Consider the following 115,343-nt stretch of genomic DNA (forward strand, 5'->3'; position numbering starts at 1 on the left):
ACAATCCGAAGACGTGACGCGTACCGAACTAGAGTAGGGAAGTGTGTGAGCCATGCGTCAAGAAAAGCCGCTATTGTTTATATCATACCCGTACCGTAAACCGACACAGGTGGATGAGGAGAGAATCCTAAGGCCGACGGAAGAAGCATTGTTAAGGAACTCGGCAAAATGACCCCGTAACTTCGGGAGAAGGGGTGCCTCAGAAATGAGGCCGCAGAGAATTGGCCCAAGCAACTGTTTAGCAAAAACACAGGTCTATGCAAAACCGCAAGGTGAAGTATATGGGCTGACGCCTGCCCGGTGCTGGAAGGTTAAGGGGAGAGGTTAGCGCAAGCGAAGCTTTGAACTTAAGCCCCAGTAAACGGCGGCCGTAACTATAACGGTCCTAAGGTAGCGAAATTCCTTGTCGGGTAAGTTCCGACCCGCACGAAAGGCGTAATGATTTGGGCACTGTCTCAACAATGCATCCGGTGAAATTGAAATACCAGTGAAGATGCTGGTTACCTGCGCCAGGACGGAAAGACCCCATGGAGCTTTACTCCAGCTTGATACTGGGATTCGGTATTGCATGTACAGGATAGGTGGGAGGCAGAGAATTGGTGACGCCAGTTGCCAAGGAGCCGCTGTTGGGATACCACCCTTGCAGTATTGGGTTTCTAACTAGCCGCCGTAAACCGGCGGGAGGACAATGTCAGGCGGGGAGTTTGACTGGGGCGGTCGCCTCCGAAAGGGTATCGGAGGCGCTCAAAGGTTCCCTCAGAATGGTTGGAAACCATTCGAAGAGTGCAAAGGCAAAAGGGAGCTTGACTGCGACACCGACGGGTGGAGCAGGTACGAAAGTAGGACTTAGTGATCCGGTGGTAGAAAGTGGGATTGCCATCGCTCAACGGATAAAAGCTACCCTGGGGATAACAGGCTTATCACTCCCAAGAGTTCACATCGACGGAGTGGTTTGGCACCTCGATGTCGGCTCATCGCATCCTGGGGCTGTAGTAGGTCCCAAGGGTTGGGCTGTTCGCCCATTAAAGCGGTACGCGAGCTGGGTTCAGAACGTCGTGAGACAGTTCGGTCCCTATCCGGCGTGGGCGTAGGATATTTGAGAGGAGCTGACCTTAGTACGAGAGGACCGGGTTGGACTGACCACTGGTGTACCGGTTGTTTTGCCAAAAGCAGAGCCGGGTAGCCAAGTCGGGAAGGGATAAACGCTGAAGGCATCTAAGCGTGAAGCCCCCCTCAAGATGAGATATCCCCCGCAAAGCGGTAAGACCCCTTGAAGACGACGAGGTAGATAGGGCAGAGGTGGAAGTGCAGTAATGTATGGAGCTGACTGTTACTAATAGGTCGAAGGCTTAACCAAGAAGGTAAGGGTTAAAGAGAGTAAGAGATTACTGGAATACTAGAATACTGGTTAAGAGTAGGATAGGTAAATGGATGGTTGAATAGATCTGTGTGTGGTTTTGAAGGTATATGAATGAAAAGCAGATACCTTCACAAAAGAAGAAAGAAAAAATAGAATAGTCCTCGATAGCTCAATGGTAGAGCATTCGGCTGTTAACCGAAGGGTTGTTGGTTCGAGCCCAACTCGGGGAGCTGAAAGTAGATCCGTAAACATTAATGTTTACGGATCTTTTGCGGTTATGAAAAAAAACGTTATTTATTGAAGCGGCCAAAAACCTGATATATAATAAAAATGAAGGTTTGAATAAGCTATGAGGAGGTATATTATATGAACAATGTATTTGATTCGGAATTCTGTAATGTAAGGTATATTAGCAGGGACAATGTGGTTTTGCTGACATGGAAAAAATTTTGTTGTCTTGATGATTATCGCAAGCCGACAATGTTTGCATCACAATTACTAAAAGAAAATGAAGGCAGTAATTTTGTAATTGACGCAAGAAATGGATTTGAGGATGCAAAAGAGGACGTTGAGTGGGGGTTTGAAGTTTTACTGCCAGATATGGCAAAATCCAGCTGCCGAAAATGTATTTTTATATTAAATGAGATTCCAACTATAGAAGAGGAAATAGATTTGTGGACTGCCGAATTTGAAAAATACTTTCAGGTATTTAAAGTGCAGTCTTACAATAAAGCTATTGAAATAAAAGGTGACATTTTATGAGTGTAGAAAATTAAAAAACTTGTCTAAAAGGGGTTTCTGACACAAAAAAATACCTGTAAAATACAGGTGGAAAGTGAAAAGAAAAAAGAAAAAGAGGATGCTTACCACCCTCCAATTCTATTACTGCATTGGAATTTTTAAGACGGTTTTGAATCCATGGCCTGTCTGACTTTCAAGCATAATCGTTCCACTGTGGACTTCTGTGATCTGGCGTACCAGAACAAGCCCCAAACCGTGACGTAGATTCAATCTGTCATCGGTACTGTCCATATAATGTGTTTTTTCATTTAGATCTTTCAGCTTTTCGGAAGGCAGACCAATACCATTATCGGAGACGGTCAGGATAGCTGTTTTCACATCACATTCAAGAGTAAGCATGATATGACAGCCTTGTGGATTGTGATTGATACTGTTCTGTACCAGATTGTTGATTGCTCTGGAAAGCAATCCTGCATCACAATTCAGTATAACATTCTCGGCATTTGGGGCGATTTCAAAGTCAACGGTAAAGTTTTCTGGAAGCCCGCCATTTAATAATTCTGCCATATACGAGCGAAGCAGCTTGGAAAGTTTAGTTGCCTTTTTATTGAGAGGCTGCATTTCGTATTCCAGTTTGGAAACCAAATTCAAATCTTCCACCAGTGTTCTTATTTTTTTACTTTGCCGTTGTATGATCTGCGCCTGATCTTTGATGGCAGAACTGGTATCCCTGTCAGTTGTGATTCGTTCTGCATACCCCATAATCATAGAAAGCGGCGTGCGAATGTCGTGGGAAACGCCGCTAATCCAGTTTGCCCGTGCTTCATTCTGTCTGCTCAATATTTGGGATGCTCTGTTTACGCTCTCCGCAACCTCTGACAATTCGCCTGTTACAGAAAGTGAAGTTGATTTTCCGTCAGCCAATGCCTTGATAGAAGAAACAAGTGGTGCGGTTTCTTTCACAATCTTTATTTTGGACAGATAATAGGCTCCAAAAAGCAGGAGCAGGTCTAATACAAGAATGCCCGCAAAATAAAGCGGTATGGTCTGAAACATATCTGTAGAATAATAGTTGCTTGTGAGCTTGGCATAGCTTCCTTTTGGATAGCCCAACACCAACAAACCGTCTGTATCATCCCAAACAAAAACAGGATAATCTTGCAGATAGCCTTTTGAAAAAACAGCTACATCCTGCACGGTGTATTGGGTAGGTAATTCTGGCGGTAAATCCACTGTCCAAATACATTGTCCATCGGGAGATAAAAACATAGCCCATATATTATGTGATTGCAATTTATCTCTTGCGGTATCAAATATTCCTGACGCAGAACTCTTTGCTATGGTTTCTTCTAACATCCTGCGAGGGGAACTATCCCCGTAATCTTTTGTAATGCTGCCATAAAAGGTTCCTATAAATGCAATTACATTAAGAATCACCAGCAGGAAAATCAAGGCCAAAAAGGATATGAAATACCTTGAAAAATACTTGGTAAATGACTTCATATCATCACTTCCTTATGTTCAATTTATAACCCAGCCCTTTAATCGTAATGAGGGAAACGGGTTTTGATGGGTTAACTTCGATTTTTTCCCGTATGCGCCGTACATGAGCGTTCAGACTGTTTTCATATCCAAATGGGTTATCTCCCCATAATGCTTCGCAAAGCGCATCTATTGTAACAATTTTGCCCTCATTTCGGGCAAGGGTTTCTAGCAGGATATGTTCTTTTGCAGTCAGAGAAATCGCTGTTCCATTTTTATTTACCTCAGCCCGGCTGAAATCAATGGTACATCCATCCAGCTTAATGATATAACTTTCTTCTTTATAGCACCGGCGTAGAATAGCGTAAACACGCAGAAGCAATTCCTGTGGAAGAAAGGGCTTTACAATGTAGTCATCTGCTCCAAGTCCCAGTCCGGCTAATTTATCAGCAGCTTCATCTTTTGCAGTCAGAAAAATAATTGGGACATCAGTAAATAGACGTATCTGCCGCACCAATGAAAAACCGTCTCCGTCCGGAAGCATAACATCCAGAATTACTATATCAGGTTTTTCTTCTCTGCAGACATTGACAGCCGATTCCACAGTATCAGCAACAACAATATTTTCAAATCCGTCATCGGATAAAATGGCGGATACCAATTTTAACAAATCAGGCTCGTCATCAACGAGCATAACTTTTTTTGTGTGTAGAAAAGATTTTTCCATAGCGATACCTCCGTCGGAGACATTATAACACACCGTATCCATTTTGAGGACGGAGCAGCAAAAAAGTAAGGTAAAAGTAAGGACGCGAGAATGTAGATGTCAGGTTGGTAATGTAAGATAGGGATATCGAAAGGAGATGTTTCTATGGATTATATTATTACAACAGAACAGTTGACGAAAAAATATAAAAAGTTTTCGTCCGTCAACAGTGTTTCACTGCATATCAGAAAAGGCAGTATCTACGGATTTCTTGGCCCCAATGGAGCAGGAAAATCAACCACTATGAAAATGCTGTTGGGTCTGACTGCCCCCACAAAGGGCAGCTTTACCATTGACGGGATGCACTTTCCGGAGGACAGGATTTCAATTTTGAAAGAAGTTGGTTCCTTTATCGAATCGCCCTCGTTCTATGCGAACCTGACAGGGCGAGAAAACCTTGCTATTATCCGTAAGATTTTAGGATTGCCGAAAAGTGCTGTAGAAGATGCGTTGGAGTTGGTGGGATTGACAGAGTTTGGTGACCGCTTGGCAAAAAAGTATTCCCTCGGTATGAAGCAACGCCTTGGATTGGCTGGTGCGCTTATAGGCAGGCCGCCTATACTGATTCTGGATGAGCCTACAAACGGTCTTGACCCATCTGGCATCCATGAGATCAGAAAGCTGATAAAATCGTTGCCGGAGCTTTACGATTGTACCATACTCATTTCCTCTCATATGCTGTCTGAAATTGAATTGATAGCAGATGACATCGGTATTTTGAATCATGGCCGGTTGCTGTTCGAGGGGCGCATGGATGAACTGCGGCAAAATGCCTTACATTCCGGCTTCGCGGCGGATAATCTGGAGGATATGTTTTTGTCTATGATCGAGAAAGACAATGCCGCCAGAAAGCAGAGGGCGCAGCTATGAGGACATTGGCAGTCGAGTTAAAAAAAGAAAAACGAACCGGGAGTATCCCGGTACTGCTGATTGCAGGCATCTTAGGAGCAGGGTATGCCTTTTTGAATTTCCTTTTTCGGAGGGATACCTTGTTGAGTCTGCCATTAGCTCCAATGGATGTTTTACTGACCCAACTCTATGGTGTGATTATGATTTTGAATATGTTTAGCATTGTGGCGGCAGCCTGCATGATCTACAACATGGAGTTTAAGGGGCATGCAGTAAAAAAGATGTATATGCTTCCTGTCAGTGTTCCAGGAATGTATTTATGCAAGTTTATGATTTTGACAGTCATGCTTTTTCTTGCGATTGTTTTGCAAAATCTGGCTCTTATGAAAATCGGGATGACAGATTTGCCATCGGGGACGTTTGATTTGGGAACACTTGTTAAGTTTACGCTATATTCTTTCCTTACCTCCATGCCTGTATTAACTTTCGAGTTGTTGGTTTCATCGCGCTCCGAAAACATGTGGGTTCCCCTTGGTGTGGGAGTTGCCGGTTTTTTAAGCGGGATGGCTTTAGGAACATCTAAAATAGGGTTTTTCCTGATCGACCCCTTCGTTGTTATGCTGACACCAGCCGTTTCCATGAGCGCCCAGCCGGATATGACAGTAATCCTTATTGCACTGATTGAAACAATCCTGTTTCTTGGCGTGGGGCTTTGGATGGCAAAAAATTTGCGTTATGAGTAAGGAGGAACTGCCATGAATTTTTGGAAACTATTAAAGATTGAATTAACGAAAGTAAAGCGTTCCATGATTGTTCCGCTGATTTTCATAGCTCCGCTCTTAGTGACAGGTTCAGGTGTTGCTAGTTTGAGTATGTATTTCACACCGGAGTACACCAATGCGTGGCCTGCAATGTTCATTCAGAGTGCTTTGCTGTATGCCTATTATTTGCTGCCGTTTAGCATGATTGTTGTCTGTGTGATGATTGCAGGCAGAGAAACACAAAATAATGGGATTTTAAAGATGCTGGCTCTGCCAATCAATCGGCAGACATTGTCGATTGGGAAATTCTGTGTGTTGGTGTTCTATCTTTTTATGGAAATAGTGGTGTTCTTTGTTACCTTTATCGTTGCCGGATGGATAGCAACTGCTATAACCGGCATTACGGAAACAATGCCCCTGCTTTACCTGTTGAAATGGTGTTTTGGGCTGTTCCTGACTATGCTACCCTGTGCGGCAGTTATGTGGGCGCTTACGGTTCTGTTTGAAAAGCCGCTGATTTCAGTAGGTCTTAACCTTTTGCTTGTAATTCCCGGTCTGCTGGCCGGAGCAACGCCGGTATGGTTCCTCTATCCTTATTGTTATAGTGGGTATCTGGTGTCCTGTTCCCTGCATGAGTTTACAGCAGAAGGCACAAATACGGTGTTCCAGCTTTTTCCCTTTGTACCCTGTGCGATAATGATTTTTGTACTTGCTCTTGTATTGACCGCAAAACGATTTGGAAAGAAAGAAATGAGGTGACATGTTGAAACAAGAAACTTCACAAAAACGAAGTGTCGTTGCTTTGTTTTTAGTCTTTTCCCGGCAATTTCTTATGTATTGCCCATGTTCAAAGTTTCTAATATCCTTTGTACTTTGGTGGGATTTACTTTATCTATTCTCTGCATGAAGAATAATGAGGGGAAAAATCAATTGTTATCAATAATTATCCTAATTAGCACAACTGTGAATGCCCAAAAGAAAAATACATTATGGATTGTCATAAATAAACAATAAAATCTTAAAAATTTCTATGAAAAGAAAAAAATATTCTATGTTTTTTTTTAAGGATTTCATATATACTGTGAACATCAACGAAGAGTACATGTAAAATGTACTGAACAAAAGGAGGATTATTTTTTATGAAGAAGAAAGTAGTTTTAATGACACTGGCAGCAATGCTCGCTTTTTCAGCTACAGCATGCGGATCTAATGATTCTACGTCCAGCACAACAGAGCCGGCAAAACAGACAGAAAAGGCGGACGCAGAAACCACAGCTGCAGATACAACAGCAGAAGAAACCACAGCACCGGATGATTCCGCAGATACTACAGCTGCAGGCGACACTGCAGATGTGGCAAACAAGGACAAGCCTTTAGTATGGTTTAACCGCCAGCCCTCCAACAGCTCTACTGGAGAACTTGATATGGCAGCGCTTTCCTACAACGACAATACATACTATGTAGGATTTGATGCTAATCAGGGAGCTGAGCTTCAGGGAACCATGATTAAGGAATACATTGAGGCAAACATTGACAAGATCGACCGCAATGGCGATGGAGTGATCGGATATGTTCTGGCAATCGGCGATATCGGACACAATGACTCTATAGCACGTACAAGAGGCGTCCGCAAAGCTCTTGGTACAGGTGTTGAGAAAGAAGGAGATATCAACAGTGAGCCGGTTGGTACAAACGCGGATGGATCATCCTCGATCGTACAGGATGGAAGCATTGAAGTAAACGGAAAGACATATGTAGTTCGTGAGCTGGCTTCCCAGGAGATGAAAAACTCTGCAGGAGCTACATGGGATGCAGCTACAGCAGGTAACGCAATTGGCACATGGTCCTCATCTTTTGGTGATCAGATTGATGTTATTGCTTCCAACAATGATGGAATGGGTATGTCCATGTTTAACGCATGGTCAAAAGATAACGAGGTTCCGACCTTCGGTTATGATGCTAACAGTGATGCAGTGGCCGCTATTGCAGAAGGATACGGCGGAACGATCAGCCAGCATGCAGATGTGCAGGCATATTTGACCCTTCGTGTTCTTAGAAACGCACTTGACGGCGTAGACATTGATTCAGGAATCGGTACAGCGGATGAGGCAGGAAATGTTCTGAGCGAAGATGTATATGTATACAAAGCAGATGAGCGCTCTTACTACGCTTTGAACGTAGCAGTTACCGCAGACAATTATCAGGATTTCACAGACTCCACAAAGGTTTATGAGCCTGTATCTAATCAGCTGGATGAAGCTTCACATGCCACAAAGAAAGTATGGCTGGATATCTACAATGCTTCTGATAACTTCCTGAGCTCAACCTATCAGCCTCTGCTTCAGAACTATGATGATCTGCTGAATCTGGATGTTGACTACATCGGCGGAGACGGACAGACAGAGTCTAATATCACAAACCGTCTTGGAAATCCAAGCGAGTATGATGCATTTGCTATCAACATGGTGAAGACAGACAATGCAGCTTCTTACACAGCATTGCTTGATCAGTAATAACCTGTAAGTGTTCAGAAGGTCTGTGCATTTACTGCACAGACCGGAAGAAAACGATATAGAAATAAACTCAAAAAATTTAGGGAGAAGAAATTCTCCCTAATAATTTTAAGCGGTGAAATCGTATAGTCGAATAACAATAAAATACAGGAGTAAAAAGAATGGCAGATAAGAAAGAGGATGTCATCTTATCGATACGCGGCATGAGCAAGTCCTTCGGCCGAAACAGAGTGTTAGATCATATAAACCTGGATGTAAAGCCGGGGACTGTTATGGGGCTGATGGGAGAAAACGGCGCTGGCAAGTCAACGATGATGAAGTGTCTTTTCGGTACGTATCAAAAAGATGAAGGTAATATCTTCCTTGATGGCAAGGAAGTGAGTTTTTCCGGACCTAAAGATGCTCTTGAAAATGGGATCGCAATGGTTCATCAGGAGTTGAATCAGTGTCTGGAGAGAAATGTGATTGATAATTTGTTTCTTGGCCGCTATCCTGTGAATTCCATGGGGGTAGTGGACGAGGGCAGAATGAAAAAGGAAGCCTCAGAGCTTTTCAGAAAGCTGGGCATGACTGTGAATCTCACACAGCCCATGCGGCAGATGTCCGTATCTCAGAGGCAGATGTGCGAAATTGCCAAGGCGATTTCCTATAATTCAAGAGTTATTGTTCTCGATGAGCCCACCTCATCTCTGACGGTACAGGAGGTGGATAAGCTTTTCGAGATGATGAGAATGCTGAAAGAGCAGGGGATTGCCCTGATTTATATCTCTCATAAAATGGATGAGATTTTTGAGATCTGTGATGAGATCTCCGTACTTCGGGATGGAAATCTGGTTATGACGAAGAAGGCCGATGACACAGATATGAATGAACTGATTGCAGCTATGGTTGGCCGTTCTCTTGAAAATCGGTTCCCGCCTGTTGACAATAAGCCCAAGGACGTAATTTTGTCTGTACAGAATCTGTCTACAAAATTTGAGCCTCATCTGCAGGATATTTCCTTTGACGTAAGAGAGGGAGAGATCTTTGGTCTGTATGGTCTGGTTGGGGCCGGAAGGACAGAACTGCTGGAGACGATCTTTGGTGTCCGCACCAGAGCGGCGGGGCGTGTTTATCTTAACAACACTCTTATGAACTTCAGCAGCGCAAGAGAAGCCATGGATCATGGATTTGCCATGATTACTGAGGAACGAAAGGCAAACGGACTTTTCTTGAAGGGCGACCTGACCTTTAACACTACGATCGCCAATTTAGGCCAGTATATGTCCGGGATAGCTCTGTCTGATTCCAAGATGATCAAGGCTACCTCAAATGAAATTAAAATCATGCATACAAAGTGTATGGGACCAGAGGACATGATTACAAGCCTTTCCGGTGGAAACCAGCAGAAAGTCATTTTTGGAAAATGGCTGGAGCGCAGTCCTCAGATCTTTATGATGGATGAACCGACAAGGGGAATCGATGTTGGTGCAAAATACGAAATTTATGAGTTGATTATCAAGATGGCCAAAGAGGGAAAAACGATCATTGTTGTTTCTTCTGAGATGCCGGAAATCCTGGGAATTACGAACCGTATCGGTGTTATGTCCAATGGACACCTTTCCGGAATTGTCAATACAAAAGAGACAGACCAGGAAGAGCTTTTGAGACTCAGTGCAAAATACCTATAATGAGGGAGATTGAAAAATATGGCTAAAGGAAACAGTAAAATTCTTACGGCTGAACAGGAACAGATCCTTCGTCAGCCAATTGAGGATTATGTCGGTAAAATTCAGGCGAAGATCGACGCTCTTAGAGTAGACGGTACGGACAGGGTTATCGCTTTACAGAGTAAAATTGACGGAATAAAGAGAGACCGTACCATTACAAAAGATGAGAAGGAATCCCGGATTACAGCAATACGGGGTGATATGGACAAGGCGAAAGCCGTAGAAGCAAAGCACAAGGATGAGATTTCAAAATTAATCTCAGATGCGGAGGCTTATCTTAAAGAGCATTTTGAAAAGGATTATTATCTGTCCGTGAAAGAAAGCTGCGCACAGGAGAAGATTCTGGCTCAGGAAAAGTATAATAAAAAGATTGCGGAACTGAAAAGCGTGCACGAAAAGAACCTGGCAAAGCTTTCAGACCATCAGGAAATAAAGGACGAAAAGTATGTTCATAAAAACAGACTTTTTGACGCTAAAATGCAGCTGGAAAAGGATATGCAGGAGATAAAAGACAGAAGACATTTGGCGTACACCTATAAATATCACCTGATCGATATGCTTCGCATGTCCAAGTTCTCCTTTATGGAGACAAGAGCACAGAAGTGGGAAAATTATAAGTATACCTTCAACCGCCGTGCGTTTCTGCTCAGGAATGGACTGTACATTGCAATCATACTTGTTTTTATTGCTCTGTGTGTGATTACACCCATAATCAAACACTCCCCCCTGCTTACATATAACAATGTTTTAAATATCCTTCAGCAGGCTTCACCGCGTATGTTCCTTGCGCTTGGTGTGGCAGGGTTGATTCTGCTTACCGGAACTGACCTCTCCATCGGGCGTATGATCGGTATGGGTATGACCACAGCAACGATCATCATGCATCAGGGGATCAACACAGGTTCCGTATTCGGACACATATTCGACTTTACAGGTCTGCCCATTGTAGTGAGAGTAATTTTTGCGTTGTTTATGTGTGTACTTCTGTGTACCTTCTTTACAACGATCGCAGGTTTCTTTACCGCAAAGTTTAAGATGCATCCCTTTATCTCTACCATGGCAAACATGCTGGTAATTTTCGGTCTTGTAACCTACGCTACAAAAGGTGTATCATTTGGTGCTATTGAACCTGCAATTCCCGCAATGATCATTCCGAAAATCAATGGTTTCCCGACCATCATCATCTGGGCAGCAGTGGCCATTGCAATCGTATGGTTCATATGGAATAAGACCACATTTGGTAAGAATCTGTATGCAGTTGGAGGAAACCCGGATGCAGCGGCAGTTTCCGGTATTTCCGTATTTCTCGTGACCGTGGGCGCATTCATTTTAGCCGGTATTCTTTATGGATTTGGCTCATGGCTGGAGTGTGCCAGAATGGTGGGTTCCGGATCAGCAGCTTATGGACAGGGCTGGGAGATGGATGCCATTGCAGCTTGCGTTGTGGGTGGCGTATCCTTTACAGGTGGTATCGGTAAGATTTCAGGAGTCGTAGTTGGTGTATTTATCTTTACGGCCCTGACCTATTCGCTTACCATCCTTGGTATTGATACAAACCTTCAGTTCGTATTCTCAGGAATCATCATTCTTGTGGCAGTAACACTTGACTGTCTGAAGTATGTTCAGAAAAAATAATGAATGTGAAGTGAAAATAATGCAAAGAGCCAGATATTATTCTGGCTCTTTGCCTGTTCTGCGCAAGATAACGGCGTAGTTTACATTTTTTTGTGGGTTTGCTATAATGTAACTATTCAGCGCCATAAAATACGGGGTACCAGGATGGTAAACCCTACGAGGCGTATTTGCTGCACCATATACTACGGGATGCCGGAAAAGGGCATACATTATGGAGAAAAAGAAATGGACACCTATACAGTGCTTTTGGTAGATGATGAGGATGATGTAATACAGGTCATCATGAAGAAAATAAATTGGGAGAAGCTGGGCTTTTCTGTAATCGGCTATGCTAACAATGGGGTAAAGGCCTTGGAGCTTGTGGAGGAATTTCAGCCGGATGTTGTTATGACAGACATAAAGATGCCGTATATGGATGGCATGGAGCTGTCAAAACGCATTAAGACGGAATATCCTGCAACCAAGATACTTATTTTTACAGGTTTCGATGAGTTCGAATATGCCAAGGAGGCTATCCATCTGGAGGTGGAGGAATATGTTCTAAAGCCCATCAATTCCTCAGAGCTGACGAAAATATTCGAACAGATGAAGATAAAGCTGGATCAGGAAATAAACGGAAAGCGGAACGTGGAAATACTTCAGAAGTATTATATGGATTCGCTGCCGCTTTTGCAGGCCAACTTCTATTCTACTTTGATTGAAGGAAGAATCCGAAGGGAGGAGTTGGATAAATATCTCTCGGACTACCAGATTGCTTTTGAGGGGCCATTTTTCTGCTGCCTCGTTATTCATACATCCTCCAGAAAGATACCCAAGGATATGAATCCAATGCTTCTTACCACCTCTGTTCAGAGACAGGCAGAAGAACGTCTGGGAGAAAGGTGGAGGGCAAAAAGCTTTTCGTATATTGGAAATACTATCTTTATCGCACAGCTTGAAATGGAGAGCGAGATCTCTGAATTGACGGATGAATGTGACCGCTTCTGCAGATACGTGGGCCGCATGATCGGCGCGGTTGTCACAGTGGGAGTGGGCCATGTATGTAAAAATATACTGGAATTGCCGCAATCTTACAGCAGCGCAAAAGAGGCGGTCTCCTACAGGGCAATCTTTGGTGCATCCAGGGCGATCAATATTAAAGAGATTGCACCCCAGGAGATGAATCAGTCCGGTACCACAAACGACACGGAACTGACGAATCTGTTTAAAGTGATTCGCATGAGTTCTGCGGAAGACATCATCGATGCGGTCAATAAGTACCTGGACCATGTATCCTTTCGGACCAAGTCTCTGCAGCAGCACCATGTGGCCGTGATGGAACTGGTAAGCGCCTTATACAGATTTGCCGCAAATAATGACATTGCAATGGAAGAGTATTCAGGAGATATGAGGAATTTGTACAGTATTCTCCTGGAAATGGAACCGGATGCGCTCAGAAAGTGGCTTATTGATATTAGCCTGTCCTTCCGCGTGAAATTAATCAGTGCACGGAGCAGGTCCACGAAATCTCTGGTAGCCCGGGCAAAGGAATATGTTCAGAACAACTACTTTGATGAGGAACTCTCTTTGGATAGCATCTGCAAAGTGCTGAATGTATCCAATTCCTATTTTTCTACTATTTTTAAGAAGGAGACAGGTGATTCCTTTATCGGCTATCTGACAGTATATCGGATGGAACGCGCAGCGCAGCTGTTAGTGGAAACCAATGAAAAAAGTTATATCATAGCCAGGAATGTGGGCTATTCAGATCCCAATTACTTTAGCTATGTATTTAAAAGACAGTACGGTGTGTCACCCTCCAAATACAGAACGGAGCATGCAGAGAGTGAAAAATAAGTGTTTCAGGCGTTTGAAGAGACTCAAGCCCAGGGGGATGCAGTCCACGATTATGACTGCGTTTTCAGTAATATCAATTTCAATAATGCTGATTTTGGGCGTTGTGATGTACATAAGGTTTTCGGTTTTATCACGGGAGGAAATCATACAGAGTACACAGAAGCTGATTGAACAGGCTGGTGAAAATCTGGAGGATTACCTGGTTAGTATGCGTCAGATTTCAGATGCGGTTTATTACAATGTTATAAAGGAAAATGACTTTTCCAATCAGGACAAGGAAATCCAGAGAGGGATGAATCTTTTATATGAGGCAAACAGGGATAATCTGCGGAGTATTGCTGTTTACAACAATTATGGAAGCCTGATGGCGGCAGAGCCCGTCGCATCCCAGAAGGAGGACCCTGACATTACCAGACAGATCTGGTATGTGCAGGCCATGGCTGAGATGGAGAATATGTATTTCTCTACACCCCATATTCAAAATCTGTTTAATGATGCCACTTTTCGGTATTACTGGGTGATCTCACTGAGCCGGGTTGTGGAACTTACAAATAACGGAGATTCACAGCTGGGTGTGCTGCTTGTGGATATGGACTATTCCAGCATTTCACGGATGATGAAACAGATAAATGCGCTAAACAATGGACAGTATTATTATCTGTGTGACAGCAAAGGGGAAATTATTTACCATATGAAGCAGACGCAAATCAGCGATGGGATTTTCAGCGAAAACAGTGAAACAGCCGCTAAATACAAAGATGGAGTCTATGATGAGGTTTTTGAAGGGGAACGCCGGAAGGTCGTTGTCAGCACGATAAGCTACACAGGATGGAAGTTAGTGGGAGTGATTCCCTATTCCACATTTACCCATGGAATGATCAGCATGCGGTATTTTATCGTTATGCTCATGCTGTTGATGGCTATGATGCTGGTTATCATTAACCGTGTGGTTTCTGTCAGGATATCCAGTCCCATAATGAAGCTGAATAATTCTGTTATGGAATATGAGGCGGGGGAAAAGCCGGAGATCTATATCGACGGATCATTGGAGATCAGACATCTCGGATATTCTATACAGAAGTCCTATGAGCAGATTGACGAACTAATGAAGAAGATTGTTCTGGAACAGAATGAAAGAAGAAAAAGTGAGCTGGATGCACTGCAGAGCCAGATCAATCCCCACTTCTTATACAATGCCCTGGAATCTCTTACCTGGATGGTGGAAGGAGAACGGAACGACGATGCTGTTTTCATGATTTCACAGCTGGCGAAGCTCTTCCGAATCAGTCTCTCCAAGGGACGTACGATAATCAGTGTGAAAGACGAACTGCAGCATGCCCAGAGCTATATGAACATACAGAAGATCCGGTATAAGAATACATTTTCCGTAACCTTTGCTGTGGATCCGTCCCTATATTCATACTGCACTGTAAAATTGATCTTACAGCCAATACTGGAGAATGCCATTAACTATGGAGTCAGCAGCATGGATGATTGCGGAGAGATAAAAGTGAGCGGAAGACAGGAGGAAGGAACAATTATTCTTGCTGTGACGGATAATGGAATCGGAATATCGGAAGACGAGGTGGACTTCCTGCTGACGGACAGCAACCGTGTCCATAAGCACGGTTCCGGTGTTGGACTTGTGAATGTCAACAACCGCATTCAGCTTCTGTTTGGAAAAGAGTATGGACTTATAATTGAGAGTGAACCAGACGTGGGAACAACGGTTTCCATCCGTATTCCGGCTGTCTTATATACAGAAGAAAACAGAAAGATTCTCGAAAAGGGTTATATGTTCAGCAGGGAAGAAATAGTTGACAAGGAAATTCCGGGTAAACAGGTATGAAGAATAGCAAGAGAATATTTTTTTTGGTGGAAGCAGTTTTAGCTTTAATGGTTGTTGTATTGGCGTTTATTATGTTACAAGAAAAGAACAGATCTGATTTCAAAAAAATTTCTGTGATCATCCCGAATTCGGACGATAATCAGTGGTCCGCATTTAAATACGGACTCAAAATGGCTGCGGAAGATCAGGGAGTAGAGATGTTTGTGGTCAGTACTGGAAACAGGCTGACTGCGGATGAGGTAAACCGCACAATTGACAGCGAGATAGACAATGGAGCTGAGGGAATCATAGTACAGCCTGTTCCCGGGGTGGACACAGAGGAAATACTGAAAAGGATGGAAAAGAGGGTTCCGGTTATGTTCGTAGGGTGTACGGTCGCAGAAGAGAAGCATGCAGCCTTAATTCCAAGTACCCAGCCGGATAACTATGCTATGGGGGCGGCCCTGGCAGAGGAATTGATGAAGGACTATAACGGAGATATGAGCAAAAAGACATTAGGGATTCTCTCTGAGACACCTGGTTCGGAAGCTATGATCAACCGCAGGCGGGGATTTATAGACTGCTTGAAAAAGACAGGCGCAAAGATCAGATGGTCTGTGTCGGAAAACTCCGAGGAGGTGGAAGAAAACTTTTTGGAGACGCAGCCCAAGGTGAACTTTGTCATAGCACTTGATGACAGCAGTCTGACGAGAGCTGGAGCTTGTGCTGCAGCCAACAATCTGCATGGCGCGTTGGTATATGGGATCGGACATTCTACGGAGGCGGTCTATTATCTGGACACAGGGGCTGCCGAATGCCTTGTGATACCAGATGAATTTAACGTGGGATACCAGAGCCTGACAGAGGTTGCGCAAGGCATCAGGGATTATTTTTATAAAGCCCGGCACAGTATGGTATCCCACACTGTGGTGCGCAAGGAAACACTGTTTTCTAAAGAAAATCAGGATATTCTTTTTACAATGAGCCAGTAGAGGTATAATAGATGAATGTAAAAAAACTTGGGATAATAGGAATGATTATCTGCATGAGCGTACTGTTTTTGAGCGCCTGCGGCAGGCAGGAGCAGGACGGACCGGATCAGCTTCACGTGGGAGTGGCATGCTACAATCAGAGTGACACGTTTCTCAGTGAACTGCTTACCTGCTTTAAAGAGGATATTAATGCCCTTGAACGTGATGACCTTGAGGCAACCGTGACTATCCGGGATGCGGCTGCTTCGCAGCGGACTCAGAATGATCAGGTGAAAGAACTGATTAACGCAGGCTGTAATGTGCTGTGTGTGAATCTGGTAGACCGGGCAGACCCGTCAGAGATTATTGATTTGGCCAGAGATAATGATGTACCCATTGTCTTTTTTAACAGGGAGCCTGTTGCGGAAGACATGATGCAGTGGGATGGTCTTTACTATGTGGGAGCTGATGCGGAGCAATCCGGTGTGATGCAGGGGGAGCTGGCTGCTGAAGTCATAAAGGCAAATAGCCAAATCGACCGCAATAATGACGGAAAGATCCAATATGTGGTGCTTGAAGGGGAGACGGGACATCAGGATGCGATTATCCGTACGGAGAAAGCGGTGGAAACTTTGAAAATTAATGGGGTTGAGCTTGAAAAACTGAGCTATGGAATGGCAAACTGGAACCGTGCGCAGGCACAGAACAGGATGCAGCAGATGATCAGCCAGTACGGAAATAAAATTGAGCTGGTGCTGGCAAATAATGACGACATGGCTATTGGGGCACTGGAGGCGTATGAGAAGATAAACTTTACGGAATCTGCCCTGCCGGTATTTTTGGGGATTGACGGCACGGATGTGGGTTTGAAGGCAGTGAGAGACTTGAAGCTGGCCGGAACCGTGTATAATGACAAGGAGGGACAGGCGGCGGCAATGGCGCAGTTGGTTGTCGCTTTGGTTACCGGGGAGGGGATGGATAAGATAAAATTTATAGATGATAAATACATTTATCTGTCCTATTCTAAGATTACAAGTGAAAACGTCGGTGACTTTCTCAGCGAGGAGGAGACTGCATTACAGCAGTGAATGTTCACAGCACCGTTTGTACGCAGTCACTTGCATTTTTTTCTGCAGTGTGTTATACTGCAATACAACAACGAGAGAGGTGAAAAAATGAGTAAATAATCTACTTTTGAAAACATGAGTCTGAGAAGGAAAACGAAGCGGGCTTCGTTCTAATTTTCATGTTGCCAAAAGTTAGATTATGTTCTCATAACCTCTCTTTTTTGATGCACTAATTCGGTTTCAGAAGCCTCGCGCTCTGGTTGCTCGCAGGGAATATGCTGCGCGGTCTGAATTAAGAAGGAGAATATGGAAGCGAATCAAACCATTTGGCAGCAGATGGTTTTTTTGTTTTCCCAAATAGGGAAAACATTCTGCGAGGAGGAATTTTATATGGCACAAATCCGTGTATCAAATGTAACCTTTGGTTATGAGGGAAGTATTGACAATGTTTTTGAAGACGTATCGTTTGTGCTGGATACGGATTGGAAGCTGGGGTTTATTGGAAGAAACGGAAGAGGAAAGACGACATTTTTGAACCTGCTTTTGGGAAAATATGAGTACCGGGGGACGATCAAGAGTCCGGCCTGTTTTGACTATTTTCCGTATGTCCTGACACAGAGACAGAGAAAGCTGGATTCTGTACAGCTGATGGAGGAAATCCGTCCAGACAGGGAACTGTGGCGGGTGATCTGTGAACTGGAGCATCTTGCGCTTGAGGCGGATATTTTGTATCGCCCCTTTGATTCCCTTAGCTATGGGGAACAGACAAAAGTGATGCTGGCTATACTGTTTTCCGGGGAGAATTATTTTCTGCTGGTAGACGAGCCCACCAATCACCTGGACTATAAGGCAAGAGATCAGGTGAAGGAATACCTGAATACTAAGAAAGGGTTTATTCTGGTCTCTCATGACCGGGAACTGCTGGATGCCTGTGTGGACCATGTTCTGGTTTTAAACCGCAGCTCCATTACAGTGGAGAGAGGGAATTTTACTTCCTGGCTGGAGAATAAGGAGAAGAGGGATACCTTCGAGACAGCGGAAAATGAAAAGCATAGGCGTGAAATCAAAAAGCTGGAGGCGGCTGCCTGGCGTTCACGAACCTGGGCAGATAAAAATGAGAAGACTAAAATAGGCTTTGATCCTGTCAAGGAGACGGACCGGCCCACTAGGGCGTATATTGGCGCAAAAACAAAAAAAATGCAGAGCAGGGTAAAACAGATCGAAAAGCGGACGGAGCGGGCAATTCAGCAGAAAGAGGGACTTTTGAAGGATCAGGAAATAATAGGGGCATTAAAATTAATGCCTTTGGACCATCACAAGGAGGTCTATATTCAGGCAAAAAACTGTTCCATTTCCTATCAGATGCCTGGAACGCAGAGTGTCTTTTCCGTATTCCGGGATTTTAATTTTGCATTGAAACGAGGGGAGCGTATTCTGCTGCAGGGGGAAAATGGCTCTGGTAAATCCAGTTTTATCAAGGCGATTTTGGAGGCGGAGGAGATACTCTTGCTGAATGACGAAAAGTCACCTGTGCCGGAGCGCAGGCTTACCGGTGAGCTTCAGATTGCCAGGGGGCTTCGGGTATCCTACATTAATCAGGACACCTCCTTTCTTCGCGGAGGGCTGACGGAATATATCCGGAAGCTGCATATGGACGAGAGCCGGTTCAAGGCTATCTTACGGCAATTGGATTTTGACAGGTCCCAATTTGAGAAAAATATGGAAGCGTTTTCAGAGGGACAGAAAAAGAAGGTGTTGATAGCCTCCAGCTTATTGACCCAGGCGCATCTTTATATCTGGGATGAGCCTTTGAATTACATTGATGTCTTTTCCAGAATGCAGATTGAGAAAGTGATTCTTTACTATCAGCCCACCATGCTTCTGATTGAGCATGACCGTACCTTTGGGGAGAAGGTGGCGACCCGCAGGGTTACATTCGAAACCTTTCATTGAGTGTAAGTGTTTTCATGAGCAAAAGAGTGCTATGATATATCCAGAAACCAAAGGAGGGATATATATTGGAACCTGTTCTTAAAATCGAGTCTTTACGCAAATATTATGGGAAGTCCCCAAATCAGACAAAAGCACTGGACGGCATCACCTTCCAGGTGATGCCCGGGGAGTTTCTGGGGATCATGGGAAGCAGCGGTTCGGGAAAAACTACGCTACTCAACTGTATAGCCACGGTTATTCAGCCAAGCAGCGGGAAAATGATCATGGAGGGAATCCAGATACAGGAGCAAAAAGGGGCCAAGCTGGCCCAGTACCGGGGAAAGAAGATTGGGTATCTGTTCCAAAATTTTGAGCTTTTGGATAATCTCACTGGAAGGGAAAACATTTTACTGCCCCTTTCCATCCACAGTGTTCCCGAGACGGAGAGCAAAAGGCGGCTTACGCTGCTGGCAGGTTATCTGGAAATTGAGGAGGTGCTGGATAAGTTTCCGGCTCAGATGTCCGGAGGGCAGAAGCAGAGAGTGGCAGCGGCCAGGGCACTGATCCTGAATCCCGGGATAATCCTGGCCGACGAGCCCACCGGCGCATTAGACTCCAAGAATGCCAAGGCGCTGATGGAAAAACTGGCCGGACTCAATCAAGATGAAAAGGCCACAATTCTAATGGTGACACATGATACCAATGCGGCCAGTTACTGCAAACGGATTCTTTTTATCCAGGACGGCGTCATTTTTCATGAGCTGCGCAGGGACATTCCTGATGAATCGCGTCAAGCCTTTTATGAGAGGATTCTGAAGGTGATGGCCCAGTTGGGAGGAGGCAGTGCGAATGTTCTTTAAATTGGTTGCCCGCAACAGCAGGAGGAGCAGGAAGGAGAACGGTCTTTTCTTTGCGTCTCTGATCATCTCCACAGTGGCATTTTATATTATTCTGTCCTTATCTCATCAGGATGTCATGGTGTTTCTGGCAAAGATGGAGAGCGACGCGGTGAACAAGCTGCTGGCTATGATTCCGGTGTTCTATGGACTGACGCTGTTTATACTCTTTTTTCTGATCTACTATGCCAGCAAGTTTCAGGTAGAACGGCGCAGGCATGAGTTTGGGGTCTATCTGATGATGGGGATGCGCCGGTCTAAGCTGTTTGCCATGCTGTTGGCTGAGGATTTCCGCAGCAGTATCATAGCGCTTGTGATAGGCTTGCCGGTCGCAGTGCTGCTGTCTGAATTGATTAGTCTGGTCACGGCCAGATTTGTGGGGCTGGGAATCATTGGGCACCGGGTGACCTTCTCCCTTCAGGCCGTCTTGTACACTGCGGTGGGCTTTCTGCTGATTAAGCTGGCTGCCTTTCTCATACTCAGCGGCAGGATTGCCAGGCAGGAGATCGGCTCTCTGCTGGTGGAGACTCCGGAGGGAACAAAAAGGCAGTATCCCGCATGTATATATGTCCTGGCGCTTTTTTCCGGAACGGCAGGCCTGGCTGTGGCTTACAGCATGGCGATCAGCGGCCTCTCCTGGCACAGTATAGGACGGATGGGACTTACCGTAGTCCTGGGGCTTTTGGGGACCCTGCTCCTATTTTTCGGGCTGCGGTCCGTGGTTGGGTTTCTCGCGGAGCACGGAAAACAGAACAGACGGCTGCAGGTCTTCAATTTTCGCCAGCTTCAGGAGAATGTGATTCACCGCTCAGGCACTCTGGGGATTAGCTCCCTGCTGATTTTGGCGGCTCTGTGCTGTTTTGGCGCAGGGGTGGGCATCGCCCGTTTTTACAGTGGATCAGAACAGCATGTTTTGGACTACACCTTTACAGGTGAAGATCTGGATAAGGAGAAAGTGCAGGAAGCACTGGCTGCCTCTGAACTGGAATCCGGATTTTCGGAACTGTTTGAGATAAGGGTGGGGCATATCTCTACTACAGAGGATTATGAACATGCTTTTCAGATGGATTCTGTAATGTCAGCCATCTCTGAACTTCCCAAGACCCAGGACCGGGAGGTGCTTTTGAATAATTTAGGGTATGATACCTTTCCGTATCTCCTTTCGCTGAGCGACTATAACCAACTGCTTAAAAGTGCGGGTATGCCGGCGCTTACATTGGCGGAGGATGAAGCTTTGGTGTACATGGACAGTGAATTTACCACCCAAGCCAGGCTGGAGCTGCTCGACCGTGTCCTGGAGAAGAGGCCCAAAGTGCAGCTTGACGGAAAAACCTGTAAACTGGCCGGAAGCGTGCAGACTGTGGACATAGTCACAGACCGTTCAATTACGCTGTCCTTTGCATTGATTCTCCCGGATAAAGCATTTGCGTATTATACCCAGGGAAACAGTGATGTATATGTGAATGGGGTTCTGAGTGCAGAGGCAACAGGTGAGGCGGGACTTATGGCAGCTATCTCAGAGATGAATGAGAAGCTGAATGAAACCGGACTGGCCTATGAAAGCTACCTTCAGAATATGGGCCGCCAGCTTTTCTATGTGGTGGCTGCCAGCTATATCACCATATATCTGGCGCTGATCTTTTTGATCATAGCCAACACAGTCATCGGTGTGCAGTTCCTTATGGGACAGCAGAAGTCAGGAAGACGGTACAAGACGCTGATCCGCCTGGGCGCAACCTATGAGATGCTGTGTAAGTCAGCCAAAAAACAAATTAACTGGTACTTTGGAATTCCCACTGTGGTGGCAGGCATCAGCAGCCTGTTTGGAGCAAGGGCACTGTTTACGGGGCTGCTGCCCGGGCGGGTACAGAGCAATCTCACGGAAATGATGTGGGTATCTGCAGCTATGATTCTCATACTCTGTGTGATAGAATACATTTATATGGCTGCAGTGAAGCACTCCAGCAGCCGGTATCTGCTGACGCTTATGGTGCCGGAAAGAGAAGAATGATTTTTCCGGAGACAGAAAGGGGGAGATTTTTGTGAAACGGCTTGTCCTTGTGGAGGATGAGGCATTGATGCGGGAAGAGCTGGGAGAGATGCTGCGCAAAGCCGGTTACCAGGTGGACGAAGTCAGCGTATTTGAAAACGTGGAGGAACAAATATGGTCTCTGGCCCCTGATCTTCTCCTTTTGGATCTAAACCTTCCCGGCACAAGCGGGTTTCAGATCTGCCGGAATGTAAAACAAAAAAGCCCGATACCCGTTCTGGTGCTTACCTCCCGGGATCAGATGCGGGATGAACTCCACGCACTGAACCTGGGGGCGGATGAATATCTGACTAAGCCCTGCAGGAAGGAACGTCTGCTGGCCCGCATTCAGAATGTGCTGAAACGGTATGAGGGCCGGCGCAATCTGCTGGAGGGGCCGGATTTCCTGCTGGACCGCCAGACATATACATTGTACATTCACAATACTTCCGTTGTGCTTCCTAAAAATCAGGGGAAGATTTTAGAGGTATTTCTGACTGGCAGCGGTCAGGTGGTAACCAGGGAGGAGCTGTGTCTGGCTATATGGGGAACCAGTGAATTTATCGATGAAAATGCGCTTCAGGTCAATCTCACAAGATTAAAAAAGACCATGGCGGGGCTTAACATGTCCCAGAGGATTTCGCCGGTAAGGGGAGTGGGATATAGGCTGGAGGAGGGGAAGACGCATGAAACGTAACTGGAAAATAATCGGACAGTATATGCCATGGCTTCTGCTTCTTCTGTGCACAGACATGCTGGGGGCAGTCCTGCTCTGGCTTGCCGATGTGCAGGCCTTTCATGCGCTTACAGCAGTGATTTTTCTGGCATCCGTTCTACTGTTTGCAGCCGTCTGCGCAGGAGTCCGGTATCGGGAGTGCAAAAGAGAAAAAGCGTTTCTCTCTTTTTTAAACAGCCCGGATGAATACCAGGAGGAGGAACTGCTGAGGGCGGTCAGTGCTGCCCAGGCAGACCCTATACGACTGCTTGGGAGGACACTCCGTGAAAAACAGTATGAGTATAGCCAGGCCCAGATGGAATTGGAAAACTATCAGGAGTATGTGGAGGCGTGGGCCCATGAGGCAAAGATGCCCCTTTCTCTGCTGCTGATGCTTCTCGAAAACCGGAGGGAGGAGCTTCCAGGGAATGTGGGGTTTAAACTGGATTATATCCGCAATCGTATGCAGGAGTCCATAGAACAGATGCTGTTCTACGCACGGGTTAAGAGTACTGGGAAGGACTATCTGTTTGAACAGGCGGATGTGAGGGCTTGCATTGAAGAGGTGCTGGAGGATTACCGGCCCCTTCTGGAAGAAAAAGGGTTTCAGATTCTTGTTTTGGTTCAGGAATGCGATGTATATACAGACCGGAGAGGCCTTTGCTTCATCCTGAGCCAAGTCATAAGCAATGCCGTAAAGTACAGCGGCGAAAAGCCTGAAATCCAGATAGCACTTACCCGCAGGGAGGACGCTTTGGTGCTCACAGTCAGGGATAACGGAAGTGGGGTGAAGAGCTGTGACCTTCCCTACATTTTTGAGAAAGGATTCACGGGAGATTCCGGGGGAAGTAAGAGGAGAGCCACCGGAATGGGCTTGTATCTTGCAAAGGAGATTGCGGAAGACTTAAATGTTTCACTGAATGTGAAGTCAGAGTGGGGGAAGGGATTTGAAATGCAGATCGTTTTTCCTATCGTTCGATAAAACCTTTTACCAAAATTTATTGCTTTTCAAACGAAAAGTGGCTACAATGTAAGTGTGGGCACTGAACCGTTACGAATAGATTGTAAAAAAGGGAGAGATAGATGTCAACGATAAAAGAAGTAGCGAAGGAATGCGGTGTTTCGATTGCTACGGTTTCCAACATCTTAAATGGGAAAGGGCGGGTTGGAAATGAGACCAGAGAGAGAATCCTGAAAACAGCCAGGGAGATGGGGTATGTGCCCAATATGGTGGCGCGGAATCTGAGACAGAGAAATACAAGAACCATCGGGGTGATTACGGAGGATTTAACCGTATTTAACTGTGCGGAGATCGTAGATGGGATTAATGAATACCTGGAAGAGAGAAATTATACATTTTTGCTGGGAAATCTGCGTCTGTTCAAAAAATATGATAATGAGTTTTATCATCATGAGGAGTATCAGCAGCAGGTAAAAGAAGAATTTATGCTTATGCAGAGCAAGAAAGTGGATGGAATCATTTATGTGGGGGCGCATTGCCATGAAATACGCAGCATCCCGGGGGAGATCAGTGTGCCGCTGGTGGTAGCTTACGGGTTTGCGGGAGACAGGAATATTCCATCGGTGATTTTTGACGATGAGCGGGGAGCTTATGAGGCCACCTGTGAACTGATAAGAAACGGACATAGAAGGATAGGGGTCATATGCGGAGAGAAGGAAAGTCTTCATACGGCTGGACGCATTCTTGGATATCAGAAAGCGCTGTACGACAATGAGATTTTGTATAATCCCAATCTGAGCGTGGAAGGGAACTGGTCCAGAACCCAGGGATATGCAGGCTGCGGGAAGCTGCTCGGCCAGGATGTAACGGCAATCTTTGCAATGAGTGACGTGATGGCGGCAGGAGTCTATGATTACGCCCATGCCCATGAGCTGGAGATAGGAAAAGATTTAGCATTGATCGGATTTGATAACAGACAGATCAGCGAGGCCTTCCGCCCGGCGTTGACAACCATGGCGCTGCCTTTGCACGCTATAGGAAGTAAGGCAGCAGAGGTACTGATCCATATGATCGAAAAGGAGGAGAGCGGCTCAAACTCCTTAAAACAGGTTTGGGAGCAGGATAGCTGCGAGGGGGAACTGGAAAATAACACCTGGAAAATCAAATGCGCCATAAAAAAGCGGGGCTCCATAAATGAAACGATTAATCTATAGCCAAAACAGACAAAAAATGGAACAAAATTGATAAAAAACGAAATAAATTTTGTGAAATATGTAAAAATGCACTTTGTATTAGTATAAAGCGCATTTTTTTTGTCTAAAATTTTGAGAAATATATTGACGGCAATGGAAATATAGGTTATAGTATCATCATGAGATAAAACGTTTAATCATGAAAAGGAAGAGATGAACAAGCCTATGGAAAAATTATTATTGTTGGAATTAAAGGATACAAAAATTCAGGACTTGTTCTGGGACCGTTATATTGGACTTGTAAAAAAGGTGATTATACCTTATCAGTGGGATATTTTGAACGACAGAGTGAAGGATGCTCAGCCAAGCCACTGTCTTGAAAATTTCAGAATAGCTGCGAAAAAAAAGGACGGAGAATTTTACGGCGCCGTATTTCAGGATACGGATGTGGCGAAATGGCTGGAGGCGGTGGCGTTCACACTAATAACGAATCCGGATAAGGATTTGGAGGAGACTGCGGATCGGGTCATTGAGCTGATTGAAGAGGCTCAGCAGCCGGACGGGTATATCAATACCTATTTTACAATAAAGGAGCCAGATAAAAGATGGAAAAACCTGGAAGAAGGGCATGAGCTTTACACGGCGGGGCATCTGATGGAGGCTGCAACAGCCTATTACAGGGCGACCGGGAAACGGCGTTTTCTGGACTGTATATGCCGGTTTGCAGATTTGATCTGTCAGGTGTTTTCTGAGGAACAGAACAGAGATGGATATCCGGGACACCAGGAGGTGGAGATCGGGCTGGTCAAGCTGTATGAGGCGACAGGGGAAGAAAAGTACCTGAACCAGGCGGCTGAATTTTTGGAACGGAGAGGGCGGGAGCCGAATTATTTTCTGGAGGAAGAAAAGCAGCCGGACTTTAAGCGGATTTTCCCGGAATTTGAGAATTACCTTCCGCTCTACTCGCAGTCCCATAAACCTGTCAGAGAACAGGAGGCGGCGGAGGGACACGCGGTCAGGGCAGTTTATATGTACTGCGCCATGGCGGATGTGGCGGTCCAAAAAGGAGACCGGGAGCTGCTCCGGACCTGCGAGAGACTGTGGGATGATATTACACAGAGAAAGATGTATATTACAGGCAGTATCGGAAGCTCGGGAATGCTGGAACGATTTACCACAGCCTATGACCTGCCCAATGGCAGCAATTACTCAGAAACCTGCGCATCCATAGGGTTGGCGCTGTTTGGCAGACGGATGGCTCAGATTACCCGGGACGCTAAGTACATAGAGGTGATGGAAAGAGCGATGTATAATACGCTGCTCTCCGGGGTTGCCATGGATGGCAGAAGCTTTTTTTATGTGAATCCGCTGGAGGTGTGGCCGGATAATTGTCTTCCGCGAACCTCCATGGAGCATGTAAAGCCGGTGCGGCAGAAGTGGTTTGGCGTTGCGTGCTGCCCGCCCAATATTGCCAGGACTCTCGCATCACTTGGGGAATATCTTTACTTCAGGGATGAAGACACCCTCTGGGTGAATATGTTTGTTTCCAGCGAGACGAAAGCGCAATTGAATGATACAGAAATACAGCTGAAGGTGAGCACAGAGTTTCCGTATACAGGAAAAGCAGTGTTAAATGTCAGTTCAGAGGAAGGAAAGCCCTTCCGGCTGGCAGTCAGGATACCCTCCTATGGGGAAAGCCCACAGCTTACTCTGGACGGGAAACCGCTGCGGAATCTGCAGATGGAAAAGGGCTATGCCTTTATAGAGCTTACAGGAGGCCAGCACCGGATTTGCCTGACATTTGGGATTCCGGCCAGGCTGGTGAGAGCAAATCCCCTGGTGAGAGCAGATGTGGGAAGAGTGGCTGTGATGAAGGGGCCTCTGGTATTCTGCCTGGAAGAAATAGATAATGGACCAAATCTCTCAGCCCTGTATTTGGACGGAAAGGGAGAATTAAAAGAATCCTATCAGAAGGAACTGCTGAAGGGAGCCACGGTGATCCGGGCCTCCGGCAAGCGGCTTACCCAGAAGGGGTGGCAGGACAATGAGCTTTATGGAGAAATACCTGCCGATTACGAAGAAGTCACACTGACGTTTGTTCCATATGCTTACTGGGGAAACCGGAGGCCGGGAGAAATGTCAGTATGGGTTAAAGAAATCTAATATAAATTCAAGGAGGAAAAAAGAATGAAAAAACGCAGTAAAATTTTGGCAGCAATACTGGCAGCCGCTATGGCGGCGGGAAGCCTTACAGGATGCGGAGGCGGAAGCGCTGAGCAGACGCAGGCGCCGGAGACAACGGCACAGTCGGCTGCAGAGACAGAGGCGCCGGAGACAGCGGCCGCGGAGACAGATGCGGATACGCAGGCGGATGACAGCGCTTCAGGGGAAGCGCAGGAACTGGAAATGTGGACCTTTGTAGAGCTTCACGGAAATCACTTCCAGGATATGTGTGATAAATGGAACGCAGAGAATCCGGACAGACAGATTACACTGAATGTAAATGTGCTTCCCTATGAGGAGATGCACAATAATCTGCAGATCGCGCTCCAGTCAGGGGAAGGCGCGCCGGATATCGTAGACATCGAGCTGGGTAAATTCGCGAACTTCTTAAAAGGGGAGCCGCAGCTGGTAGATTTAAATGATGCAATCGATCCTTACAGAGAGGACATCGTAGCATCCAGAATCGAGCTTTACAGTAAGGACGGAAAAAATTATGGAATTCCCAGTCATGTGGGCGCTACCGTGGCTTTCTATAATACAGAAATTCTGGATGCGGCAGACGTAGATTATACCCAGATTGTAACCTGGGATGACTTGAAAGAGGCGGGTCTTAAGGTAAAAGAGGCCACCGGCAAGTACATGATTTCAGCAGACACCAGCGCGCTCTGGCAGCTAAATGACCTTCTGGCGCAGCAGGGCGTAGACTGGGTAGACGATGCGGGAACGGTAAACGTAAATATTCCGGAGGCGCAGAGAGGTCTTGAGATGCTGAAGGATCTCCAGGATGCAGGTGTGGCGACTACGATTCCAGGAGGAAATCCGGATACGGAAGAAGCCTATGCTTACTACAACCAGGGCGAAGTGGCAACCGCTATCATGCCTTTATGGCAGATGTCCCGTTACACCAGCTATATGACGGATCTGGCAGGAAAGATCGCTATCGCGCCTGTACCTGTATTGGAAGAGGGCATGGCTCCGTCCGTAGGCGGCGGCGGAACAGGAACATGTGTGACAAATCAGTGTGAAGATATTCAGCTGGCAAAGGATTTCCTGGCTTATGCAAAGCTGTCTGTTGACGGAAATATCGGTCTGTGGAACAACCTGGGATTTGACCCCTGCAACATGGAGGTATGGGAGATGGAGGATGTAACGCATAACCCGGAGAATGAATTTGTACAGTATTTCCAGAACAATCCATTTGATGTGTTGAACCAGATGAAAGACGGCATCGGTCTGATTAAGTCTACGGAGGCTTATCCGAATATCAACAGTACATTCTCATCCGTAACCTTAAATGCTATTTTTGAGAATGGCGATGATATTGCAGCAGCGCTGGAAGAAGCACAGGCTCAGATTGAGAACGAATTACAGTAAAAACTGAGGCGAAGACCCAGGCCGGCATGAAAACAGCTCCGGAATCTCTTTTCCGGGGCTGTTCTTGAAAAACCGGCTGTGTAAAGGAGTGCGGCTATATGAAAAAAAGAAAAGAGGGTATGGCGGCTGGAACGAGAGGGTGGAAACGGGTTCTGTATTCACAGAAGATAGCGCCCTTTGTGTTTATAATGCCATTTGTCTTAACCTTTCTGATTTTCTGGATGATTCCTCTGATCAAGGCGGGGATCATGAGCTTTCAGGAGGTGCTTCCGGGACAGACTACGTTTGTGGGACTGAAGAATTATACAAAGCTGATGGGTGATGCGAATTTCCGCATCGCCGTGATCAACAGCCTGAAGTATACGGTGGGAACGCTGCTGCTTTTGATACCGGTTCCCATGCTACTGGCTTATATGATCAACAGCAGGCTGATGCCGGGCAAGGAAGTTTTTAAATCGGTTTTCTTTGTGCCGATCCTGACCTCTATTGTGGTGGCAGGTACGATCTTCCGGCTGATGTTTGGGGAGATGGACAGCGCATTTATGAACTCTGTGATTCAGTTTTTTGGAATGGAACCGATCAAGTGGCTCAAAAATGGCGCTACGGCTTACATTGCGCTTTTGCTGCTGGCCAGCTGGAGATGGATGGGAGTAAACATGCTGTATTTCCTGTCTGGCTTAAACAGTATTCCCACAGAGCTGTATGAGTCGGCCTCCATCGACGGAGCCAGCGCCTGGAAAAAATTTATCTATGTAACTCTGCCGATGCTGAAGCCTACGATTACATATGTGCTGACCATCAGTATTTACGGCGGTCTGGCCATGTTTACGGAAAGCTATATGCTGTGGGCGGGGAAGGATTCGCCGCAGAATATCGGACTTACAATCGTGGGATATTTGTATAAGCGGGGAATCCGGCAGAATGAGATGGGATATGCGGCGGCTGTGGGAGTGATCCTGCTGGCGATTACCATGGTCATCAACCTGGTGCAGCTTACCATTTCCGGAATGTTCAAAAAGGAGGAGTAGAAAATGGCAGGAAAAAAGACCGGGCAGGAAGTGGGAAGCCAGGGAAAGCTGATTGCGATGAAAATCTTACTCTTCCTGTTTTTTACAACATTAGCAGTCATCATTTTGATTCCCTTTGCGGCTATGGTGATTGCCAGCTTTAAGGATGGCAAGGAGCTGATACAGTACGGCCTGAATCTGCGGATTGAGCCGGAAAAGATGAGCCTGAAAAACTACGTGTACCTCTTTACCGGGGAACATGCATACTTCAGATGGTTTTTTAACAGTGTATTTTTAACGGTTGTACAGGTGGTTTTGACGCTGTTTGTAAGCGCCTGCATCGGCTATGGCTTTGCAGCTTATGATTTTAAAGGGAAGAATTTCTGGTTCGTCTGTGTGCTGCTGATTTTGATGGTGCCTTTTGAAATTCTTATGCTTCCGCTTTATAACCAGATGATCGATATGAATCTGAGCAATACCTACACAGGAATTGTTCTGCCGTTTATGGCCCATGCCTCCACGATCTTCTTTTTCCGGCAGTATCTGCTGGGAATTCCCAAGGAACTGATTCAGGCGGGCCGTGTGGACGGAGCCACGGAATACGGGATTTTCATGAAACTGATCCTTCCGGTTATGAAACCGGCCATGGCTTCTATGGCAATTCTCAACGGCATGAACTACTGGAATAATTACCTGTGGCCATTGCTTTTGCTGCGTGATGAAAAGAAGTATACCCTGCCCATAGGATTGAATACGCTTTTGACACCCTATGGAAACAATTATGACCTGCTGATTGTAGGGGCCTGCTTTTCGGTAATTCCCATTTTGATTTTGTTCCTCTGTTTCCAGAGGTACTTTATTGAAGGTATGGTAGCGGGAGCCGTGAAAGGGTAAGGAAAGGATTTTAGGTGAATGTGATGAGCAAAAAGACAAAAATGATCGTGGACAAAAGCTTTTGCATTGGAAAGGTGGACGACCGGCTGTTTGGTTCTTTCATTGAGCATCTGGGACGGGCGGTTTACAACGGAATCTATCAGCCGGGACATGAGAGCGCCGATGAGGAGGGCTTTCGCCTGGACGTGATGGCCGCGGTAAAGGAGCTGCAGGTTCCCATCGTGCGCTGGCCGGGAGGAAACTTTGTGTCCAACTATTTCTGGGAGGATGGCGTAGGACCGAAGGAACAGAGAAAAAAACGTCTGGATCTGGCGTGGAGAAGCCTTGAGCTAAATGAGGTGGGAATCCATGAGTTTGTCAACTGGACACAGAAGGCCGGGGCAGAGGTAATGATGGCGGTGAATCTGGGAACCAGAGGAATAGACGCTGCCTGCAGTCTGCTGGAGTACTGCAATATTCCCGGGGGAACCTGGTACAGCGATATGCGCCGGAAAAACGGAGCGGAAAAGCCCTTTGGAATACATACCTGGTGCCTGGGAAATGAGATGGACGGGGAATGGCAGATCGGACATAAGACAGCCCGGGAGTATGGGCGGCTGGCTGCCGAGGCGGGAAAGGCCATGAAGCTGATAGACCCGTCCATTGAGCTGGTCAGCTGCGGCAGCTCCTATGTGACCATGCCCACCTTCCCGGAATGGGAGGCGGTTACCCTGGAGCATACCTATGATTATGCAGACTATGTGTCGCTCCACCAGTACTATGGCAACACAAAGAACGATACGGCGGATTATCTGGCCTCCACTCAGGATATGGAGCATTTCATCCACACCGTGGTGTCCGTGTGCGATTATATTAAGGCGAAGAAGAGAAGTAAGAAGACCATGAACTTAAGCTTTGATGAGTGGAACGTATGGTTCCATTCCTCGGAAGCAGACGATGATACGATGAAAAACAGGCCCTGGCAGACGGCTCCCGGACTTCTGGAGGATATCTATACCTTTGAGGATGCTTTGATGGTGGGACTGATGCTGATTACACTGCTGAAGCATGCGGACAGAATAAAAGTGGCCTGTCTTGCCCAGTTGGTAAATGTGATTGCACCGATTATGACGGAAAACCAAGGGGGGATCTGGAAACAGACCATTTACTGGCCCTTCCTGCATGCCTCTCTCTACGGACGGGGCGAAGCCCTTCAGGTGCTGATTGATACGCCAAAGCATGACACGCTGGAGCATGAGGATGTGACGGATGTGGAAGCGGTGGCAGTATATAAAGAGGAAACGGGAGAATTGACCGTTTTTGCAGTAAACAGAAATCTGGATGAGGATATGGAAGTGGTATGTGATCTGAGATCCTTTGAGGGCTTCCGGGTGAAGGAGCACCTGGTTTTGGAATCGCAGGATCTAAAGGCAGTGAATCAGTATCAAAAGGAAAGAGTTAAGCCGCAGCAGGTGAAGCGCTCCCATATGGATGGAGAAATACTTGGCGCCATGCTGAATAAGGCATCCTGGAATGTAATTCGTCTGGTGCGCAAGGAGTGACAGGAGTGACAGCAAGCTTAAAACGAATTTAAACTGTGACCGGTAAAACGGGAGCAGTCAGGAATTCAGTGAATAATGAAGGAGGACATTTATGAGGAAGATAATGAAAATGAGCAGACAGGCTGCAGCCGGTCTTTTGGCGGCGGCGCTGGTACTTTCCTCGGTGCAGTGGCCGGCAGGGAACGTTTGGGCATCAGAAGGCCAGGGCGAACTGCAGGTTACGGAAGAGGAGAATGCGCTTCTGATTCCACAGGGCGGCGTGCGTCCGGGGATCAATATTGCTTCGGCGGCGGAGCCGTCCACCAGCTTTGTATCCGGCTGGGAATCTCTGGCGGCGGTCAATGACGGCAAGGACGCCAGCAGATCCACGGGAAAAAGCGAGGCGGGTTCTGCTTACGGTACCTGGGGAAATGCTTCGGATTTTGAGACAGTGACCTATACCTGGGACTCGGCAGTGCAGATCACCGGCACCGGCTTATACCTTTGGACGGACGGCGGCGGAATCCAGTTCCCCTCGGATTATAAATATGAGTATTTAAACGACGATGGAGAATTTGCAGAATTTACAAATGTGACGGGCGCAGGCGTGGAAGCCAATGGCTACAATGTGACCACCTTTGATCCGGTATCCACTACGGCGATCAGAGTCACCCTGAATAAAGATCTGACGGACATAAGCGACAAATCACAGCTGGGAGTAGGAATCCTGGAATGGGAGGTTTACGGAGCGATGAATGTAGCCTCCAGAGCCTCCTCGTCAGCGAAATATACCAACGGCGACCTGGGAGGAATCGGCGCCTTAAACGATGGAGCTGATCCCACCACATCCACGAGAGTGGAAGGGGAAAAGGTATGGCACAACTGGGGTCAGGAAGGCCAGGATGCCTGGGTTGAGTATGAGTTTGCAGGAAATGCTACCCTTACCGGCTCATCTGTTTACTACTTTACAGACGGCGGCGGAATCCTGGCGCCGAGAGAGACCACAGTGCAGTACTGGGATGCGGAAGCACAGAGCTGGACAGATCTTCATACTGAGACAGATAACAAACTGGATCAGTATAATGAAGTGGTATTTGACGGGGCAGTGGAGACATCTAAGATCCGGCTCTACATGCTTCCCAACGATAACGGCACACATGGCGTGGCCATCAAGGAATGGAAAGTAATGGGAATGGCTCCGGACCCTTCCAATGTATCCTACGAGCTGAAAAATGAAAACCTGGAGGTGGTTATCGGAAAATACGGACATATCGATGAGTTGAAGATCACAGATGATCTCTACGACACGAACTATGTCATGAACCCGGAAAACGCGCCCAATCAGGAGGGAAGAGAGCATCAGTGGATGGGCGAGCTCATGTTCCAGACAAAGCTGGAGGGAGAGGAGAGCTGGACAAAGTCTATGACCAGCGCATCCCAGGGCGGAAGCGCAGCCCGCACCATAGAACAGGTGGATGCAAACACCATCCGGGTGACCTATGAAAATGCGGAAGAGGAAGAGGGAATCAAAAACTTTAAGCTGGTGGAAACCTATCAGTTGGCGGACAATAAGCTGCAGTGGTCCATCACGGTGGAAAATACCAACGACGCTGCGCTCACCTTTGGGGACTTCGGACTGCCGCTGCCCTTTAATGAATATTGGACAGGCCGCAGCCAGCCTTACGAGGAGAGTGTAGTAGACCATTCCTTTGTGGGACAGGATTCCTCCTATATTTATGCAAGCCGTCCCAGCGGACAGGGCAAGTTCCTGCTGATGACCCCGGACGTAAGCACCGGAGCGGGATTTGAGTATCAGGATCACTGGAGAATCAACAATGGTCATGCGGGTTCCGCCTGGGCACAGGATCAGGCCGGATGGGCCAATGGCCTGAATGTTTTCTACATTCATTCTGATGTGATCAAATCCACAGGAAGCAGTTATCTGGAGAACACCTCCCTGACTTTAGGAGCGGGGGAGAGTAAGACCTATACCTTTAATTTCAGCGCTGCCGAGAATGAGACCGATATGAAAACACAGCTCTATGAGGCGGGAATCATCGACGCAGTGGCAGTGCCCAGTATGGCATTTGCAGTAAATATGCCGGCGAAGTTCTACCTGCATACCTCCTATGGCATAGAGGATATCAAAAATATTGAGATCAAGTGTGCCCATGACACCGGACTGTATGAAGGACTTGAAAACAGTGTTTCCAATAAGCAGGAATGCACCAAGGCTCAGGGAACCTCCTATGAGTATGTGGAGACGGTGACAAAGGACGGAGAGCAGTATCATGTATACGATCTGAAGCTGTCCTGCCTTGGCGCCAACCATATGGAAATCACCTATGGGGACGACAAGAAGACCACACTGCAGTTTTATGCAATGGACAGCGCGGAGGATGCGCTGGAGCTTCACGCAGACTTTGTGGCGGAAAAGACTCAGGTGGACGCAGAGGGCGAGATCTGGGACAAGATTTTTGACGACTGGATGATGGACACAAAATCAGTCAGGGGCGTATACACAGGTTACTTTGGATGGGGCGATGACTGGGGCTTCACCCACGGCGAATATCTGGCGGAGAAGAATGTGTACCAGCCGGATGCAGAGCAGATTCAGGCGGTGGATGAATATCTGGATACCTTCATCTGGAACAGCTTGATGAAGGAGCATCAGGATGATTTCCTGGTCAACGACTGGCTGGATTATGAGCCGAACAATACGGGACAGGGAACCTCCAGAGGATATGCGTACCCCCATGTATACAATACCTATTTCTCCATGTATAAGATCGCAGAGAAATACCCGGATATGGTAAACTATATCGAAGATAAGGACACCTATCTGCTGAGAGCCTCCAAGATCCTACAGGCGCTGTACAGCAGCGGCGTATGGTACAACTGGGATACCGGACTGATGGGAGAATCCACCACACCGGATATCATTGACGCGCTGAATAAAGAAGGATATTATTCAGAGGCGCAAGCCATCGAACAAATCATGAGCAGAAAATACAATAACTTCAGGAATGCAAAATATCCCTACGGTTCAGAGTATGCTTATGATAATACAGGAGAAGAGGCGGTTTATACCCTGGCAAAGCTGAATGACAACCTGGATATGATGGGCAAGATTGACTTAAAGACAAGAGCCTGCCGGGGACTGCAGCCCATCTGGTATCATTACGGAAACCCCACAACCATCTGCGGTGAAAACTGGTGGAACTTCCAATATACAGCCTCCTTGGCAGGCTATTGTATGGATGATTGGCTGAGACTGCAGGACAATGGGATGACGGAAGAAGAATTGGCGGATGCCGCACGTGTGAATTATGCGGCCAAGCTTGCAAATTTAACCTGCATTAACTCCGGACAGATTGATGCAGATCCGGAGAACATCGGAACAGTGGCCTGGACCTATCAGTCAGAGCTGGGCAACAGCGGCGGACAGGGAACCGGCGGCGGAAATATTCACAATGGATGGCGCCAGATGTCAGGCGAGGCGGATACCGGCCTGTTTGGAGCTATGCAGATCTTATCCGCGGATGTGGCAACAGACAATATCTTTGGACTGTTTGGCTATGGATGCCAGGTGACAGAAGAAAATGGATATTATCAGGTAACGCCTCTGGATGGACTTTACACCAGACTGAACCTGATTAATGAAAGGTTATCCATTGAATTGGACCGCGATCAGTACAATTGTGCAGTAGTCAGCACAGCGGCAGATGAAATCCAGATGACCATGAAGAATCTGGAAGAATCCGCACACACCTCCGATCTGGAGCTGACCGGACTGGCAGCGGGCTCCTATCAGATTACAGTGGACGGACAGGTGACGGGAAGCTTCCAGTATACAGAGGGAACCATTACCGTTTCCGTACCTCTGCCCGCAGCAGCTACAGCAAATGTGGAGATTAAAAGAGGCGAGGCTCTGGAGAACACGGCGCCCCAGGTAGACGCAGGGGAAGATCTGGAAATAGCTTTTTCTGAGAGTTTCCGTCTGGAAGGCAAGGCAGAGGATGACGGATATCCGGATATGACTCTCACCAGCAGCTGGGAAGTAATCACAAAACCGGAAAATGCAGAGGTAACCATCGCAAACGCAGACAAACTGATTTCCGATATCTCTGTGGATCAACCGGGAACCTATGTATTGAGATTAACCGTAAACGACGGGGCTTTGAATAGCAGCGATGAGGTGACCATTACAGTAAGAGAAGACGCCCCCCTGCCGGAGACACTGGCTTACTATGATTTTGCAGGTACAGATAATGTAAAACGTTTGGTTCCGGATCTGTCGGGAGCGGGAAATGACAGCGAGGCTATGGCATATCCGACACTGGAGACCGAGGGGGAAGAGACCGTTATTGCAATGGACGGAGCTTACTGCGGCTATGTGAGGCTCAGCCAGTCCCTGACAAAGAGAGTGGAGAACCTGACGGTAAATATAGGCGTGCTCTTAGATGGAACACAGGTTCCGGGAACTGTTATCTGGCAGTTTGCGGATAATGCGGATCAGGCGCTGTATCTGGCGCTGGGAAGCAGCAACGAGCTGGTAGTCGGAGCTACGCGCACAGACGGCACAATAAAGGAGACGGCTTCCGGAATGCAGATCGGAAGCGGCTTCTGGAAGAATATCACTTTAACCTTAGAGGGTTCCAACATACTACTATATGTGGATGGAGAGCAGGCGGGCGAGGTAATCGACAGCGCCGTGTCTCTGGCGGGATTTTCTGAGACACAGTATAATTACATTGGCCGTACAAGAGACAAACAAAGCGCATTCCTGAACGGTAAGGTAAACAGCTTTACCATGAAATCCAAAGCGATGACAGCGGATGAAATCAAAGAGGAATATGGCTCAGATGAAGATGCACATCCGGTATCAGCGGAGACGGGAAGCGTAGTGACAACTGTTGGAGCAGCGCCGGTTCTTCCGGATACCCTCCGCGTACTGTACAGCAACGGAATCTACAGTACAGCGGCGGTAACCTGGGATGCGGTGCCGGAAGAGAAATATGCGGAAAAAGGTAACTTTACGGTAAGAGGAGCGGTAGAGGGCATGACCGGAGTCGTGCGGATTACGGTATATGTGGTAGACGGCGAAGCGGCAAACATGGCTGCAGAGGCTGTCCCCACAGCAATCATTGATACTCCTGAGGATTTAGGCGGAGTGACCACCATGAACGACGGCTATGAGCCTGCCGCTTCCAATGACACCTCTCACGGGGCATGGCATAACTGGCTGGGCAACCAGGGGGGCACTGCATGGGTAATGTACACCTGGGATGAGCTGAGAATTTTAACAGCCTCTGACGCTTACTATTTCCGGGACGGCGGAGGAAACTTCAACCCGGCCACAGTGAAATATGAGTACCTGGATGAAGATGAAAACTGGCAGTTATTTACCAGCGTAGAAGGACAGGGCGTAGCTCTGAACGCCTACAATACCACCACCTTTGATCCGGTAGTGGCAAGGGCCATCCGTATGACCATGACGCCTCAGAATCTGGGATGCGGCGTTATCGAGTGGAAGGTATACGGCTATCCTCTGGAAGGAAAGACCTGGACAGATCCGGAAGAAGAAAATCAGGAGGCAGCCGATGCAGCAGTGGAGAAGATCGATGCAATCGGAACAGTCACTCTGGACTCTGAGGCAGTGATTCAGGCGGCCAGAGAAGCCTATGACGCATTGACAGAAGAGCAGAAAGCGCTGGTAAGCACAGAGAAACTGAATATCCTGACAAACGCAGAAAAAGCGCTGGCAGATCTGAAAGAAGCGGATGAGCAGCAGAAGAAAGATCAGGAAGCGGCCGATGCAGTGAAGGCGCTGATCGCGGCGCTGGGAGAGGTAACATTGGCGGATAAGGACAAAGTAGAAGAGGCCAGAAAAGCCTACGACGCTTTGACTGATGCGCAGAAGATCCTGGCAGGAAGTATACAGGCTCTGGAAGATGCGGAAAAGAAGATCGCGGAGCTGGAAAATCCGGAACCGGGGGAAGATCCGGAGCCGGGTGAAGACCCGAAGCCGGGGGAAGATCCGAAACCGGGTGACGAACAGAAGCCGGTGCAGATTGCACAGCCGACAATCACTTCCGTTAAGAGCGCAATTTCTGCGAAGGTGCCGGGAAGAGTGAGGATTTCTTTCCGGAAACCGGCAGAGGGACAGGAAATTGCCGTTTACCGTAAAGTGGGCACAAAGGTGACGCTGATCGGAAGGACTACAGGGGCTTCTCTCTATGATGATAAACCGGTAAGTGGAAAGAAAGCCGGTTATTATATCAAGGCAATCGCAAAGGATAAAACAAAGTATCTGGACAGTGAAAACAGCAAGACAGTAAGCATTAAGCTTCCGGCAGCTCCGAAATCCGTAAAAGTAAAAGCAGCCGGCAGAAAGAGAGTACAAGTTACCTGGACAAAGGTCAAAGGAGCTAAGAGATATTACGTATATCGTTCTCTGAAAAAGAACAGCGGTTACACAAGGATCGCTTCGGTAAAAGCGTCAAAACGAAGCTTCATTGATAAAAAAGCGAAGGCCGGTAGGAAATATTACTATAAGGTAGTAGTGAAGAAAGCCTCCGGATACAGCACAGGTAAGACTTCAAAGGCAGTGAAGGTAAAGAAATAGCATAAAAAGGCAGCAGGCGGAGAGCAAAGGCTCTCTGCCTGCTGTTTATACGATAAAACAGCTACAGGGTATGCCGGAACGGCATTTAATACACAAACAGATAAATGCCCCCTCCCCCCAGTGAATCGCTGCCCTCAGCATTACAAAGAGATGCAAGATAGAGTGCGCGCCAATAGTCAGTACAGGAACCTGAGGCCCATGTGGAGGCGATCCAGGAAAAATATAAAACGCCCCAAAAGGATAATCCTGAACCAATCAAACAGGCTTTTACGGATGCGCAAATTATCCGAGATGCAGATATATACAGAGCAGTTGAGATCTGCTACTCGCTTGGAAATCCACACACTGGATTCACTGTCTCACACGAATAGATTCAGCGCCTTTTTGACGATTTTTTCACTGCGGGGAAGGAAAAATCCGGCTACCGGTCCCACGAGAACCGCACAGACAATAGTGCCCGCCCCGAAGGAGCCTCCCAAGAGAAAGCCTGCCAGCACAAAGGAAAAGTCCACGATGATCCGCACAATGCTGAATTTCTTTCCCAGCTTCTCGCTGGTGACCAGAGCCACCAGGTCATTTGGACCTGTCCCCGCATCGGACTGGATCACCAGAGTCATTCCAAAAGCCAGGATGACACAGGCGGCGCACAGGATCAGAATACTGACAGGCAGAGAAGGCCTGGGATCGAATAGCGGCGTAAAGATGCTGTTGAAAACATCGATAATCGGTCCGCCGCAGATCATGCAGAGCAGGGTGCCGATCTTGATGTAGCTTTTGTCCACAAAGAGCAGGACAACAATAATCAGAAAGTTGATCACAATATGTACCCGCCCGTGGGTGATGAAGGGCGACTGAATCAGCCTCTCTGAGGTGCGAAAGAGTCCCTGAATCAATACGTTGAAAGGATCACTTCCCATATCCGTAAGCAGAAAAAGTGAGACTCCCAGATGGGCGATAGTAAGCCCCACCAAAAGAATGACGATTCGGAGCAGCAGCTCCTTCCATGAACGTTTCATAATAAAATCCCCCGTAGAATAATCATAACGATTCATTTTAACATATTTAAAGGCAGAAGAAAATAGGTTCTGTGTTACTTTTGAGGTGCCATGTTTCCTGCTTTGCGGTAGTCACTTGGCGTAATCCCGTAGTATTTTTTGAAAGCATATGAAAAGTGCTGAACGGTTGAATAGTTCAGCCGGTCGGCAATTTCGGAAATATTCCACTTCCGGTCCCTCAGATAGATCTTGGCCATGGACATCTTGGCCTCAGACTGCATTTGAAGAAATGTCTTACCGTAATATTCTTTCAAAAACCGTTCCGTGTGGCGGATACTCAGCCCTAAGCGCCTTGCCAGCTTTTGCAGCGTAAGGGTTTCATATTCATAGAGAAAGCTCTCCTCTGTAATAATGTATTTGCTGTCTCCCAAGTTAGAAGGAGAAAAATGCTGATCTGAGCGCTGCTTCATCTCATAGTTACGGACTATTTTGACAACACATTGCTGCAGCAGTGTTTCCACCTGAATCATATAGCCAGTGTAGCGGTGATTCAACTCAAAGAAAATCTGCTGCATCAGAGGGTACAGCTCCTGCGTATCCGGTCCAAACCAGAAATGGGTCTTTTCAAACTTATGGGCAACTGACCGTGCGCTTTTTCGATCAGCGGCAGGATCTTTTTGCAGCCTGAAATAGAGGCAGTACTCTGCCATGGGATCACTTTCATCGGGAATCTGTTCGTGTTCTACATGGGGCCCGGTCACATACAGGGTGCCGGGGGTGACCTCATAGACCTGATCATTGATATTCACTCTGCCGCAGCCATAGGGAATATAGTGAATTTCATAGCTATTATTACCGTGACTGTGTCTGGGTATGGAGCGCAGGAAACGCTCAAACACAATATTCAGAACAAAAAATGCGGTGTCATTGATTTTCAGATTGATATTTAAATCAGTATATACTTCTCGCAACAGCATATCTCCTATCCTGTTTTTCTTAGTTTATCAGCATATAAAAAATAAGTCAACATGTGTTCGACAATGCGACATAAGTATGGCTGTGTTGTCTCTTAAACTACTAACTTTTTGGGCAGCATTCGGTATAATTTAAATATAAACTGATAAAGGAGGAAATGTGATGCCGTTTGTTACGTCAAAACAAATGTTACAAGATGCGCAGAAAGGCTGCTATGCAGTAGGAGCTTTCAATGTGGAAAACATGGAGATGGTGAAGGCGGTTACTGCCGCCGCAAAAGAACTTCGTGCTCCAGTCATCCTGCAGACCACGCCATCCACTGTTAAGTATGGTACGCTGTATACGTTCCGGGCGATGGTGAAAGCTGAGGCTGAAAAAACGGATATCCCCATCTGCCTGCATCTGGATCATGGCAGCAGCTTTGAGCTGGCAGCGCAGGCGGTCCATACAGGATATACGTCTGTCATGATTGACGGATCTCAGGAGACGTTTGAAGAGAATATCAGGCTTACGAAACAGGTGGTGGATTTTGCCGGGGCTTGTGAGATTCCGGTAGAGGGCGAGCTGGGAAAAGTCGGGGGAAAGGAAGATGATCTGGAGGCCGAGGCGGATACCAATACAGATCCTTCAGAAGCCAAGGAGTTTGTCGAACGCACCGGTGTGGACTCGCTTGCAGTGGCCATTGGAACTGCTCATGGATTGTATAAAAGTACCCCAAAGCTGGATATTGAAAGAATTTCCCTGATTAAGGAAAAAGTCTCTGTCCCGTTAGTACTTCACGGTGGAACCGGTCTCGGCGACGATGTGGTCAGGGAATGTGTGCAAAGGGGGATGTGCAAAGTAAACTTTGCAACAGAACTGAGGGTAGCTTATACAAACGCTGTGAAAGAATTACTTGCCTCCACTCCGGAACTCATTGATCCGAAGAAGCTGGGAGTAGCAGGAATGGAAGCGGTCAAAAATCTGGTGAAAAGCAAGATGCTGATCTGCGGATGCGATGGCAGGGCGTAAACAGGCTGGAGGTAGGAATGAATACATATTTACTGGGAATCGATATCGGCACAAGCGCCTGTAAAGTGGCTGTGTTTGATGAGAGCGGAAATGTAATGGCAAAAGACAGCGCTGGATATGACGTCTTTTATTCCCGGGAAGGGTGGGCGGAACAAAATCCAAACGATTGGTGGCATGGGGTGTGCAGAGCGACAAAGCGGATGCTGTCCGGATCAGGGATATTACCGGAGGAAATTGCCGGTGTTGGAATTGATGGGCAGAGCTGGGCGGCGGTTGCCATTGACAGCGCAGGGGAGGTCCTGACAAATACGCCAATATGGATGGATACAAGATCCGATGATATCTGCCGGGAGCTCGAAGCAAAAATCGGTGCGGATAAAATCTTTGAAGTTGCAGGAAATTCGCTGCAGCCGTCCTATACAACCGGTAAGATCCTCTGGTACCAGAGAAATATGCCAAAGATGTATGATAAAATACATAAGATTTTACAGTCCAACAGCTACATTGTCTATAAACTGACAGGCAAGTTGACGCAGGATCTGTCACAGGGCTATGGCCTGCACTGCTTTAATATGCAAACAGGCGCCTGGGATGAGGATATGTGCAGAGCACTTGGGATTTTGAAAGAACTGCTTCCTGATATTTACCCATGTCATGCAGTGGTGGGAGGTGTAACAGCAGAGGCGGCCCAAGCCTGTGGCCTAAAAGAAGGTATCCCCGTTGTGGCTGGTGGGTTGGATGCAGCCTGCGGGGCACTTGGGAGTGGCGTGCTTAAGCCTGGGGAAACCCAGGAACAGGGAGGGCAGGCCGGCGGAATGAGCATATGTATGGACAGCTACAAAGCGGACAGACGCCTGATCTTGGGGTTCCATGTGGTACCGGACAGGTGGCTTCTGCAGGGGGGGACAACCGGCGGAGGCGGTGTTATGCGCTGGCTGGAGCGGGAGTTCGGTGATTATGAACGAGAGCTGGGAGCACGTTTGGGAAAAAGTGCGCTAGAATTGCTGGGGGAACGGGCAGAGGCGATACCGCCTGGAAGTGACGGACTCATATTTCTGCCTTATATGGCTGGGGAACGCTCGCCAATCTGGAATCCCAGGGCGAAAGGCGTCTACTATGGTATGGATTTTGGAAAACAAAAGGGACACTTTATAAGGGCAGCAATGGAAGGCGTGGCAATGTCACTGCGGCACAATCTGGAAACGGCCAAGGAGGCCGGGGCTGATGTGAGCGTATTAAGGGCAATGGGCGGCAGTGCCAATTCCCTTTTATGGACACAGATAAAATCAGATATAACAGGGAAACCGATTATCGTTCCCTCATCGGATACAGCCACCACACTGGGCGCGGCAATATTGGCGGGGGTAGGAACCGGGATCTATCAGAGCTTTGAGCAGGCTGTGGAACTGACGGTGAGAAAAAGACGGGAACATACGCCTGACAGCAAGAATCGTGAACAGTATGATCATTCTTATAATACATATAGGAAACTGTACGAGAACCTGAAAGATTTGATGAATGAGAAAGGAAAATCGTGAAATGAAGGCAGCAGTTGTCTGTGGGAATGAAGATGTCCGTTATATGGACTATGAGGAACCTGTGATAAAACCCGGATATGTGAAGATTAAGATAAAAGCATCCGGCATCTGTGGATCGGATATACCGAGGGTGCTGAAAAATGGGGTGCATTTTTATCCAATTGTTCTGGGACATGAGTTTTCGGGAGAGGTTGCCGAGACCGGAGCTGGTGTGACCAGGGTAAAAGTGGGGGACAGAGTGACAGGTGCTCCGCTGCTCCCCTGTATGAAATGTGACGACTGCCAGAACGGGAACTTCTCTCTGTGCAAACATTATAGCTTCATCGGCTCCAGGGAACCGGGAAGCAATGCCGAATATGTGATGATACCGGAACAGAACACGGTGGTTTTTGACAAGAGTATCTCTTATGAGCAGGGAGCCATGTTCGAGCCGTCCACCGTAGCTCTTCACGGCCTCTATCAAAATCAATACAAGGGCGGAGAATATGTGGCGGTTTTAGGCGGAGGCACCATTGGAATGTTCACAATGCAGTGGGCTAAGATTTTTGGGGCGAAAAAGGTTGTCGTCTTCGACATAAGTGAAGAGCGGCTTGCACTGGCGAAGAAACTGGGGGCCGATGCGGTGATTAATACCACTGAGGATGGGTACTTAATAAAGGCCAAAGATCTTACCAAAGGAAAAGGGTATGGTTATGTATTTGAAACAGCTGGACAAATCCCGACTATGCATATGGCGTTTGAACTGGCTGCCAACAAAGCGCATGTCTGCTTTATCGGTACGCCTCACCAGGAACTGACCTTTACGCCGCAGATGTGGGAGAATATGAACCGCAAGGAATTCTGGCTGACCGGCTCCTGGATGTCATACAGTGCACCGTTTCCGGGAAAAGAGTGGGAGCTTACGGCACATTATTTTGCCACCGGACAGTTGAAGTTCGATCCTGGCTTTATTTATAAAAAAGTGCCGATGAGCAAGGCAGGTGAAGCTTTTTTGGAGTTTAAGACGCCGGGACTTGTAAAGGGAAAAGTGTTGTTGATAAACGAAGAAGATTATTCGTAAATGGGAGGGGCATCATGGTATTGACAGTCACGCTAAATGCGGCAATTGACAAACGGTATGTTGTGGATCGATTTCAGACCGGAGCGGTAAACCGCGTGGCGGCCTGCACCTTCACCCCTGGAGGAAAAGGGTTAAATGTCTCAAAGACTGCGGCGATATTGGGGGAATCGGTGGTTGCAACAGGATTTGCCGGAGGCTATGCCGGAAATTATATTGAGCATGCCCTAAAGGGTTTGGGGGTAAAGAGCGCCTTTTGTCATCTGGATCAGGAAAGCCGCTCCTGCATTAACATTTGGGACCGGGACAGAAGAGTCCAGACAGAGTTTTTGGAACCGGGACCAACAGTCGGGGAAGAGGAGCTTCTCAGATTTGAGACAAAGCTTTTGGAGTTGGCAAAATCGGCTGATATTGTGGTAATGTCGGGAAGTGTGCCGGCAGGATTGAATGAGAAGACTTACCAGAGATTGATTCGGAAGATAAAGCCTTATGGGATGCCGATTATCCTGGACACCAGCGGCGGCCTTCTGGAGAATGGAATAGAATCATGTCCAACTATGATTAAGCCAAACATGGATGAGATCAGGATGCTGACCGGAAAGACTTGTGAAAGTATGGATGAAGTCATATCCGCAGCGCAGGATATTCATGAAGAGGGCGTGGAAATCGTCGCGGTTTCTCTTGGTGGAGAAGGCTCCCTGTTAGTCTGCAGTGAGGGTGTCTACCGGGCGAAGGTTCCAAATATGGATGCAGTAAATACGGTTGGCTGCGGAGACGCGATGATTGCCGGGTTTGTACATGGTCTTACTGCAGGATTTCCGGTAGAAGAGATATTGAGAAAGGCAAGCGCTGTTTCTGCGGCTGCAGCGCTCAGGGAAGAGACGGGATATTTTCGAATGGAAGATATGGAACGGCTATTGCAGCAGGTTGAGATTTTCAAATTATAAAAAGAAAAGGAGATATTTATTATGAAAGATCAGATAAATCCGGCATTGGTGCCGGAAATTACGTTAAACTCAGGGACAAAAATTCCATGTGTAGGGATGGGAACATTCGGCTCCGACCGCTTCACTCCGGAGCAGGTATCTAATGCGGTTGCCGGAGCGATCCGGTGCGGGTACCGGCTGTTTGACTGCGCCTCCTGTTATGAAAATGAGGACCAGATAGGAAAGGTTTTCGGTGATGCTTTTGAGGAAGGCGTTGTGAAACGGGAAGAGCTGACAATCATGACAAAGGTCTGGAACGATATGCATGATAGGGTGGAGGAATCCTGTAAAAAGAGCATTGCAGATCTACAATGTGATTATATCGATATCTTTTTTATCCACTGGCCGTTTCGAAACTATCATGCACCACATTGCTCTGTAGACTCCAGAAACCCGGATTCCAAACCATTTGATCCTCAGGATTACCTTGAAACTTACAGACAGTGTGAAGAGCTTGTGGAAAAGGGACTGATCAAGCATATCGGCTTATCCAATATGACCATTCCCAAACTGGAAGCGGTTTTGAATCATATGAAAATCAAACCGGTTGCGTGTGAGATGGAGCTGCACCCGTGTTTCCAGCAGCAGGAGCTGTTTGATTATTTGGTAGCGCATGATATTCAGCCGGTTGGTTTTATGCCGCTGGGATCACCGCAGCGCCCGGAACGTGATATGTCACCGGAGGACGTTGCCGACTTACAGACACCGATTATGCAGGAAATTGCCAAAAAACATGGTGTACATCCAGCTTTGATCGCGCTTAAATGGGCTCATCAGAGAGGACAGATTCCAATTCCGTTTTCTGTGCACGAAGTAGAATATGTAAGTAACTTAAGGGCAATGACCGAGGACCCGCTTACGGCCGAAGAGATGGGGCAAATTGGAACATTAGAAAAAAACAACCGCCTTGTAAAAGGGCATGTGTTCCTGTGGGAGAGCGCTAAGGATTGGCATGATCTGTGGGATGAGGACGGCTTTATTGTAAAGTAATATTAAAGAGGAGGAAGCTGTTTCCCATAGGTGCAAGATGGTGCTGTCCAGACGATGATAGTCCATTTTTAATAAAGGGTTTTTGGTGTGGGCTTGACATATGCCATTTACGGAGTATAATGTTTTATATATGGCATATGCCAATAACCTGGAGGTGATACTATGCCAAGACCGTGCAAGAGAAGACGCGTATGCGCAGTGCCCGGCTGCAAATGTTTTGGTCCAAAGGCAGGATATGCGGAAAGCACAGAGGAGGTCCTCATGACCCTGGATGAGTTTGAGACAATCCGCCTGATTGATATGGAGGGGATGACGCAGGAAGAGTGCGCGGTTCAGATGGGAATCGGGAGAACCACGGCCCAGGCCATTTACAACAGCGCGCGCACAAAGTTGGCAGAGTGTCTGGTCAGGGGTAGCGACCTGAATATTGCAGGTGGAAACTATGAGTTTTGTCTGTTAAAAAGGATATCAAGGAGGAAGACAGAAATGAGAATCGCAGTAACTTATGAAAATGGACAGGTTTTTCAGCATTTTGGACACACAGAGGCATTTAAAGTGTATGATGTGGAAGAGGGTAAAGTAACCGCCTCTGAGGTGGTGAGCACAAACGGCAGCGGTCACGGCGCTCTGGCGGGATTGTTAAATGAGATCACAGTGGATGTACTGATCTGCGGCGGTATCGGGGCAGGAGCACAGAATGCGCTGGCAGAAGCTGGGATTAAACTGTACGGAGGCGTATCCGGAGATGCGGATCAGGCGGTGGAAGCCTTTCTGGCTGGAAACCTGGACTTTAACCCCAATGTAAAGTGTAATCACCACGGCGAGCATCACCATGAGGGAAATTGCGGAAGTCATGGGTGCGGCGGGCATACCTGCGGACACTAAATGGCGGACGAAAACAAATATGGGAGATGATATACCGGATTCAGGCATAAGATAGAGTAATGGCAGAATAAGGAAGGAAACAAATGGTAATTACGCCGGGAATCGAAGATTGCGGGTATCAGATGTGCGGCGGTAAGAAGCTGTTTACCCTGGTTGCGGAGGAGATCGAGTGGGAACTTGTATACGGAATCCGCATTAAGGCGTGGGGATTCAATGGTTCCACACCGGGACCTACAATTCATGTCTTTCCAGGGGATGAGGTCATCTTTCGGGTGATCAATCATCTGCCCGTGGATACAAGCGTCCACTGGCATGGTCTGGATATCCCCAACAATATGGACGGGGTCCCTCCCATTGAGCCGACTCCGTTTATTAGGCCGGGATATTATGTGGACTATACCTTCAAGATTACAAATCCGCCGGGAACCTATCTGTATCACTCCCATGTGGATGTTATGGTCCAGGACAATGCGGGCCTGTTTGGTGGATTGATTGTAGAAGATCCGGAAAATCAGGACCGCAGGGACTATAAGGATTATCTGTGCATTTTGCAGGAATGGGCAATCAGGGAGCTGTGTTGGGGTGATTTGACACCAGGGCTTTATCCTCTGGATTTTGTCCATCCCTCCTTTAATTTTTTTACAATCAATGGGACCTGTTACCCAAGAACTCTTCCCCTGAAAGTAAACTATGGGGACACGGTGCGCGTGCGGTTTGGTAATATACAGATGCATCACCATCCCATCCATCTGCACGGCCATCAGTTTCAGGTGGTAGGCGCGGACGGCTTTCCAATCTCCAGGGAAAACCAGATCTGCAAAAATACGATTCTGGTGTCCTCAGGGGAGACCTGGGACATTGAGTTTCAGGCCGACAATCCGGGGATCTGGCCCATGCACTGCCATATGCCCCACCATGTGACCAACAATGGGGCGCCTCCTGTGGGCGGCATGTTCACAACCGTCAACTATTGCGATGGGACTCCATCTGAATTCAGATACTGTAGTCCAAATTGGCCCAGGCGCACTTGACAGGATCTAAATAGCCCGGGGCAGAACCACGAAGCATTTATGACAGTGGGTCTGCCCCGGGTTTTATTTATGGGGAGAATTTCTATTGAATTTATGGTACAATAACTAAAAATGGCAGGAATTGTAAATAATTTAGCAGGAGTACCGCAATGAAAAAACAGAGAACAAGCCTGGCTGTAAAACTGATTATATCTTTTGTTATTACGTCAATTATACCTATTATTTTGATCAATCTATTTTCTTATTACAATATATCAGATATTGTAAAAGAAAATAATAACGATCTGATGAAATACAATTTGAGCAGAACAAAGACAGCCATTGACATCAGTGTACAGTCCTATGAAGACGTCCTGTATCAGATCTATTCAGATGATATGGTGGTGGATTTGATTAACAAAATTAATCAGGGGCAGGAGCTGGTAGTGAGCAAAAATCAGTTGAGGAGAACCTTGAGGGGCTATTTTTATGCCAAGGACTACATTAAGGATATCTCGGTTATCACAGAGAATGGCACCCTGGTCTTTTATGATTCTATTACAGGCTCTACAACCCGCAATTCCTGGATTCCGGCGTTAAACCTGGGACAGCAGGAGTTGTATGATCAGATTATGAAGTATAAGAAAACGTATGTGATTCCCACGGGAAAGGCAGAAAAATCAGCAAATGGTGAGAACTACCTCTTTCATCTGGGACACAGAGTTGTTGACTTTCGTAAGCAGAATCATGAGATAGGGGCAGTGGTCATAAGCATTGACGAAAAGATGCTGTATGAGATCTGTACCGGGGAAGAAGAGACCACTGCATACAGCTTCATTGTGGATCAGGCGGGAACCATTATCTCCTTCAGGGACAAGGCACTTTTGGGAACCAAAATTGAAAGAGATCCTGACAAACCCATTGACTCCTATCTAAAGTTTGCACAGCATCAGAATATTTTCCAGGAAGCGGCTGTTACCGCGGACTATACTTATGATGATAAGCTGGGGTGGGATATCGTGAATGTGTCAAACCAGAATGAGACATTGGGAAGAATCAGACAGCAGCAGAGGCTTACCTTTACCATTCTGAGTATACTGTTGGTGGTCTTGGGTGTGATTATCAACTTTCTGATCAGAGGGCTGACCAGCTCGATTAAGTCTGTGGTTTCCGTTATGCAATCGGCCGGGGAGGGGAAACTGCACGCCAGAGTAGAGATGGATGAAAAGATGCCCAGTGAGGTGGAAGTGATTGCCAGCCAGTATAACAGGACCATGGACCAGCTTTTGGAGGCGTTGGAGAAGGAAAAGCAGCTGGACCGAAAGCGAAAGGATGCGGAGATTGCTGCTCTGGAGGCCCAGCTTAACCCCCATTTTCTCTATAATACGCTGGATACCATCAACTGGATTGCCATAGGAAAGAGGGAGTTTGAAATCAGCCGGGCCATCACTGCATTGGCGGTAATTTTGCGGTATGGGATAGATCACAGCAATGGAATTGTCACCGTCCGGGAGGAATATGAATGGCTGAAGCAGTATCTTCTGCTGCAGCAGACCAGGTTAAAAGAGGAGTTCGAAAGCCAGGTGGATATTCCGGCGGAGATTATGGACGTGAGGGTACATAAGCTGCTGATTCAGCCCTTTGTGGAGAACTGTTTTGTCCACGGATTTGAGGGGGTTCACAGAAAACATATTCTGAAAATTAGCATGAAATTGGATGACCAGGGGTTCCTTAGCACTGTCATTGAAGACAATGGGAAGGGAATGCCGGCCCAAATGGTAGAGGATGCAAATCATTACAGATTTGCAGATACCAGGGACAGAAATCAGATTGGCCTTAAAAATGCATTTTATCGGATTGGGCTCTATTATGGGGAAAGAGCAGATATCAAAATAGAGAGCAGAGAGGGAGAGTATACAAAAGTTTGCATGATAATTCCCGTGTCAGCAGAGAAAGGTGAGAGTAAAGATGAAAGTGGTAGTCGTTGAGGATGAAGTCAGAATTAGGGATGGAATACAGGGACTGTTGGAAATGATGGGAGGAGATTTCGAATTTGCAGGGGGAGCAGGGGATGGAAAAGTGGGGCTGGAGCTGATCAGAAGGGAAAATCCGGACATTATCATTACAGATATCCAGATGCCGGATATGAGCGGGCTTAAGATGCTGAAATATTTAAGAGAAGGGGGAAACCAGGCAAAGGCAGTGGTGCTCAGCGCCTACTCTGAGTTTGAATACGCCAGGCAGGCCATGAAGCTGGGGGTGACAGAATATCTGCTGAAGCCCGTTTCCGTGGATGAATTTTTCAGGGTTATGAATGTTATGAAAACAGAGATTGAAAAGGAGAGAATGAGTCAGCCGGAGGTTTTGGGAACACTGGAGCAGATTTTGAGTGCAGTTTTGTACGGACAGTTGAAAATAGATGAGACTACAGATGCGTACCTGAGAAGTCAGTATCAGGTGGATGCCCGGACGCCGGTGATCGAAGTCTGCGTATATCTGGGTAAGGAGTATAAGGACAAGGTGGAAAGGGCGGAGCGGGAGTGGAGGAATCTGCTGCAAGACAGAAAAGAACTGGGCTACTGTATTATCCGGGCAGAGTATGAACAGGCGCTGCTGATTTTATTCTACCGGTACGACCAGCCCCAGGAGTTGGAGAGAAAAATACAGTTCTGGATGTTACAGAATCGGGACAATTCCCGTTTCCAGGGAAGCATTGGTTGGATCTGTGCACCCCAGCTGGGAAAATTAAAGGAAGAATTTGAAGTACTGTACAGATACATGGACTGGAATCTGACATTGGGACAGGATGTACTGATCTCGTATCCCAAGGTGCTGCAGGTATCCACTGCTGCATGCGTCTATCCCATTGATCTGGAAAATAAGCTGAAGACAGAGCTCTGTATAGGAAATGGGGAGCAGGCAAAAGACACTATCAAAAGGTTTCACTCGTATTTTAGGGAGAGGGGGTTATACACACCGAAGGATATGAAGGAGTGTTATGTGCGCTTTGTATGGTCCATTATCAATATTGCCAAGGAGATTGACATGCTGGACTACAGCAAGCTGAATCAGCAGGTCATACTGGATCAGATTATGGGGGCAAAATTATTCCGGGAATTAGAGGAGACCGTAAACGAACTTATGGAAAAAATACCGCTAGGTGCAAAGCCTGGGGAGGATACGGCGCACCTGACTGTGAAGAGGGTAAAGAGCATGATCCATGAATTTTATCAGTCGGGGATCACACTGGATGAAATTGCGGACAAGCTGAATGTGACTCCTGAATATTTAAGTATGCAGTTTCACAAAGAGATGGGAGAGACTTACAGCAGTTATCTAAAAAACTACCGGGTGGGCAAAGCAAAGGAGCTGCTGTTGGGTACCCAGATGAAGCAATATGAGGTTGCGGCGGAGGTGGGATACACGGACAGCAAATATTTTGGAAGAGTCTTCAGAGAGTGTACAGGGTATACCCCCGCAGAATACAGGAAGGCCAATAAGTAGTTTAGATATGTCACCCTTTTTTAGATATGTCCCGTTTAATGTGGCATCCGTTTGGTTTATACTTGCAGTATCTTAAATAATGAAGTATTAAAAAGGAGGACGGTTTCATGAAAAGGAAGAGAGTGACAGCGGCTTTGATGACATTGATGCTGAGTGCCAGCTTATTGGCGGGATGTGGAAACACAGAGAAGGCCGGAACCACGGAGGGTGCGTCATCAGACGCGGCAAAAGCGGACACAAAGGAAACAGCAGGGGAAAGTGCAAAGGCAGAGTCAGGAGAGACGAAAGACGTGACCATCTGGTATTACTGGGAGACAGAGGGGCATCAGAAAGCGCTGGATAAAGTAATTAGTGATTACAACGCATCCCAGGATACCTATGAGGTAAGCGCGAAATATGTGCCTTTTGCAGACTTTAAAAAGCAGCTGTCCATCGGAGCTTCCGCAGATGAGCTTCCGGATATAGCTATTTTGGATTCTCCCGACCACGCATCCTATGCTACAATGGGGATTTTTGCGGATCTGACGGACAAGTTTGATGTTTCCAGCTATTATGAAGGGGCTGTAGATTCCTGCACCATTGACGGAACTCTGTACGGTGTGCCCTTTGGGGTAAACTGCCTGGGACTTTACTATAATCAGGATCTGCTGGATGCAGCAGGATGTGCTGTTCCAACTACCTGGGATGAGTTAAAGGAGACGGCATTGGCACTGACAAAGGATAATGTGACAGGCCTTGCATTCTGCAGTCTGCAGAATGAGGAGGGAACCTTCAACTTTATGCCATGGGTATGGTCAACTGGTGCCAGTTCCTATGAAATGAATTCCGAGGGCGGTGTGAAAGCGCTGACTCTGGCAAAAGATCTGATTGAATCAGGCGCCATGAGCAAGGAGTGCATCAACTGGACCCAGGGAGATGTTATGAACCAGTTTATTTCCGGAAACGTGGCCATGATGGTCAATGGCCCATGGCAGATTCCCACAATGAAGTCAGAGGCTCCTGATCTGAACTGGAATGTGGCGTTGATTCCTAAGGATGCAGAGAATGCATCTGCGCTGGGCGGAGAAAACTACGCGGTGATCCAGGGAGGAAATGAGGAGGGTGCGCTGAATTTCCTGGGCTATGCCACAGAGAAGGAACGGGTAGAGTACCTGATGGATTCCTTTGGCTACATATCAGCGGACAAGACCATTGCAGAAGGTCAGTTTGAGGGAGACGCTGCAATGCAGACTTTCACAGAAGAGTTAAATTATGCCAAGGCAAGAGGACCTCTTGCAGAGTGGCCGGAAGTTTCAGATGCGATTTCACTTGCGTTTAACCAGGTTATGACCGGAGAGGCAGATCCTCAGACAGCAGCCGATACAGCACAGCAGACCATTGACGGGATTGTAACAAAATAAGGGAATGGGAAGAGCGGAGTATGCGGGACAATCCGTATACTCCGTTTTGATCCTGAAAAGGAGGAAAATAAGGTGAAATATGCAAAAAAGAGAGGATTCTTTAAATATGACAATGTGGGAATGCTCTTTGTTCTTCCGGCCTTTATTTATATGCTGGTGTTCGTGGGATATCCGATTGTGCGAAACATAGTGCTGAGCCTTCAGGATGTTACCGTAAGGACATTGACCGCGCCGGACAAGCCCTTTGTGGGTCTGAAGAATTATACCGCCATTTTCCAGGACCCGGTATTTGTCAGAGCTCTAACCAACACTCTGCTTTTTACAGTATGCTGCCTGGCCTTTCAGTTTGTCATCGGGTTTCTGCTGGCCCTGTTCTTTAATCAGCACTTCCGGATCTCGAAACCTGTGAGAGGACTTATGCTGATACCCTGGATGATTCCCATTACTGTAACTGCATTAATGTTTAAATTTATTTTTGGTACAGATGTGGGAATTTTAAATTACATACTAAAAAGCCTGGGAATGATATCCCAGAATATTGATTGGCTGACTTCCACCAACACGGCTCTGTTTGCGATCATATGCGCCAATGTGTGGATCGGCATACCATTCAATATGATTTTGATCTCCACAGGGCTTACCACCATCCCTAAGGAATTGTATGAGAGTGCATCCATCGATGGAGCAGGTAAGGTACAGACCTTTTTTAAAATCACCCTTCCGCTGCTGCGGCCGACCATAGAGTCCGTCCTGATTCTGGGCTTTATCTATACGTTTAAGGTGTTCGATCTGGTGTATGTAATGACCGGCGGCGGTCCGGTAAATTCCACTCATATGCTGTCCACCTATTCTTACAAGCTCTCCTTTGAAATGTTTAAGTACAGTAAGGGAGCAGCTGTTGCCAATATACTGTTGGTGATTCTTCTGGTGGTTGGGGTATTTTATCTGAGAGCGACAAAGGAGGAGGAAGCATAATGGATGAAGAAAAGAAAATCAGGGGAATGAAAAATGTGTTTCTCTGTATTGCGGCAGTTTTGCTGCTCTGTGTGCTCCTGTTTCCAGTGTTCTGGATTGTGGTAACCTCTTTAAAGACAGAGCAGGAGATTTTCCGGATTCCTCCCACGATTATTCCGGAACAGTTAAACCTGAAATCCTACGCGGCGCAGGTGGAGACGGGAGATTTCAATATGTTCCGCTCTTTCGGAAATAGTATTCTGATTTCTGTGGGTGCCATGCTGATTGCCGTGGTGTTGGCAGTGCCTGCCTCCTACGGGATTGCAAAGTACCGGTTTAAAGGGAGAGGCTTTATACTCCTCAGCTTTCTGGTAACTCAGATGCTTCCGGTGGCGGTGCTTCTGACCCCCATGTTTATGCTGTTTAAGGGTATGCATGTGTACAACACACCTATGGCGGCTATTTTGGCGGACGCCACCATTGGAATTCCATTCTCCATATTGATTCTGAAAAACTATTTTGCTTCCATTCCAAAGGAACTGGAAGAAGCGGCCTATATAGATGGCTGCAATCGGTTTTCCGCCTTTATCAGAGTGTTGATTCCCATAGCCAAGCCGGGAGTGATGGTGTGCGCCATTTTTTCATTCCTCTACGCTTGGGGGGATCTGGCCTATGGCATGACCTTTATCATAGACCAGCAGAAAAGGCCCATCACAGCAGGTATCTTTAACTTTATGGGACAGTATGGAACAAAGTGGAGCTACCTGACTGCGTTTGCTGTGGTGACGATCATTCCGGTAGCGCTGATTTTTATCTTTATGCAGAAATATATCATCAGCGGTATGACAAGCGGAGCGGTAAAAGGATAGGAGGAAAAGATGCTAAGACAGGAGAAAAATTGCATTATTTATCATTATGACGCGGAAGAACTGTGGATAGAACCCTGGGGAAGAAATGCGGTGCGCATCCGGTCCACGAAAAACGCCGGTATGCTTATGCAGAACTGGGCGCTGCAGCCGATGGCGGAGGAAATACAAGCAGAGCTTCTGACAGCCCAGGACGGGATGGAGCTGAGAAACGGAAAGCTGCGGGTGTGTATCACAAACGGCGGAAAGATCACCATGTATAACCAGAGGGGAGAGCTGCTTCTGGAGGAATACTGGAGGAACCGCCGGGATGTGACAGATTCCAAGTGCAGCGCGATTGAGGTGGAGGCAAGGGAGTTCCGGCCCAATATCGGCGGGGATTACCATCTGACCATGCGCTTTGAATCCCTGTCCCCCAAGGAGAAAATATACGGCATGGGGCAGTATCAGCAGCCTTACCTGGATCTAAAGGGCTTGGATCTGGAGATGGCCCACAGAAATTCCCAGGCCAGTGTTCCCTTTCTGGTATCATCGCTGGGATACGGAATGCTCTGGAACAATCCGGGAGTGGGAAGGGCAGTGTTTGGGAAAAACATCACCAGCTTTGAAAATTATGGGACCAAGATGCTGGATTACTGGTTTGTGGCGGGGGATACCCCTGCGGAAATCGAGGAGGCCTATGCGGCTGCCACGGGAACCGTTCCCATGATGCCGGAATACGGACTGGGGTTTTGGCAGTGCAAATTGCGCTATCAGACCCAGGAAGAACTGCTGGAGGTGGCCAGAGAATACAAGAGAAGAAATCTCCCCATTGACCTGATCGTCATCGATTTCTTCCACTGGCCAAAGCAGGGAGAATGGAGATTCGACCCTGTGTACTGGCCCGACCCGGATGGAATGGTAAAAGAACTAAAGGAGATGGGAATTGAGCTGATGGTATCCATCTGGCCCACAGTTGACAGAGAGAGCGAAAACTATGAAGAGATGCTGGAAAAAGGTTATCTGATTCGCACGGAGAGAGGATTTAGGGTTGGACTGAATTTCCAGGGAGCCACGATCCACTATGATGCCACCAACCCCGGCGCCAGGGAGTACGTCTGGAAAAGGGTCAAGAAAAATTACTATGATAAAGGCATAAAGGTTTTCTGGCTGGATGAAGCGGAGCCGGAGTATACGGCCTATGATTTTGACAACTACCGTTACTACCGGGGAACAGATCTGGAGATTGGAAACATCTATCCCGTAGAATATGCCCGCACGTTTTATGAGGGGATGAAGGAGGAAGGGCAGAATAATATTGTGAATCTGCTAAGATGCGCCTGGGCGGGAAGTCAGAAGTATGGTGCTCTGGTATGGTCCGGGGATATTGCCTCCAGTTTTGAGAGTATGAGGAACCAGCTGGCAGCTGGCCTGAATATGGGGCTGTCGGGTATTCCGTGGTGGACTACCGATATCGGCGGATTCCACGGAGGAGATCCCAATGACCCTGAATTTCGGGAATTATTTGTCCGTTGGTTCCAGTGGGGAGCCTTTTGTCCTGTCATGCGGCTTCACGGAGACAGGGAACCCAGACAGCCCCAGGTGGGGACAACCGGAGGAGCCTCCTGCTGTTCCGGTGCAGCCAACGAAGTGTGGTGCTATGGAGAAGAGGTTTATGAAATCTGTGAAAAATATATGAAAATAAGAGAGGAGATGAGAGATTATACCAGAGAATTGATGCAGGAAGCACATGAAAAGGGGACGCCCATTATGAGAACCTTATTTTACGAGTTCCCCCAGGACAAGATGTGCTGGGAGGTGGAGGATTCGTATATGTACGGCGGAAAGCTGCTGGTTGCCCCTGTTTTGGATGCGGGAGCCAAGAGTCGCAGTGTGTATCTGCCAGAGGGGTGTGACTGGAAAGAATGTGAGAACCAGAAAATATACGTTGGAGGTACAACCGTAAAAATACCAGTCACGTTAGACAGTATGCCTGTATTTTTAAAGATGGAAAAAGCGGATTCTGAAAAATAAAACGGAAAGCGGAGAAGGTGTTTTAATGAAAAGTGAGGAGGAAGGATACATGAAAAGAAAGAGTTTGGGAAAACGATTCCTGGCCGGAATACTGACAGCAGCCCTGGCATTGTCAGGTGCAGTGATCCCTGAGACAGAGGCAAAAGCCGCCGCAGTGGAGGAGACTTCCACACTGACGGTAGATATGACCAGCGAGACAGGAGATATTCTGCACGGGGCGTCCGGTTTCCTGTACGGCATTTCCAATGAAAATGTTCCCACAACCAATACCTTAGTGCCCCTGAAGCCAAAGGTATTGGCCACAAAGGGAGCCCTGGGTACGGAACATCCCTACGGAGATGCGCTGGACGTGGCGGAAACGTTCCTTTCCAGCGGCGGCGAGCAGGTCATGATGTACAACAGCAACTACTACGGGGTGTTTGGCGTCACGGCTAATTACAAGGACTATTCCCAAGTACTGAAGGATACCATTGCTCCCCATGTTTATGAATGGAAACAGGAGTGGAAGAAGGAGCACGGAACGCCGGAAAATCCCAAAGACGAGCTTGGAAAGGTGGACATTGATGCAGCCATCATTTACATCCCCATCAATGAGGGGACTCCGGTGGTAGGCGCGCCCAACACAAACATAGCCTGGGAATCCTACTATGACGCGATCAAGGAAGGAGACCCGGATGCAACCATTGCGGGGCCAAACAGTGCAGGGTATGGCACGCAGTTTAATAATACAAATTTTAGAAATCACATACAGTACTGTGCGGACAATGACTGTATGCCGGATGTTATTACATGGCATGAGCTGGACACCCCGGATTTGCGGGATATGTCAGAGCATATGGATGACTTCAACAACATCTGGGCAGGAATTGACTGGACAAAGTGGCTGGAAACCCACGGGGAAAAACTGGAAATGCCCCAGATCGTAATCAACGAATACGCGGAGATGAAGGACTGCGGCGTTCCCGGGGCGCTGGTGAACTGGATCGGACGCTTGGAGGATGAGAAGATCTACGGGTGTCTTCCCTTCTGGCAGCAGGCCAACAACCTAAATGGCCTGACCTCGGATGCCAATGAAGGGGCAGCGGCATGGTGGGTCTATAAATGGTATGGGGATATGTCGGGACAGACGGTACAGGTTCAGACATCCACCTCTTACGAGCGTCTGTATGGTGTGGCATCCATTGACGCAAATAAACAGAGCGCGTCCGTGCTGATGGGCGGTGAAGATGGAAATCAGAAGCTGGTTCTGAAGAATATAAGAAACACAGACGTATTCGGAAAGGAAAACAAGGTACATATCAGTGTGCAGAAGGCGGCATACAATGGATACGCAGGAACGGTAAATGAAGTTCCCACAATTCTGGAAGGGAATTTTCCGGTTACTGCAGACGGAAGCGTGGAGATTACCATTCCAAACACACGGTATGCAGACGCGTATTTTGTGACGGTCACAAAGACAAACGAAGAGGAAATGGATAACCCTATGGTGGCCCGCTACTCAGAGACTTATGAAGCAGAGCAGGCGGATTGTGATGGGTTAACGGTGATGAGGCGGGCGGACTACAATCCCACCTACTATTTCTCAGACGGGTATGCAGTCCTGATGGACTTTGAGGACAGTGAGCTCACCTATGAGATTCAGGCGCCTGTGGACGGCAGATATCGGTTGAATTTTCTATATGGAAATGGAACGGGTTCCAGCAGAAATGATATGTACCACCATAAGCCTCTGAATGTAAAGCAGAGCTATCAGATTGACGGGAATGCGGCAGAGAACGTGATTATGGAGAGTACACTGTTTACGGCAATCACAGACTGTTATACGAAATATGTGGATTTGAAGGCAGGAACCCATACCGTGACGGTTACCAGTTTAGAGGATGCGGATGTAATTCACGATGCTCTTGCTGTAACCTATGCGGGCGCTTATGGAGAGGAGCTCCCTGAATGGTCCGCCGTATACGAAGCGGAACAGGCGGATTTCAATAAGCTGGCGGGATGTACAATAAGCCAGGTTTATACAAAGACAGATAAGTCAGGCTATTCCGGAAACGGCTATGTCACTGGACTGGAAAATTTAAAAGTGACAGAAGGAGGTGGAATCCGCTGGAATGTAGTAGTGGAGGACAGCGGAATCTATAATTTCACCCTGCGCTATCAGACCGAGAGGGCGGGAAAGGCCAATATCTATATTGGGAACACCACTACCACTCTGGATTCCCTGGGCAAGAGTGTGGCAGTCTCAAAGACAGGGGAGAAATGGCAGACAGTTACCGCCTCGCTGTATCTCCAGAAGGGTATCAATATCGTTGATGTGGATGCAGATGTGTCTCTTGCCCTGGATTATATGAAAGTTCAGAAGGTGGCGGAGAAATCCCTCTCAGAGGGTGGTCCGGTTGTGATCGAAGCGGAAAATTGTGTTCCGGATGGCTCTGCCATTGAGGTAAGAGACAGTGAGGGAGCATCAGAGGGAAGCTATGTGGTTGGATACGAGGGGGACGCAAATGCAGCTTCCGATAAAAATAAGTATCTGGAGTTCACCTTTGACGCGGAGCAGGAGGGAACCTATGAGATGCAGGTATTCCAGTCAAATGATGATATCTGCGGAAGCCATTCCTATAATATAAAAATTATTGACAAATATGCTACCATCCAGGTACAGGACGCAGGCGGCAGGGTGACAGAGGAAAACCGCTATTTCTTTATCAACACATCCTCTGATGATACATTTAAGGAAAAATCTGTGAGAGTGCATCTGAACAAAGGTAAAAATACCATAAAGATCTTTAATGACGACAGCTGGCAGGTAAAATGGGGAGGCTCCCAGAGCACTCCGGGAACAAATGAACTGGACAATTATACTCCAAATTTCGACCGTTTTATCTTAACCCCCATGGCTCTGGAAAGTCCGGCTCAGACGGAAGAGAGATACCAGATTTCCATCCAGTCTACGGCAGGCGGATATGCGGCGGCTGATAAGAATGAGGCAGCTCCGGGTGAAGACGCAGCACTCACCCTGGTTTCAGAGAAAGGGGTAGAGCGGGTCCTGATAAATGGTGCAGACCAGACGGAAAACCTGGTAAAGGGTGACGGACAGGACAGCCTTGTTCTGCAAGACATTCGGGAAGACCAGAAAATCCAGGTGTATTTTGAAGAGGGAAGCGGTGAATATATTGATCCCTATATCACCAATGCCGGATTTGGAACAAAGGATTTAAGAGGCTGGGAGGCCAGTGACAGCGAAACGGTAGTAGAGAATCTCGTGGCAGACAGCCTGGAGGGGTATTATGTGCAGATGTCGAAGGGGACTCTGAAACAGACAGTAACGGGTATCCCCGAGGGGGATTATCTCCTCAGCGTTTACAGCAAAGCGAAAAGCGGAATCACGGTAAGCGGACAGGCAGTGCTCAAAGCACAGGACCAGAGCACACTTTTAATGGCAGGAGCTTCATATATGGAGAATCTGCTCCGCGTCAGCGTAGGAGCCGATGGGGAGATGACCATTGAGGCAGACGCCTCAGCTTTAAATGGAAGCATCTGTCTGGATCGTTTCTCGTTGGAGAAGGTTCCGGAACGGAATATGGAACAGGTGGATGAACTGCTGGCATATTTTGTGGACTGCGGCGACCACAATCCGGCCACATTGACTGACGGGGACTTGTTTGGAGCTTATAATTCAGTGACCGATCAGCATTACGGACAGGACCGGATCACTGGATATTCCTGGGGAGTGGTTACGACAGAGGAGGACAGCCCAATCAGCCGGGGAGAACAGGGAGTCTATACAACCTACCAATGGGCAAATGAAAACCAGGTGACGGATCATCTGAATAAAACAAAGTCTTTCCGGTATGCGCACGATCAAATAGAAAATGGTATCAGCCCAAGATATGTAAAATATCGTTTTGAGCTGGAACCGGGAGAATATACAGTAGCGGTATGTATGGGCAATACCTGGAACAATGCAGGAAATCCGCAGATTTATCTGAATGAAAATGCGATTACGGACAGTGCCTTCTCCGTGGCCGCCAATACCAATCAGATTGCCACAGGAAAAATTGATCTCGGAAATGAGGAGACAAATGATAAGGGACGTGTGATTCTGGAGGTCAGGGCACAGAGCAATGACGCTACGATTCAGATGAACTATATAACCATTGCTCCCTATCGGGAAACCGCCGATTTATCAGGGCTTCAGGAATTATATAATGAGACGAAAGACACACAGCAGGAGAACTATACAGCCAGATCCTGGTCCGCATTCCAGGAAGCGCTGAGTGCAGCGGAAGCGCTCCTTATGGAGGACAGCGAAGCCAGCCTGCCATTTACACGCCAGGCAGAAGTAAATGAGGCGCAGAGGACACTGAAATCAGCGTTCCAGGCACTGGTGCTGATCAGTGAGGTACAGGATTCGGAGCTGCTCTATTTCGTAGACTGCGGAGACCATGACCCGGAAACGCTGACGGGGAAAGATAAGTTGGGCATTTACAACAGTGTCACGGACCAGTTGTATGGGACTGACGCATTCACCGGGAAAAGGTGGGGCGTTGTCACAAGTGATCAGGATGTGAAGGTTGAGCCACAGCGGGCCGGGGATAAGGCAGTGTACACAACGTATCAGAGAGCAAACCAGAATTCAGACGAAGAGACGGCAGACGGACAGAATAAGAAAAAGACCTACCGCTATGCGCATAGCCAGCAGGAAAGCGGAATTGCTCCGAGATATGTAAAGTATCAGTTTGAATTGGAATCGGGAACCTATGAAGTAGAAATGTGTATGGGAAATAATTGGGGCAATTCCCCCAACCCGGATATTTATCTGAACGATGCAAAAGTGAATCCGGATACGCTTGGCATTCCACAGGGCGGCAATAAGATTGTTACAGGAGTGGTAACAGTAGCAGAAGGGGAATCTCTGTTGGCAGCGGCTTATTCAGAGGATGCAACAATCAATATGAATTATATTAAGATACGCACAGCGAAGGAACCGGCAGAGGCAGTGCTTACTGGCCTGAATGTAACAGTGCCGGAAAAGACGGAGTACGAGCAGGGAGAGGAACTGGACCTTACCGGAATGACTGTGACAGCAGTCTACAGTGACGGCAAGGAAAAGGAAGTAGGAGAAGAAGACTGTACCGTGGAAGGCTACGATAAGGAGGCTGTGGGTCAGCAGACGATCACGGTAAGCTATACGGAGAAGGGAGTGACCAAAGAAGCTGCTTTCCAGGTGACAGTAAAGGAAAAGACCCCAGAACCGGCAGAGGCAGTGCTTAGCGCTCTGGTAGTGACAGCACCAGAAAAGACAGAGTATGAGCGGGGAGAGGAACTGGATCTTACCGGAATGACTGTGACAGCAGTCTACAGTGACGGTAAGGAAAAGGAAGTAAGAGAAGAAGACTGTACCGTGGAAGGCTACGATAAGGATGCTGTGGGTCAGCAGACCATAACGGTGAGCTATACGGAGAAGGGAGTCACCAAAGAAGCGGACTTCCAGGTGACTGTTAAGGAAAAGGCCCCGAAACCAGAGCCAAAAGCTTATACTTTGACATATAAGGCAGAAAAAGGCGGAACCATACAGGGTGAAACTACACAGAAGGTAGTTTCCGGAGGAAGCGGTAGTGCAGTTACAGCCGTCCCGCAAAAGGGATACCGGTTTAGCAGGTGGAGCGATGGGGTAACCACTGTTTCCAGAACGGACGTAGATGTTATGAAAGACCATGTGGTCACGGCGGAGTTCGTACCTGTAGAACCGGAAAAGATTCTTCTGGATAAAAAGAAAATGGTCATGGGCGTGAAAGAAAAAGTAGCTCTAAAGGCAGGAATACAGCCTGATGATGTATCCGCAAAGATAACCTGGAAGAGCAGCAAAAATGCAGTGGCATCCGTTTCCTCCAAGGGTGTTGTAAAAGCGAAAAAGGCCGGAACGGCGACCATAACCGCAAGAACATCCAATGGGGTAAAAGCAGTATGCAAAATTGTCGTAAAGAAAGCTCCGAAGAAAATTACGGTTAAGGGAACGGCAAAGACGCTGAAGAGAGGAAAAACCTATAAAATCAAGTATAAGCTTCCGGCAAAAACAGCCAGCTACAGGATTTCGTATAAGTCCAGCAAAAAAACAGTGGCATCGGTCTCCGCCAATGGTGTGGTAACGGCTAAGAAAAAAGGGACTGCATATATCACTTTAAGAACCTATAATGGAAGGAAAGCACGGATAAAGATTCAGGTGAAATAGTATATAAAATAATTAACAATATAATAAGAATATAACTGAATGGCAGGTATTTACCTGAGAGTGCGGCAACAACGTTGTGAAAGGTCAAAATTTTAGTATTTGAAAGGGGAATAGGATGAAACGATTTATTAAAAGAATACGTAGAACTGGTGCAGGAATCCTATCAGGTGTGTTATTGATGAGCAGCATATTGCCAACGGAATTTATGCAGTCTCAGGTTCATGCCGCTCAAAAGGAGAACCCCAAGGCTACCCTGACTGTGGATTTGGATCCTGATGTCAATACCGGTGAGATTGCCCATGGAGCGACAGGTTTCTTGTATGGCGTCAGCAGTGCAGATGTGCCAACAACAAATACCATTGTACCGCTGAAGGCAAAGATACTGGTGACTAAGACGGCTCTTGGCACAGAGCATCCTTATGGGGATGCTCTGGATGTAGCTAAAACTTTTTTGGAGAGCGGCGGAGAGCAGATCCAGATGTACAATAACAATTTCTATGGAGAAGTCACCGGAAATATTACGGTTGACCAGCTATGCAGCGATATAAAGAATTATATGGCCCCGGCGATAATAGAATGGAAAGCGAAATGGAAAGAAGAGCATGGGACACCGGATAACCCCAAGGATAATATCGGTGCCAAGATCGATATTGATGCGGCGATGGTCTATGTACCGATAAACGAGGGGAATCCGAATAGCGGTGATATCTATCGGGCCTGGAAAAGAACTTATGAGACCGTTAAATCCATCGATATCAATGCCAAAGTAGCTGGCCCTAATGACTCCGGTTACGCTTGGCAGGCTCAGAGCGGGGAGTTTCTCCCCTTTATGCAGTTTTGTGCAGATAACAACTGCGTACCGGATGTGATCACCTGGCATGAACTGGAAACAGAGGATCTGAGTGGGATGTCCTGGCACATAGAGGATGCGGTAGATGCCTGGAACAATAAAATTGACTGGACAAAATACAATGAAGCAAATGGAACGGAAGGAATCCCGGTCATGCCTCAAATCTGCTTCAACGAATATGGAGAGATGGATTTTTGCGGAGTTCCGGGGCGCCTGGTCAACTGGATTAGCCGAATCGAGGATGAGAAGGTGACCGGCTGTCTGCCCTTCTGGCATCAGGCAAATAACCTGAATGATCTGGCCGCAGGCGCCAATGAAGGCAACGGAGCATGGTGGCTGTATAAATGGTATGGTGAAATGTCAGGCGTAACACAGCCGGTTTCCACCAGCACCAATTATGACGGACTATATGGTCTTTCCACGATGGACGAAGCCAAAAAGATTTCCACGACTTTGTTCGGCGGCTTTGACGGTGATACGGAAGTGCAGCTGAATAATGTGACATCCACCGATACATTTGCCAATGCTTCCGTAGTGCACGTGGAAGTACAGGAGACCATGTTTGCTGGATTTCATGGCGCGGTTACGGAGACACCTGTCATCCTGGAAGGGGCAATACCGGTCAATGATGATGGCAGCATTACAGTACATATACCGAATACATTGTTTGCAAACGCCTACAATCTGACCATTACCCAGGCTGGAAAAGACGAAGTGGCAGATAGGATACTGAAAAGGACCAGTGGTGATGTGTACGAGGCGGAGAATGCAGCATTAGCAAACGGTGCTCAGACTTCATCGGGAGCATTTGGATGGCCTTCCTACTATATGTCCAGCGATGGCACCAGTTCAAATCGTGCGGTAGAGATGCCGGCGGGAGCAACGATGACATATGCCATTGAGGTACCGAGAGATGGGAAATACAAACTGGCTTTTGCTTATGCAAACGGCCAGGGTACAGAGCACCTCGATATGCCTAACCATAATCCCGTTAATATCGAACAAAGCTTTGCCTTGGATGACAGCGCGGCAGAAACGCAGATTATGGAATCTACTTTGGGAAGGACCATGACGGGTTCAAAAACACTGTATTACGATTTAAAGGCTGGTAAGCACACGATTAAAATAACCACAGTCGGTGATGCGAAGCCTGGTATGTTGTTTCATGATTTTCTCAGAGTATCCTACGCAGGGGTATACGGTGAGGAATTATCAGGTTTCAACAAGGTTTATGAAGCCGAGCTGGCAGATGTGAACCGGCTGCTGGGGAATGCCGATTCCACCGTCTCCACGCAGACGGATTTGTCAGGTTATTCCGGAAGCGGCTATGTTATCGGCCTCTCCAAGCGCCTGGTTTCGGCGGGCGGCGGCATCCGTAATACGGTAGTGGTTGAGAACAGCGGCCTTTACAACATCACATTGAGATATCATTCCACTGCCGCCGGGCAGGCCAATATCTATGTTGGAAATACCGCTGTGACTTTGAACCGTATCAATAAGACGGTTCAAATCCAGTCAGGCAGCGGCTGGCAGGATGTAACCGCGTCGATCTATCTGCAAAAAGGTATTAACATCGTGGATATCGACATGACAGCAGCAGCGGCTTTGGATTATATGCGGGTCAGGGAACTGTCTGAACAGGAACATTCCACCACATTTGAGGCGGAAGATACCATTCCCGACCAATTTGCGGACAAGGTTTTGGTAGCTGAAAGTGCAGGAGCATCCGGCGGACGATATGTGAAAGGATTAGAAGGCTCCTATGGCAGCCCCGATTATCTGGAATTTATCTACAATGCCCCGGCGGCAGGAAAATATCAAATGCAGGCATTTCACTCCAATGAGGTACTGGCAGGAACCCACCCTTATAACATTAAAGTCGTGGATAAATATGCAGTTGTTGAAGTAAACGGGAAGTCGGATTCGCCTAAATTTGAATTGATTGATGATGAAACGGTAACCCCAACTCTACGCTATTATGTGGATTGTGGTGACCACAATCCGGCAACTGTAAGCGGAAATGACGCATTAGGTACCAATAATACCTTGACCGACCGCATATATGGTGAGGATACAACCGGTTACAGCTGGGGCGTATGGATGGAAGCCGAAGGAGAAGTGCTGACGCCTAAGGGCGGTGCAGTTAATTCATTGGATTACAGCAATGATGAAGCAGTCTACACCACCTATCAAAAAGCGCTCTCTAATGAAGCAAACGATTTATTGGATAACAAGAATAAAGAAGATACCTTCCGTTATGCCCATGGACAAGATTCAGCGGGCATCAGCCCCCGCTATGTGGCTTACAAGTTTGAACTGGATCCCGGCAAATACGCAGTAACCGTAGGAATGAGTAATTTCTGGAATAACAGTGCATCCTCCAGTGTAAATTTGATCGCCGAGGGCGTGGAAGCCGTAGCCCTAAATTATTCGCTTGGCGGAGGCGGTAAAAAGGCAGAAAAGCAGATCATTGATCTGACCGATGCGGTTACGAATGATAACGGAAAGGTAGAATTATTGGTAAAAGCAACCACAGAAGAGAATACCGTACTGATGACACATATATTGATTTCCGATGTTCTCGAAGTTGCGGATAATATAATCAAACTGCCAAACGGCGGCTTTGCATCTGCAGAAGAAGGAAAACTTCCCGAGAATGTCTATGTGGGTAAATTGGGCCCGGAAACCGATTGGTTTGTCGACTACCGGAATCTGATGAATGAAAGCGACCGTTACTTCTTTATCAATACCTTCTCTGACGATACCTTTAGAGAGAAGACAATTACGCTGGATCTAAAGGCGGGAGAAAACCGCATTCGAATTTATAACGATAACAGCTGGAATATTACTTACGGCCAATTCCCATACCATGCGGCCACCACTTGTCTGCCGAACTATACGCCTAATTTTGATAAGTTTATTATCACGCCTATGGCACTTGAACATGCGGCCGCATTGGCGGAAGAATACCCAATTGATGTGGTGAGTACAGAGTATGGTATGGCATTTGCAGATAAAAATGTCGTGGCCAAAAATGAGGCTTATAATGTTTCGATGATTCCGCAGGAGGGGATGGAAATCGTGCATGCCCTGGTAAATGGGGAAGAACGCAAAGAGGATTTGGTATTCCATAAGGAGAGCAATACCTATAACCTGAAAGTTGATGGAGTGCAGAGTGACCAGAAGGTTCAGATATATTTTGCCAAACCGGATACGAAGGAGGATACCTTAAAGGCCCTTTTCCAAGAGTATAAAGATTTGCAGAAGGGCAGCTACTCAAGTAGCAGCTGGAAGCAGTTTGAGGCTGCCAGATCCGGTGCCGAAGCCGTCATCAATAAACAGGATGCGCAGCAGTGGGAAATTAACCGGGCGTATGACGAACTCTATGCGGCTGTCAGGGGTCTGAGTGATATTTCTAATCTGATCTATTTCGTAGACTGTGGTGATCATGACCCGGCGACTTTAACAGAGGGTGAAGATTTCGGAGTGAATAATACCGTGACCGATCAGATATTTGGCGAAGATCCGGTAACGAAAAAACTGTGGGGACTTGTGGATTCGAGTACAACACCTTCAGATCCGACACCGGGGGGATCTAATGCTGTATATACCAGATATACTTGGGCCAATGAGTATCAGATACAGGATCATCTCGATAAGAAAGCTTCATTTCGCTATGCCAGAGGGCAGGACCGAGAGGTATCAATACCGGAACTGTATATTGATTATAAGTTCCAGGTGGATCCGGACCGGCTGTATAGCGTTGAAGTGTGCGTGGGTAATAATTGGAACAACTCCAGCCCTGTCAACATTTATGCGAATAAGGGTGAAGCAGCAGAGACGAAGATTGCCCAAAATGTGTCGATTCCTTCAGGCGGAAACAGAGTAGTCACTGGTGAGGCAAAATCGGATAAGGATGGATTCCTGACGATACAAGTCAGAAAAGCAAAAGAAAACAGCCGGACAATCAACGTGCATTATATGAAAATCACTGCACTTGGTCCGGACCCGGCTGATCTGGAAGAAGCGAATAAAGTGGTTTCGATGATCGAAAAAATCGGTGATCAGATTACATTAAACAGTAAAGACGCAATTGACGAAGCATTTACGGCATATAACAGTTTAACACCTGAGCAGAAAAAACTCGTTACGAATGCCAATACATTAAATGAGGCAAAATCTAAATATGATCAGCTGGTAAAGGAGCAGACAGATAAAGCTGCAGCCCAAAAAGTAATTGAGAAGATCAACCGGATTGGTAAGGTTACGTCAAGCAGCAAAGCAGCAATTGAGGATGCGATGAAAGCTTACAATGCACTCACCGCCGAACAGAAGGAGCTGGTTACTAATTATCAGGTGCTGATAGCCGCCAAAAGTGCATATGACAAAGTTTGTACTGACAAGACACCTCCAGTGAAGGATGCGCCGCCGAAAAAAGGAACCAAAGCGTATGTCGGCAAATTCCAGTACAAAGTGACGAAATCTGCCGAGAAAAATGGTACGGTAACCTTGGTGAAACCAAAGAGCAAGAATATCACAAATGCTATCATACCGGCAACTGTTAAAATAAAAGGATATACGTTTGATGTTACTGAGATCAGCAAAAGGGCATTTTTCAAACAGAAGAAGTTAAAGAAAGTAACGATAGGTAAAAATGTTAAAACAATTGGAAAGCAGGCATTTTACAATAGCAATAAACTAAAGACTGTGGTGATCATATCGACAAAGCTAAATAAAGTATCCAGTCAGGCTTTTAAGGGGACGGCCAAAAAAATAACCATTAAAGTGCCCAAGAAAAAACAAAAGGCTTATAAAAGGTTACTTAATAAAAAAGGTTTATCTAGTTCAGCGCGGATAAAATGAAAAGGATCCGGTAAGCTGTACTAATGTCAAAGTTGCCATGAAAAATAAGATATGTTATGATGTTGGGGATAAGGCATTTCATCCCCAACATCATAGTATCGATCTCAGTAAAAGCGAGGCAGGAAAAATGGCAACTATAAAAGATATCGCAAGGGAAGCGGGAGTTAGTTTTACTACCGTGTCAAATGTGATCCATGGAAATACCAAAAAGGTGTCCAAGGCCACCATTGAGAAAATAAACCGGATCATGGAGGAAATGAACTATGTCCCCAATATGGGGGCCAGGATGCTGGTGCAGAACCAATCAAAAATTATCGGTGTGATTTCCAATATCCTCACAGACCAGTCTAAAGGGAAGCTGCACAGTCCTTTTATCGCAGAAATGCTGGGTGCCATAGAGAATGAGATACAAAACCAGGGCTACTATATGATGCTCTACGCCTCGGATGTGACGGAGGAGATTGAAGGGTTAATCAGCAAATGGAATGTGGATGGAATCATCACGATCGGGGTTGATACCCAGACCTGCAGAAAGCTGGGTAGCCTTACAAAGATTCCTGCTGTGTATACGGACTGTTATTTTCATGAGAATGAGCCTTTTCTAAATGTGGGAACAGAGGATGAAGAGGGGGCCTTTGAGGCCACAGCCTACCTGATTGCAAAAGGGCATAGAAGGATAGGGTATGTTGCAGACACCGCGTATCCGGGAAATGAGGAGGAGGAAGGTGTGGGGAGCTTTCGGTTAAGGGGTTACCTTCGGGCAATGGAGAAGGCAGGACTTGAAGTGGACCGGGAGCTTATATTTGTGGGAAATAAGCAGTTGAGGAACAAGGAGGAGCTGTTTGAAGCGCTCTATCATAAGAGAGACTCCTTTACGGCCCTGGCTTTTTGCTATGACTACTATGCCATTGAGATGATGGATTATATGCAGCACAGAGGCGTTAGAATACCAGAGGATTTTTCCGTGATAGGTTTTGATGATATTGATATGGCAAGGCTCACTGCGCCCAGGCTTACCACTGTTCGGCAGGGTGTGGGGGATAAGGGTACCTTGGCAGTAAAACAGCTGATCCGCAGCATCAATAATGAGGAGATAGAGGACAGAAATATCCGGCTGCCCGTTACTCTGGCAGAGCGAGAAACGGTCAGGGAACTGTCATAAAGAAAAATAGAGATGTATAACCGTAAAACGACTGTAGCGTCAAGGCTTGCAGCCGTTTTTTTTACTGCCATATATACGGAAGGGGCGGTGAAAAGTTCTTTTGAGTGCAGGGTGACAGGAAATGATTGTGCAAAACAGACAAAAATAAAGACTATAAATTATACAAAACGATGGTTTAACGTAAAACTATTGCAAAGAAAAGCGGATGGTGCTATGATGCCATTATAAGATTAGTTTAACGTAAAACGTAAAGAGGTGAAGGAAGTGACTGAGAAGGAAAAAATGTTGTCCGGAATGTTGTACTGTGCGGAGGATAGGGAGCTAAAAGGAGAGTTTATAAAGTGCAGAGAGCTGGTAAGGCTGTATAACCAGACAACAGAGGGACAGCCTGAGAGAAGGAGAGAGATCCTGGAAAAGCTGCTGGGAGGAATCGGAAGAGGAGGCCATATTGAGGGGCCGTTTCACTGTGACTATGGACAGCATATATATGTGGGAGACCATTTTTATGCAAATTTCAATCTGGTGATTCTGGATGTCTGTGAGGTTCATATCGGAGACAATGTTATGCTCGGGCCAGGAGTCAGTATTTACACGGCTGGTCATCCGGTGGATGCCGGAGTGCGGATCGGGGGTCTTGAGTTTGGCAAACCCATTGCTATTGGGGATAATGTGTGGATAGGTGGAAGCACTGTGGTAAATCCGGGCGTTTCTATTGGAGCAAATACCATCATTGGCTCTGGATCGGTGGTTACAAAGCCCATTCCGGAAAATGTAATTGCAGCGGGAAATCCGTGCAGGGTTCTACGCAGGATCACAGAGGAGGACAGGAAATTCTGGGAGGAACAGAGGAGACGGTACTGGGAGAACAAACAGGATTAATGGAGGCTGATGTCATAATAAGGACAAATCAAAGAATTACTTGTAAAAACAAGGAATTCCGTGATTTGTCCTTATTTCATTTCAATCAGCTTTTCTTGCTGATAAATAATTTAATGCTATAGCAATTATAACATGCCAGACGTGGCTTGTAACTAATAAATTTTTATGCCAAAGGAGGATTTGGGGATGAGTAATACAGCGTTAGGTGCAAAAATTGGACAAGCCCAATTTGAGAAAGAAAGAATTACAAACACCATAACTTTTAATTCTAAAGAACATGAGCAATTCTATTTTGAACACCTGCCAAAATGCAGATATACGGACGTATACCATAAAGCATTGGTTTATACATTAGGGATAAGCCGTGATACCAGGGAACACGTTAATTCGATTTATGACTTTAAGACCGGATATGTGAAAACAGATTGTCTGCATGATGGTTGGATGACCAGCGGCAGCGTAAGAGTTGTGCGGCTGGCATATAATCTTTACTGCAACGGCACACCCAGTGTGCTTGATTATGAAGATAATTCAGAAGAGGCATTAGCCGAAGCGAAATGTTATACGGTTGAAGAACTATTCTGCTGTGGTTACGCACCATATTTCTGGCAGGCAGTTAAGATCCGCTATCCGGAATATTGCCAGGGAGGTAAATAAGATGCTGAAAGTAAGGCTGCAGGGAACAATCAAGGAAATTAATTGGTACAAGCATGTGCTAAAAGTCAGCAAAGGGGTGAAGGTTTTACAATTCTCTGAACCGTTTGCCAACAAAGGCACTAATAAGCATTTTCGGGTATACGCAGAAATAGAAAAGTCAGAATCGTAGGAGGATAAAAGTTATGGGTAGAGTAATTTCGATCGCAAGCCAAAAAGGCGGAACTGGAAAGACAAGTACATGTATCAATCTGGGAGCTGCATTTACGTTAATCGGAAAAAAGGTGCTGTTGTTGGATAATGATCCGCAGGGGCATTTGACGATTGGTTTAGGTTTTGATAAAAAACAGCGATACACGTTAAAGACTATATTAGAAAATGTAATTGAGGAGCTGGACTTTGATCCGGTTCAGGTCATCCTTCATCATGAAGAGAAGATAGATATCATCCCGGCAAACAAATCATTAGGATTTATGAGAATATATCTGACAACGGTAACGGATGGTGAGTCGGTATTGAAGGAGTTTCTGGATACGGTGAAGGGAAAATATGACTACATATTAATCGACTGTGCCCCAACGTTAGATTTGTTGTCGATGAATGCGCTGGTGGCGAGTGATAGCGTTATAATCCCAGTTGAATTGGAACAGTACGCGGCAGATGGATTGGAAGAACTTTTGCGCACGGTAAAGGTTATTCAGTCAAAATATAATCCCAGTCTGACGATAGAGGGGATTTTATATAATAAGGAAAAGCCGCGATTAAAGAATACAAAGCGGATCAAAACAGCAATTGAGAAAGCCTATGGTGATCAAATCCATATCTTTAAAAATACAATCAGAGATACGATACGGATATCTGAAGCATCTAACTGTGGCAGCAGTATCTTTGAATATCTGCCGATGAGTGACGCAGGCGACAGGTATTTGAAGGTTGCATTGGAGGTGGAAGATCATGAGTAGAAGAAACACCGGGATAAATTTAGCCGGATATGAAGAAATCTTTAATGACAGCAGCATAAAGAATGAGATGGAGCTTATGAATATCCACTGTGCCAAACTCTATAGCTTTAAGAATCACCCGTTTAAAGTGGCTGATGATGACAAGATGGGTGAACTTGTGCAGAGTATTATGCAATATGGGGTATTAACACCCGGGATCGCCAGACCGAAAGAGGATGGCTCCTATGAAGTAATAGCCGGTCACAGGCGGACCCGGGCCTGCGAAATAGCAGGAGTTCCAGAAGTCCCAATGATCGTACGAGAGCTGACGGATGATGAAGCGACTATCATTATGGTAGACAGCAATATTCAACGAGAGGATTTATTGCCAAGTGAAAAGGCATTTGCATACAAGATGAAAATGGCAGCTCTGAAACATCAAGGGAAGAAAGGGCGGAGCACAGCTAAGGAAGTTGGTGAGAAGGCTGGCGATAATGAGAGAACAGTGCAGCGATTTATTCGTTTAACATATCTCAAAAAAGAACTGCTGGATGCAGTTGACAAAAAGAAGATAGCAGTAATTGCAGGCTCGGAGTTGTCATATCTGCAAAAGGAAGAGCAGATGTGGGTATGGGATGCAATAGGCGAGACGGGAAAATACCCAAGCGGCAGTGCGGCAGTTCAACTGAAGGAATACAGTAAGAAGGGGCTTCCAATTATATCTTTACTCATTATAGTAGGATCGATATCAACAGCTGTAAATCTGGTTGCAGCGGGAACGGCAAGGGTATGCAAAAGATTAGATGAAAATTATAATCCAGATGCTAAACCAACAAAAAAAGTGATTATTACAACCATTATTCTATGTTTGCTTGGATTTGGTGTTGCGCAATTTGGTCTTTTATCACTAGTTACGAGTCTGTGAAAGTTTTTCTGTAAATAAAGATTCTAAGGGTCTTCTATGATAAAATAAAATCATAGGAGGCCTTTTATTATGGCAAAAAGAGAAAAGAAACCAGTACACAGAGTACAAATGACAGAAGGAAAACGCAACATCATCCATCAGCTCTTGGAGGAGTATGACATTGAGTCTGCACAGGATATTCAGGATGCACTCAAAGATTTACTTGGCGGAACCATCAAGGAAATGATGGAAGCTGAAATGGATGACCACCTTGGATACGAAAAATCCGAGCGTTCAGACAGTGATGATTATCGTAATGGCTACAAATCCAAACGTGTTAACAGCAGCTATGGCTGCATGGATATCGATGTTCCTCAGGATCGTAAGTCAACCTTTGAACCTCAGGTTGTAAGAAAACGCCAGAAGGATATCTCTGATATTGATCAGAAAATCATCTCCATGTATGCAAAAGGAATGACTACCCGACAAATATCTGAAACGATGGAGGATATTTATGGTTTTGAAGCATCAGAAGGATTTATTTCAGATGTAACAGATAAGATTCTTCCACAGATTGAAGACTGGCAGAACCGTCCATTGGATGAGATTTATCCAATCCTGTACATAGATGCCATTCATTATTCTGTCCGGGATAATGGCGTGATTCGAAAATTAGCCGCATACGTTATTCTTGGGATCAACACAGAAGGAAAGAAGGAAGTTCTGACAATCAATGTCGGAGATAATGAAAGTTCTAAGTATTGGCTCTCTGTGCTGAATGAACTAAAAAATCGTGGAGTAAAAGATATCCTCATCATCTGTGCCGATGGGCTTAGCGGAATCAAAGAAGCTATTGCTGCTGCATTCCCTAAAACAGAATACCAGCGTTGCATTGTCCATCAGGTTAGAAATACTCTAAAATACGTACCTGACAAAGACCGTAAAGCATTTGCAACAGACCTTAAAACCATCTACCATGCACCAGATGAGAAGAAAGCGCTGGAAGCCCAGGAACGGGTCAGCGAAAAATGGACACCTAAATATCCCAATTCCATGAAACGCTGGAGTGATAACTGGGAGGCCATATCCCCGATTTTTAAGTTTTCTTCACAGGTTAGAAAGGTCATTTACACGACGAATGCGATTGAAAGCCTGAACGGCACCTATCGCAAGCTGAATCGTCAGAGAAGTGTATTTCCGAGCGATACCGCTCTGTTAAAAGCACTTTATCTGTCCACATTTGAAGCCACGAAGGGTTGGACAACAACAATTCGGAACTGGGCTCAGGTCTATGGGGAACTGAGTATCATGTATTCGGACCGACTGCCAGAATAAGAAGTACAGTCCTGAAAAAGGCGGGAATCACTCGCCTTCTCTTGACATGCAAGGATATCTAAAGTATATATAAAACAAGAGCTGGAAGCTAATTCCTTAACTTACCAGCTCAAACTTATCATAGAAGAACTGTATTTACAGACTTTTCTTCACACACTCCTAGTTACAAAAGGCTATGGAATGTTAGGCTATTTATGCTTCCCGACAATTATAATTCCTTATATCATTCACTTTATCATTCGTAGGCGTAAAATTGACAAAACTTAAAATAGAATTCTGACTCAAAATTATAGTAATCTTGTCAGAAGCCATACAATCTAACATGATAATAGGCTAACTGGAGTTGATCCATGTTGGCCTATTATTATCTATAAAAATTTTAAATACTTTGTCCTTGGGTTAATGATACATGAATGTTACTTACCAAAAAAATAGGGAAAACTAACGGTGAACCAACTATGGTGTATCAGTAGTACAATTCCAAATCTTTATTTATCTGATTATAAGATTTAATAACTCTTTCAGCAGCTTCTTTATCTGTACCCTTCATTCCGCACCTTGCCCAATATATGAGGACATTAATAATCAGTCCATTGTTCATCGCTTTCTTGAAATCTTTTCCGTTTTTCATATCTAAGTTTTCATTGAATTTGGAAAGCAGGTGGTATTCTAATCCAGCCTTGAGTATCAAATCTAATTTTTTCTTATTTTCTCTTAATATTGAAAATATAAGTTCCCAATTACTTTGAAGAGAATAGGTCCCTTTTGCTAAGAATAAATCATATATTTCGGTTAATGTATCATGTAGAATTTCATCTTTTATTTTATAGTTACGATAAAATGCAGAACGGGATACTCCTGATTTTGTAATGATATCTGATATCCTTATTTCATCATAATCTTTCTTTTCCATTAATATATATAAAGCTTCTTTGATCGCTTCTCGAGTGATAAATTTTGATTCAGCGTTATTTCTTTTCAAGGTCTCTTTTTGTTTTTTAGTAAGTTCCATAGGACAGTTCCCACCTTTTTGTTTAGTCCGACTGCATAGATATTGAAAAAAGTTTAATATTTTGTTATTGTTATTTTAGGATAGTACAAATGTACCTTCCTATAAAAGTTTACTACAAAACAGGAAAATTAGCAAGAGTTTTTTATCAAGAGGTTGTTGGGAGGAAAGAAAAATGTACATACAAGATTTGCTATCATTGCGTGATAAAAATGTTATTCACATGAATAAGCATCCGGGAGCATTAGCACAGTATAATTATTTGGATATCCTGCCTAAGCCTTATGAGTTAGTGGATGATGGGCAGATTATCTTCAAGCTTTATTATCCCAATGCGCATTCAGTAATAGTACAATATGGAATACATACTATTCAGATGGTAAAGGGAAAATGGTGGGAAGGCGGCTGTAAAAGGCTGGATGGTTTCCAGATGATTAATATTATACTTGATGGAAATTACATATTAAATCAATGTTTCCCTATTTGCTTTATGGAAAATCAACCATGCAATTATATAGATCTAAATGATGATGCTAAGTTAGGTGTTCCAAGGGGGAGTATTGTTACAGAGATGATTTATAGCAATGAATTTCAATGCCTGCATAGAGTAATGATGTACCTTCCACCACAGTATTATGCCGAACCGAATCGAAGATTTCCGGTACTGTATTTACAGCATGGCCATGGGGAAAATGAAACAGCATGGATAAACCAGGGCAAAATTCATTATGTTTGTGATGAATTGATTTTTGATAAGAAGATGACACCAATGATTATTGTTATGTCAAATGGGATGAATTTTAGAGCAACGTCAAACGCTTTATTACTTGATTTTGCTATTGGATTCGAGCGGATGCTGATACAGGAGATCCTTCCGTTTATAGATAACAGGTATCGAACCTTGTGTAATAAAGAAAATCGCGGCATGGCAGGTCTTTCAATGGGGAGTTTGCAGACATCAATAATCACAATGAAGAATCAGGACCTATTCTCGTGCGTCGGTTTGTTTAGCGGATTTGTACAGAATCCATTAAGTGAAGAAAAGGACTATTTATGTGAAACTAATTTAGCAACTTATGGAGAGGCTATGGATGTGTATTTTCGTGCAATAGGGGATAAGGATGAATTTTATTCCATTTTCACGAATGACGACGTGTTCCTAGAACAGCATCATATCGCTAACATTCGTAGAATATATCATGGCGGTCACGAATGGAATGTATGGAAACAATGTTTTACAGATTTTATACAATTAATATTTAAGGAGGAACTGCGGTATGAGAATTAAAAAAGAAATGATTGATTCGGAAATCTATCGCAAAGGGAAAATATTGGATTTTCTCCCAATGCGAACTGAAAAGGATTTTCGAAGGAACGAAAGGCTTGGCAGACGACTTAGTCAGGGAAAGAAAAGTGAAAAGATGGTCTGTCAGGAACTTGAGATTATCAAGAGAGATGGTGGAAAATTGCGAATCTGTGTGTATTCACCGCTGGAGAAACCAGACAGAGAACTCCCTGGTATTCTGTGGACACACGGTGGCGGATTTGCTTGCGGTGTTCCAGAGGCGGAAATTGCTGTGTATGAACAACTGATGGAATGGTCGCCTTGTGTAATAGTGTCTCCTGATTATCGCTTGTCTGTAGAAGTTCCTTTCCCGGCAGCGATAGAAGATAGCTATGATGCACTGCTCTGGTTACATAAGCATACACAAAAACTTGGTATACGTTCTGATCAGATTTTCCTTGGCGGTGGCAGTGCCGGCGGTGGATTGGCGGTTTCTCTTGCGTTGATGGCAAGAGATCGTGGAAGAGTAAACATTGCATTCCAGATGCCTTTATATCCAATGCTCGACAATACAATGTCTACAGAGTCGATGAAAGATAATAACTGCATTGGTTGGAATGAGGCAAAGAACATGGTAGCTTGGCGTATGTATTTAGGTGAAAATTTCCGTTCGCCAGAGGTATCAAAGTATGCATCTCCTTCCAGAGAAACTGATTACAGCAATTTACCGCCAGCGTTTTCCTATGTAGGTTCCTGCGATCCATTTTGTGATGAAACACAGCAATATATTCAAAATTTAAAAAATGCTGGCGTTGAGGCAGAGTGCATCATATACAAGGGCGGTTATCATGCGTTTGAAATAAATTCACCAAAGTCAACTCTTGCTTGTGAAGCTAGGGATAATTTCCGTCAGGCATATCAATATGCGGTAAAAACTTATTTTGCTCCACAGAAAGAGGGGGTGAATAAGTAATGAGTAGTATTCTTGAAAAAATTCCATTAACTTGGATTCCCCCGGTAATAATGGATGAAATTCCACACGGAGATATGCCTGGAGATAAGGTGGTGATTGGGGAAGAGCATATAAATAAAGCGCAACTTATTTTTCCGTTGTTGCTAGAAGAACTAAAAAAAGTTAGCAAAGAAAAGATTGTTATATCGGTATATGGTGGTTCAGGTGTTGGCAAATCTGAAATTGCTTCCTTGTTGGCATTTTATTTTTCTCAAATAGAAGTTCGCTCATATACCATGTCTGGAGATAATTATCCACATCGAATCCCAGTCTATAATGACAAAGAGAGAGAAAAGGTATATGAAAAATTCGGTGTTGAAGGATTGCGAAAGTATCTTGGCTCGGAGTACGAGATCAACTATAAAGAGGTAAATGAAATAATCAGGCAGTTTCATGATGGAAAAGACGCTATCTTTTTGCGAAGAATGGGCCGCCAGATTACAGAACTTTGGTATGAAGAAGTGGCATTTGCAGAAACAAAGGTGCTGATTATTGAATGGACTCATGGAAATAATGCGAATTTGCAGGAAATTGATGTGCCTATTTTCTTAAATAGCACGCCAGAGGAAACCTTGGAGCATCGTCGATCCAGAAATAGAGACGGCGAGGTGGATAGTCTATTTACTACACTTGTCTTAAATTTGGAACAAGAACTATTAGCTTCTCAGCGAAATACTGCTAAAATCTGTGTTTCCAAGAGGGGAGAAGTGGAATGATATTTGTCGTAATCATAATTCTTGTAATAGCTGTTTTATTATTGGCAAGTGGGATAGCGATTGCATATATTGGTTCCAATCGTAATGGAAATATAGATAAATTATTAAAAGAAAATGAAGCATCTGGTGAAGCACCAGATATTATTCAAACCCTTCGTTCAAAAGCTAAAGAACTAATTTCGGAGGAATATGAAATCACGAACAGAGAAGGATTTCTATTGCATGGATATTTGATTAAATCTAAGAGAGCTTCGAATGTATATGTATTCTATAATCATGGTTATCGGTCTCCGGACGGCGGCATGGAATTTGGCTGTTTATATCCGATGTGGGAAAAGCACGGCTACAACTGCTTTTTCGTTGATCACAGAGGACATGGAAGAAGTAGCGGCACACATATTAGTTTTGGATTGCATGAATCAGAGGATAATATGGAATGGCTCGCTTTTATGAGAAAAGAGTTTGGTGAAGATATTCAGATTATCTTGCATGGGCAATCCATGGGAGCTGCAACAGTGCTAATGATGAGTGGGAAAGAGCTGCCGGATCAAGTGAAATGTATTGTAGCAGACTGTGGATTCTCTTGTTATTTTGATGAAGCTCTTCATGTAATACAATTTCCTGGTAATAGACTTGTAATGGAAATAGCAAATTTGTATTTAAGACTTGTACACAAGGTTGACATGAAAAAAGCAAAACCAGTAGAAGCCGTTACACAAGCGAAAAAACCTATTCTTTTTACTCATGGAGGAAAAGATTCTTTTGTTCCTACCTATATGGGAGAATTAAATTATGAAGCCTGTGTAAGCGAAAAAGAGTTTCATGTGTTTCCAGAAGCAGAGCACGCCACTTCACTTTTAGTGTATCCAGAAGAGTATGCGGATTGCGTAGATAAATTTATTTGTAAATATATAAAGGAAGGAGGAGAGTAGTATGAAACAGTTAAATTGGGGACCGATGCTGAATGCTTATCCAGATAGTATGGGGGGGACACTTTCTGATATTGCCGATCTTTTGGAAAAAGAATTGAAAGATTGTTTTGATAGCTTTTATATTTTGCCAAGTTTGTTTCATTCTGATTTAGACAGGGGATTTTGTATTATTGATTATGATTTGGAAGAATCCATGTCTACAAGGGCTGATCTAGAACGTATTAAACAACTGGGAATTTTCTTGAAACTTGATTTTGTATTAAATCATCAGTCTGTACAGTCACCAGAGTTTCAGGATATTATTAAAAATGGACAAAATTCACTTTATAGAGATTACTTTATTGATTGGAATAAGTTTTGGATTAACTGTGGGCAGATTGGGGAAGAGGGGTATATCATTCCTGAATCAAAATATACAGAAATGATGTTTTTTCGGAAACCAGGACTTCCGATTTTGATGGTGGATTTTCCTGATGGTAGGAGTGTTCCATACTGGAATACTTTTTACCAGGATAAAACCAGTATGCCGGATGGTACAGTGAAGTATTCAGGACAAATGGATGTAAATATAAAATCTCCGCTTGTTTGGGAATCTTACGAAAAAACATTACAAAAAATGGCGGATTATGGTGCTAGTCTGATACGCCTTGATGCATTTGCCTATACGTCAAAAGAGATTGGTAAAAGGAATTTCCTTAATATACCTGAAACGTGGGAAGTTCTTCGGAGAGTACAGGAAATGGGAGAAAAAAATAATCTTTTATTTCTACCTGAAATTCATGCAGGTTATGAAGAACATATTTGTGACGAGCTAGCAGACCAGAAATATATATCTTATGATTTCTTCCTGCCGGGATTACTTATTTATGCAATGGAAAAACATAATCCGATGTTATTGAGAGAATGGGCAGAAGAGATTAAGGATAAAAACTTGAAATTGGTAAACATGCTGGGATGTCACGATGGGATTCCAGTGCTGGATTTAAAGGGGAAGCTGTCAGATGATGAAATACAAGAACTGATAGATCTAATCGTGACCAGAGGCGGGTATGTGAAGAATTTGCATGGACAGAAGGACACTTACTATCAGGTAAATGCAACCTATTTCAGCGCTTTAGGTGAGGATGCTCAGAAACTGTTATTTGCCAGAGCTGTCCAACTCTTTATGCCTGGAAAACCCCAGATTTGGTATCTGGATTTATTTGCAGGAAAGAATGATTTTGAAGCGGTAAGGAAAGCAGGCACAGGCGGGCATAAGGAGATTAACAGAACAAATCTCACAAAAGAAATGATAACCACATCCTTAAGTAAAGAAATTGTTACAGAACAGCTCCGTTTGCTGCGACTCAGAAACTGTCATTCTGCATTTTCTATAGATAGTAAGTTTTGTGTAAAGCAAATGGGAAATATTTTGATATTTTCTTGGAAAAAAGATAGAATATTCATTTCACTTGAAGCAGATTTTAACACCTATCAATACAAAATAGTGGAGGGAAAATAAGTGAATAAATTAAAAATTAGTCAGCGAATGGGATATTTCAGTGGAATGCTTGGATGCAATATTGGTTACTCAATGGTAAACACATTTTTACTAATATTTTTTACGGATGCAGTTGGCTTGAACCCAGCGTTATTATCAGTTATGTTTTTGGTTACAAAATTGTTTGATGGGGTTACAGATTACATAGTAGGCAGTTTGATTGATGTAACAGACACAAAATTAGGACGTAACAAACCTTGGATGCTAGTTGGCATTCCGGTTTATGCAATCGGATTAATTATGGTGTTTGCAGCTCCGCAGTTTGCGTCGGAATTTCGCCTCCTATATGCTTATGTAAGTTACATGATTTTCTGCTTTGGTTTTACCTTGATAAATGTACCAATGAATTCTATTGTGTCATTTATGACACCTGATCCAGATGAGCGTACTTCAATTCTGACATTTGGAAATTTAGGAGGTACTTTGGGTGTTTTGATTGCAATGGTGGGTGTTCCTGCAATGATTCAGATGAATGGTGGTACTAACAGCATCACGGGGTATTCGAAAACTGCATTAATATTGGCATTTGTAGCGTCTGCCATTTATTCTTTATGCGTAATATTTACAAAAGAAATAAATATGCCTCCCAAAGTGAAGAGTGAGTCAATTGTGAAAAATTTAAAAAACATATTCAGCAACAGACCATTTCTTGTACTATTGGTATATATATTGACTAATGCGTTAGCTTTGGCATGTATGACAAGTGTATTAACATATTATTCGAAATATTACTTGTATGACGAAAGTCAGGTTACTGTATTGTATCTTATTTTCATCGCAGGAAGTCTTGGCGGCTTGATTTTTGCAACTCCTTTAGGAAAGCGTTTTTCGAAGAAACCGTTATTAATGGCATTATTAGGTGTTCAGATGATTTCATGGGTTGGATGTTGGTTTGCAGAGACCAATCTTATGTTGGTTTATTTGTTTGTGGGACTTATGGCACTCGCCGCTGGAGTAATGAATCCGAATGTTTTTGCTGTTCTCTCTGAAAGCATTGATTATGGAGAATACAAAACAGGAAGAAACCTTGCTGGAACACAGACTGCAATTTTTGGTTTGTTCAACAAGGTTGGAAGTGCATTAGCAAGCTCTGTAGTTGCGTTTATCCTTTATTTAGGAAATTATGATAGCACACTTGCAGTTCAACCTGATTCTGCAATATTTGCAATTCGATTCTCACTTTCCGGTGTATGTCTAATATGTACAGTAATTGGATTTATAGGAATGATTTTTTATCCGATTACTAAGAACAAAATGAAAGAGATTACTGAAAAGCTTAAAAAAGATAGAAGTAACACCACATCTAAACAGTAATACGACTGATGTTTTAGAGGCTCGTACTGCATTAGAAAATGATATTGATCTATGGATTTAGCCGTGGAATATGCGTTCACTGAAATTAGCAGCTTTCCTCGAAGCGAATAAGATAAACTGTGGGACTTAAAATATTTTATCAAAAAAAGAGTCAGGATATAAATACATTACTTGTATTCTGATTCTTTTTTGAATGTTTAAGCAAAATGTAAATTTACTATAGGGGTGGAATAAATATTCTCTTTAATACTAAAACAGTTCAAGGGATGTCGGTGGAAACGTGAGATATGGATATTAAGGGGGGAAAGTAAGGGCCTGGGATATCCCAGCTTTTTTTGATCTCCGCAAAGCGAGAAAATCAAAAATAATGAGTTTTGTTATAACAAAACCAGTGCTTGCTATATTTAATAATGTCGACAACTAAATATACACCGGTAGTGATTTGCAATATAAAATGAAGGGGCGTTATTATTTTGGATTTCTAATAAAATTCCTTGTTATAACTAAGTATTTTCCTACTTTCAATTATCTGATTTTGTTATAATTAGATTATATTTGCGAAAATGTACTAAAGAATAGACGCTATCTGGGTTAACTTGGAACACTTTTGCTTACAGGGATAATGGGGGTGATTAAGTAGAAAAAGCAGGGAAGGGAAGATATGGTAGAATTGATTTCCTGGTCAGACTATAAAATAAAGGATAGATGCGAATGAATTAAACAGCGAAGTATTAAAGTACTATTAAGTAAATTAAAGGCATATCAAATTTTGCTGGCAGGAAAAGAGCAGAAAAAACGTCAAAATCATTAAGGGAGGACTGGAATGAAAACAAAAAGATTTTTATTAAAGAAGGCTCTAAGCATTTTCTTAGTTACAGGAATGGTTGTGGGCAGCTTTGGAGGAAACATATCAGTTGTACATGCAGAGGATACTTCTGTATCGGGTGGAATATATGAGTCGGTAGCAATCAGAACTGTTGGTTTCAATACAGCTGCTGAATGGCTTTTAGGCAACAATAATGCAAGCGGTGCGTCTGGACATGATGTACTTGTAGCTGGAAATCAGGATGGTTGGTCCATACCACTTAGTTATACAGACATTGATGGCGGTACGATGACCTTATCCAACCTAAATGGATCTGTATTCGGCACTGCCAGAAATTCAGTTGTTACATTTGAAATTCCCAGAGAACTTCCGGCTGAAAATATCGAGTCTGTGGAGCTTGATCTAACCATTAGAAATGTTCAGCAAATAGCAGCAGGAGCCAGAATGGGTGTGTATGGAAACAGTTTGACACATCCATGGAATGAAACCAGTGATAAAACTATCTTTGGTGCGAATGGTACTGCTTCAGGACTTGATCAATTGGACTTGCTTGGGTTTACAGATGCAATAACAGTGGGTACTACTTCTACTACTCCGGTTGATTCCGGTCAGACGGTTTCACTTAAAAGCAAACTGCTTACAGAATATGTGAGAGGTGTTGTAAATGATCCTGCTTACGAGGAAGGCGAGTTGTCGTTTAGGCTTGCAGGACAGAGCAGGGTGGGTGGCATTCGTGTATATTCGGAATATGCCTCTTTAGAACAACAACCTAAGTTAAGAATTAAATATCTGGAGAAACCCCAGCCCTCCCAAATAGAGGCGGTGAGAACGGTTGGCTTCAGTTCGGGAACAGAATTCCTGATGGGAAACGAGTCTGGCAGTAGCGAGTGGAGCGGAAAGGATCTTCTCATAGCAGGATCAGCAAGTAATACATGGAGTATCGCTAACGGGACAACTTTCACAGACAGTGACGGTACGGAGACAGCAATGCCTACTGTGACAGGAACTGCTTTTGGTTCTCCCCGCAACGCAGTTGTTACATTTAAGATTCCTGAGGGGCAGTCAGCGGAAGATATCAAAACGGTAGAACTTGATTTGACAATTAGAAATGTTAAGCAGATAGCACCAGGTGCCAGGCTTGCCGTATATGGAAACAGCTTGACACAGTCATGGAATAAACAAAGCAGTAAAACTGTTTTTGGTGCCAGTAGTGAATCAGGGCTTGATCAATTGGAACTGCTTGGCTTTACGGAGCCTATAACGGCTGGAAATGGAACGGCAAATACTACGACCGTTTCTGGACAGACAATTTCGCTTCGAAGCAATAAACTCATAGAATATGTAAAAAATATTGTAGATCAATCTGGCTATAATGAGTTATCCTTTAGACTTGCCGGTCCTGAAGTGGGAGGCATACGGGTATATTCTGAATATGCGACTTCAGCACCTACGCTTAGGTTTACATATTCAGATGAAACGCTTGAGAATGTTCCTGTTACCATAAAGACAATTGATGAAGAGGGTAATACGTTAATACCTGATTCTACAGTCCAGGTTCAGGAAGGGGAAGAATATACTTATAGTGGTGAGCCGGCACAGATCATTCAAGATGATAATGGTGTTTTCTATCAATACAATCCGGAAGCTTCCGTATTGTCGCTGACAGTTACAAAAGGTATTGACAACGAAATAAAGCTGGTTTACAGCAGACAGGGTGAGGCTGCTCCATTTTCAGGGAATACGGTTACAGAGGAGGGGGCATGGTGCTGGTTTGCAGACCCGCGAGCTCTTCACTATGAGAATCAAGATGGTTCCATTGATATGACTTATATTGGATATATTGATGTTCATGGGGCGATTAAAGCGACCCAGTATAATCATAATACCAAAGAGACCGAGGAGGTTTTAATCCGATCTAATTTTCAGCCGGACGACCATAATAATCCCACATTTTTAATACTTCCTGACGGCAGGGTAATGGTCTTTTATTCACGTCATACCGATGAAAAGTGTTTCTATTACAGAGTTTCCAAAGAAGCAGGAGATATTACTACTTTTGGAAAGGAACATAGACTGGTGACAACACATAATACAACATATCCGTCACCTTTTATATTATCAGATGATCCTGACCATATTTACCTTACGTGGAGAGGAATAAACTGGCATCCAACTTTGGCCAAGCTGTCTATGCCGAACGAAAACGATGAGGTTCAGTTTGTATGGGGTCCAAAACAGGTGGTAAGTTCATCTGTAGGAGGCAGTGTTCGCCCTTATGCAAAATATGTATCGGATGGCAAAAGCAAGATACATATGACTTATACCGCAACCCACCCAGACAATATACATCCTAACCCTATTTATTATTCCTATATTGATGTTACTGACATGACCTTACGCGATAGGAAGGGGAATCGTCTGAGTAACATAGGCAACGCACCATTTGCAATTAATGGGAATGAAACGGATGCTAACTTTGTTGTGAATGATAGAAATACAAGTGGAAGAGGTTGGGTATGGGAGATTGCCCTGGATAATAACGTGCCTGTTATTGCGCTGGTAAAGATCTCTAATGACAAACTTTCTCATGACTATTACTATGCAAAATGGAATGGAACAAGCTGGACCAAGACATTTCTTACCAATGCCGGAGGAAAGTTCCATCCATCAAATACGGAATACTGTTACTCTGGCGGTATGTCGCTGGACAAGGGAAATCCCAAAATCATATATGCTTCCGTGCCTGTTGAAGGAAGCCATGGCAAGGTTTACGAAATTATAAAATATGAAATGAGTGCGGATGGTCAGCAGATAGTTAAAACAACGCAAATCACCAGAGATTCCGTGAAAAACAATGTGCGGCCGTTTGTAGTAAAAAATGCTCATGAAGATGAGTTCCGGCTGCTGTGGTTGAATGGTGATTATTATTATTGGATTGTTGGTAAAAGTTACCCTAATGGGTATCCGACATCGGTCAGAACTGATTTTGATATTCCAAAGCCCAATGATGTAGATACAACTTCCGGCATGTTTATTGGGTATGATTTCAAAACAACTGAGGGCAGTACTGTGGAGGATTCAAAAGGTAATTATAATGCCAGCTTATTGGGGGATGCCACGGTTAAAGAGGGTGTTTTGGAACTTTCTGGCAGCAGCGATGGAATCCAGATCAACGGAGATGTTTTTGCAGACAATGCAATGAAAAGTTTTACCATTAGTATGTATGCAGATATTTCTGAACGCAATTATCTTTCCGGGCATAATTTGAAATTATTTGATTTTGCAGATGGAGCGTTTTCGCTATATGTAAAAGATATTGCTTCTACCGATTCCATGTCACTTCCTGGTCGGCTTCCGGTATTAACTACGGCAGGGGAAGGCGGCAGTACGGAGATTACAAGTACCAATATGTTATCCAATTCAGACTGGAATAAAGACCAAACTGGTGGTACCAGTGGAGCTAAGTCTGTAACAAACATGGGCTGGACACATTTTGCTATTACATATGATGCCGACACAGGACGCACTAAAACATATGTCAATGGCCTGGTTGACACCTCAGGGCTATCAATGAAAGATATGTTGGACAGCATTGGGGGTGGTAGTTATACCATTGGTGGATTTTATGGTCAGATGGCAGATATCAGAGTTTACTCACGTGCACTTGGTCAATATGAGGTGAAAGAAGTCATGGATGAGATTCAGGATCTTCCTAAGGGAGCTATATTCCCATACCTTTCTACTGCAAATTGGGCAACGGTGGACTTGGGTGCTGGAAATACGGAAAGCCAGACAATGGAATTTGTTGTAAAACCGCTAGAGACCAAGCAGGATGGCGCAATTTTTTATACAGGACAGGCAGCAACCTTAAGCGATTGGGGGCATGCGCCAATTGTGATCAGGTTGAACACGAACGGATACTTTGATGCAAGAAATGGTGGGGCTTATACGGCGACCAACCAGATTGCATATGAAGCAAACCAGGAATATGAAGTGAAAGTAACGGTTGATGTGCCGGCAAAGAAATACAGCGTATATATTAATGGACAGATATTAGCACTTGATTTTGCATTCAGAACAGGCGCACAAACAATCACCGACATTGGTAAATTATGTGCTAGGGGTGGAGCGTCAGCAGCAGCAGGCAAGTTTATGATTATGAACCACAAGATTGGAAAACCTGAAGGGGTTCAAACTCGCACGGTTACCTTCGATGCAAACGGCGGAAGCGTAAATCCAGCCAGTATGACGGCAGAAGTAGGTAAGACATTGAGTCTGCCAACGCCAACGCGTGCGGATTACCGGTTTACAGGATGGTACACAGAAGCAATAGGAGGAACACCGGTAACAAATCAGACGATTATCCAGGAAGATATGACTCTTTATGCACAGTGGACGGAAATTGCAGGAAGTGTCTGGGAACCTTATCCCTCCACGGCAAACTGGAACAGTGTGGATCTAGGCAGCGGTCACACAGGAAATCAGACCATAGAATTTGTCGTAACACCATTAGAGGCAAAGCAGGATGGATCCATTTTCTTCACAGGACAGAATACTTTGCTGAGTGACTGGGGACATGCACCTATTGCGATCAGATTCTTTACGAATGGATACTTTGAGGCAAGAAACGGCGGCTCTTATATGGCAACGAATCAAATTGCATATGAGGCGAATGAGTCCTATACAGTAACGGTTGATATCGATTTGGAGAATAAGAAATACAATGTATATGTAACGGGCTCTGATGGAGAAAAGCAGTTGTTGGCAGCAGGCTTTGACTTCAGAACAGGTGCACAGCAAATCACGGATATCGGTAAAGTATGCGCCAGAGGGGGAGCAGGTGTAGCGGAAGGTAAGTTTGTTATTGAAGACCTTACTATACAGGCCGGGTCTGAACTGGAAGTTTTCCATACAGTAACCTTCAATGCAAATGGTGGAAGCGTATCTCCGGACAATATGCTTATTCCGTCAGGGGGAACCTTGGATTTGCCGATTCCAACACGCAGCCACCATGAATTTAAGGGATGGTTTACTGCAAGTACAGGTGGGAATCCGGTGACAAATGAGACGACATTCAAACAGGATACAACGATTTATGCCCACTGGGAAATCCAGACATATACCATAACTCTTGATGCTCATGGAGGTGAAGTGACGCCTGCCATTATGACAGTAGAATCAGGAAAAACTTTGTCCTTACCAACACCAACGCGTGATGGTTACAGGTTTAAAGGCTGGTTTACAGAGGGAACGGGAGGAACACAGGTAACAAACCAGACGGTATTTACCCAGAGTATGGTGCTTTATGCCCGCTGGGAAGATATATATACTATAGTGTTGGATGCAAATGGAGGTAAAGTGACGCCAGCCAGTATGACGGTGGAATCAGGGCAAACCTTGTCTTTGCCGACACCAATGCGTGATGGTTACAGTTTTGAAGGCTGGTTTACAGAGGCAACGGGAGGAACACAGGTAACAAACCAGACAGTATTTTCCCGGAGTATAACGCTTTATGCCCGCTGGGTAATGCAAAAAGCTGTGGTTCACACGGTGATCTTCGATGCAAATGGAGGAAAGGTAGCGGTTACTAGCATGGTTGTAGAATCAGGAAAAACATTGAAACTTCCAATAGCAAACTTTGGGGGATATAAGTTTAATGGTTGGTTTACCGCGAAAACCGGTGGGGAAAAAGTAACAGATGGAACTGCTATTCATAGGGATATGACAGTTTATGCACAATGGACGCGAGATTCTCTTAGGATCGGAGAAGGATTTACGGCTGATAGCTTTAAGTATAAAGTAATAAAGGCTGGTCAGGTAGAATTACTAGGATTTGCAACAAGCAGTAAGGTAAAATCAGTAGTTATACCAGCTACTATTACCGCTCCTTCTACAATAGAAACATATAAAGTGGTATCCATTGCTCCCAATGCATTTAGTAATAATAAAGCGATTACCGCAGTAACTATCGGCAAAAATGTAACTACTATAGAAAAGAGTGCTTTTGCTAAATGCACTGCCTTGAAAACGGTTAAAGGTGCAAAAGCAGTTAAAGCAATAGAGAATAATGCATTTATGGGATGTAAGAAGTTGACAAATGTTTCAACAATGGGCAAGCTGGTTAAGATTGGTGAAAGTGCATTCAAGGGGTGCAGTGCAATTAAAAAATTTACCATCGGCAAATCAGTGACTTCAATTGGTAAAAAGGCGTTTTATAAATGCAAACGGCTGTCCAAAATAATTATTAAGTCGGCAAAACTTAAAAAGGTAGGTAATAAAGCAATTGCGGGAATCCGAAAGAATGCAGTGCTGAAAGTTCCTTCAAAGAAGATGAGTAAATATAGAAAATATTTTAATGCAAAAACAGGCTATAAAAAGACTATGAGGATTATGAAATAGTGTTTAAGTAATTGGATATTTACACTTGCTTAATGCTCACATCAGCTGAATTAGTTATATCTTAGTACCGTATGACGCGTAAGTTTCCATTTGAAAAGTATGGCAGCGTTATGCGGTATTTATTGAGTTTCTCTATAATATTTGTGCCTGCTATTTGCTTGAAACAAGTTTTGATAGTCTGCTTTATATGGTATAATTAAATAGTTGTCAGGTTACTATAAAATTCAGGTTTTTTAGTGAAGGGGGTTAACGAATATGAGAAAGATTGTGAAATTTATGATATTACTTTTTTTAATGATATCATTATCTTTAGTTGTAGTAAGTTGTGACAGGGGATATAAAATAATAAGTGATGAATCTGAAGAGGTCAACAAGGACATTGTTTTGGAAGTGTTTTCTTGGCAGGATGAAGAAGAAAATTTAAATCTTCTAGCAGAAAAATTTATGGAAACACATCCCGAAATTATAATTCACACTAATTTTATACCTATTTCAGAGTATGAGCAGCAAATGCTTCTTTTAAAAAATAGAGATAAGCAAGTAGACTGTATTTTTAATCCCAGTCTTCCGGCTGCGTTGGTATTGAAGAATAAAAACATTTTGAAAAATCTGGATTCCTGGGGGGAGATAGTAGATGAGGAGCATTATGGTAAATGGTATGGAGAAGGAGAGGATATCTGTGCTTCTTATATGCTTCCCTATCGAATGAGCCGATGGGCAGTTTTTTATAATAAGACTCTTTTTGATAAAATGGGGGTGGCATATCCACAAGACGATTGGACATGGGAAGAGTATGCGGATATAGCGAAGCGCCTTAGTGGTGAAATTGATGGTGAAAAAATATATGGATCCATGAGTTTTGCACCGAATAATACATGGTGGCGCGTTCCGGCAAGAACAGCGGGAGCCAATGACCCGATGAAGAAGGAAGATCTGAATGAATTTCGTAAAGCGGCTGAGTGGTGTTATTATTTGACCTATGACTTGAAGGCACAGATGCCCTACACAGAACATTCAGGGGTGGTAAGTTCTGACTATAATGGCATGTTTTTAAATGGAAATATTGGTATGTATTATAGTGGTGATTGGTCACTGCAGTTTTTAAACGGCCGAATAAAGGATGAATCTTTGGATTTTGATTATGATATAGCACCCATGCCTCACTGGGAAGGAAAAGATTCTTATGTAATATCAGATGCAGCGGTTATTTCAATGGCTGAGTCTACACGTTACCCAGAGGAGGCTATGGACTTTATGAAGTTTGTTGTGGGTGCTGAAGGGGCGAAAATCCTTGCCCAGAATAGCATGATACCGGCATGGAATTCAGAAGAAATTATTGAAATCTTTCGACAGACAGAAAATATGCCTGAACATGTAGATAATCTTTTTGGAAAAGGTAAAATTTCAAGTGTACCGGCCAATATCCTCTATCATGAGGCACTTGCAATTGCTAAAGACGAGGTTCGATTATATTTGATAAAGGAACAGAGTATTGATCAAACTTTTCAAAATATTAACGCGAGGATAGCAGTGCTAAAACAGGAATAAATTTGGAAGAGAAGGAGGCGGGTATTAATTATGAAACGAACAAGCTCCATAACAATTCGATTTCTTGTATATTTAATTGGAATTATTGTATTATCTAATCTGATTACGTTTGCCATTAATTATTTTGTAGTGCAAAATAATATGAGGATTCAGTCTGTGGATATGGGACGCAACCTAATGGAATCCAATCTTACAATGATGGAGCAGTATTTCGGGGATATTGATAACATAGCTGATTCGATTATCTATAATTACGAAGTAATTCAGTTTATGAAAAGTGAACAAGATAAGGTGCAGGATTTGAAGTTTTTGGATGGGATAGTGAGCTTATATTATAATTCAAGACCAGATTTACAGATTATCTTTTACAAAGAGAGAAATTATAATAACAAATATTCAATTAATAATAATGTGACTTCGAATTTTGACTTTAGAGATTTTGAATGGTATCAACAATTTGCGGAAAGTAGCATTGATAAGAGTATAATTGTCAATAACACCGATGAAGATGGTAAGGCATTTGTTCATTCCATTATTTATCGGATTAGAGATGTATACGGAGAGAACACAGTGGGATACTTAGGTATTGATATAGACTTAACTTCATTAAAAGAAAGATTCCTTCACAATTATACAAAGATTGCAGGAACTACAATTTCGGATTTTGAAGGAAAAGTACTTTTTTATGATAAAATGGTTGTAAAAGTCCCCGATGCGGCATACCAAAAGCCAGGAAAAGATATTTATGAAACAAAAGACTATATCATGTGTTATGGTATTTCAGAAAATACAGGATGGCGATTGTGTATAGCTATGTCAAAACAGGAAATTTTCAAGAATCAGGGCGAGATGGTAAAAATCTTAGCATTTGCGTTGCTTTTAATTATAGCTGCAACTATTTTGGCTTCGAAAAAATTTTTTGTGATTATCACAGAAAATTACAGACGTTTAGTTGAAGGAATGAAAAGGGTAAAGCAGGGGAATTTGACAACTCAGGTTAAAACAGGTACACCGGATGAAATCAACTTTTTAATTGAGGAATTCAATGAGATGATGAAAAATGTTGATGAATTGGTCAAAATGGTGGAATCAAAACAGATTTTACTCAAAGAAGCGGAAATCAAAGCACTGCAGCAACAAATTAATCCCCATTTCATGTTCAATATTATGGAAACGATCATGGGACTGGCTAGAGTTGGAATGGATGAAGCTATTATAACGGTAAGCAAATGTATGAGCAACATGCTCCGCTATAATACACGTTTTGGCAATATTACAGTATTAAAAGAGGAGTTAAAGCAAGTCCAGAATTATGTTCAGGTGTTAAAAATAAGGTTTGAAGACAAGTTTGAAGTATTTTATGATATAGATGAAGAATGTCTTGATTTCCAGATTGTTAAATTCACTTTGCAGCCATTAGTAGAAAATGCACTTTCCCATGGACTTAGTGAGAAGAAAGCAGGAGGTATGTTAAGGATTCGAGTGAAGTTGGAAGGGCAATTCATATCCATAATGGTTTTTGACAATGGAGCCGGAATACCCAGTGACCAATTGGCAGAATTGGATGAACGCTTGAAGGCTACCTCAGAACATCCTTTGGAGTATATTGAACGTTATAAGAGTCTGGGAGTTCTGAATGTTCATTTGAGGCTAAAGCTTTATTATGGGAAAACATATAGTATGGAAATATTTAGTAAAGAAGGAAAGGGAACCTGTATATCCATTAAAATACCGTCAATTCCGGAATTGGCGGAAAATTTAAATTCTGAAAGTTTGGAGTGAATTATAATGTACAAAGTAATGATTGTTGATGATGAAAAATATATAAGGATTAGTATTCGCTATAAAATAGACTGGGAACACTTCGGCTTTATGGTTGAGGCCGAAGCACAAAACGGTCAGGAGGCGTTAGATATTATAAGTCAGATTCAGCCAGATGTTGTATTAGTGGACATTAAAATGCCAGAGATGGATGGAATGACTTTTATTAAAGTAGCAAGTAATTTACATCCCCAATGTATTTTTGTAGTTATGAGTGCGTATAATGATTTCACATATGCAAAAAGTGCTCTGAAATTTGGAGTAATGGATTATCTTTTAAAACCAATTGAGGAAGAAGAATTGACCACACTTTTAAAAAAAATTTTGTATATTAAAAATGAAGAGTGGCTTAGGAAGCAAACTTGGGATTTAAAACAGAATAAGAAAATGTTTATCCGTGGTAATGTGGTGTCTATAGCATTTTATTTAGAAGAGAGCGAAGAGACTGGGAGAATTATTAAAGCGGAAATAGAGGAATGTGCCTTAAGTTTAGAAGAAGATTTAATAGTGTATTATTTAGAAGACTTTTCGATTAGCGATTGTTATGTATATTTTATTAATGCTGATAAACTGAATAATGAACTCATCCATCAATTGATTGAAAGGGTATGGAATGTTATACCAAATAAAAAAGGGGTGGCAGTATATTCAGAAATACGTGAAAATGCCGAGGCAAGGGCTATAGTTATACAAAGCATTAGTAGTCTTAAAAAAAAGATATTTTATCCAGATAGACGAATTTTAGCCAATAACTTACCAGATGAAAAAATATCCTTGGAGAAGAAAAAGATATTTCAGAAAAAGATATCGAACATATTACAGTGGGGGTATCGAAAAGAGTATGACACAGCTCTATATGATTTAGCGGATGTTATTGATAATACAATAAAAAAGGAATATTCTGTTGAAATAATTGAGGAATTCGTTAATGATATTCTAACTTTATTTAGATACCTTATGGTGGAATTTAATGACGATACAGACTTTAACATTATCTTCCACAAGCTTAAGAATAAGGATTATTTACTTAAATATCATTCAGAATCAGAATTAAAAGGTAATCTAACATATCTGGCAGAGCAGATATTTAACTCACTACGCAGCACACAGAGTGATGACGTTATTAGTAAAATCAAAGCATATATTAAAGCAAATTATTCCAATAATTTAAACGTATCTGATATTGCACGAAAATTTTATTTAAACAGCAACTATTTATCTACAATTTTTAAAGAAAAAACTGGGATAAATCTTATCTCTTATATAGAGGGAATACGGATGGAAGAAGCCAAGAGGCTATTAGTGGGAAGTAATTTGACAATCAGTGAGGTAGCCCTGAAAACAGGATATTTAGATCCCAGTTACTTTTCAAAAGTGTTTAAGAAATATGCAGGACTTACTCCACGACAGTTTCGGGAAAAAGAACGAAGAGCCACCGCAAAATAATTTGCGGTGGCTCTTCGTTTGCGTGCGAAAGTCCTTAATCTGTCTTGGCAGTGGGAAAGAATGCGTTCTTACCTGGGAAAAACAATTACCTACCTGCTACTCGATTATAATTTAATTATAAATAACATGAGAATATTCTTATGTTTTTCCAATAATTTTACTGCCCTGTTTTAGAATGTTTTGTTAAAATTAAAATATGTAAGTTTTGGGATTTACAAAAAGGAAGGGGAAAGAGAATATGAAAAAAGTAAAAAAAATTGTAGCGTGTTTCCTTGCTTGTGTTTTAGCGTTACAAGGATTGGGTATGGGGAAAATATATGCTGCACCGGATACGGAGTCTGAGGGTAACACGGCAGAGGATATTCTGGAGCTTGTGGAGACTGTGGAACGTAGTTCCTACACCATACGCGGAACTATAGGGGGGACCGGTAGCCAGAGTGAGCTTAGCTCTAATCGTGTTATCATAGGAACAAATGTAACAAGCGAGACAGGAAACAAACAATCGGCACCCTCTATTTTAGGTGATACAGTATCCGAGGGCATTGGTGGATATAATCCACGTGTGGGATGCTTGCAGTTTCCATTGTCGTCAGAGGATTTAGCCCTTGAATTTGCAGAGGATGCAGAAGCAACGGTTACTTTAAAGTTAAATTCTACCGGGCTGCCGGATGCAAATCAATTTTTCCGTATGGCTTTGTATGAGACTAGTAATCCGGATGCAGTAACACCGTCAAATGAGGCTACATATAGTGCTAGAAATGGATATTCATATGAAGCTGCAATGTGGAGTGATAAGAAAATAGCCAACGGAACACCGGCGGCAGGTTTTGCAGTTGGAGAAGAAGACATTAGCTTTAATGTTAAAAATGCATTGACAAATGCAATAGATGAAAATAAGACAGGATTTATACTGCGTGCACAAACACCGGCGGCAGGTTGTCGTATTTACAATGAGAATAGTGCTGCACCACCGCTGTTATCTATAAAAATACCAACCTCTGTTACGGTGACTTGTTATGATGATGCTGGCAATTCTCTTATATCATATACAGGGGATGATGCATATGCTTACGGAGGATATTCCTGCAGCCCTAAACAGGAAATAAGCGTAGGGGATAAAAAATATGTATACAGTTCCGGAAATATTAAAAATATAACATCTATTTCTAAAATATCAGCAAACGGAACGGGTAATCAGATTAAGCTTTACTATGAAGAGGTTATTGAAAATCCCCCAAATCCTCAGGTAACATCGGAGGTTGATTTGTCTTATACAGAATATGACCGTCAAGTACTCAAAGTGGACGGGGAGCCGTTTTTTTATAATGGGATACAAATTCGTATTGATAAACTAAAAGATGTTTATAAATTTACAGATGATCAAATTAAAAATCTCTTTCAAGTAGCCAAAGATGATGGCTTCACGGTTGTAAATGCCCAAATTCGGTGGTCTGATATCCAACCGGATCAGAGTGTAAAAGCTACTGAGAGTACCTATATCTCAGGAGCAGATGCCACAGCAAATTTCGCAGCAGAGGATCATCTGAAAATCGAATATGATGCAGAGGGGATAAACCATTCACTGGGGTACATCAAATTTGATATAGCAGAGTTAAAAAAACAGCAAGCCAAGTGGGATGGTGCTAAAATCAGATTCTATGGAGGCGGCACCGGACAAAAATTAAATGTTTATGGACTGGAAGATGACAGTTGGGATGCCGAAACGCTTAATTGGGATAATGCCCCAGGACACAGCGGGTATACAGTAGAAGGAAGCGGAGTTCATGTACTGAGTGTTTCGCCCGAATATGATAAGGTGAACGATGTCAACTATTATGATTTTGATGTTACGGATTTTGTTAATGCGTATGGTGATGACGGAACGGTAAGCCTTGTTCTTCAGGCGGCAGAGGATGTGTCAGGAACAATTCAATTTGACAAAACGTGGACCGAATTGGTGGTATCCCAGAAGGATGTGTATGACTGGAGCTATCTGGATAAGGTGATTGGATGGGCGGAAGATGCGGGAATCAAATTAGAAATTCTGTGGTTCGCAACAGATACCTGCAGTGTCACAATTGACAGCCGTGTTCCTTTGTATGTTTTTAATAATTATCAGAAAAGCTTGACGGATGAAGAACTTCCGTTTTTCAAGAAACAATCCGGTGATCCGGGGGTAAGGATTACCGGTACATATTGGTACCTGATGTGTAAAAATGATATGGATTTAAGGGCAAAAGAAAAGCAGGTTATTAAGGATATGTTTGACCATGTGGCCAGGTACAATGCTTCAGCAAGTATTAAAAACACGATTATTGGCTGTCAGGTGGCAAATGAACCTCAAATTGGAAAATTACATGGTAGTTCTGTTAAAAACTCAAATGGACAGACAGTTCCTCATTGCATGTGTGATAATTGTATCTCGTTGAAAGGGAGCATGGGTAATCAGGCGTTTCGTGATAAGACTATGTGGGAATATACCAATAATCTTGCGGCCGGGGTGAAAGAATCTGATTATTCAGTGTGGACAAGAATAAATAATGTTCAGGGTACAGATGCAGAAGGGGTTGCTTATAATGAACAAATGCGGGCAACTACCGGAACCAATGTGGATTACATTGGTATTGACCCCTATGGACAGGGGCTGAACTATTTTTATAACCTGGGACATTCGTCAATATATGCAAGGTTCGGCAATCTGCCGATGGTTATGGAAATGGGTGGTGAAGATGATCGTACACCTAAGTTTATTATGAAAACGCTGGCAGGAGGAGGTTTTTACAACGTCTATGATCTATGCAGTCCGGACGGTCATTCCTTATATGATGGAGGAGTTGGGCAGGGGGATAATATTCAGCCTCATGGTGCTTATGTAGAGGAATTGAGAAATACAAATAAAATGCTCAATAAAATATCTTATGATCTGGCAGTCAGAAGACCGGATGGAGCTTTTGGAACTACTTTGAAGTATTTTAATGATACAGGTACTGCCGCAGAAGAAATAACAAAACAAATCCGGGGAATTGACGTTACTTACAAAACGGATAATGGCGGCACAGGAATTGCAATTGAAAAGAACTCAAAAGAGATTTCGCTGGTAAGTACAACGGCATCAAAGTTTACGCTGAAGGGATTGGGAAATTATCAGGTTGAGACGGTAGAAGAGGGTTATTATGAAGGACAGCAATGGGTGAAAACGAACGATTTATCGTATCAGGCAGGGACCAACCTTGTTATTGACATGCCTGCATATGGATGTGTTAGAGTTACTACTCAAAAAGTAATTCCGGCAAGTCAGTCACAAATAAATTATGAAGCAGAAATGTTATCTTATCATCTGTCAGAGGGCGTAACAAATGAAGTCTGGAATGATGGAGCAAGTAATGGCTATTGGGTCAAAGTATTTCCAAATGAAGTGGGAGACTTCGTAGAATTTACTCTCAATGTTCCAAACAAAGCTAAGTATCAGGTATATACCGGTTATCGTGCAGGTGGAACCAGAGGTACGGTACAGCTTTCCATTGATAACGAAGAGTATGGAACACCGATTGATATGTATCGTTCTAATGCCGGTTATCTTGAAGCATCAGCAGGAACGCTAAACCTTGAAGGAAAGCACACCTTTCGTTATACGCTGACAGACAAAAATACCGGCAGCACAGGCTTTGATATGGGCTTTGATTATATTAAGCTTATTCCTGAAGAAGAGGTTAATGAAATCTATTCCGTTAATATTAATCAAAGTGTCGGTGGTAAGATTACAGCAAACCCAATGAAAGCAGAAAAAGGGCAAGAGGTAAAACTGACAGTGACTCCTAATTCAATGTATAAAGTTACCGATCTTTGTATAAACGGAAATTCAGTTTTCGGTGCTTCTTTGCTCGATGCAGACGGGACAGTTACTTATACGTTGCCGGATGTTCAGTCAGATATAAATGTAACGGCCGGTTTTGCATTAATGAATAATGACGAAGGAGGCTTTGCATTATTTGACGGAAATATTGTTTCGGACATTTATGTTTCAGATGACGATTTTTCTCAGATCAAGCGTGCGGCTGGGGATCTGAAAGAGGATATAAACAGTGTTACGGGTAATATGCCGGAGATAAAGACGAGTGGAAGTGCCCCGTTAATGATCATAGCCGGTTCAGTTGAGAAAAACCAGATAATTCAGGATCTGATGGCTGCCGGCAAATTGGATGAGGTAAAGGATCTGCAAGGAAAATGGGAAGCATTTGTCATGAAAGTGGTTGACAATCCTGTGGCTGGCTGTGATAAAGCGTTAGTTATTGCCGGAAGTGACAAGCGTGGTACGATTTACGGCATTTATGAAATGTCTCAACAGATGGGGATTTCGCCATATCACTGGTGGGCGGATGTTGCTCCGGTAGAGTTGGATAAAATCATTTTACATGACGGGTTAATTAAAAAAGAGGGTGAACCAACGGTAAAATATCGAGGTATCTTCATTAATGATGAGCGCAATCTTTGGAATTGGTCGGCTCAGTTTAAGAACGACCTGAAAGATTTGCAGGAAGCAAGTCCAGGCCAGCCTAATGCCGCTGTTTACAAAAAAGTATATGAACTGCTGTTACGATTAAAGTTGAATGCTCTATGGCCAGCCATGCATGAATACAGTGATGAATTTAATAAATATACTTACTCGAATGGAGAAATAACCAAGTTTGATCCGAATGGTATACCAATTAATGCCTATTGGGCAAACGAATATGGGATTATGATGGGTAGTTCTCATTGTGAACCGATGCTTAGCAATAGCGTTGATGAGGCTTGGGATATTTGGAAGGAACAAAATGCTGCCAAGTATGGAAGGAATCTTTCCTATGATTATACTAAAAATCCAGATGCACTCCTGGCTTATTGGCGTGAGCGTGTTGAGTCAAATAAGGAATTTGATAATATTTATACATTAGGTATGCGGGGAAGACACGATGGCGGCTTGTCCTTTGGTGGTTTGACAAATCCGACTACAGCACAGAAGGTGGCGGTATTAGAGGAAATCATCACCGAGCAGCGTAAAATACTTGTGGATGTACTTGGCAAACCTATTGAAGAGATACCGCAAGTCTTCATCCCTTATAAAGAGGTGGCCGACTTATATAATGCGGGGCTGCAAGTACCGGAAGATGTAATCCTCATGTGGGCAGAAGATAATCACGGTCAACTGCGTCAGGTACCTACCGAAGCAGAGAGGACGCGTTCGGGAGGAGCAGGTATTTATTACCACGTTTCTTACTGGGGGAGTCCGAGAAGTTATCTATGGATTAATACAACGCCGCTTTCCCATATGTATGAGGAATGTAGAAAAGCCTATGATACCGGGGCTGCTAACTATTGGATCTTGAATGTTGGCGATATTAAGCCATCAGAGATATCGCTGGAATTCTTTGCGGAAATGGCACGGGATATTAATAAATATGACGACAGCAATATATCAAATTATGTGCAGAAGGTTGCCAGCCGGGATTTTCTGGCAGATGAAGAAACCGCAAATGAGATCTCGGATATTATGAACAAATATTATCAGTATAACATAGCCAAACGACCAGAGTTTCAAGGTTACGAGAACAGCGATGGGGCAAGTTTATTCAGTCTGATTAATTATGGTGATGAGGGGCAGATACAAGTGAATCGCCTAAATGATTTGTTTAACCGTGCAAAAGATATTTATGAAAACATGGACCCGGTGCGGAAAGATGCCTTTTATGAAATGGTTTACTATCCGATCAGAGTTAGTAAATTTATGCTGGAAAAGAATATCTATCACCAGAAGCATGAATTATATGCAAAACAAGGCAGATATGCAAGCGTGATCGCTTATGCGGATGCATCTAAAGCAGCATACCAAAGCTATCAGGATGACCTCAAATATTTTAACAATGATCTGCAGAATGGGAAATGGAATAAGATTATCAATCCAAATGTGGATTGGATTCCACAGATCAAAGGAGTACTAAGTTACACTTATCCAACTATTGCCGGAACCGGCCTTGGCACGGTTTGCGAAGGTCAGGAGACAGGTAATGAAAACATAACGCTCAAGTTTTCATCTTTAACAAATGACAGGCGTTTCCTTGATGTATTTACGAAGGGTAAGGAAGCAGGGGGGTGGACAATTACACCAAGCAGTGATTTCATCAAACTGTCCAAGTCATCCGGAAATGTGCAGGTGGAAGAACGCGTCTGGATATCTATAGATTGGGATAAATTGTCATCCGGAGTTACAAACGGAACAGTCAGAGTGACCGGGCCAGGCCTGGATAAGACATTTAATGTCTCGGCTGAGAAAATAGATAATAACACCATTACGAATGCAGATTACGTGGAAGCGAACGGATATGTGGCAATTGAAGCAGAACATTTCAGCAGAAGCATTGCCGCAGGGGGCAGTGAGTGGAAGCTGGTTAAGAACTGGGGACGTGTGGGTGATTCTATGCGTGTATATCCGGATGTCGCACGTCGGATTGATATTACCGAGGCTGATTTTATGACAAAGTCAGCAAGACTGGAATATAAGGTATACTTTAAGACGGCAGGGACACATAAGGTAACATTATACCGCAACCCAACATTGAACGAAGGTTCTGAAAATGGTGTGACTCGTTCGGCCAGAACAGCTATTGGAATTAATAACTCGATACCTGTGTTGGCAAGAGGAAGTGCCCAAACCAGCGCTGGCGGGTGGAAAAAAATGGTACTTGAACATACCGATAAGATTACCGAGGCAAGTATTACAGTTCCGTCAGCAGGTGTTCATACACTGGCAGTATATAAGTCTGATCCAAGCATCGGCTTTGACCGTATTGTAGTAAATACCGGAGGTGAAGTGACTTCCTATTACGGGCCGCCGGAAAGCTATAATTCCAAATATGCCTCTGAAATAACACCAGCACCAATATCCTTGTTGCCGGAAAACCTTGATGAACTTTATTTAGCTTCTGACTATGAGGCACCTGATCGGCCGGAGCCGGCATATTTTATGGAAAGCTTTAATGAATACACCATTGGTAATTTTACAGATAATAATTTTTGGAACGTATTTGGTACTGGCGGAAGCAACAAGTTGGAAATAGTAGCGAATCCGGCAAATCCCGAAGATAAATTATTGCATATAAACCGATCCTCTGGATCTTTGGGGATATATAACAAGGAAGTGCTGAATCTAAGTGGAGTATTTACAGTTGAAACGCGTTTGAAACGATCATCCACACAAAATAATCAGTATAGTCTCTATACCTATGCGAATAATTATTTCAATACTTCTGCACCGGGAAGTTCCACTAATCCTTCAGCGACTATTGCAATGGTAAATGGTAAAATTCGCAGCCATAATGTTCGTGATGCAAGTACAACTGTTGATGCCGGAAGTTATGCAGCGGATAAGTGGTATCTCATTCAGAACGTTGTAAATATGAATACCGGAACGTATGATTTCTACATAGACGGAGAAAAAGTATTGTCTAATCAGCCATTGCGTACCTGGAATGCAAGTCTTGTTATTGACCGGCTGTCACTTTACGGAGCAGATGCGGACGGTGATTTATACGCTGACTTTATCAATGTCTTTGAGGGTGTGAAAACCGGAACCGCAAGTTTACCATACATATTGGAACTTCAGCAGAGTACCGGCGGCTCATTGACGGCAAGCAGAACGGAGGTAGAGAAGACAGAAGCCGATAAATCTGTGACGCTGACTGCCAAACCGGCGATCGGCTATAGATTTAAAGAGATTAAGCTAAATGGAACCGCAGTCAATGCAACGGAGGGAGCGGATGGAGCGTATACATATACACTGAATGTTGAAAACGATATATCCGTATCGGTGAGCTATGAAAAGCTTACGGAACCGGGCTATTACGGGGTTAATATTCAGCAAAGTGCAGGCGGGTCGGTAACTGCGGATAAAGAGGAAGTGAGAGAAGGTGAAGCCGTGAAATTAACGGTTACTCCGGATATCGGATACAAAGTGAAAGAAATAAGAGTAAATGAGTCGGCAGTCAATGCCACGGCAGATGCCAGCGGTACATTTACGTATACGGTAACCAATGTCACGGAACATTTGACGATAACGGCAAGGTTTGAAGTGTTGGAAGTTCCGGAGCCCACCTATTACACGGTTACGGTTCAGACCAAAGCAGGTGGATTATTGACAGCAGATAAGATGAAAGTAAAAGAAGGTGCTTCTGTTAAACTAACTGCCACACCAACCCCCGGTTACAGGGTTAATGAGATTAAAGTGAATGGGAAAGCGGTTAATGCCACAGCAGATACAAATGGTGTATTCACTTATACGGTGGAGAATGTAATGACAGAACTGACGGTAACAGCAACTTTTGAAAGGTTGGCAGATTCTGATAATCAAAAATTAGTTCCGGGAATGAGTACCACTCATAAGATTGGGTATTTGTGGTACCAAGTAACCAAATCAGCAGAATTAGGTGGAACAGTAATGGTAACAAAGGCTGATACGAAAACCAGAAAAACCATTAAAATTCCTAATAAGGTAAACATCAATGGTTATATCTTTAAAGTGACCGAAATTAAAAAGAAAGCTTTCCAGAAAAATAAGAAGCTGAAAACAGTGAAGGTTGGGGATAATGTTAAGATAATTGGGGCCTCTGCTTTTGCGAATTGTCCGAGACTTAACAAAGTAACGGTTGGAAAGGGACTTACAACAATCAACAGCAAAGCATTTTACAAAGACAAAAACCTCAAAAAACTAATTATTAAAACCAAGAAACTGAAGACGGTAAGAAAGAAGGCGTTTAATGGCATTAACAAGAAAGCGATCATTGATGTTCCGAATAGTAAGGTAAAGAAATACAAAAGAATCTGTAAAAATAAAGGGCAGGCCAAAACAGTAAAGATAAGATAAGGTTTAATATCAGATAAAATATCAGGTAAAATCAAATAGCTTTCTACTATATATCATTATTGTGATATTTACACATTTCTATATATGGTAGAAAGCGTTTTGAGTTCAGGAGGAGAATGATGAAAAACAAAGTGAAGAGTATATTTATTTTCACGTTATTTTTGGTAATCGTGTTTCAAGTATTTGAAATGCATACATTTGCTACGGAGAAGGATAAAGAGCTTTCTCTTGAAGTTGAGACGAATGACCAAGTACTTTCGGCGTCTGTTTCGTCAGAGGAAGGTAAAAATATAATTACGGTTATTCACGATTACTGGTCGAAAACAGGGGCTGTTGATGGAACACGAGCTGATAAATCAAATCTTGAGATCGTGTTTAAGACATCCGAAGGGGCGGCAGTAGAACGCGTGGACGGGAAAAAGCTTGCAGAAACAAAGGATTATTCTGTACCATTTGAAGTTAAGGTGCAGATGGATGGTGATGCAAATGTATTTAAAATGTATGAGGTGCGTGTTGTAATTCTAATAACACCGATACGGATCCCTGGTATTAACGATGCCACAGGGACACTTGGGATGAAGTTCTTTGCAGATCCCGATATATTTGTAGACGATAATGGTAAATATTATATGTATCCTACAACCGATGGACATGCTTTGTGGAAAGGATGGCAAATCCGCTGTTTTGAGTCAGATGATCTTGTTACATGGGAGGATAAAGGTATCATGATAGATTTGCAGGATCAGAACCTTGACGGTGTAAAAGATACAGATATATTACCGAATCGCAGCATGAGGGCATGGGCTCCGGGCATTGCTAAACGGGATGGAAAATACTTTCTGTATTTTTCCGGCAGAGACGATTCTGATACCAGTGCCAGTAACCAATCTAATGTAGCAGTATCTGACCGGCCGGATGGTGGTTTTGTATTACAACCGGTTAAGGTTACAAGTGGGATTGACCCTGCTGCATTTAAAGATCCGCAGACCGGAAAATGGTATCTGACATGGGGCCAGAGTAATGCCAGGCGTATTGCTGAATTAAATGATGATATGATCAGTGTTAAATCAAGTGGTCAAGTTACACCGGTAGCCACGAGGTTCAATGAAGGTGCATATCTTCACGCAAGAAAATACAAAGGTGAATGGACGTACTATTTTACGTATTCAGTGGATGATACAAATAATGAAGGGTATAGCGTTCATTATTCCACAGCACCGGCCATTACAGGGCCTTGGACATATCGGGGGGCAATCCTGCAGAAGGACTCGAATAAAGGAATTCTGGGGACGGGACATCATTCTATTATTCAGGTGCCGGGTACAGACGACTGGTATATTGTCTATCATTGTTTTCTTACCGACTCAATGCGTCCAAGACTTTTTGACCAAGTAGAGAATATTCAAATCAGGACAGGTAATAAACGCGAAGTTCGTATTGCACGTTTAACTTTTAGTGAACCAAACTCAGGAACGCCGCTTATAGAACCTGTACAAGTCACATATGAAGGTGTGCCGGCGGAGAGAGTACCGAAAGTAAGTGTAAATGGTGTGTCGCAACATGGAACCGCGGAAGTTGGTACAAAACTAACGGCAATATTTAATGAAACATGGGAGGAAGATACATGGCAGTGGTATCGCGACGGCATACCTGTTTTTGGAGCAACAAAAAAGGAATATGTCATTACATCTGAGGATGAAGGCAGTCAGATAACCGTAAAAGGAACAGCACGATCTGCCACAGGCGTGAGACAAAATGGGAAAGATGAATTGTCCTTAACCAATGAACTGGAATCTCAAGTAGTGAGAATTGCCGGGTGTGAGGCGAAAACAGCAGTAATTAATGCTGGATCACAGCCTTCAGAGCTTCAGTTGCCAAAGACGGTAAATATTTTCATGTCAGATGGAACGAAATCAACAGTAAGCGTTGAATGGAATACAGTAACAGCTGCTCAATTGGCGAATCCAAATGAATTACTTATCAGTGGTATAGCAGAGGGGAAAAAGACAAGGCTGTATCTAAGTGTCCGGGGACCGGCTGGTGTACGCCCCATTTCTATAGCAACTCCTGTAAATACGAAACCTGTTATGCCAGGTTTGGTGGATGTTATTTGGACAGATGGTTCAGTGGAGAAAAAAGCAGTGCAATGGGATGATGTTCAAGAGACTCAATTGAATGCAATTGGTACATTTTCAGTTCATGGCGTGGTAAAGGGGTATCCGGCTTATCAAGCGGTTGCAAATATTCGGGTTGGAATTCCTGCGGAAATTATCATTTCGTCACCGGCAAATGGCGGAGCTGTTGCAGATGCTTCGGCAGGAATGGATGTTGGATATAGATTGATTGATGATGCGTGGGATCAGCAGGATGCGTGGAATAATACAGCGGACGGTCAAGTTTCCCAACTATCTGATTGGATTGTGCTAAGGTTCGACAAAAATTATACAATAAATAAGGCAAGTATCTATTTTTGGAAAAAGGCATATCAGCTTCCGCATGAAGTTAAAATCGAGTATTTAAATGAAAGTAAACAATGGATACAGGTATCTGGTTTGAGAAAAAATAAAGACTTTGTACTCTATGATCCGGTTGATTTTACCTTTGATCCTATTCGAACTGAACAGCTGCGGTTTACATTTTCAGTGACGAAATATGATACGGGGCTGACCGCGATAGGAGTCTCAGAGATACGGGTATATTCAAATGTTGTTCAACAAAATAAGACCGCCCAGTTAGAGGATTTAAAAGTAGGAGGAACGACGGTATCGGGCTTTAGTGCAGATAGATATCATTATACTGTGCTTCTTAAAGAGGGTGAACAAATCCCTCAGGTGACAGCTTCCGGCAAAGAGAATGCAACTTATTTTATACGTCAAGCGCTAACAGGCAATAGTTTAGCAATAGTTGAAGCGGTGTCAGAAGATGGTCAGTTTTCAAAAAACTACACCGTACAATTCAAACAAATAAATCCTGAGCAGCCGGATGAGCCGGAAAAACCAGAACCTGATACGAACACAACAGAGGACGGGACAGAAGTTCCGGTAACGGTTCCAAATAATCAAGTTCCTAAAAAAAATACCACCTGCAAAATAGGATATTTATGGTATAAGGTTACAAAATCAGCAGCAAAAGGTGGAACAGTAATGGTGACAAAAGCAACTACGAAAACCAGAAAAACAATTCTTGTTCCGAATACGGTAAAGATCAAAGGATATACCTTTAGAGTGACCAAAATCGGAAAGAAGGCCTTTCAAAATAATAAGAAGCTGAGAACGGTGACAATTGGAAAAGAAGTGGTGACGATCGAAAGCAGGGCATTTTACAAAGCTAAGGCCCTTAGGAAAATTACTATAAAGTCTGGGAAGTTAAAAACAGTAAAAAAGAAGGCATTCTCAGGAATCTCCAGGTATGCTGTGATAGATGTACCAAATAAAAAACTAAATTCATATAAAAAGCTTCTTAGAAAAAAAGGGCAGGCGAATACAGTGAAAATTAAGTGATATATCAGTAAAAAGCAAACTGTACGCATATAAAAAGGGGGGAAGCAAGATGTTAAAAAGAATCGATTGTATCTTAGCAGCAATACTAGTTGGAGCTATGATAATACAATTGCCAGTATTTGCATTTACAGGCAAGAAAAATGAAGCATACAAGCAGGCGGTTGAAGCTAATACCACAAAAGTAATCGAAACGCCCGCAAGAAGCGAGGATTTTAATGATGATTGGACTTTCCGTGCATGGCTGAATGCAGGACCAAACAAATCTACCTATGGAGGACCCGATTCGACTTATTATTCCAAAAACTTTGATGATTCATCTTGGCGGAAACTTGATCTTCCTCATGATTGGAGCATAGAGCAGGATTTCACAGGAGAAGTCAGTGTGGAATATGGTGCGCTGCCTACCGGTACAGGCTGGTATCGTAAACACTTCGTACTACCGGAAACGTATGGGGGAAAACGGGTGAACATTGACTTTGATGGTGTATTTATGAATAGTTACATATATGTAAATGGTCAATTGGCCGGTCATTATCCCTATGGCTATATGGCATTTTCCTTTGATATTACGGAGTATCTGGTTTGTGACGGAGTAACTGAAAATGTAATTGCAGTAAAGGTAAATAGCCCTATTGGCGGCAGCAGATGGTACACCGGTAGTGGTATCTATCGGGATGTAAAGCTTACGGTTACCGAACCAGTCCATGTAGCACAATGGGGGACTGCGATTTATACACCGAATATCGAGACTGAGTATCAGAGTGGTTTGGTAACAGTACAGGCAAGGACAACCGTAGAAAATGAGGGGATGGTACCGGCATCTGTTACTGTGCGCAATACGATTTTAGAATATGATAGTGGAAATGTTTTTGCCGGGGCCAGTACAGATACCAGTGCACCTGTTACTTTAGAGGCTGGTCAGAAGCAAGATATAGAACAGTCAATCATGGCAGAGAGCCCGCGCCTTTGGTCTGTATCCAATCCGAACCTATACAAAATGAAAACTGAAATAATGGTAAATAATGAAGTAGTTGACACCTATGAAAGCAGATTTGGTTTTACGTGGTCAGATTTTGATAAAAACGACGGGTTTTCATTGAATGGGGAATGGATGAAGATGCAAGGCGTGTGTATGCACCACGATCAGGGAGCCTTGGGGGCAGTGGCAAATGCTGCGGCGATAGAACGGCAAATGCAGATTATGAAGGAAATGGGAGTCAATGCCATCAGAGTGTCTCACAATCCAGCCACTCCGGAATTACTGCGGATTTGTGACGAATTAGGTTTAATGGTAGTAGAAGAAGCGTTTGATGGATGGTGGACGAAAAAGTCATCTAACGATTACGGTGCGTTTTGGCGAACGGTATGTACACATCCAGATGCTGAAGAGGGAATTTTTTGGGGACAATATGATTTTCAGCAAATGATACGCAAGTCAAGAAACTGTCCTTCCATTATTATGTGGAGTATTGGTAACGAAGTGTTTGACTCTGGTTCATGGGCAACAGAATGGGTTAGAGATGCTGTGCAGAAATATTCCAAGGAAGTAGATCCGGCTGGTCATCCTTGTACAATGGGTGAAAATGGTTTTAAGAGAAATGCTTACAGCGCGACAAGCGTAAAAACACAAATGGCGGATTTACTGGACGTGGTTGGTTTAAACTATAGTGAAGAAAGATACCAGGAATATCATGCTACTCATAAACCAAACTGGATACTTTATGGGTCGGAGACGGCATCTGCGGTAACCAGCCGCGGCTATTATTCTGATCCGGAGAAGGATCTTGGGGCGGGATATATTAATGAGTATCAGCTCTCATCTTATGATAACAGTAGTGTAAACTGGGGACGGACGGCAACAGACTCCCTTATCCCGGATCGTGACAACAAATACATTGCAGGTCAATTTATTTGGACTGGCTTTGATTACATAGGAGAACCTTCACCCTTTGGCTCTAAAGGCGGTGAAGGCAACAGTGGCCCCAAAAGTTCTTATTTCGGTATCGTTGATACCGCAGGATTTCCAAAGGATAGCTATTATTTGTATCAAAGTCAATGGCTTGATGTGAACAGGGATCCTATGGTTCATATCTTCCCCCACTGGAACTGGGAGGATAATGCGCTGCGTTCCAAGGTGACTTATAAATCAGGAGCGAACAGCGGAAAAATACCGGTTCGCATTTATTCGAATGCTCCTTCAGTAGAACTGTTTGTCGATGGGGAAAGCCAGGGGAAGAAATCATTTGTACAAAAGACAACAAATTATGGATACAGGTATCAGCAGCAATCAGAAAACAGTGACAGACTCTATCTTGAGTGGCCGCTGGAATGGGATTATAAAGTGGGGACAAAGATAGAGGCAGTTGCATATGACGTACAAGGGAATATAATTGCCCGTGACAAGGTTGTAACTGCCGGTACAGCAGCAAAGCTGGATGCAGTGCCGGAACGTTCTGTTATTAGTGCAGATGGTTATGATTTAAGTTATATTACGGTAGATGTACAAGATAAAGAGGGGAATTTTGTTCCAACTGCCGATAATGAAATTTATTTTAATATCAGCGGTAACGGAAAGATTGTAGGTGTGGACAATGGTAATTCCGAGACCTGGGAACGATATAAGGACTATAGTGGGATTTGGAAACGCAGTGCCTTTAGCGGAAAGGCATTGGTAATCGTGCAATCAACTAAAGATGCGGGCAGTTTTACCCTCACTGCCACTGCTTCCGGACTGCAATCAGACTCTGTAACGATATATACCAGTGAAGAAGATTTAACGGGTGACCAGATTTTGGGATATGAGACAGCAGCCATAGTTGTTAATTCGGGAATTAGCCCTGATGAACTTACATTACCAGTTACTGTGGATGCAATTAAGGCGGATGGCTCAAGAACACCGGTAAATGTTGAGTGGGATTTGGTGACTGCCGAACAATTGGCTCATCCGGCCGAATTGACTGTAAAGGGTATAGTAGAAGGAGGAGCACAAACGACCTTAACCTTAATCATACGCGGACCTGCAGGGGCACGTCCGGTTTCGGTAGCTACCACAGTAAATATCCAACCCGCTATGCCAACAACAGTAGATGTCATCTGGACAGATGGCAGTGTTGAGAAAAAGGCAGTAATCTGGGAGCCTATTTCAGGAGACAAACTAAATAATCTGGGAACTTTTTGCATCAATGGAACGATCGAAGGTTATTCTGATCTCCAGGCGGTTGCTAATATTCGGATAGGAACTTCACAAGAGGCTATTATATCACTTCCGAAAAATGGAGGAGCCGTTGCAGACGCTTCCGCAGGACTTGATGTTGCGGAACGGGTAATTGATAATAAGTGGGATCAGGTAGATGCCTGGAATAATAGTAACAGCGGAAGCGGAGCAAGTAAGTCCGACTGGATTCAACTGAAATTTAATAAAACCTATACGATCAGTAAAGTCAAACTATATATCTGGAAAAAGGCGTACCAAGTTCCTGATTCTGTGAAAATTGAGTATTTAAATGATGAGGGCCAGTGGACAGAGGTATCAAACCTTCAGAAAGATAAGGATTTTATTCTTTATGATCCGGTTAATGTTACATTTGATCCTATTCAGACTGAGCAGTTGCGCTTTACCTTCTCAGTAAGTGCGTTTTTGGGAGGATTAACATCCATAGGTGTATCAGAAATATCAGTGTACTCAGATGTAGTCACACAAAATAAAACGGCTCATTTGGAAGAACTCAAAATAGATAATGAAACTATACCTGGGTTTGCTTCTGATGTATTTAATTATACGGTAACTTTGGGATATCTGGATCCGGTACCTCAAGTGAGTGCAGCTGCAAAGGATCATGCAACTTGTTTTGTTCGTCAGTCGCTCACTGCTTATGGGTCAGCAATTATAGAGGTAATATCGGAGGATGGGAAAACTTCTAATATTTATACGGTACAGTTTAATCGGAAAAATCCTGTTTTAAGTAAAGTTATTCTCTTGGATCCGGGCACAGTAACAGAAAATGAAATAATTACGCTTCAGGTAGCAGGTGAACTAGAAGACGGGATTAAGATTTCAAATGAAAAAGCATCCATTTCTTATACAGTGGAAAACAAAACTGGCCAGGCCAAAATTGAAAATGGGAAATTATATGTTTATTTAGCCGGGACAGTAGAGATTATTGCACATATGTCTTATCAGGGTGTTAGTCTGGACTCTGCGCCAATGGTGATTGACATTCAGAAAGATGCTGCAGAAAGACAAATTATTTCCTTTGAAGCTGTTTTAGTTAAAACGAATCCTGGAACATTGCCTGATTTACCAGACAAAGTAGTGGCAAATTATGACAGGGGATTGTCAAATGAGGTAAGTGTCAGATGGGATACGATCGATGCCAGCCAATATACGGCAGTTGGACGATTTACAATCAATGGTTTGGTAGAGGGGACAGCAGTCAGGCCCACAGCGACAATTGAAGTGGTCGGGCCACTAGTAGCAGAAAATATTTCTCTCGGAGCAGTTACAGGTTATCCGGTAAGACTTCCGGACCAGACAACCGTCTACTTTAGTGATGGTACGGAAGAAATGATGAATATAAACTGGAGTCAGGAACCAGAGATCGGAGCAGGTGATATTAAGATTTATAATGGCGTGATAATCTGCGGTAACAAAACGCTGCCGGTAAAGGCTTCAGTACGTTCGGCAGAAGCAGAAAAAAGTGATAATTATGTCCTGATGTTTAACGGTTGGGGAAAACCCTCCGGACTTGCTTCTTTTACAAATGATACTTATGTGAATCCGAACAGTAAGGACAATGCTTCCTATTTAAATGATGGTGATATTTCCTTTGACACGGGCAGCAGCAAAAAAATCTGGTGTAACTATGTCGCAAGTTCAGTTGATCCTAATAAGGTACAACGCTCTGAGGATTGGGTATCAGCAACGATTGCAGTTGGAGGACAGATTGTTGAAAAGGTGGTAGATACTGCTCGGTTTGGCGTAGTTGATGAGGGAAGTGCCAGTACCAAAACAATACGGATTCCGAAATCTTATTATGTTGAGTATTATCATGGTCCTGAATATACGATGGAAGATAACGGAGCCTATATTGATAAGGGAGGCCATATGGAAAATACCGAATACTGGCCTGATAATCCACTTACTAAATCAGAAAACTGGACCGAAGTTCAATATATTGAAAAACCACAATTACCTTTAAGAACAGATTTCCAACGTATGCTGGAAGTTACATTTGAACCGGTTGAAACCAGTTTGATCCGTATCCGTATGGAAGCACAGACGGATTGCTGCATAGGTGTTAATGAACTTGAAGTTTATGGGCGTACACCACTCCTAAACAGTATAGCAACAGATATTGAAATCCAAATCAACGGCAAAGATTATATAAATCAGTTTTCAAATAATATATTAAAATTACCATTCCCGAAAGAAGGGGAAAAATTCCCTGAGATTACGGCTACAGCAGGGAACAATGCTGCAGTTACCGTTATTCCGGCAACCACACTGGATCCAACTACCGTTATTCGATTTGTGCCGGAAGATGGGAACCAGACTGCTATCAAAGTTTATACGATTCAATTCTACAGCAATTATATTGTGAAACTGAACCCGATGGGGGGCAATGTATCGCCGACATCAATTGAGGCAGAAGCAGGGAAAGAAATAGGAACATTGCCCAATCCGATCAGAGGCGGGTATGCTTTTAAAGGATGGTATACAGCAGAGGCGGGAGGTGAAAAAGTGACCATTGCTACTAAAATAGCTGGAAACATGACGGTATATGCCCGCTGGGAAAAGATATCGGATGTAGCCACATATACGGTAACGTTAAACCCGACTGGCGGTAATGTATCACCGACATCAATCCAAGTTATTATGGGAAAAGAAATAGGAACATTACCAACACCAACCAGAAATGGGTATTCGTTCAAAGGATGGTACACAGCTGCGAACGGTGGAACAGCGGTAAATATGACTATGAAAGTGACCAGCAACATGACTATCTATGCACACTGGGAGTCTTTGGCAGCGGAAAGCAGGTTTAAGAAGGGTAAACTGTGGTATAAGGTAGTAAAACCAGCACTTTCCACAAGTAAGGAAGGTACTGTCTCTGTGGTAGGACCGGTCAATAAGAACTTAAGAAAAGCAACCATACCATTAACTGTAAAATCAGGAAGTTTTACTTATAAAGTAGTAAGTGTCGCAAAGTTTGCCTTCAAGAATAATAAAAAGCTAAAGAACGTGAAGATAGGCAATAATGTGCAGCAGATTTCAAATGGTGCATTTTATGGATGTACATCTCTTGTCAAAGTTACAATTGGTAAAAACACAGAGAAAATAGGAAGTAAGGTATTTTATAAGGCCAGAAAGCTAAAGAATGTCATAATACAAAGTAAAAAGCTAAAATCCGTAGGAGGAAATGCGTTTAAGAATATCCATAAGAGTGCCAAAATAAAAGTGCCGCCTTCCAGGCTCAACAAATACAAAAATAAAGTATTAAAGGGAAAGGGACAAAAGAAAACGGTTAAGGTAATCAAAAATTAGCTCAATTTAAACAGACTTTAAGAGGTACTTTGTAGGCGGTTGAACTGCAGTATTAAAGAGGGGAAAGGAGGAAGGGGATCGTGTGAATCGTGAAGAGGAAATTATTTTTGAGGTAATTTAAAATATAGAAGTAAAAAGATGCTTCGATTATCAACGAAATCAACCGCCCAAATTATTATATAAATATGGAAACATCAAACGAAATTATAAAAATGACAGAAGAAAGGTAGGAAAGAGAGTATGAAAAAAATAGTTTCATTTCTATTACTATTATCAATGTTAGTGTCAATGATACCAATAAGTGTTTTTGCAGAAAATTCAGAAAGGCAGGAAAGAAGTTCCAGAGATTATGATTTTACAGACTATTCATCTACGGCGAGTTGGGATACGGTAGATTTGGGAAGTGATAATACAGAAGACCCGATTATTGAATTCGATATCACCCCCAAAGCAGAAGCGGTCGATGGACTTGTTGGTTATACATCCCAGACTGGAACTATAAGTGATTGGGGAAATCCGCATATAGCGTTTCGGACAAATCCTACAACAAAGGTATTTGAGGCACATGGAGGTAGCTATAAAGCAGATGCTGTAATACCATATGAAGCAAACAAGACATATCATGTAAAGATTCATGTGAAGCTTAGTCAGAGAACATATGATGTATTTATCACTAGTCCTGACGGAACAATACAACAATTGGCATCAAACTATGCATTTCGTAATAAAGCAAATATATCTGATATAGGTAGAGTTGTTGCCAGGGGCGGCTTGAATGCACCTGCTGGTCAATTTGTTATTACAAATCATACAATAAGAAATGAATCTGATATAGACGAAGATTTGGGAAATGTAGAGATACAAGTTCAGAACAATAAAGGAGAAGTTCTTGCGAGTAAAGAAAATGAAGAGGATGATTTTTTAGTTTATAATGGAACCTATAACTATAATAACGATGTCATAGTATTTAAAGCACCGGAAGGTGTAAAGCATATGGTACTTCAAGTTGACGAATTTGTGGGAATACCGACAGTTACAGGAGAAGAAGTTGCGGGTGCAGCTAATGAAACGGAAGCAAGAGCTGACTTTGATTATACTTATAGTGAATCAATTGTATATGCACCAAATGGGGAAATTCGGTTTACGGTTCCTAAGCCTGCAAATTATAGTGAAACAAATAATTTTAGTCCTTATGACCCGCGGGCGTTTACAGGAAATACTCATAGAATAACAGCCAGGGTTGCAACGGAGGAAGAAATCTATGAATATCGAAATCTAGCTGTAAATCCTTATGACAATTATGAAACAACTCCTTATAATCAGCACTATAATAAATATTCTTTCCCCCATGCGGTTGCTAATGTAGTCACACGTGACGAATTAAGATTTGTTCCGCGTAATGCGATAGACGGATTTGAACTAAACAACTGGCACTCTTTCTTTCCATATCAATCATGGGCAGGTGGAGCACGTAGTGACCTCAACTTCTCTGTCATGTTTGGCCGTACTGTAGAAATTGATAAGGTAGATATCATACTTCGTGCACAGTGGCATGACGGACACGATACATATTGGAATAAGGCAGTACTGGAATTCTCGGATGGATCGGAACAGATTGTTGAACTTGAAAAGACGAATGCAGTTCAAACTTTTGAATTAGA

At 44.2% G+C, this 115,343-nt stretch carries 64 protein-coding genes, 1 tRNA gene and 1 rRNA gene (2 of these 66 only partly in view); 61 read left to right on the forward strand and 5 right to left on the reverse strand.

Features of this window, described 5'->3' with window-relative positions; translation table 11 throughout:
- The 3 genes from AC0THY_RS06295 to AC0THY_RS06305 form a co-directional block, all read left to right on the forward strand.
- Positions 1 to 1,357, forward strand: a 23S ribosomal RNA gene (locus AC0THY_RS06295); it begins 1,532 nt to the left of the window's first position.
- Positions 1,358 to 1,518: 161 nt separating this feature from the next.
- Positions 1,519 to 1,590: transfer RNA gene (locus tag AC0THY_RS06300), tRNA-Asn, on the forward strand.
- Positions 1,591 to 1,726: 136 nt separating this feature from the next.
- A complete protein-coding gene (locus AC0THY_RS06305; protein ID WP_489993588.1) occupies positions 1,727 to 2,122 on the forward strand; it encodes a hypothetical protein in 396 nt (131 codons plus the stop codon).
- A gap of 120 nt (positions 2,123 to 2,242) precedes the next feature.
- Here AC0THY_RS06305 and AC0THY_RS06310 read toward each other — a convergent pair whose 3' ends face one another.
- Positions 2,243 to 3,604: a sensor histidine kinase gene (locus tag AC0THY_RS06310; protein WP_489993589.1), complete on the reverse strand. Its 1,362-nt coding sequence runs from the start codon at positions 3,602 to 3,604 to the stop codon at positions 2,243 to 2,245.
- A 4-nt stretch (positions 3,605 to 3,608) separates the two neighbouring features.
- Complete coding sequence (locus AC0THY_RS06315; protein ID WP_489993590.1) at positions 3,609 to 4,310, reverse strand: response regulator transcription factor; 702 nt, start codon at positions 4,308 to 4,310, stop codon at positions 3,609 to 3,611.
- A gap of 144 nt (positions 4,311 to 4,454) precedes the next feature.
- Between AC0THY_RS06315 and AC0THY_RS06320 the strand changes: the two genes are divergently transcribed.
- From AC0THY_RS06320 to AC0THY_RS06425, 22 genes are all read left to right on the forward strand, one after another.
- Complete coding sequence (locus AC0THY_RS06320) at positions 4,455 to 5,219, forward strand: ABC transporter ATP-binding protein (protein ID WP_489993591.1); 765 nt, start codon at positions 4,455 to 4,457, stop codon at positions 5,217 to 5,219.
- Positions 5,216 to 5,941, forward strand: a complete 726-nt coding sequence (locus tag AC0THY_RS06325; RefSeq protein ID WP_489993592.1) for an ABC transporter permease — start codon at positions 5,216 to 5,218, stop codon at positions 5,939 to 5,941. Before AC0THY_RS06320 ends, AC0THY_RS06325 begins: the two co-directional genes overlap by 4 nt.
- A 12-nt stretch (positions 5,942 to 5,953) precedes the next feature.
- Complete coding sequence (locus tag AC0THY_RS06330; RefSeq protein ID WP_489993593.1) at positions 5,954 to 6,718, forward strand: ABC transporter permease; 765 nt, start codon at positions 5,954 to 5,956, stop codon at positions 6,716 to 6,718.
- A gap of 380 nt (positions 6,719 to 7,098) precedes the next feature.
- On the forward strand, positions 7,099 to 8,472 hold the full coding sequence (locus tag AC0THY_RS06335; protein WP_489993594.1) for a substrate-binding domain-containing protein: 1,374 nt from the start codon (positions 7,099 to 7,101) through the stop codon (positions 8,470 to 8,472).
- Between the two features lie 161 nt (positions 8,473 to 8,633).
- Positions 8,634 to 10,142: a sugar ABC transporter ATP-binding protein gene (locus tag AC0THY_RS06340; RefSeq protein ID WP_489993595.1), complete on the forward strand. Its 1,509-nt coding sequence runs from the start codon at positions 8,634 to 8,636 to the stop codon at positions 10,140 to 10,142.
- An 18-nt stretch (positions 10,143 to 10,160) separates the two neighbouring features.
- Positions 10,161 to 11,816 (forward strand): galactose/methyl galactoside ABC transporter permease MglC, encoded by a 1,656-nt coding sequence (locus AC0THY_RS06345; RefSeq protein WP_489993596.1) that lies wholly within the window; start codon positions 10,161 to 10,163, stop codon positions 11,814 to 11,816.
- Positions 11,817 to 12,041: 225 nt separating this feature from the next.
- Positions 12,042 to 13,652 (forward strand): response regulator, encoded by a 1,611-nt coding sequence (locus tag AC0THY_RS06350; protein WP_489993597.1) that lies wholly within the window; start codon positions 12,042 to 12,044, stop codon positions 13,650 to 13,652.
- Positions 13,642 to 15,501 (forward strand): cache domain-containing sensor histidine kinase, encoded by a 1,860-nt coding sequence (locus AC0THY_RS06355; protein ID WP_489993598.1) that lies wholly within the window; start codon positions 13,642 to 13,644, stop codon positions 15,499 to 15,501. Before AC0THY_RS06350 ends, AC0THY_RS06355 begins: the two co-directional genes overlap by 11 nt.
- Before the next feature lie 71 nt (positions 15,502 to 15,572).
- Complete coding sequence (locus tag AC0THY_RS06360) at positions 15,573 to 16,472, forward strand: substrate-binding domain-containing protein (RefSeq protein ID WP_489993599.1); 900 nt, start codon at positions 15,573 to 15,575, stop codon at positions 16,470 to 16,472.
- An 11-nt stretch (positions 16,473 to 16,483) separates the two neighbouring features.
- The gene (locus AC0THY_RS06365) at positions 16,484 to 17,539 is read left to right on the forward strand and encodes a galactose ABC transporter substrate-binding protein (protein ID WP_489993600.1); all 1,056 of its coding nucleotides are present in this window, start codon (positions 16,484 to 16,486) and stop codon (positions 17,537 to 17,539) included.
- A 369-nt stretch (positions 17,540 to 17,908) separates the two neighbouring features.
- Positions 17,909 to 19,471: a ribosomal protection-like ABC-F family protein gene (gene abc-f, locus AC0THY_RS06370; RefSeq protein ID WP_489993601.1), complete on the forward strand. Its 1,563-nt coding sequence runs from the start codon at positions 17,909 to 17,911 to the stop codon at positions 19,469 to 19,471.
- A gap of 65 nt (positions 19,472 to 19,536) precedes the next feature.
- Positions 19,537 to 20,310, forward strand: coding sequence for an ABC transporter ATP-binding protein (locus AC0THY_RS06375; RefSeq protein WP_489993602.1), 774 nt, complete (start codon positions 19,537 to 19,539; stop codon positions 20,308 to 20,310).
- Positions 20,300 to 22,357 (forward strand): FtsX-like permease family protein, encoded by a 2,058-nt coding sequence (locus tag AC0THY_RS06380; protein ID WP_489993603.1) that lies wholly within the window; start codon positions 20,300 to 20,302, stop codon positions 22,355 to 22,357. The genes AC0THY_RS06375 and AC0THY_RS06380 overlap by 11 nt, the downstream gene beginning before the upstream one ends.
- A 31-nt stretch (positions 22,358 to 22,388) precedes the next feature.
- Positions 22,389 to 23,072: a response regulator transcription factor gene (locus AC0THY_RS06385; RefSeq protein WP_489993604.1), complete on the forward strand. Its 684-nt coding sequence runs from the start codon at positions 22,389 to 22,391 to the stop codon at positions 23,070 to 23,072.
- A complete protein-coding gene (locus AC0THY_RS06390; protein ID WP_489993605.1) occupies positions 23,062 to 24,072 on the forward strand; it encodes a sensor histidine kinase in 1,011 nt (336 codons plus the stop codon). The genes AC0THY_RS06385 and AC0THY_RS06390 overlap by 11 nt, the downstream gene beginning before the upstream one ends.
- A 101-nt stretch (positions 24,073 to 24,173) precedes the next feature.
- On the forward strand, positions 24,174 to 25,265 hold the full coding sequence (locus AC0THY_RS06395; RefSeq protein ID WP_489993606.1) for a LacI family DNA-binding transcriptional regulator: 1,092 nt from the start codon (positions 24,174 to 24,176) through the stop codon (positions 25,263 to 25,265).
- Between the two features lie 204 nt (positions 25,266 to 25,469).
- The gene (locus tag AC0THY_RS06400; protein WP_489993607.1) at positions 25,470 to 27,407 is read left to right on the forward strand and encodes a glycoside hydrolase family 127 protein; all 1,938 of its coding nucleotides are present in this window, start codon (positions 25,470 to 25,472) and stop codon (positions 27,405 to 27,407) included.
- A gap of 24 nt (positions 27,408 to 27,431) precedes the next feature.
- Positions 27,432 to 28,841, forward strand: a complete 1,410-nt coding sequence (locus tag AC0THY_RS06405) for an ABC transporter substrate-binding protein (RefSeq protein WP_489993608.1) — start codon at positions 27,432 to 27,434, stop codon at positions 28,839 to 28,841.
- Positions 28,842 to 28,939: 98 nt separating this feature from the next.
- The gene (locus AC0THY_RS06410) at positions 28,940 to 29,869 is read left to right on the forward strand and encodes a carbohydrate ABC transporter permease (RefSeq protein ID WP_489993609.1); all 930 of its coding nucleotides are present in this window, start codon (positions 28,940 to 28,942) and stop codon (positions 29,867 to 29,869) included.
- A 3-nt stretch (positions 29,870 to 29,872) separates the two neighbouring features.
- On the forward strand, positions 29,873 to 30,742 hold the full coding sequence (locus AC0THY_RS06415; protein ID WP_489993610.1) for a carbohydrate ABC transporter permease: 870 nt from the start codon (positions 29,873 to 29,875) through the stop codon (positions 30,740 to 30,742).
- A gap of 23 nt (positions 30,743 to 30,765) precedes the next feature.
- Complete coding sequence (arfA, locus tag AC0THY_RS06420; RefSeq protein ID WP_489993611.1) at positions 30,766 to 32,283, forward strand: arabinosylfuranosidase ArfA; 1,518 nt, start codon at positions 30,766 to 30,768, stop codon at positions 32,281 to 32,283.
- Between the two features lie 91 nt (positions 32,284 to 32,374).
- Positions 32,375 to 38,890, forward strand: coding sequence for a DUF5695 domain-containing protein (locus tag AC0THY_RS06425; protein WP_489993612.1), 6,516 nt, complete (start codon positions 32,375 to 32,377; stop codon positions 38,888 to 38,890).
- 359 nt (positions 38,891 to 39,249) lie between these two features.
- Here the strand turns inward: AC0THY_RS06425 and AC0THY_RS06430 are convergent, their stop codons facing one another.
- Together AC0THY_RS06430 and AC0THY_RS06435 are read right to left on the reverse strand one after the other, a co-directional pair.
- A complete protein-coding gene (locus AC0THY_RS06430; protein ID WP_489993613.1) occupies positions 39,250 to 39,906 on the reverse strand; it encodes a YczE/YyaS/YitT family protein in 657 nt (218 codons plus the stop codon).
- Positions 39,907 to 39,980: 74 nt separating this feature from the next.
- Positions 39,981 to 40,856 carry an AraC family transcriptional regulator gene (locus AC0THY_RS06435; protein WP_489993614.1) on the reverse strand — a complete coding sequence of 292 codons (876 nt, stop codon included), beginning with the start codon at positions 40,854 to 40,856 and terminating at the stop codon, positions 39,981 to 39,983.
- Positions 40,857 to 41,022: 166 nt separating this feature from the next.
- On the opposite strand from AC0THY_RS06435, the gene AC0THY_RS06440 reads away from it, so the two are divergent.
- The 22 genes from AC0THY_RS06440 to AC0THY_RS06545 all read left to right on the forward strand — a co-directional run bounded on the left by AC0THY_RS06440 (position 41,023) and on the right by AC0THY_RS06545 (position 74,894).
- Positions 41,023 to 41,871, forward strand: coding sequence for a class II fructose-bisphosphate aldolase (locus tag AC0THY_RS06440; protein ID WP_489993615.1), 849 nt, complete (start codon positions 41,023 to 41,025; stop codon positions 41,869 to 41,871).
- A 17-nt stretch (positions 41,872 to 41,888) separates the two neighbouring features.
- A complete protein-coding gene (gene xylB, locus AC0THY_RS06445; protein ID WP_489993616.1) occupies positions 41,889 to 43,409 on the forward strand; it encodes a xylulokinase in 1,521 nt (506 codons plus the stop codon).
- Position 43,410: 1 nt separating this feature from the next.
- On the forward strand, positions 43,411 to 44,469 hold the full coding sequence (locus tag AC0THY_RS06450; RefSeq protein ID WP_489993617.1) for a galactitol-1-phosphate 5-dehydrogenase: 1,059 nt from the start codon (positions 43,411 to 43,413) through the stop codon (positions 44,467 to 44,469).
- Between the two features lie 14 nt (positions 44,470 to 44,483).
- On the forward strand, positions 44,484 to 45,413 hold the full coding sequence (pfkB, locus tag AC0THY_RS06455) for a 1-phosphofructokinase (RefSeq protein ID WP_489993618.1): 930 nt from the start codon (positions 44,484 to 44,486) through the stop codon (positions 45,411 to 45,413).
- 21 nt (positions 45,414 to 45,434) lie between these two features.
- Positions 45,435 to 46,442, forward strand: coding sequence for an aldo/keto reductase family protein (locus AC0THY_RS06460; RefSeq protein ID WP_489993619.1), 1,008 nt, complete (start codon positions 45,435 to 45,437; stop codon positions 46,440 to 46,442).
- A 162-nt stretch (positions 46,443 to 46,604) separates the two neighbouring features.
- On the forward strand, positions 46,605 to 47,327 hold the full coding sequence (locus AC0THY_RS06465; RefSeq protein WP_489993620.1) for a NifB/NifX family molybdenum-iron cluster-binding protein: 723 nt from the start codon (positions 46,605 to 46,607) through the stop codon (positions 47,325 to 47,327).
- A gap of 83 nt (positions 47,328 to 47,410) precedes the next feature.
- The gene (locus AC0THY_RS06470) at positions 47,411 to 48,358 is read left to right on the forward strand and encodes a multicopper oxidase family protein (protein ID WP_489993621.1); all 948 of its coding nucleotides are present in this window, start codon (positions 47,411 to 47,413) and stop codon (positions 48,356 to 48,358) included.
- 149 nt (positions 48,359 to 48,507) lie between these two features.
- On the forward strand, positions 48,508 to 50,325 hold the full coding sequence (locus AC0THY_RS06475; protein WP_489993622.1) for a cache domain-containing sensor histidine kinase: 1,818 nt from the start codon (positions 48,508 to 48,510) through the stop codon (positions 50,323 to 50,325).
- Positions 50,294 to 51,841, forward strand: a complete 1,548-nt coding sequence (locus AC0THY_RS06480) for a response regulator transcription factor (RefSeq protein ID WP_489993623.1) — start codon at positions 50,294 to 50,296, stop codon at positions 51,839 to 51,841. Before AC0THY_RS06475 ends, AC0THY_RS06480 begins: the two co-directional genes overlap by 32 nt.
- A gap of 107 nt (positions 51,842 to 51,948) precedes the next feature.
- Positions 51,949 to 53,241 (forward strand): sugar ABC transporter substrate-binding protein, encoded by a 1,293-nt coding sequence (locus AC0THY_RS06485; RefSeq protein ID WP_489993624.1) that lies wholly within the window; start codon positions 51,949 to 51,951, stop codon positions 53,239 to 53,241.
- A 72-nt stretch (positions 53,242 to 53,313) separates the two neighbouring features.
- Positions 53,314 to 54,216 (forward strand): carbohydrate ABC transporter permease, encoded by a 903-nt coding sequence (locus AC0THY_RS06490; RefSeq protein WP_489993625.1) that lies wholly within the window; start codon positions 53,314 to 53,316, stop codon positions 54,214 to 54,216.
- Complete coding sequence (locus AC0THY_RS06495) at positions 54,216 to 55,064, forward strand: carbohydrate ABC transporter permease (RefSeq protein ID WP_489993626.1); 849 nt, start codon at positions 54,216 to 54,218, stop codon at positions 55,062 to 55,064. The genes AC0THY_RS06490 and AC0THY_RS06495 overlap by 1 nt, the downstream gene beginning before the upstream one ends.
- 9 nt (positions 55,065 to 55,073) lie before the next feature.
- Positions 55,074 to 57,074, forward strand: a complete 2,001-nt coding sequence (locus AC0THY_RS06500) for a glycoside hydrolase family 31 protein (protein WP_489993627.1) — start codon at positions 55,074 to 55,076, stop codon at positions 57,072 to 57,074.
- A gap of 49 nt (positions 57,075 to 57,123) precedes the next feature.
- On the forward strand, positions 57,124 to 63,306 hold the full coding sequence (locus AC0THY_RS06505; RefSeq protein WP_489993628.1) for a bacterial Ig-like domain-containing protein: 6,183 nt from the start codon (positions 57,124 to 57,126) through the stop codon (positions 63,304 to 63,306).
- Positions 63,307 to 63,484: 178 nt separating this feature from the next.
- Positions 63,485 to 69,019, forward strand: coding sequence for a leucine-rich repeat protein (locus AC0THY_RS06510; protein WP_489993629.1), 5,535 nt, complete (start codon positions 63,485 to 63,487; stop codon positions 69,017 to 69,019).
- Between the two features lie 127 nt (positions 69,020 to 69,146).
- The gene (locus AC0THY_RS06515; protein ID WP_489993630.1) at positions 69,147 to 70,181 is read left to right on the forward strand and encodes a LacI family DNA-binding transcriptional regulator; all 1,035 of its coding nucleotides are present in this window, start codon (positions 69,147 to 69,149) and stop codon (positions 70,179 to 70,181) included.
- 264 nt (positions 70,182 to 70,445) lie between these two features.
- Positions 70,446 to 71,060, forward strand: a complete 615-nt coding sequence (locus AC0THY_RS06520) for a sugar O-acetyltransferase (protein ID WP_489993631.1) — start codon at positions 70,446 to 70,448, stop codon at positions 71,058 to 71,060.
- 186 nt (positions 71,061 to 71,246) lie between these two features.
- On the forward strand, positions 71,247 to 71,717 hold the full coding sequence (locus AC0THY_RS06525; protein ID WP_489993632.1) for a DUF6075 family protein: 471 nt from the start codon (positions 71,247 to 71,249) through the stop codon (positions 71,715 to 71,717).
- Between the two features lies 1 nt (position 71,718).
- The gene (locus tag AC0THY_RS06530) at positions 71,719 to 71,886 is read left to right on the forward strand and encodes a hypothetical protein (protein ID WP_489993633.1); all 168 of its coding nucleotides are present in this window, start codon (positions 71,719 to 71,721) and stop codon (positions 71,884 to 71,886) included.
- Positions 71,887 to 71,899: 13 nt separating this feature from the next.
- Positions 71,900 to 72,676 (forward strand): ParA family protein, encoded by a 777-nt coding sequence (locus tag AC0THY_RS06535; protein ID WP_489993634.1) that lies wholly within the window; start codon positions 71,900 to 71,902, stop codon positions 72,674 to 72,676.
- A complete protein-coding gene (locus tag AC0THY_RS06540) occupies positions 72,669 to 73,580 on the forward strand; it encodes a ParB/RepB/Spo0J family partition protein (RefSeq protein WP_489993635.1) in 912 nt (303 codons plus the stop codon). The genes AC0THY_RS06535 and AC0THY_RS06540 overlap by 8 nt, the downstream gene beginning before the upstream one ends.
- Before the next feature lie 108 nt (positions 73,581 to 73,688).
- The gene (locus AC0THY_RS06545) at positions 73,689 to 74,894 is read left to right on the forward strand and encodes an IS256 family transposase (RefSeq protein WP_489994127.1); all 1,206 of its coding nucleotides are present in this window, start codon (positions 73,689 to 73,691) and stop codon (positions 74,892 to 74,894) included.
- A gap of 466 nt (positions 74,895 to 75,360) precedes the next feature.
- Here the strand turns inward: AC0THY_RS06545 and AC0THY_RS06550 are convergent, their stop codons facing one another.
- Entirely contained in the window at positions 75,361 to 75,906 is a 546-nt protein-coding gene (locus AC0THY_RS06550; protein WP_489993636.1) for a TetR/AcrR family transcriptional regulator, read from the reverse strand.
- 172 nt (positions 75,907 to 76,078) lie between these two features.
- On the opposite strand from AC0THY_RS06550, the gene AC0THY_RS06555 reads away from it, so the two are divergent.
- The 14 genes from AC0THY_RS06555 to AC0THY_RS06620 all read left to right on the forward strand — a co-directional run.
- Positions 76,079 to 77,191 (forward strand): alpha/beta hydrolase-fold protein, encoded by a 1,113-nt coding sequence (locus tag AC0THY_RS06555; protein WP_489993637.1) that lies wholly within the window; start codon positions 76,079 to 76,081, stop codon positions 77,189 to 77,191.
- A complete protein-coding gene (locus AC0THY_RS06560) occupies positions 77,181 to 78,161 on the forward strand; it encodes an alpha/beta hydrolase (RefSeq protein ID WP_489993638.1) in 981 nt (326 codons plus the stop codon). The genes AC0THY_RS06555 and AC0THY_RS06560 overlap by 11 nt, the downstream gene beginning before the upstream one ends.
- The gene (locus AC0THY_RS06565; RefSeq protein ID WP_489993639.1) at positions 78,161 to 78,916 is read left to right on the forward strand and encodes an adenylylsulfate kinase; all 756 of its coding nucleotides are present in this window, start codon (positions 78,161 to 78,163) and stop codon (positions 78,914 to 78,916) included. The genes AC0THY_RS06560 and AC0THY_RS06565 overlap by 1 nt, the downstream gene beginning before the upstream one ends.
- The gene (locus tag AC0THY_RS06570; protein WP_489993640.1) at positions 78,913 to 79,848 is read left to right on the forward strand and encodes an alpha/beta hydrolase; all 936 of its coding nucleotides are present in this window, start codon (positions 78,913 to 78,915) and stop codon (positions 79,846 to 79,848) included. Before AC0THY_RS06565 ends, AC0THY_RS06570 begins: the two co-directional genes overlap by 4 nt.
- 1 nt (position 79,849) lies before the next feature.
- Positions 79,850 to 81,349, forward strand: coding sequence for an alpha-amylase family glycosyl hydrolase (locus AC0THY_RS06575; RefSeq protein WP_489993641.1), 1,500 nt, complete (start codon positions 79,850 to 79,852; stop codon positions 81,347 to 81,349).
- On the forward strand, positions 81,350 to 82,702 hold the full coding sequence (locus tag AC0THY_RS06580) for an MFS transporter (protein ID WP_489993642.1): 1,353 nt from the start codon (positions 81,350 to 81,352) through the stop codon (positions 82,700 to 82,702). It abuts the gene before it with no gap.
- 823 nt (positions 82,703 to 83,525) lie between these two features.
- Positions 83,526 to 89,927, forward strand: a complete 6,402-nt coding sequence (locus AC0THY_RS06585) for an InlB B-repeat-containing protein (protein WP_489993643.1) — start codon at positions 83,526 to 83,528, stop codon at positions 89,925 to 89,927.
- A gap of 255 nt (positions 89,928 to 90,182) precedes the next feature.
- Positions 90,183 to 91,475, forward strand: a complete 1,293-nt coding sequence (locus AC0THY_RS06590; RefSeq protein WP_489993644.1) for an ABC transporter substrate-binding protein — start codon at positions 90,183 to 90,185, stop codon at positions 91,473 to 91,475.
- 30 nt (positions 91,476 to 91,505) lie between these two features.
- Positions 91,506 to 93,257, forward strand: a complete 1,752-nt coding sequence (locus AC0THY_RS06595; RefSeq protein ID WP_489993645.1) for a sensor histidine kinase — start codon at positions 91,506 to 91,508, stop codon at positions 93,255 to 93,257.
- A gap of 6 nt (positions 93,258 to 93,263) precedes the next feature.
- On the forward strand, positions 93,264 to 94,742 hold the full coding sequence (locus AC0THY_RS06600) for a response regulator (protein WP_489993646.1): 1,479 nt from the start codon (positions 93,264 to 93,266) through the stop codon (positions 94,740 to 94,742).
- A gap of 238 nt (positions 94,743 to 94,980) precedes the next feature.
- The gene (locus AC0THY_RS06605; RefSeq protein WP_489993647.1) at positions 94,981 to 103,638 is read left to right on the forward strand and encodes a glycosyl hydrolase 115 family protein; all 8,658 of its coding nucleotides are present in this window, start codon (positions 94,981 to 94,983) and stop codon (positions 103,636 to 103,638) included.
- Positions 103,639 to 103,754: 116 nt separating this feature from the next.
- Complete coding sequence (locus AC0THY_RS06610; RefSeq protein WP_489993648.1) at positions 103,755 to 107,138, forward strand: family 43 glycosylhydrolase; 3,384 nt, start codon at positions 103,755 to 103,757, stop codon at positions 107,136 to 107,138.
- A gap of 49 nt (positions 107,139 to 107,187) precedes the next feature.
- Entirely contained in the window at positions 107,188 to 113,682 is a 6,495-nt protein-coding gene (locus tag AC0THY_RS06615) for an Ig-like domain-containing protein (RefSeq protein WP_489993649.1), read from the forward strand.
- Positions 113,683 to 113,922: 240 nt separating this feature from the next.
- A protein-coding gene (locus AC0THY_RS06620; protein WP_489993650.1) for a glycoside hydrolase family 88 protein crosses the window boundary here: on the forward strand, positions 113,923 to 115,343 show its beginning. It continues 4,456 nt past the right edge of the window; 1,421 of the gene's 5,877 nt are visible here — the first part of the coding sequence; the start codon lies at positions 113,923 to 113,925; its stop codon lies off the right edge, out of view.

Source organism: Ruminococcus sp. 8Y-12 (assembly GCF_058119865.1).

Excerpts from the sequence above, each read along its gene's own strand:
- AC0THY_RS06425 (WP_489993612.1), top strand. The coding sequence starts at position 32,375 with ATGAGGAAGATAATGAAAATGAGCAGACAGGCTGCAGCCGGTCTTTTG.
- AC0THY_RS06430 (WP_489993613.1), bottom strand. The coding sequence starts at position 39,906 with ATGAAACGTTCATGGAAGGAGCTGCTGCTCCGAATCGTCATTCTTTTG.
- AC0THY_RS06585 (WP_489993643.1), top strand. The coding sequence starts at position 83,526 with ATGAAAACAAAAAGATTTTTATTAAAGAAGGCTCTAAGCATTTTCTTA.
- AC0THY_RS06330 (WP_489993593.1), top strand. The coding sequence starts at position 5,954 with ATGAATTTTTGGAAACTATTAAAGATTGAATTAACGAAAGTAAAGCGT.
- AC0THY_RS06450 (WP_489993617.1), top strand. The coding sequence starts at position 43,411 with ATGAAGGCAGCAGTTGTCTGTGGGAATGAAGATGTCCGTTATATGGAC.
- AC0THY_RS06605 (WP_489993647.1), top strand. The coding sequence starts at position 94,981 with ATGAAAAAAGTAAAAAAAATTGTAGCGTGTTTCCTTGCTTGTGTTTTA.
- AC0THY_RS06350 (WP_489993597.1), top strand. The coding sequence starts at position 12,042 with ATGGACACCTATACAGTGCTTTTGGTAGATGATGAGGATGATGTAATA.
- abc-f (WP_489993601.1), top strand. The coding sequence starts at position 17,909 with ATGGCACAAATCCGTGTATCAAATGTAACCTTTGGTTATGAGGGAAGT.
- AC0THY_RS06310 (WP_489993589.1), bottom strand. The coding sequence starts at position 3,604 with ATGAAGTCATTTACCAAGTATTTTTCAAGGTATTTCATATCCTTTTTG.
- AC0THY_RS06415 (WP_489993610.1), top strand. The coding sequence starts at position 29,873 with ATGGCAGGAAAAAAGACCGGGCAGGAAGTGGGAAGCCAGGGAAAGCTG.
- AC0THY_RS06610 (WP_489993648.1), top strand. The coding sequence starts at position 103,755 with ATGATGAAAAACAAAGTGAAGAGTATATTTATTTTCACGTTATTTTTG.
- AC0THY_RS06325 (WP_489993592.1), top strand. The coding sequence starts at position 5,216 with ATGAGGACATTGGCAGTCGAGTTAAAAAAAGAAAAACGAACCGGGAGT.
- AC0THY_RS06340 (WP_489993595.1), top strand. The coding sequence starts at position 8,634 with ATGGCAGATAAGAAAGAGGATGTCATCTTATCGATACGCGGCATGAGC.
- AC0THY_RS06335 (WP_489993594.1), top strand. The coding sequence starts at position 7,099 with ATGAAGAAGAAAGTAGTTTTAATGACACTGGCAGCAATGCTCGCTTTT.
- AC0THY_RS06360 (WP_489993599.1), top strand. The coding sequence starts at position 15,573 with ATGTTACAAGAAAAGAACAGATCTGATTTCAAAAAAATTTCTGTGATC.
- AC0THY_RS06470 (WP_489993621.1), top strand. The coding sequence starts at position 47,411 with ATGGTAATTACGCCGGGAATCGAAGATTGCGGGTATCAGATGTGCGGC.
- AC0THY_RS06495 (WP_489993626.1), top strand. The coding sequence starts at position 54,216 with ATGGATGAAGAAAAGAAAATCAGGGGAATGAAAAATGTGTTTCTCTGT.
- AC0THY_RS06410 (WP_489993609.1), top strand. The coding sequence starts at position 28,940 with ATGAAAAAAAGAAAAGAGGGTATGGCGGCTGGAACGAGAGGGTGGAAA.
- AC0THY_RS06405 (WP_489993608.1), top strand. The coding sequence starts at position 27,432 with ATGAAAAAACGCAGTAAAATTTTGGCAGCAATACTGGCAGCCGCTATG.
- AC0THY_RS06600 (WP_489993646.1), top strand. The coding sequence starts at position 93,264 with ATGTACAAAGTAATGATTGTTGATGATGAAAAATATATAAGGATTAGT.
- AC0THY_RS06500 (WP_489993627.1), top strand. The coding sequence starts at position 55,074 with ATGCTAAGACAGGAGAAAAATTGCATTATTTATCATTATGACGCGGAA.
- AC0THY_RS06505 (WP_489993628.1), top strand. The coding sequence starts at position 57,124 with ATGAAAAGAAAGAGTTTGGGAAAACGATTCCTGGCCGGAATACTGACA.
- AC0THY_RS06545 (WP_489994127.1), top strand. The coding sequence starts at position 73,689 with ATGACAGAAGGAAAACGCAACATCATCCATCAGCTCTTGGAGGAGTAT.
- AC0THY_RS06320 (WP_489993591.1), top strand. The coding sequence starts at position 4,455 with ATGGATTATATTATTACAACAGAACAGTTGACGAAAAAATATAAAAAG.
- AC0THY_RS06315 (WP_489993590.1), bottom strand. The coding sequence starts at position 4,310 with ATGGAAAAATCTTTTCTACACACAAAAAAAGTTATGCTCGTTGATGAC.
- AC0THY_RS06540 (WP_489993635.1), top strand. The coding sequence starts at position 72,669 with ATGAGTAGAAGAAACACCGGGATAAATTTAGCCGGATATGAAGAAATC.
- AC0THY_RS06395 (WP_489993606.1), top strand. The coding sequence starts at position 24,174 with ATGTCAACGATAAAAGAAGTAGCGAAGGAATGCGGTGTTTCGATTGCT.
- AC0THY_RS06565 (WP_489993639.1), top strand. The coding sequence starts at position 78,161 with ATGAGTAGTATTCTTGAAAAAATTCCATTAACTTGGATTCCCCCGGTA.
- AC0THY_RS06460 (WP_489993619.1), top strand. The coding sequence starts at position 45,435 with ATGAAAGATCAGATAAATCCGGCATTGGTGCCGGAAATTACGTTAAAC.
- AC0THY_RS06535 (WP_489993634.1), top strand. The coding sequence starts at position 71,900 with ATGGGTAGAGTAATTTCGATCGCAAGCCAAAAAGGCGGAACTGGAAAG.
- AC0THY_RS06345 (WP_489993596.1), top strand. The coding sequence starts at position 10,161 with ATGGCTAAAGGAAACAGTAAAATTCTTACGGCTGAACAGGAACAGATC.
- AC0THY_RS06485 (WP_489993624.1), top strand. The coding sequence starts at position 51,949 with ATGAAAAGGAAGAGAGTGACAGCGGCTTTGATGACATTGATGCTGAGT.
- AC0THY_RS06525 (WP_489993632.1), top strand. The coding sequence starts at position 71,247 with ATGAGTAATACAGCGTTAGGTGCAAAAATTGGACAAGCCCAATTTGAG.
- AC0THY_RS06390 (WP_489993605.1), top strand. The coding sequence starts at position 23,062 with ATGAAACGTAACTGGAAAATAATCGGACAGTATATGCCATGGCTTCTG.
- AC0THY_RS06515 (WP_489993630.1), top strand. The coding sequence starts at position 69,147 with ATGGCAACTATAAAAGATATCGCAAGGGAAGCGGGAGTTAGTTTTACT.
- AC0THY_RS06465 (WP_489993620.1), top strand. The coding sequence starts at position 46,605 with ATGCCAAGACCGTGCAAGAGAAGACGCGTATGCGCAGTGCCCGGCTGC.
- AC0THY_RS06380 (WP_489993603.1), top strand. The coding sequence starts at position 20,300 with ATGTTCTTTAAATTGGTTGCCCGCAACAGCAGGAGGAGCAGGAAGGAG.
- xylB (WP_489993616.1), top strand. The coding sequence starts at position 41,889 with ATGAATACATATTTACTGGGAATCGATATCGGCACAAGCGCCTGTAAA.
- AC0THY_RS06590 (WP_489993644.1), top strand. The coding sequence starts at position 90,183 with ATGAGAAAGATTGTGAAATTTATGATATTACTTTTTTTAATGATATCA.
- AC0THY_RS06560 (WP_489993638.1), top strand. The coding sequence starts at position 77,181 with ATGAGAATTAAAAAAGAAATGATTGATTCGGAAATCTATCGCAAAGGG.
- AC0THY_RS06555 (WP_489993637.1), top strand. The coding sequence starts at position 76,079 with ATGTACATACAAGATTTGCTATCATTGCGTGATAAAAATGTTATTCAC.
- AC0THY_RS06305 (WP_489993588.1), top strand. The coding sequence starts at position 1,727 with ATGAACAATGTATTTGATTCGGAATTCTGTAATGTAAGGTATATTAGC.
- arfA (WP_489993611.1), top strand. The coding sequence starts at position 30,766 with ATGAGCAAAAAGACAAAAATGATCGTGGACAAAAGCTTTTGCATTGGA.
- AC0THY_RS06575 (WP_489993641.1), top strand. The coding sequence starts at position 79,850 with ATGAAACAGTTAAATTGGGGACCGATGCTGAATGCTTATCCAGATAGT.
- pfkB (WP_489993618.1), top strand. The coding sequence starts at position 44,484 with ATGGTATTGACAGTCACGCTAAATGCGGCAATTGACAAACGGTATGTT.
- AC0THY_RS06440 (WP_489993615.1), top strand. The coding sequence starts at position 41,023 with ATGCCGTTTGTTACGTCAAAACAAATGTTACAAGATGCGCAGAAAGGC.
- AC0THY_RS06475 (WP_489993622.1), top strand. The coding sequence starts at position 48,508 with ATGAAAAAACAGAGAACAAGCCTGGCTGTAAAACTGATTATATCTTTT.
- AC0THY_RS06365 (WP_489993600.1), top strand. The coding sequence starts at position 16,484 with ATGAATGTAAAAAAACTTGGGATAATAGGAATGATTATCTGCATGAGC.
- AC0THY_RS06530 (WP_489993633.1), top strand. The coding sequence starts at position 71,719 with ATGCTGAAAGTAAGGCTGCAGGGAACAATCAAGGAAATTAATTGGTAC.
- AC0THY_RS06510 (WP_489993629.1), top strand. The coding sequence starts at position 63,485 with ATGAGCAGCATATTGCCAACGGAATTTATGCAGTCTCAGGTTCATGCC.
- AC0THY_RS06400 (WP_489993607.1), top strand. The coding sequence starts at position 25,470 with ATGGAAAAATTATTATTGTTGGAATTAAAGGATACAAAAATTCAGGAC.
- AC0THY_RS06615 (WP_489993649.1), top strand. The coding sequence starts at position 107,188 with ATGTTAAAAAGAATCGATTGTATCTTAGCAGCAATACTAGTTGGAGCT.
- AC0THY_RS06550 (WP_489993636.1), bottom strand. The coding sequence starts at position 75,906 with ATGGAACTTACTAAAAAACAAAAAGAGACCTTGAAAAGAAATAACGCT.
- AC0THY_RS06595 (WP_489993645.1), top strand. The coding sequence starts at position 91,506 with ATGAAACGAACAAGCTCCATAACAATTCGATTTCTTGTATATTTAATT.
- AC0THY_RS06570 (WP_489993640.1), top strand. The coding sequence starts at position 78,913 with ATGATATTTGTCGTAATCATAATTCTTGTAATAGCTGTTTTATTATTG.